A 115,343-nucleotide genomic window follows, 5' to 3' on the forward strand; every position below is an offset into this window, starting at 1 on the left:
TAACCGTCGAAGCACGCAGCCAAGCGGTCTCGCCTGGCTCTAACGCAATCGGCAATTGTACCGCGCTGCCCTCTTCTCGCTTGCTCTCGGCATGCGCCAGAAGCTCCGCTTCCTCCGCTCCCTGTAAGGTCCAGTCTACAGCCTCTATTCCTTCATACACGTACACCTGTCCGGATGGAAGACCAAGCACCCGCTCGACAAATACGGTAAGAACCACGTCTTCGCCTGCCGTCACATGCTCCGATATGTCCACAAAGGGATCGAATGGATGTATGGCGCCTACGTCCTTTCCGTCTACAAACAGACGAGCCAGCGATTGCAAGCCTTTAAAGTGCAGCGTCCATGAATCAGCGCTCTTAGCTGCACGGAACGTTTTACGGTAATATTCAAATGCGGGATGATCGGGCGACATCCAGCCGCCAAAGCTGATCATCGGCCACATGCTGTCATCCTGTCCCTCAATCAGTTCCTTGCGCAAGCTTCGATCCGCTGCGCGATATACGCGCCAGTTCCCGCTAAGGTCACGCACCTCCGTAATCGCCGCTATCCCCCTTAAGCCTTTCATTGCATGAAGCCGAAGACCCGGAAGCCGGACATCGTCAAAGTTGGAGTGCCCCCAAATTTCCACCCTTGCATGCAGTTTTCCCTCCTGCAGGGTATGGACCAGCGGCAGATAGGCGCTGCCTCCGCCAGAAACCGCCGTTCCGGCATATTGCCCATCCGCATATAGCGATATGACATCACTGCCCTGCTTGATTAGGTAACCTTGTACGAGCTCTCCCTTCGTCAATGCAACGGAAGCTTCGTAGCCTGCAAAGCCGCGGCATATGCCTGCCTCTTCCAGATAGTCGGCGCTGTCTAAAGTCAATCTGCTATCCTCTGCCTGTAAGGCAAGCAGCGAGGAAGCTTGAAATCCGCTTAACGACCACTCGCTCGCCGCCTCCTCCAGCTGATCCGAATAAACGAGCGATTGACCTTCTATTACGCTGCCTTCCTCGGTTACCCCCTCCATATAAAGCGCTTTCATTCTATTGGTAATCAATAGCTTAAAGGCGGCTCCATCCGCAGCAACGACCGAACAGCAGCTAGCATCCAGCCCGTCAAAGCGAATGGTGAGCTTCCCGTCCGACCAAGCCGACGCCGCATGGACCGCATTCACGCTTTTTGGCTCATTCATCCGAATAACGATTTCACCACTGCCGTCCGTATGGAAAGCGAGGCTTGCTCCTGACGCCGATTGTTCTGCGTAATACAGCTCAGCGGTCGAGCTTTGCAGTACGCCTTCAATGCCCCATAAGCTAAGCGGAACTTCAAAGGGAAGCGCCAGCGACCTGCCTGCCTGGAGTGTAAAGCTGCTTTGCTCATCAGCTGCTTTCGCACCGTCCGCAGCCGAAAGCCTTATTCGTTTGTCCCGCTCATCCAAGTTTGTGACGAACAGGAGGCTTCCCCCGCCGCTTAGCTGAAGCGTGAAAGGACCCGCGATGCCCTGACGGTCTCCGGATATCGCCCACGTTGATGATCCTTCTCCTTCTGGCAACGCCTGTGCAAGCGACGCGCCATAAGCCGCAATCATTCGACCCAGCAATCGCCCCTCATAAGCTTCCTCCCGAATATGCCCTTCCGGCGAGATCATCCCTCCAAAATCATAATCCGATGTCATAAACGCCAGCGGTTTGCCCCAATTGTTCGTCGCGTTCGTAAAGCCGAAGTCCGTACCCGATACCTGCAAATAAGGGCCGAGCAGCTTCGCTCCGCAGGACAGCAATCTTCTCAGCAGATAATGCGCGCGGTTCGTTTCCGTCACAAGAAGCGGATACCCGAGCTTCGCCATTGCCTGGCCATAGTGCAGCACCTTCTGCTCAAATTCCGCATCCCGGTTGTCCGGGTAGAAGTTGCAGCTTGGCACGACGTTGCTCGCTAGCCCCGATGCCTGCAGCAAGCCGCCTTGTCCGGCGCAAGCGAACAGCGGAACCGTAATGCCATGGCTGAGCGCCATATCGCGCAAAGCGCTAATGTACCCTTGGGGATCATGGCAGTCATAGAAATCAAGCTCGTTATCAAGCTGCACGCCGATTACCGTTCCGCCCTCGCCTGCTTGCTGCTGCTTAATGATCGGCAGGACTTGATCGAACCACTTGGACACATAGCCGAGGAAACCAGCGTCATTGTCACGAAGCTTCACCCCTTTGGTCAGCAGGTAAGCCGGCAATGCGCCTCCATCCCACTCGGAGCAAATGTAGGGTCCGGGTCTAGCCACTACATACAAGCCCGCATCCGCAGCCTCCGTTAGAAACGCGGCTATATCGCGCTCGCCGCTGAAATCCCATTCCCCTTCTGCCCTTTCGTGATAATTCCAAGGAAAGTATACGTCAATGCTGTTATAGCCGAAGGCTTTGAGCTGCTCCATTCGCTCCCGCCACAGCGCTCGCGGTATGCGGAAATAAAACAATGAGGCACATAGCAATACTTGCGGCGTTTCCCCGATTCTTACAGCATCCGCATCGAATCGTACAGCTGCTTTCGCTTCCGTTTTCGTAATCATGTGGCACCCTCCCAAAAATTCAGCTTAAAATGCGAAATATACGAAATATGTAACCCGTTTCATGAAACCCGTTACATTTTTAGAAAAAATAAATACACGCCATGACCGGTAAAAACAGAATCTGATTCTGTACGGTGCTCTGATGTGTATCGGGTTTGTTTACGGCTTTGTAGGAAGAAGCCAAGCTGCGATGTAACGGGTTACATTCTTACTGGCGACACCATATAATCTGTTGACAATTTGATTTTATTCACAAATGTAAGCGTTGTCAATCATTATTTTTAAGCATGATTTCAATCGTCGATTCGCTTGCCGTTTCCGTACGTGCGGGCGGCCTTGCCGTCGATTCCCTTACGATCAGCTCCGGCCTTATCTTCGTGTTTTTGCTTACTTTGCTTTTGGTAATCATTTGATGGAGCAGCTCAGCGGCATGCCGTCCCACATCATAGCATCTCAAGGAAACGGTCGTTAACTCCGGGATGCTGTTGGATGCATAAGGGATATCGTCAAAGCCGATGAGCGAAAGCTCCTCGGGAACGCGAATGCCCGCTTTATGGGCAGCCTTCATGACTCCGATCGCCACAAGGTCGTTTGCGCAAAAGATAGCCGTCGGCCTCTCTGGCAGTGCAAGCATCCGGTTCATGAACGCCTTCCCGCTCTCAACTGAGAAGCCTCCGTCCATAATCCATTCCTTGCGCGCCTGCAAGCCGCTTCGCTCCATCGTTCTGACGAAGCCCTTAATTCGCTGAACGGTGTTGGACATATGCTTGTACCCGCCGACGAATGCGATTCGTTCATGCCCCAGCTCAATGAGATGCTGCGTCGCAAGCTCCGCTCCCTCGAGCTCATCCGCATAGACGCGAGTCATGCCTTCGCCGGGCAGATTGCCGTTAATAAGGAGCAGCGGCACCCTTTTGCTGGCTTCAACGACCTCGCCGATCAGCTCCTTGCTCGGCTTTGCGAGATTGATTCTTCCTCCAATCATCACAATGCCGTCAACCTGCTTCTCCATCAGAATGCTCAAATATTGCGATTCCCGCACGTATTGTTCTGCTGAATCGCCATTTGTCGACACCGTGTCGCATAAAAAAAACGTATACCCCTTGCTTCGCGCTTCTTGGTCCAGACCGGCTAGCACCTCAGGGAAAAAGGGGTTGGTGATGTCCGGCAAAATGACGCCAATCATGCCCGTTTCCTTCTTATACAAGCTTCTCGCAAGCGCATTCGGCTGGAATTGATGCTTCGCGATCAACTCCATTATCCGCTCCCTCGTTGACTTTTTGACTGGCGCCGTGTTGTTGATCACACGTGATACAGTGGCTACTGAAACGTTGGCTTCCCTAGCGATATCATAGACAGTAACCGGCTTGATAGCAGCTCCTCCTTCGTTCATGGTCCATTCTTCAGTAGGATAACAGACTTTCAGCCAAATAGGAACGAGCATCTTCCAATTTCTGTAGAAAAAAAAGCCGAACAGGCTTAGGCATATTTGCCTAATGCCTGTCCGGCTTCCTTTGCTTATTCATCCACATCGACGTAAGGCTTGCCATCCTTGAACCGAACCAGTCCGATACAGGTTTCGCGCAGCACGCTTGCCTCCGGCTCCGCTAGCCGATGATAAACCAAGTACCATTCATTCCCGTATTCGGTGAGCGAGGCATGGCCCGTTCCAACCGCGCTGGCCGATTCCAGCGTCATGCGGTTATCCTCGGGCACCTCATACGGGCCAAGAATATGCTCGCTGAACGCATATGCGATCTGGTACCTTGGATCACGCGTATCATAATTGCTCCACGTCAGCCAGTATTTTCCGTCTCGCTTCTGCATATGCGGCCCTTCGTTGTACACGGATATATCGCCTGCTGCCCCGTCGGTGCCTTTGGCCGCATGAATCTGCAAGGACAACTCGACCGGAGCTGTTTTGAAGGTGACCATATCCTCTTCCAGCGGCACGATCCAGCATTTTCCTTGTCCCCATAGCAGATAAGGCTGGCCGTCATCATCCACGAACAAGTCTGCGTCAATCGACTGGCAGGCATATTCATCGCGCGTGATTAGCGGACGGTCCAGCATATCCTTGAAGGGACCCAGCGGCGAGTCGGATACGGCCGCGCCAATCTGTGCCTCGGCAGAGAAATACATATAATATTTGTCTTTGTACTTCGCGATGCCCGGCGCCCATGCTTGCTTGTCAGCCCAACTGACATCATCCAGATCGAGCGCCAAATACGGCCCGTCCCAGTTCACCAAATCCTTGCTGTGAAACACATGGAATTTCTCGTACATCCAGCCGGCGCTGTCCTTGGTTGGATATAAGTAATAATCGTCTCCGTCCCTCAGGATGAACGGATCTGCCCAGAAGCCCGGCAGAATCGGGTTGGCAATAGTCATGCTCATGCTCCTTTTGAATGCGTATTCCGTCGCTTGTTATTCTTTCACCGAGCCTAATGTGATGCCATGTACAAAGTAACGCTGCAGAAACGGATAAATGATTAAGATGGGCAGCATCGTGACGACGATCTTGGCTGCGTTGAATGTCCGTTGAGAAAAGTTTATTAAATCCTCCGGCCTTGTCGAGGATGAAATGGACGGAGCTACGACGAGCTGCTGAATATACGTTTGCAGCGGAATATTATGCTGCTTGTTCATCAGGATGAGGCCATCGAAGAACGCGTTCCAGTGGCCGACAATGCTGAATAGCGTCACCGTTGCAATCGCCGGCATCGCGAGCGGCACCGCAATGGCGATCAGTGTCCGCCACGGGCCAGCTCCGTCCATTTTGGCCGATTCATTAATTTCCTTGGGCATGCCGCGGAAAAAGTTCATCAACAGAATAACGTTGAAGATGGGAACGGCAGTCGGCAGCACGAGCGCCCAGATCGTATCGGTCAGATGAAGGCTCTTCACGACCATGTACCACGGAATCAATCCGCCGGTGAACATCATCGTGAATACAATGACCCACATATACACGTCCCTGCTCCGGAATTCAAGCCGTTCTCTGGCAAGCGGATAGGCCATTAGAATCGTCAGCACGAAGTTAATGGCTCCGCCGAGCAGCACCCGCTTAACCGATACGCCGAAAGCGTCGAAAAACCGGCTGTCCTTAAACATGTATTCATAGGAATACAAGGTGAAATCGACTGGAAATAAGGTAACTGCGCCGGATGCCGCAGCCGACTTACCGCTGAACGAAAGCGAAACAACGTACACGAGCGGCAGCAAGCAAAGCAGCGTAATGAGCAGCATGACGAGCGTCAATATAATATCAGTAGTCCGGATTCCGCGGAGACCTGTTAGCGGCATGGGACACTTCCCTTCTGATTGCAATCATGCAAATTCTTGTTGCGGCTGTTTAGAAAATCCGATAGCCCGCATATTTGGAGGCCAGTCGATAGGAAACGAATATGAGTATAAATCCGACAACCGATTTCAACGCGCCAACGGCTGTAGCCAGCCCATATTGGTACTGAACGAGGCCAATCCGGTATACATAGGTGTCGATGATGTCTCCCGACTCGTATACGAGCGGGTTGTACAAGTTGTAAATCTGATCGAAGCCCGCATTCAGGATGCTGCCGATATTCAGCGTAGAAACCAAGATAATCGTCGGCAGTATGCCGGGCAGCGTGACGCTCCATATTTTGCGAATGCGCCCTGCTCCGTCTATCGATGCCGCCTCGTAGAGCGAAGGATTGATGGCGGTCAGCGCCGCTAGGAAAATAATCGTATTGAAGCCAAACTCTTTCCATACGTCGCTTAGAACGACAACGACCGGAAACCAATCATTGCTTCCAAGGAAAAATATCGGCTCTCCCGCAATAGCCGTAACAACCTGATTGACGATGCCGTTCTGTGACAGCATGTCGCTCAGAATGCCGGCTAGAATGACCCAAGATAGGAAATGGGGCAAATAAATAATCGTTTGCATCCATTTCTTGATCCGGCTAAACACGATTTCATGCAAGAGCAAGGCCGTGCTTACCGGAACGATCACATTCATAACCATTTTCATAAGGGAAATAAATATCGTATTAAAAAAGATGATCTTGCTGTCGTCCAGTTGGAACATGTAGCTGAAATTTTCGAAGCCCACCCATTTGGAGCCCCAAATCCCTTTGACCGGAATAAAATCCTGGAAAGCGATCGCCATTCCGAATAGCGGGACTATTCCGAAAATAATAAGGAGGATCATGCCCGGCGCCAGCATTAGATGATAATGAATCGTATTTTTGGAATCTCGCAAAGCTCCCACTCCATCCTTAAACAAACTTTCAAGCTTGAGGGACGGGATAACCGGGATACCTCGGCAGCCCGTCCCTGTATGCTAGTTATTTACTGCTTATTTGGCTGCTGCTGCGATTTCTTCGGTAATTTGGTCGCCGCCTTGCGATTTCCATTTATCCACGAAGCCGTCAAAGGAATCAAGCGGCTCGTTGCCCATAATGATTTTCAAAAACGTTTCGTCCTCCAGCTTGCGCAGGTTTGCCCATTTCGTACGCATCGTGTCCGTTTGGTCATAATAAACACCGACTTTGCGGTTAATTTGGTCATCCTTGCCAAGCGGCAATGCACCAGTCAAGAAGGCATGCCTTTGCGACCAGGCAGCCAAATCCTTTTTCGGATTTTCTTTATCCTTAAGGTACGAGTTGTAAATTTGCTTCGCTTCGCCTTGCAGCGTATCCGCTGCCGCGTTGCCGTCAATGACGTCTTGTACAAGCTTCGCCTTCTTCTCTTTGTCGTCGTAGTTGCTCACGAGAAGCGAGAACGGCATATTCATCCAGTTGAAATCATCTTTCTCTACGATGCCTTCGCCTTGCAGCTGATCGGCGTCAAATTGCATATTCAATGTTTTCAATACAGCCTCGGGATGCTTGAACCCCTTTTTCACAACGAGATAGCGTGTGGTAGGCGAGCCCATATGCGTATTCATCTTGCCTTCCTGGCTAAGCGGTGACAGATAGGATACCCACTCCGCTTTCGAATCCTGAGCCACGGAATCGGCCAGCATGCCAAACGGCAGCCACCATGGTCCGAAGAAAATGCCCGCTTTTCCGCTAACAACAAGCTCATTCACCTGCTCGCTCTTTTTCACGGCAAACTCTTTGTCGATTAAGCCTTCCTCAACCCAGCCTCTCAGCTTGGCAAGCGCATCCTTCACTTCCGGTTGAATTGAGCCGTAAGCTGCATTGCCGCTTGCATCCTCTACCCATAGCTGCGGATATGCATTGTAAGCGCTGAAGATGGAGTCAAAGCCGAATACGCTTGTTCCGATGTTAACAATCACTTGGTTGCCGAGCAGGCCGGCTGAACCTTTTTTGTCCATGAACGCTTTCGTCACGTTAATGATGTCATCCATCGTTTTGGGAGCTTCAAGCCCCAGCTCGTCCAGCCAATCCTGGCGCACCCAAAGCAGGTTCTGCGCATCCGCACCCGGGCTTACGTTCGGGAAGGCCATCAACTTGCCGTCGAACGTTGCCGAAGCTAGGCTATAGCCGTCGGTTGAATCATAAGCCGCTTTGAGAGCCGGGGATACGAAGCTTTCGTACGTTGAAGACAGGTCCTCGATAAGATCCGCATTCACGAGCTGTACAAGCTGCTGCTTGTCAACGGTCATCACGTCTGGAATATCGCCGGTAGACAGCGTAAGCCCGACCTTCTGCATGTACGCATCGCCAGACGTCGTAGCCTGCCAAGCGTTCGTATACTTAATGTTCAGCTTTTCGCCGAAATAGCGTGTCAGCTCATTGTCTTCGATGGTGGAGCCATCCGGAAGCTTCGGATCAACCGCTGCCTCTTTGCCAATTTCAATCGTCACGGTCTCCGACATGGGCGCATACGGATCAGCCGGCTCAGATACGGTGCCCGCGCCGTTCGAATTACCGCCGCTAGTACCTCCGTTATTCGTTTTCTCATTATTTCCCGAGCAAGCAGTAAGTACCATCAGTGCGCAAACGATGAGTATGCCTAACGTTTTTTTCATTTCTGCTTTTCCCCCTGCATATCGTTTATGGTCTACTGCCCCAGTATAAGCCCGTTCTGCGAGAATGAGGGTCAGAACGATGTAGGCAGTTAGGCGTGTTTTCGTAACCGTTTTTTTCATGCGATTAATCAGCCTGCGACAATAACCTACGTACCGCCGACAAACTTCGCACCTTGCGCTTTTCGCCTATATGGCATTCCGATTGCGGAAATCGGACGGAAGCATGCCGATCTCCTGGAGGAACAGCTTGCTGAAATATTTCTCATCCTTGAAACCGACAAGCTGCGCAATCTGATAAATCGGCGTATTCGTATGCACCAGCAGCTGCTGCGCCTTCGACATCCGAATTTCAGTCGCATAATCATTGAACGATTTGCCTGTCACATTTTTGAAGCATTGGCTGAAATACGTTCGGCTCATATTGGCAATGCCCGCCAATTCATGCTGGCTGAAGTTCATCTCCTCCTGCTCATGCATGAATCGAATGGCTTTGTATATAACGCGGACGATATCATCGCCGTATTTGGATTTGCAGACGATGCTGCGCAGCTTGCCGCGTTCTTCCTCAAGCGCCGTTTTCCATTCTTCCCACATCCGCAGCGGCTCCAACCGGAATATGAGCTGCATCGACCACTCCAGCATGAGCAGCAACCGCCCGTTCTCTAGAAACGCAGGGAACAACAGCTTCTTCAGCTCGTCCATCGGCAGCCGCAGCGCGACCGTATCCTGTAGGAGCAGCTCGTATTCTTCGTTGCTGTAGATCCAATCCGGTGAATTCCAGCGCAGTCCAAGCCGTTCTTTCTCCGGCTCCACCCATTCAAGCTCTTTGTCAGCTGCCCACTCCCAGAAGGTAACCCAATGCTTGTAGTCGTATAATAAGCCCGATGACAAATAAGCATGCAGCCGGTCGACTGTTTCGCCAAGCGTGATGCCCCCAAGGCCATGCACAAGAACCGGCAGGCAGCTCGCCTGCTTAATATCCGCAATCAGCGTCTTCTCTTGCTCGGGGCCTAGGCTGTCCAAGGCGAAAAACCAGCAGTGGCGGTCCAAATAATGAATGACGTTGCCTGCCGAAAGCTTCTCGACGAGCTTGGCCGCCTGCTCATCGTCTCCAAGCTTTAAGACCACCATCGCGCGATCGAACAGCTTCTTATCCGGCGCTTGTTTTTTGATGTTTCTCTCCTCGTAGGTACGGGCTATTCGGCGTAAAACCTCGTCCATCGTGTCCGTTTCCAAATCATTTTTGACCACATAATCAAGCGCGCCCATACGGATCGCCTTCTGTGCGTACGCGAACTCCTCGTGGCAAGACAGGACAACGACCGATTTCCCCGGGTATTTCTCGCTCATTGCCTCCATCAGCTCAAAGCCGGACATCTCGGGCATCATCAGATCCGTAAACACAATATCAACGTCCTGCTGCTCCAGCAGCTCAAGCGCTTTTCTTCCGTTGCCCGCTTCCCCAACGACCTCCATCTGGTATTTGGACCAAGGCATGATCGATATCAACCCGCGCCTAACCAGTTTTTCATCGTCTACGATAATGACCTTCATCGCATGTTACCCTCCCTATCAATCGGCAAATGAATCGAAACGACCGTCCCTTTTCCAATTTCGCTATCTATCGCAAGCTCGCTGCTGCCTCCCGTAAAGCTGCTGAGCGTCCTTTTCACATAATTCAGGCCAATGCCAAGACCCGACAAATTATTTTTTCGCGTATCAGACTCCAGCAGCTCCTTGATTTTCTCCGGGCTGATTCCGTTGCCGTTATCGGTCACCTTCAACAGCAGAGCTTGACTCGTTTCCTGCACGCTAACCTCAATAACCCCTTTCTCGTCCATCATCCCGTGATAGAGAGCATTCTCGACGATCGGCTGCAAAATAAACCGCGGCAGCGGAGTCGCAAGGAACGGCTCCGGGATGTCATAACGCACATCAAACTCGAAATCATACCTGATTTTCTGCAGCTCCACGTAATCGTTCAACGAATCGATTTCATCCTTCAGCGTAACAATGGTGCCATCCTTCGCCAAATTATATTTGAGCACCTTCGTGAACAACGACAGGAAACGATCAATTTCATGCTGTCCCTTCAAACGGGCCAGCCACTGCGCGGTATTCAGCGTATTATACAAAAAATGCGGATTAATTTGCGCCATCAGCTTCTCCATCTCGATATCCTGCTTCTCGCTAGCTTCCTTGGCGACCTCTTCGATTAGATCTTGGATTTTGAATTGCATATCCTTGAAATTATCGATCAGGAAGTCAAACTCGCGCAATCCCGTTTTTTGAAAAAAATCATTCGGCTCCTGGCTGATAAAAGAGGAAATGCCCTTTCGTATCCGGTGCAGCGGAGCTATGACGACCTTCCAGGTGCGGAATGCGGACCAGATGCTAATCAACAGTCCTAACACGACAATGAAAGAGTAGCGCACGAACCAATCGCGGATTTCCTTCTGGTACTCGCCCTTTTCGATAAATACACCTAGGCGCCAGCCTTGGCTGCCGATCTCCTCATGGAAATAATAATGATCCATCGTCTTGGCGTCATAACGACTGCCGATCGGCGTCAGCTCTGGCTTGTCGCTGTATAAGACCACGCCGTCGTTGTCCATGAGCAGATGCGATACGTTCATTCCGTATTGCTCCTTGTTCAAAACGTTCTGAATGACCTTTACATTGGTTTCCGCGTATACGAGCATCGGATTCCGAGGATCGGTCGTGCCCCCTGCGCTCCTCACAATGGAGAAAACGGATGTGTCATTGTATTTGTACAAGGTAAGATGAGGCCCGTTATAGGCATGGTCCGATTTAATGGAAAGCTTCGGCAGGCTGTCGAAATCCGGGTGCGGATTTCTCGTTATATAGTTGTTGTATAACATCTCGCCCGTTGTCGTATCGTAATACAACACTAAACCAATCGTCGGATTCGAGGCGTTGAGTATGCCCATATTGCGCTGAATGGCTGTCGTCAGCTGGGATTTCTCGTACGTATCCTCGCTGGTCTGGAGCAATTTCAAATCCTGCCCGACGAACCCTTGATAGGACATTTGCTGCGACACGTCATACAGATTGCCCAGCGTCTCCTCCACGCCGCCTCTTACGCGCTGCAGATTTTGCTCGATGCCTTTTTCTATTTTGTTGTACAAAATGTTATAGATCGAATACACCGTCAGCAGCCCAACGAGCACAAGCGGAATAACCGAGCTGATGAGCAGCGTCCAATAGAGCTGGCCACGCAGCGTATCCCAGCCAAATAAACGTTTGATATATGAGCCTTCCCTCTCCTCCACGCTCTTCACCTGCTTATCATGTATTTGGACAACCACACTATATCACAAGAAGAAACAGCTTTGCCGTCCACTGCAAGAAGAGGGTATCCTTTTCTCGTAGAAATAGAAGAATACTTTATTTCGTGAAACATATAAAGTCTTATATTTTAAAAAACAATTGTATAGCTATCGGCTTGCAGAGAAGGCCTGCGCTTCTTTGCTCAATGAAAAACGGAAAAAGAGCAGGCCGCGATCGCGACCTGCTCTTTTTCCGTTGGACCTATTCAGCAAAAATCAGCTTCATGACGGCGTACTGGTTTTGCTTTCTTGCTCATCCTTGCTCTCCGTAACAAGCTCTCGCGCCGAGCTTTTAAATTCATGCAGCGTGCGGCCTACCGCCCGCCCAAGCTCTGGCAGCTTCGAAGGTCCGAAGACGATTAGAATAACGACTAAAATCATAATTAACCCGGGCAATCCAATGCTTTGCAACATGAAGCTCCACCTCATTCCTGTTATTGTGCTGCCGCTGACCATGCCTTCACAATAGCAGATCCACTCGTCCGCGTCCTGTAATATGTCAGATTATATAACAACGTTTTTTACGAGAAAAATGCTTATAGTAGTAGTCCGATTTCGGGTTGTACGAAGTGTCTAAACCAGCTATAAAAAGTTAGGTGCATCATCTAATGACAGCACTTGCCTCCATCATTATCATTAGGTACACATCGGCCTAACGTTAGTATTCCTTACATAATTTCAGAAAGGAGTGGCAAGGGCAACGCCAAACCATTGCAGAGGAGCTGTCATCATGTCGTTTATGGATAAGCAAGTGATGAATATCGGAACGGTCAGCGAGCTTACCGGCTTATCGGAGAGGCGGATTCGTTACTACGAGATTCGGAAGCTTATTTGCCCGATACGAACGCTTGGGGGGACGAGGAAATATTCATTCCGGGACATCGAGAAGCTAGTTGAAATTAGCAGGCAAATGGAAATCGGCTGGATGACGGCAGAAATTAGGCAGAACACCGGAAGAAGCAAAGCAGGAACGGCTGCAAATGGTTAGGAGGCGTTCAATATGCTGGCACAGCCAAGTTTAATCGATCATTTAACCGAGCTTCGGAGAAGAATCATTTATGTGCTCATCATGTTCGCGATTGCTTTAGTCGGCGGGATTGCGTTGGTTCGTCCCGTGCTTAGCTACTTGCAGCAATCCTATTCACCCGCACAACCGATTCTATGGAACGCTTTTTCGCCATTTGACGCGCTTCAGCTCTACATGCAAACTGGAGTAGTGATCGGAATAGGCGCATCGGTTCCCTTTATTTTGCTTCAGGTATGGCTATTCGTTAAGCCCGCCTTAACTTTAAAAGAACGAAAGTCGGTGCCGTGGCTGATTCCGTTCGCGCTCCTGCTATTTTTAATCGGCCTTGCCTTCAGCTGGTTTATCGTTTTTCCGATGGCCGTCCAGTTCGCATCCACCGTTACGCGCTCTATGGGTTTAGTCGAAACCTATGGCGCGGCGCAATATATTCAGTTTCTTATTCGCATTATTTTGCCGCTGTCGTTAGCCTTTGAGTATCCTATCGTGCTCATTTTCTTGGCTAGGCTTGGCCTCGTTACGCCTGAGCGCCTTCGTAAAAGCAGAAAATTCGCTTATGTCATCTTGGTTACCGTGTCGACCATCCTTACGCCGCCCGATTTCATATCGGCTTTTATCGTCCTTATCCCGTTAGTCCTATTGTTCGAAGCTAGCTTTCCCCTTGCCAAATGGGCACATAAAAGAAAAGATTAGAGGAGGAATAGAAATATGGATCAAGAAAACAAAGGGCTCTCGCGCAGAGACTTTATCGGCAATGTCGGCAAAATCGGAGGGGCTTCGGCCGTTCTCGGCGTGATAGGCTCGATGGGGCTTTTCTCGCCTGAATCCGCGGGTGCAGCCGCAGAGGCGAAAAAAGGGGATTCGAAAGCAAATAAGCCTGGGAAAAACAGCAGCTACATGCTGTTAAACGTTCGTCTCGAAAGCGGATATACCTACGAGAGCGGTCAGGTCGTCGCTACGGAAACCGTCCTTCGCAACCTCCAAATCGAGAAGGGGAAAATCACGAAAATTCTCGATACGAAAGCTGCTTACGGCAAAACGCTCGACTGCTACGATGCGAAGGGCATGCTCCTCCTGCCTTCCTTCCGGGACATGCATATCCATTTGGACAAAACCTTTTATGGCGGCCCTTGGCGGGCGGTTAGACCGACCAAAAACGGTATTTTCGACCGGATAATCGAGGAGCAAACGTTGCTTCCGCAGCTGCTGCCTACCGCCCAGGCGCGCGCGCAGAAGCTTATTGAGCTCATACTTGGCTACGGCACCACTTATGTAAGAAGCCACTGCAATATCGATCCGACGGTAGGACTGAAAAACTTGGAGAAGCTGAAGCTTGCTTTGGGCAATTACTCGGATAAAATCTCGCATGAAATCGTCGCCTTTCCCCAGCACGGCCTGCTCCGCTCCAATGTGGAGAGCCTTATGCGCGATGCCATGCAGCTAGGCGTCACTCATGTCGGCGGATTAGATCCTACATTGGTTGATGTAGATATGGAGAAATCGCTGCAAACTATGGTACAGATCGCCGTAGACTACAAAGCCGGCATCGACATCCATCTGCATGAAGGCGGAGAAACAGGCATAAAAGCCATTCGCCGCTTGGCCGACCTGACCGAGCAAGCGGGTCTGCAAGGCAAAGTTACGGTCAGCCATGCCTTCTCGCTCGCCTCGCTTACAGCTGGCGCCGATGTGGAAATGGCCGATCGGCTTGCCTCTCTTGGCATTTCCATCGCTTCATCCGTTCCGATCGGCAGAAGCGTGATGCCGATTCCGCTGCTGCAGAAGCAAAAGGTACAGGTGCTGCTCGGCAATGACAGCATTACAGACCATTGGTCTCCCTTCGGCATCGGGGACACGCTGCAGAAGTCGCATCTTGCGGCGCAGCTGTACGGCTGGTCCAGCGAATACAATTTGTCGCGCGCCCTTTCCCTAGCAACTGGCGGGATCACTCCGCTGGACGAGTCCGGCAAGCAAATATGGCCGAAGGTTGGCGATGCGGCAACCGCCGTGCTCGTAGCGGCGAGCTGTTCGGCAGAAACGGTAGCTCGGCTGCCTAAGCGCGAAGCCGTGCTGCATAAAGGCACGCTTTCCTCCGGCTCGCTTGAGATCGCGAAGAAGCGCTAGTCGCTTCTTGGGAGTATGAGACCGGCTGCCGCTCGAGATCGCAAAGAAGCGCTAGCCGCTGCTTGTGAGCATGAAAAGACTGCCGCTCGAGATCGCAAAGAAGCGCTAGCCGCTGCTTGTGAGCATGAAAAGACTGCCGCTTGAGATCGCAAAGAAGCGCTAGCCGCTGCTTGTGAGCATGAAAAGATTGCCGCTTGAGATCGCAAAGAAGCGCTAGCCGCTGCTTGTGAGCATGAAAAGACTGCCCTCCCCTTGTGGTAGACACGCGTACTAATAAAACGTGATGCCGTAAGCGGTCACAGTAATAGCCCATTGTTTTCAGAGCAACAAAAAGTTCAAAACGAGCCTTTAGAATCGATTCTAAGGCTCGTTTCGCGTTTAGGGAAACATATTTGCCTCCCTATATGCTTTGGTTATTTCAAAACACTACTCTTGCAGCGGTCTCCGTAAGAGGAGCTTTTTTCATAGCAAAAAGGTAACCAACAGACACGCCGAAGCTCACTAACATTCAAGTTCAAACGGGTCGCTAGGCGTACTAATAACACTTGATACCGTAAAGGGAGCTTTTTTCATAGCTAAAAAGGTAGCCTACAGCCACGCCGAAGCTCACTAACATTCAAGTTCAAACGGGTCGCTAGGCGTACTAATAACACTCGATACCGTAGAGGGAGCTTTTTTCATAGCTAAAAAGGTAGCCTGCAGCCACGCCGAAGCCCACTAACATTCAAGAGGCTGGAACGGGAAGCGCGGTTGATAATGATGACATCTGCTTTCAGCCTCACCGTTTCGTTTCCTCCGTTGGTGTGAAGGTCCCAGTTGAACATTTTGGCATAACAAACATAACTCTTGCGAAACGGCAAGTTTTTATCATTTCGAACACTTATAGTCAACCTGAATTGGCCTCATGCCTATGGAATCAATCCATAACAGAGGCTTGTTAAATTTTTTTAACTAGGTAAATAGCCAAACCTGCACGCCTCGGCCTACGCTGCACTTTCTGCAACGTAATGACTCCTTAACACGCTTGTATCTACCTCTCATTGCAGTTTCTGCAATGGAATCAGAGGATTCTAATTTATTTTACGGAAATATTCGATTTTCGTTGTACTTAGTACAACGTAGCCCATTGGATTCGGCCACTTACGAAGGTTCTGTTGTACTTTGTGCAACGTAGCCCTTTGATTCGGTCACTTATATAGGTTCTGCTGCACTTTGCAAAACGTAGCACCTTAAATACTGTCACTTATAAGTTCTCTGGTGTACCTTGCAAAACGCAACCCTTTGGTACTTTCACTTATATGGGTTCTGCTGCACTTTGCAAAACGTAGCCCCTTTGTACTGTCACTTATAAGGGTTCTGCTGTAATTTGCAAACGTAGCACCTTTGGTTCGGTCACTTATAAGGGTTCTGCTGCACCTTGCAAAACGCAACCCTTTGGTACTTTCACTTATATGGGATCTGCTGCACTTTGCAAAACGTAGCCCCTTTGTACTGTCACTTATAAAGGTTCTGCTGAAATTTGCAAACGTAGCAACTTTGGTTCGGTCACTTATAAGGGTTCTGCTGCACTTTGCAAAACGTAGCACCTTTGATACCGTCACTTATAAGGTTTCTGCTGAAATTTGCAAACGTAGCAACTTTGATACTGTCACTTATAAGGTTTCTGCTGAAATTTGCAAACGTAGCACCTTTGATACTGTCATTTATAAAGGTTTCGCTGCACTTTTTACAACGTAGCCCCTTAAATTCCGTCACTTATAAGGGCCCTACTGCACTTTTTACAACGTAATCCCTTAAATAAGGTCACTTTATTGCCATTTATAAGGGTTCTGTTGCACTTTGTGCAACGTATCCCCTTAAATACAGTCAATTATAACGGTTCTGTTGCACTTTATGCAGCGTAGCTTCCGCGACGATAGCGCAGGCCAAACAAGCCTACACGAAAAGCGCACTAGTAATATCTCAGCTACCCTGCAGCTGTTGAGATCTGTTTATAGTGTTTTAGCATGCAATTAGAAGGGGCTGTCCCCAAAAGGGTAACCCGGATTTTTACAAATTAATCAAATCGCAAAGAACCTTCAACACCACTATATAGTGGAACTGAAGGTTCTTTGCGATTTGACATCAAGCAGGAAGTGAAATTTATATAACGACTTTTAAGTCACCTTTTTTGTCCATAAGCACTCTAGGCACGCAAGAACTTCTTCGCATCTGCTCAAAGCTTGCTCAGCCTGCTGCCGCCTATCCTCTTGCTGTCTAGGACTAGTCTCTTGTCTCTTGTCTCTTGTCTCTTGTCTCTTGTCTCTTGTCTCTTGTCTCTTGTCTCTTGTCTCTTGCCTCTTAGCTCTTGTCTCTCGTCTTTTGCCTCTTAGCTCTTGTCTCTCGTCTTTTGCCTCTTAGCTCTTGTCTCTCGTCTTTTGCCTCTTAGCTCTTGTCTCTTGTCTCTTGTCTCTTGTCTCTTAGCTCTTGCCTCTTGCCTCTGACCTCTTGCCTCTTAGCTCTTGCCTCTTGCCTCTAGCCTCTTAGCTCTTGCCTCTTAGCTCTTGCCTCTGACCTCTAACCCCTAGCCGTTCTCCGCTCCTGCCCCAGCTCATGCTTGCGCCGCAGCCATACGCTGATGCCCGCGGCGAACATCATCATGCCGGTGGCAACGAATATCCAATGGATGCCGACGGCAAGACCAAGCAAACCGCCAATGAGCGGACCCAGCATCGAACCGAATTGATTCGCACTCGTCGTAAGCCCGAAGGATCGGCCGCGGAACTGCTCATCCGTGCTCTGCACGACGAGAGTATTCACAATAGGTGAAATACCTGCCATAAACAAGCCGAACACAAACTGTACAACCGCAAACAGCCATAAATCCTGGACAAAAAATTGCATGCTGACCACAATGCCCGCGCACATCAAGCAGGTGACAAGAATCCGGTGGTAACCCTTTCTCTCACCCAGCCTGCCCCAAACTGGCGAAGCCAATATGCCGGCAATGCCGATTAGGGAAAGCACGAACCCCGCTGACAGCACCGCTCCTTGCAGGCCGCCCTGCAGCTTGGCAATATGCAGCGTAAGCAGCGGCTGAATCATGTTGATGGAAAGCTGAAAGAGCGCGAGCAGCATAAGCATGCTCATCAGTGCGCGGTTTCGGAAAGCCATGCGGTACGTAACCGGCTTTTCCTTCTTTTTTTCCGTCTGCGGCTCTGTTTTCCCTTCCCTAACCCAAATGACGACCGCGACCGTCGCTGCCAATATGATGATAGCCGCCACGACAAACGATCGGCGCAGGCCGAATGCCTGTGCCAGCAAACCTCCGAACAACGGTCCGAGAATGCCTCCGGTCATCGTCCCTGCCTGCATCATGCCGAGGCTCCAGCCAAGCTTTTCCTTGGGTGCGATTGTAGCCACAATCGACATTGATGCCGGAACGAAGCCGCCGACGAAGCCGTGCAGCATTCTCACGCCGACGAGCTGCCATGGGGTTTGCACAAAAGCAATTAATGCGTAAATAAACGCTAGGCTAATTCCCGCCCGAATAACCATTTTCCGCTTGCCGTATTTATCCGCCAGCATGCCCCACAGCGGAGCCATCACTGCCCCGACGAGAAACGCAGAGGAATGCACAATGCCCGCCCACAGATTGACCGAGCTTTCCGGTACGCCCAAATCGAACAAAAACAACGGCAGAAACGGAACTGACATGGTATAGCTTGAACTGCAAAATAAAACACCAAACCACAAAATCCACATTGTACGCTGCCATGATTGCAAACCTAGTGACCTCCTTGCACGCATGATCCTTTTCCGATGCCTATATGCTATTACCCACTATACGCCTCCTTTACCATTTGTTCAAAAACCGCAAAGGGGTGCATAAACAAGGAAAACAGCCGGAAATGGCCCTTAACTCAGGCGTAACAAGGTTTTTTGAGCTTAGAGCAGGTATTGCGCTTAGAAAGCAGCCCCATTCTACAAAAATACTTGATTCTGCTTGCGATATTCGCCAGGCGTCAGCGCGGTCTGCCGTTTAAACAGCCTGGTAAAATACGTGTTGTCCGCAAGTCCGCACAGCGCTCCGATTTCCTTCAGCGGCAGCTCGGAATGGGCAAGCAGCCGCTTCGCGCGTTCAATCTGCAGATGATGCCGGTATTGCATCGGGCTCATGCCCGTATATTGCTTCAAGCAGCGTGCCAAATAGTCAAAATGGTAATGCAGCTCCCGCTCCATTTGTTCGGAGTCGAAGGGCTCCTCCAATCGGCTTTCCAAATAAACGGCCACCTTCTCGCTCAGCGAATAGGAACGGGCTTGCGGGCTGTTCCTGATCGTCCCTTTCTGCAGAACAAGAAGAAACTCCCCGAACAGCACTTGCAGCTCGAATGCGCGCTGGCGCGTCAGCACCTGATGCAATTGAATCATCCGCTCCAGCAGCGGCACAACCGAACGCAGATCCACCGCGGCGAATTTTGGAATACGTACCGTGGAGGGTGGAGCGGCGATATCCTGGTCCGTACGCTTCAGCAGCGGCTGCTGCCAGCTCGTTTTCTCGGTCAATAACGTATGCATATCGGGCTGCGAGTATTCAAAATGGATCCAATACACCTCTGTTTCTACCTCCGTCGGCCGATAACCGCGATGCGTTTTGCCAGGCTCGAGCACAAGCACCATGCCCGCCAGAATCTCGTAGCTACAGCCTTCTTCTTCCATATATAACGCACCTTTCGTGCAGATGAGCAGATCGAAGACTTCGAATCGGCGTTTCGCATGCATAACACCGGGCTGCCATAATCCGTAACCGATAGCAGCCAATAACGGGCTTGGCGGAGCTTGAAATTCAAGCACAAGCATCCTTGTCACTCCTCGATTTAAGATGCAGAAATTGTACTATATAAAGTCGCTATTGTCAGCTGTATACTCGTTTTCAATCGATTAGAGTGGTAGATATCATCTTACTCATTCTATTCTACAGGAGGGCACCAAACATGAGATTCCGCCAGGTTCATCTTGATTTCCACACTTCTGAAGCAATCAAAGCTATCGGCAGCGCTTTTAACAAAGGGCAGTTCCAGGACATGCTCCGAACCGGCTACGTCGACTCGATTACCATTTTCTCCAAATGCCATCACGGCTGGGCTTACCATCCCTCCGAAGCCAATGAAATCCATCCGCATTTGGCGTTTGATTTGCTAGGCGCGCAGATTGATGCCGCACATGAAATCGGTGTTAAGACGCCTGTCTACTTATCTGCTGGATTAGACCAGAGGCTTGCCCGCAAATACCCGGAATGGCTCATTCGCGATCAGAATGAGAAAACGAACTGGACGCCGAATTTCATGACACCGGGCTATCAACAATTTTGCATGAATTCACCCTATTTGGAAATACTCGCTCTTCAAGTCCATGAGGTTGTAACCCGTTACGACGCGGACGGCATTTTCCTCGATATCGTTGGCGTACGCGAGTGTTATTGCCAATTCTGCGTCACCGAAATTCGCAAGCGCGGCTCCGATCCGCGCAACCTTAATGATATGAAGGCGCTTTGGGAAGAGACGTATTTCAACTATGCAGCACGAATGAATAATACCGTCCATGCCGTTAAGCCAGGCCTCCCGGTTTTCCATAATAGCAGCCATGTCGACAGAGGACGCCGTGATCTTGTGCATCTCAACACCCACTTGGAGCTCGAATCCTTGCCCACGGGCGGTTGGGGCTATGATCATTTCCCATTATCCGCTCGATATGCGCAAACCTTAGGTCTCGACTTTCTTGGCATGACCGGCAAGTTCCATACCTCATGGGGAGAATTTGGCGGCTACAAGCACCCGAACGCCCTCCGTTATGAAGCAGCGCTTAGCCTTGCGAACGGTGCCCGCTGCTCGATAGGCGATCAGCTTCATCCAGGCGGGCTCATGGATCACGCAACCTATGCGCTGATTGGCGCAGCCTACAAGGAGGTCGCAGCGAAGGAAGAATGGTGCCAGGATACGACTTCCGTTGCCGATATCGCACTGCTTTCCGTCGAAGCCGCTTCCATCTCACCTGGCGGTGGTACGATAGACGACCACAGCAAGCATGCCGATATCGGAGCAGCCCGAATACTGCTCGAGGGCCATTATTTATTCGATGTTATCGATACGCAGGCTGACTTAGGCAAATATGCGGTCGTTTTATTGCCCGACGCCATCGTCCTAACCGAACCTCTAAAAGAAAAGCTAGCAGCCTTCCTAACCAAAGGCGGTAAGGTGCTTGCAACTGGACGCTCCGGCTTATCCGCTGACGGGACACGCTTCGAGCTTGATTTGGGCGCGGAGTGGCAAGGGGTCTCCTCCTTTACGCCATCCTACTTTAAGCCCGGCTTTGCGCTTCCATCACTCCAGAACGCTTCCTTCGTCCTTTATACGGAAGGACAGGACATTGCCTTGGCACAGGGGGGAGCTTCCCTCGGCAGCAAGGAGAACTCTTATTTTAACAGGGATTTGTTCACATTCTGCTCTCACCAGCATACGCCTTCCGATATGGAGGATGCAGGGCCCGGCGCAACCGAGGGGCCGGATGGCATTTATATCGCTTGGAATGTCTTCGAGGATTATGCGCTCAAGGGCAGCCTGCCGGTCAAAGAAATCGTATGTTATGCGCTTGATAGCCTTCTTGCGAATAAGCAGCTTCGCACGAATCTGCCTGCTCAGGGCATAACGACACTTCAAGCCCAGCAGTCGCACAACCGGCTTGTTCATCATTTGCTGTACGCATCCCCTGTTCGACGCGGACAACATGTCGAGGTTATCGAGGATCTGTCGCCCGTTCTCAATACGGAGGTCTTCATCGCCCTATCGGAGCCGGTGCGCGAGGTTTATTTGGCTCCGCAGAACACTCCGCTCCCTTTCAAGCAAGAGAACGGTACCGTAAGCTATACGATTCCTCTATGGTCCTGCCATCAGATGGTCGTTATTCAGCATTAGTCGATACAGCAATTTTCACTTCTAACAGCGGCGAGGGCCGTCTCAACATCGATTTAGCAATCACGCCCCTGCTTTGCATATAATGAGCCTTAAAAAAGAACCTTCAGCTCCACTTTTAGTGGGGGTGAAGGTTCTTTTGCACGCTATAGGATTGCCATACTCGGGTTTCCCCATTTGGGATGAATCCTTTTGTACGCTTACGGAATTATCCGCTCGATTTATCCTTTGGGAAGAATCCTTTTGTACGCTTACGGGATTATCCGCTGGTTACCCCATTAGAGACGGATTCTTTTGTTCTCTTACGGGATTATCCACTCGTTATCCATTTGGATTGAATCCTTTTGTACGCTTACGGGATTATCCGCTGGTTTACCCTTTTGGCCGAGCCCCGGTTCTTCTACTCAACCGTTGCTGCCAAAATACTGCCATACGCCCAATGCGAGCTAGTTACATCGCTCCATGGGGACTGTACCGAGGAGCTTGCCGCGCTTCTGCCCAGCACCTTGTTGATGATGCTTGCCGCTTCGGCGCGTGTCAGTGCCTGATTGGGCTTAAAGTTGCCGTCCACGTACCCGTTAATGATGCCGGCAGCCTGCACCTTCTCGATATCGGCTTTCGCCCAGTGCCCCGCAATATCGTTAAATCCAGTGCCAGTCTTATCCGTCTCGCCGATAAGCGATGAGACCAGCTTCGCCATTTCGGCGCGCGTGATGGACTTGCTTGCGCCAAAGCTGCCGTTCGCATAGCCCTGCATCAAGCCCATTCCCGTTACTTTTGCAATCGCATCCCTTGCCCAGTTGGACGCTAGCACGTCGCTATAGGATACCTCGGATGCTCCTGCTGCTTCCCGATTAACGATTCTGGACAAAATCGTTGCGACTTCCGCCCTTGTCAATTTATTGTCGGGCTTAAACCTATCGTTCTCATAACCATTCATGTACGCGACTCCAAGACTTGAATCCTTTAGGCCTGGAACATGAATTAATGTGAACAAGCTGAATTTGTGAACCGTGAATTGCAGCCCCTTGTCGCCCTTATCGTTATAAGGAACGATCTTTCCTTTAAGCAGCTCCTTTGTACCGTCGCTGTGTTCAATGTATACGGCAAGGTCCTGCCACTGCGCTTCGCTAAGCAAAACATCCTTCAGCGGTAAAATAATGGTGACATTCCCGCCTTGCACGTTTGTTTCGATGCTCATCGGACGGCCAACGACTGCTGCTTGTTCATTGCCTGCCACTATCCTTACGGCTGCTTCCCGATTTGCCCGGCCAGCTGTTTCAAGCTTCTTCGCTTCTTCCTTTATCGGCGTCAGATGGAAGAACAGATCCTCCGTCATAGCAGCCAACACATCGCTTCCCACTACTAATTTCGCGTTCTCCGTCATAAGCTCCAAACCGATCTGAGCGTCTGCGAATATTTGCTTCGCGTCCTTAGGCAGGTTAAACGTCGTTTGCGATACCTCATCTTTCGCATCCGGAATAACAAGGCTTGCCGTTTGGAGACCTGCTTCTTTCATGCTCTCTGCCGCTTTACGCGCTTGCTCCGCCGTCAAAGACACGACATCCTGCTTCTTGCCGTCTGCTTGCTTCGTTCTTGTGACAACTGCTTTACCGGCATTTCCTACGTCAATGGATAAGGTCTCTTTGCCAGAATCAGCATTCCCGCCCGTGCCATGCTCCGATGAAGGCGCCTGCGTCGGCGTTGCGGATGGTGATGCAGTTGGTGCTTCCGTCGTTGCGGTCGGTGCTTCTGTCGGTATTTCTGTCGTTGCGGTCGGTGATGCAGTTGGCCCTTCCGTTGGTGTTGGTGACGGTGTCGCCGTTGGCGTAGGCGAAGGCGATGGCAGCGTTGACGCATTTACTTGGAATTTCACGCCATCAACCAGCATGTAATCACCGGATTTTTTAACGGCCTTAATAGTATGCGGACCGTTAGCCAAACCGGAAACCGAATAAATTTCCTGCTGTGTTAATCTGCTTGCATGATAAGCACTCACCGTTTCCTTAAGCACATTGTCTACATATATGTCGACCTCGCCCTGTACCGATGACATCGGCGCAATCAAGGATACGCCTGTGCCTGTGAACGAATATTGCACGTAGTCGCCGTCCGTTTCCGTACCGTGCAAATCGTTTTGGAAGTCTCCTTTGTAGGAGATTGCCAAACTAACGGCGCCATCCGGCTGTGCAGCCAAATATTCCTTTTTAATCGTAATAGTACTGCCTGAGACCGTATAATCGGTGCCTGCTGCAAGAGGCGTTTCGCCATTCGCGATACCAAGCAGGTTGCTTCCATCGATCTGAAGCGTTGTCGTCACGTCGGCCTGCGCTGTTTTATCAAAGCTTCCCGAATCCGGGCTAATCATATCCGCGATTCGGAATGAAAGCAGATCAAGCAGCATGTAATAGCCTGATTTCTTCACTGCCTTAATCGTATGCGTACCCTCGGTCAAACCTTGGATACTATATACGGTCTGCCTAATTTGTCTGCTCGAATTGTACGTGCTGATGGTTTGCTTGAACACATCATCCACGTAGATATCGATATCCCCCTGCGAGGAATCCTTCTCTGTAATGAGCTCGATGCCTGTTCCTGCAAATTGGTATTCAAAATAATCGTTGTTGTTTTCCGTGTACTGCACATCGTCCTTATAATCGCCAAGGCCTCGGTTGCGTCCATGCTGCCATGCGCCCTTATAGGAAATATCGCTGTCATCGTTATTAACGAGGACATGCCTTCCTCTTGATGTATCGCTTACGGCAATTGCCAGCGTCTGCGGCACTCCGCCGCTAAAGGACAAGGTTAGATTCGCCATGCCGTTCGCGCTGCCCGCCAGATACTCTTTCTTGATTGTAAGCTGATCGCCGGATACGAGATAATCAGCGCCCGCCTGCAGCGCTTCCTCCCCATTCGCGATTCCGCTCAAGCTGTTTCCATTGAAGGAAATTGCCGTCGCTACGTCCGTTTGTGCATCCGCACGTTTATCGAAGCTTAGCGCGCTTGGGTTTAGCGTACTGTTCTGCCCTGTAGTGTCGCTAATCGCAATGGCCAGCGTCTGCGAAGCGCCCTCGCTAAAGCTGAATTTCAGGTTTGCTGAGCCATTTGGCAATCCGGCAAGATACGCCTTATGAATCGTAACCACATCATTCGAAACGGAATAATCCGTACCGGATACGAGTGCTGCCGAACCGTTTGCGATCGCGGCAAGCGCATTTCCGTTAAGTGTCATTGTGGTTACAACGTCAGCCTGCAAGGAAGCTTTTTTGTCGAAGCTTGCCGAGTCCGGGCTGATCGTGCTGTTCGATGCAGCCGAATCAATGACTGAGACGGAGAGCGTCTGAACGGCACCGCCGTCAAAAACAAACGTCAAGCTCGTTGTTCCGATCGGCTGAGCTGCCAAATATTCTTTTTTGATCGTTACGTCATTGCCCGACACCGTATAATCCGTACCGGATACAAGCGCATCTGCACCGTTCGAAATCGAGCTTAGGCTGCTGCCGGCTCCTGTCGTCGCAAGCGCAAGATCCGCTTGCTGGCCTGCCGCTTTGTCAAAGTCTCCCGTAGTCGTGCTGATCAAGTCAGGCAAGCTAACGCGAAGCATATCAAGCAATAAGAAGTAGCCCGACTTCTTCACTGCTTTGAGCGTATGCGGTCCGTTGGCCAAACCAGTAATGTTGAACACCGGCTGCTGTGCCAATCTACCGATATTATACGTACTGATCGTCTGCTGGAATTGATCATCGACATAGATATCGATGCTGCCCTGCGAAGGATCAAGCTCGGTTATGAATTCGATTCCCGTCCCTGTGAAGGTGTACGTGAAATAATCATTGTCGTTCGCTTCGGCATAATGCACATCGTCCATATAATCGCCAAGATTCCGGTTATAGCTGCGATTCCAGCCGCCCGTATAGACGATAGACGCATTGTCATCATTGATGGATATCGAGCCTCCGACTGCTGTGTCGCGCACGACCAACGAAACCTTTTGCATAGAGCCTGCGCTAAACGAGAAGGTCAAGTCAGAGGTTCCTGTTGAAAGCGTATCCATAAACGTTTTTTTGAGCGTCAATTGTGTGCCGGAAACCGTATAGTCCGTTCCCGAAGCAAGCGTGTTCCCGCCATGCTCCACGCCAGTCAGCGTATTGCCGTTCAGCGAAACCGTGAGTGCAACGTCAGACTGGGCCGCTGGCTTCTTATCGAAGCTTACCGTCGCAGGCGTAACGCGGCTATCTCTGATCGTCGTGTCGCTGATGGCTATTGCCAAGGTTTGAGAAGCACCGCCGCTAAACGTAAAGGTAAAATTCGTCGTGCCTACCGCTCTGCCTGCCAAATATTCCTTTTTAATCGTCACGTCATTGCCCGCAACGCTATAATCCGTGCCAGACACAAGCGCAGCTCCATTGTTCGAGATGCTCGCAAGCGTATTTCCGTTAAGCGTTAATGTCGTTGCCACGTCTGCCTGCTCCGACGTCTTCTTATTGAACGACGCGGTTACAGGGCTAATCGTACTGTTCAGCGCAGCCGCATCCGTCACGTCGATAACGATGTTTTGCTTGTCGCCGGGAAGCTGCTGGCCTCCGTTGCGCGTCCAATCGCCTGTGTATTTCATGCCGGTATCATCGTCATTCGCAGCCGCCGTGCCATCCAGGGCCGTTACCTTGAACAATCGCGAGGCATGCGAGGCTAGATTAACGGCGCTATATCCGTCATTGAATGTGCCAAGATCCTCATGGCTCCAAAGATCGCGAACCGTTGCCGGTCCAGTCAAGCCGATGTCGCTCCAGTCCACGTTAACCGTAGCTGCGGAGCTCCCCAAGTTGAAGAGACCCACCGTGTAGCTTCCATCACCGTTATTCGCATACCATACCTGCTGCTCGGTAGCAGTCGATACCGGATGGCCCGGCCGTCCTGCTTGATTGACCGCGATCACTTCCTCATTCGTCAACAGCTCTAGGCCGTATTCGTCCAAATTGGTCATGTCATTGCCGATGTACAGCTGTGCGGAGGATAATGCCCAGAACGTCATTGCCGTCTTGCGCTCGTCAGGCGTAATGCCGTCCATCGCGCCGTTCCCGATATTCAAGGAGTCAAAATCATTCCAGCCCCCAGGTCCCGCGTGGCGCCAGAACTGCTCCGCTTTCGGGAATAGACGAGCGATGCTTGGCCATGCCGTTAAGCCGCCGTCGCCGCAGTAGCATTCAATATCCCAATCGACACGCCAGCCATTGGCATATTCCTTCCAATAATCAATGTATTTGATATCAAGCGCCCATGAAAGCTCCAGCCAAATTTGGTGCGGAGCAAGCGCCTGTGCCCATGCTTTCACATCATCCCGCGCATCTAGGGAAAGATCAGAGATGCCCGAGCCCGGCGTCACGCTGTCAAACTTCAAGAAATCGATACCCCATTCGCCGTATAGGTCGGCAATCGAGTTTATGTAGCTTTGCGCGCAAGGCTGGTTGAAATCGATTTTGTAGCCCAGTCCCCAGTAATCCGATTCTTGAATCGGCTGTGCCGCGATATCCTGCATCGAGCAGCCGGGAGCCCCGTAAATCGGCAAATCCTGGTCATACGCCTGCGGCGATAATCCGGGAATGCCATAGAGACCGATCTTCTGCCCGTTCGCATGGACATAATCGATAACCTCCTGCAGGCCATTCGGATATAGCGTTGTACTTGGGATCGGGCGGCCATAACCGTCCATGCCTCCGTTCCAAGCCGCGTCTATATTGATATATTCATATCCGTAAGGCTGAAGCTTCTCATGCATCGCGTCGGATTGAGCCTTGATATTGGCTGCCGTAATCCATTGCCCGTTCCCCGTATACACTTGCAGGCTGTAACTGCTCCAGCCCATATATGGCTTCGCAGCCAGGCCGTTATCGGCCGCCTCCGCCACATTCCCTCTCGGTGCCACTATTCCTAGCTGGGTCGCGAACAGGACGATTACAAGCAGCCAAAGCCGGGTCTTTCTCATCATTAGATTCATTATTTATCTCCTTTTTTTAGAAAATAGGATCAGGCTTTTATTTCGCAATAAAAACCTGATCCTGTGTAGTTAGAAAGCCTTATGCCTTACTTAAACGATTGGTCATACGCTTTTTGCAAAATTTCCAAGTAACGGTCAATCTTCAGATCCTTGAGACCTTTCACGTAAGCATCCCAATCCCTCTCCAGATCTTTATTTCCTGTAATGAATTGCAGCGCGCTTTGCTCGATGTAGGATTTAATGTTCGTTTGCAGAATGCTCGCCTCGTCAACCTCGGCGTTATCGATCCAGATCGCCCAGAGCGGGAACAGCTCCTTCGGCTCGTGGCCTTGATACTGAAGCGTCGCTTGGTACAATCTGCGCTCATAGTTGGCAGAATCATAAATATCCGTACCTTGAACCCAGCTGTCGCGGTATTCCCGCGGCATATAGAAGTGAGCCGTTCCGCTCCAACCCGCATTGCGAGGCGCTTCGCCTTCAACGGCAGGAATCGTGGCAACCTTCGGCTCTACGCCTTCGCCGAGTGCAACTTCGCCTTCCTTCGGCTTTCTCCAGTCAATGCCCTCCATACCCGATGCGCCGTTCGTTTGGCCTTCCTCGGTGAACATGTAATCTACCAATTTAATTAGCGCAATTTGCTGTTCTTCGGAAGCTTTGTTCGTAATGACGAATTTCGCTCCAGGAGCAACGCCGCCGCCATCATGAGTAGCGAATGATCCGTGCGGACCTGTCAGTGGCGGAACCGGATTGTAGTCCGCCGAGTTTTTGTTGCCTACGTCAATGTTAACGAAGATAGCAGGGTGCATGCCGGCGCCGGCGCCAAGAATTTGAGCATCGCCGTTTTCGCCGATTTTTTTGAATGCTTCCGCATTTTGCGCGAATGCGCCTGGATCGATCAAACCTTCATCGTATAAGGATTTGATATACGTCAAGCCCTCTTTCCATTTCAGGTTAAGCGCTGCCGATTCCACCTTGCCGCCATTGAGGTTCAAATAGTTGCGGTCGTCGTCATAGATGAAGCCGTTCATAAGGAACGGGATGACGCGTACGCCGAAATCTTCGATCGAGCCGCTAAGCGGCACTTCGTCGGCAACGCCGTTGCCGTTAGGATCCTTTGTTTTGAACGCCGACAATACCGCTTTGAATTCTTCCGGTGTTTTTGGCATTTCCAATTGCAGTTTATCCAGCCACTTTGTATTGATCCACATTTTGTTCGGATAGGAACAGTGGAAGCACTGGCTGTAAGCGACAAGTCCGTAAATATTGCCGTCCGGCGCTGTGTTAAACGCTTTCAAATCTGAGTCTTTTTCCATAGCGGCTTTAATGTTAGGCGCATATTGATCGATGAGATCGTTCAGCGGAATAAGTACGCCTTGCTTGCCGTACTTCACGACATCCGCTTGCGTGAACTGATCGACATAGCCTGGAAGCATGTAAGCATCCGGATAGTCTCCGCTCGCAAGCGAAATTTGACGCTTCTCCTTCGCGCCATCCGGCGGAGTCGTTTCGAATTTAATCTTGATATTGAATTTCTCTTCTACGAATTTCGTGAATTTGTTCGTTGCCAGATCAATGTTAGGCTCTTGAACGGCGAATAGCGTAACTTCAACCGGTGCGGTTTCTCCCGTCTCTTCCGATTGTGCGTTCGGCGCGTTGGTCGCCGTGTTGGAAGGCTTATTATTTTGCGAGCACGCAGCAAGCGTCATGCTGGCTACAACCATGATTGCCAACAAACCCAAAAGCTTCTTTTTCATCTTTGTTCGCTCCCTTTTCGTATCGATTCATTATGGATTGCCATTAGCCTTGCGTTAACGCTACAAGTCGACCACCTCCCTTCCATATTCCTCGTTTCGTTACCCTTTTACCGAGCCGACCAGCATCCCTTGCACGAAATAACGCTGTACGAACGGGTAGATGATCAGAACCGGCAGCGTCGCCACCACGATAAGCGAATATTTCAACAACTCGGAGAGCTGCTGCCTCTCCACCTGCTTCAGGGCATCCGTAACGCTTGCGCTGTTGTTCATGATGATGATGCTCCGCAGGACAAGCTGCAGCGGGAACAGATTCGCCGATTTCAAGTAGATCAAAGCGTCAAAGTATGCATTCCATTGACCAACGCCGTACATGAGGAAGAGCACGGCGAGTATCGGCTTGGATAAGGGAACAACGACGCTCCGCATAAACCGGATATCGCTGCATCCGTCAATCTCACTCGCCTCGAACAGCTCGTCGGGAATGGAGTTTTGGAAGAAGGAGCGTGCGATAATGACCTGCCATACCCAGACCGCATTCGGAATGAGCAGCGCCCAACGGGAGTCGATCATGCCGAATTCCCGCACAACCATATACGTCGGGATCAAGCCGCCGCTGAAGAGCATGGTGAACGTGATGAGCATCATAATGACACTGCGGCCAAAAAAGGATTTGCGCGACATCGGATACGCAATCATAACCGTGAGCACTACGCTGATTATCGTTCCTGCTGCCGTGTAGAACAGCGAGTTGCCATAGCCCTGCATAATTTGCGGGGTGTCGAACAGCACCTTGAAGCCCTTGAACGAAATATCGACGGGCCATAGCCAGACGCGGCCTGAGGTTACGGCTGCCGGACTGCTGATCGAGCTGCTTAGAATATAAATAAGCGGATAAATAACCGCGATTAACACCAAAAATAATACCGTGTACACAATGAACAAAAAGACTTTATCGCCCGCTGAATCTTTAATCGTTTGTCTGATTGGTGCCTGCTGCGTTGCTATTTTTGACGATGCCATAGGCGCACTCCCCTTTTACCAAATGCTCGATTTCGTGAATTTTTTCGCCAAGCCGTTGACGACGAATAATAATACCAGATTGATAAATGAATTGAATAAGCCAACCGCCGTTGCAAAGCTGTAATTGGCATTTAGCAGCCCGACGCTATAGACATAAGTTGCGATAATTTCCGAGTTCACCTTATTGAGCGGGTTTTGAAGCAGATAAATTTTCTCGAAGCCAATCGCCATGACGCTGCCCACGTTCAGGATGAGAATAATCGTGATGGTCGGCAGAATGCCCGGAATATCTACGTGAAGGATCTTCTGGAAGCGTGACGCCCCATCTACCTTAGCCGCCTCGTACAAGGTCGGATCAATGCCGGACAGCGCCGCCAAATAAATAACCGCTGAATAGCCGGCCGTCTGCCAAATGTCCGACCAAACGTAAATCGACCGGAACATGCTGGCCTCACCCAGGAAGTTGATCGAGTCGAGTCCGAAATAGTTCAAAGCAACGTTGACGAATCCGAGCCTCGGCGCCAAAAACAGCATAATAATCGACACCATGACGACGGTTGAGATGAAATAAGGCGCGAAGGTGACCAGCTGTACGGTCCGCTTGAATCTTCCGTTGCGGACCTCGTTCAGCATCAGCGCGAGTATGATCGGAATCGGAAAGCCCGCGAGCAATAAATATCCGCTGACGTAGATCGTGTTTTTGACCAAGGGCCAGAACATCGGATTATCAAAAAACAGCTGAAAGTTTTTGAAGCCTACCCATGGGCTCCCCCATATTCCTTTAATGACGTTGTAATCCTTAAAGGCGAGCACGGCGTTCAGCATTGGATAATATTTAAAAATAAGAAAAAACAACACTGGCGGTATAATGATCAGGTACAGCTGCCAATGCTTCTTGAAGCTTCGTACCGCTTCTTCCGCAAGGCTTCGCTTGCCCTTTGCCTTCAACAACTTATTATTCAGTACGATTTCTTTTTCCAGAACAATCCCCCCTAAGTGACTACCTGCTGATGTATGATAGCGCTTTCTATACGACTGATCATAGTAGAAAAACACCTGCTCCAAATAGGTACACTTGCGTCTTTTTACGTACAAAAACTCGGATTTGAAGGGGGCAAATCCCCGTACTGGCGTACATTTATCGGCTTTATGCAGCTGTACCGTGCATACAGCGCAAAAAAAACCCGACTGCGCGGGCAGCCGGGATTTCATATACTGGGAAACTATTTATTTGGATTCGATTGGTCGTACGCTTTCTGCATTATTTCAAGATACCTTCCAACCTGCATGCTATCCAGCCCTGCCAAATAACCGTCCCAGTCCTTGTCCAAATTCAAATCGCCGGTTATGAACTGAAGCGTGCTCTGCTCAATATAATTTGAAAGATTCGTTTGGAGGATACCCGCCTCGTCCGCTTCCGCCGGATCCAGCCATATCGTCCAAATCGGGAACATTTCGGAGGGCTCATGGCCTTCATAGAGCTGCGTCGCCTCGATCAGCCTTCGTTCATAGCCGTCACTCGCATATATATCCTTGCTCGCTACCCAGCTGTCGCGATATTCCCTCGGCATATAGAAATGCGCCATACCGCTCCAGCCGGAATTGGTCGGCTTGGCGTTGTTAATCGGGATTAAGCTTGCAAACTGCGGAGCAATGCCCTCGCCAAGCGCCGCCTCGCCTTTTTGGGGCTTCCTCCAGCCGATACCCTCCAGGCCCGACTGGGCAATCGTCTGCCCTTCCGGCGTGTAGATGTAATCGACCATTTGGATTAACGCGATTTGCGCTTCCTTGCTCGCTTTATTCGTAATGGCGAACTTCGCGCCAGGCTGTATGCCTCCCCCATCGAAGGTCGCATGGGATGCGTACGGTCCTTGAAGCGGCGGAATCGGTGCATAGTCCTTCAGCCGCTCGCTCGTGAATATAGCCGGATGCATGCCCGCGACAGCACCCAATACCGGTGCACCAGCATTATCGCCGATCCTTCTGAGCGCTTCCGCATTCTGAATGAATGCTCCCGGGTCAATCAAGCCTTCATCATAAAGCGACTTAATGAAGGCGATCCCTTCCTTCCACTGCGGCTTATTCGCCACCGTCTCCACTTTCCCTTTGCTCATGGCCAAATAATTGCGGTCGTCGTCATAAATAAATCCGTTCATCAGATAAGGTATGATCCGAACGCCGAAATCCTCAATGGAGCCGCTTAGCGGGATCTCATCGGCCACACCGTTCCCGTTCGGATCCGATTTCTTGAACGCCTCAAGCATCGATTTGAACTGCGCGGTCGTTGTGGGCATTGCTAAACCGAGCTTCGAGAGCCATTCGGTATTCACCCACATTTTGTTCGGATAGGAGCAATGAAAGCACTCGCTGTATGCGACCAAACCGTAGATATTGCCGTCAGGAGCCGTATTGAACGCTTTCAAGGTCGGATCCTTCTCCATAGCTGCCTTAATGTTGGGGGCATATTGCTCAATAAGTTGGTTAAGCGGAAGGATAACACCCTCTTTCCCGTACTTCAGCAAATCAGACTGCGAGAACTGGTCCAGATACGCCGTTAAAATATACGCATCTGGATAATCTCCGCCAGCGAGCGATATTTGACGCTTCTCCTTGGCCCCGTCCGGCGTGATGCTATCCCAATTAATATGCGCGTTGAATTTGCTCTCGAGCAGCTTGGTGAAATCATTCGTACGCAGATCAATGCCCGTCTCCTGCTGAGCGAACACATTAATCTCTACTGGCGCAGGCTTGCCGCCGCTCTCCTGCTCTTCGTTTCCGCCGCCCAGCTTGCAAGCCGACAGAGTCACTATCATGATGCATAGAGCCGCTAAAATGCGAATCTGGCTTTTTTTCATCTTCTCCCACTCCTTGCCTCAAGCGCGGCAGAACGCTTATATATTTATGGATTGTCTATAGGAGCTTGGCGCAACACCCATCACCCGTTTGAATGCTCTGCGGAAGGAATGCGAGCTGTTATAGCCTACGCGTGCCGCAATTTCGTCCACCGTGCAAGCATCGGTGCGCAGCAGCAAGGAAGCTTGCTCAATCCGGATCATCTCGAGGTAATCAGATACGTTCACGTCCGTAACCTCCTTGAACAGCTGAGAAATATATTTCTCCGGACGCTCTACCTTCTCCGCTATCCGGTATAAGGTCAGCTCAGAATCGCCATACGCTTCCGCGATAAACTGCTTGATGTCCTCGACCATTTGAATATGCGCGTTGTTTTTCTTGCTATTGATAACGCCGCAGAGCGCATTCACGATCTCGATCATCTCGTCTTGTATGGCGCTAAGCGCATCGGAGGCTTGAATGCCAATCATTTGATTTTTGAGCGTGTGCAGCAGCTCCGATTCCATAAATGCCTTCTGATCAAGCAACTTGAGCAGCGTACCCTTCAGCTCGCCGACCAACTGTTGCTTCATCTCCGGCGAGAGCTGCTGGTTCTCCGTATTTTTCTCCATAACGGACAGCAGCATCCGCTTCGCCTCATCGGGATCGCCAGCTCTAATCGTACTGATCAAGCGCTGCTCTATATCAAGCGGATAATAGTAAGTAGCCGTTTCAAGCCGCGAATCGCTAAACCAGATGATACTGTTTTTGCTGGAAAACTCCGCATACTCCATCATCTGCTTCGCCTGCTCGTAAGAATGGCTTACATCCATAATGGCTGGATAGCTATCTCCGAACGCAGCCGTGACCGATATTTTATATTCCGAGTATGCAACCTGCGCCAGCTTCTCAAGCGTTTCGCTTATTTGCTGTCTCCACGCGAGCCCGCCAGCCTCCTCCTGCTGTACCGTCCATATCATGACGATTCGGTCGGAACCGAGATCCGTCATCGGCAGCTCGTTAACGGCATCCGTTAAGGCCTGCTTCAGAATCAATCTTGCCGCGGCGAGCTCATTCAGAATTTCAACGCTGTCCATGCCGGAATATCCATTGATCCGCAGAATGCCTACGTAACCCCCATCGGAAGAAAAGCGCATATCCGCTTGGGCTGCGGCAGCCGCAATCTCCTCCGTCGTGTGAAACTCGCCCGCAATCAGCCGTTTCAGGAAACCGTCGCGCACCAAGGGCAGCTGCCGCTTCAGCTCCAGCTCTAGCTGCCGGTTGCTCGTTATCATATTAGATATATTGCCCTGCAGGAAATCATACTCATTGCGCTCAGCAATGCCGTCTTTGCCGAAATGCTCCTTCATGACGCCAAGCAGCCGATTGATCGGCGCGCTGTTCCGATAGGACAAGAGCAAGCCAGCCAGCAAACCGAGCAATATGGCAATTCCGGTAACCAGCCACGTAATATATTTGATTTGATTCGCATTCTCCATCAGCACCTGGCGAGGGACTCCCGCCCGATAGGTCCAGCCGTTCTTGTCGGAATGAATCGTGATGACCAGATCGTCATTATAGAATTGGCTCGTCTTAGCCTTGTCAAGCTCCGTATCCAATGACAGCTTCTTCGCATCCGTCTCGCTTATGCCGCGCACGCCTATCGTGTTCCCCTGCGCGTCGCTTATATGCGCCCAGCCGCCGTAACGGTCCTCTAATCCTGCCAATAGGTTCGATATATTCTCCTCGTTGATAATGACAACCACGGTAGCCGGCGATGAACCGCTGAAGCTGTCCAGCGGAAGCGACTGCATATACGTAATAACCGAGGTTTGCTTCGAATTGCTCATATAGGAGCGAAGCGGCATAATTTCGCTGCGGTGAGTCTGCCCCAGCACTTCTTTCTTCCATTCCTCTACGGTAAGGTCGGGGTAGCGGAAGTTTTGATAATAATGCTCCGGTCGAAAGTATGCCGAGCCCTGCGTGAAAATAACGTCATAATTATTTAAGTATATAAAGTAATTTTGCAAAAAATCATTCGTTTGGCTAAACGGCGTGACCTGCTTCACCATGCTCCATATGCCGTAGACATTCACCTCGTCGCCTTGCTTCCTCTCGTTCATCAATTTATTTAAATCCGGATTCAAAGCGAGCTGTCGGGTAAAACCCTCCACCTCGACCATCCTTCTCTCCAATATTTCCTGGCTTCGCTGCAGCTGCGTAACGCTATTCTCGATCGAGATGGATTGCGTTACCGAAATGGAAGTGCGGTAGGAAACATAACCCGCTATGCTTGGAATAATTAATATAATTAAATAGGAAACGAGAAATTTGCGGAAGATCGTTGAGTACTTCGGCACGTCCAACCCACCCTTCTCTATATAATAGCGCTTACAAAATAGGTATTTGGAGCTCCGTACATCGTATAAAAAGCCCGCTCATTCATAATAACCTAATGATGCGAAAAGACAACTACTATTAAAGCTCGTAGTTGTCCTGTTCGCTCTTTACATAAGCTATTTCGCCGTCGCTTCGCGGTCGATGAGGTGAAGGCTAGCGTCCAGCACGTACGTTTGACCCGCCTCGCATGCGATGGTTGCGGTACGGTCGCCGTAACGGATGATCAATGGAACGGCAGAATACGCATGAATAGTTGCTCCTGTCAGGATGCCCGCTTCCCAGGAAACGCCAACCTCTGCATTCCCTTTCGCCCTTAATCCGTTGAATGAGCCGCTCGCCCACGCGGCAGGCAGCGCTGGCAGCAGGTGGATCTCGCCCGCATGGCTTTGGAGAAGGATATCGGCAACAGCCGCCGTTCCTCCGTAATTGCCGTCAATGACGAATATATTCGTCTCCGCACCGGCAACGCCAGCTTTGGAGTAGGTCAGCAGATTATCGAAGCATAGCTCGCCAACCAAGTGGTTGATATGCCTTAGCGCACGGTCTCCATCGAATAGCCGGGAGAATCCGGTTGCAAACAACACCGCCGTAAATTCAATATCCTCCAGCTCATCCGTCATTCTGCGGATCAGCGTTTGCTCGGCAGCTGCGCTGAGCTCGGGCGTACCGCGCGGCGTTACCTGATTGCCAGGGTACAGCGCGAACAGATGAGCAAGATGGCGATGCTCAGGCTGCGCCTCCTCATAATCCTCCAGCCATTCCTGCAGCTGTCCATTCTTGCCGATCTGCAGCGGCGGCAATAACGCAATCGCCGCCCGCAGCTTCTCTTGGAGCTCAAGATCCGTATCCAGCAGCCCGGCAGCCTCCAAGCAGAAAGAGAATAGGTCCCTAACCAGCACTTGATCCATCGTCGAGCCCATCGACAGCTGCTGAGGGCCCTCCGACCGGTTATTCGTATAGAAGCTGTTCTCCGGGGAATTGGAAGGCCCCGTAACCAGCCAGCCGTTGCTTGGGTGCACCGTCATATAATCAAGGAAAAAAGATGCGGCTTCCTTCATAACCGGATAGGCCTGCTTCGTCAGGAATGACTGATCCAGACCGTACTCATAATGCTCCTTCAAATGCATCGCGATCCATAGACCGCCCGTTACGTTCAGTCCCCAGCCTGTCTCCCAGCCCGGAGCCGCGAAGCCCCATGCATTGGAGAATACATGCGCCACCCAGCCCTCGCAGCCGTAGAAATCCTGTGCCGCATGCCTGCCCGATGCGGACAGCCGTTCAATATAGTTCATTAATGGAACATGGCATTCCGCCAGATTGCTTATTTCGGTCGGGTAATAGTTCATTTGCGTGTTGATATCCAAGTGATAGTCGCAACTCCAAGCCATGCGGTTCGCTTCGCCGTCGTTCCATACGCCCTGCAAATGCAGAGGCAGCGGCGAATCCGCTCGCGAACCGGCAATCGTCAAATAACGGCCATATTGAAAAAACAAAACGATCAAGCCTGGATCATCCTGTTGACCGTTCTGCAGCCGCCGCATCCGCTCGTCTGTCGGCAGCTTTGCATGGTCCGTGTCGCCAAGATCAAGGGAAACACGCGCATACAAAGCGCTGTAATCCGCGATATGATCTGCTTTCAGCCGCGTATAGCCTTTGGCGATTGCCGCAGCTATCTGCTTCGTACTTCTCGTCATCCACTCGTCGTCCGTTTGGCGATAATCGGTATGGATCGCAAAATATACGGTAGCTTCGTCGGCATCCGTGACGATAATCTCGCTGCCGCTGCTCTGGATGGTGCCTCCCTCGGCCACAATCTTTACCTGCCCCCGGCAAAATACGCCGCATGATCCGTCGCTATGCATCTCTTCCGTTGCTTGCCCATAGAATGCGATTGTATCGTCATTCGTGGCGATAGCAGAGAAATGCCCCGTACGCCCCTTCACGGAGATCGAGAAGGATATCCCGCCCTGCTGCTCCCCTTTTATTCGCGAAACAACGATGCCGTCCGCATGAGTCGCGAACGTCTCGCGGATGAAGCTGCTGCCTTCACTCTTATAGGAAACGGTTGCAATCGCACTCTCCAAGCAAAGCTCGCGCTTCAGCTCTTCGCCCTCCGGTCCGAACCGGAGCTCAACATCACAAACGGAGAGATTCGTCCCGAAGTTCTGCTTTTTCGGCTGAAGGTGCTGCTTGGCCAACCGATCGCCTTCGTTATAATCTCCGTTAAAAAAAGCAGCCCTCATCTCCTCAAGCCCGGCTTTCCCTTTGCCGCTGCCCGGAATACGTTCGGGCTTTCCCGACCAATAGGTCAGCTCCGTCATGCTCCACGTTTCCTGCGAGGCTCCCCCGTAAATGACGGCGCCTATTCTTCCGTTGCCGATCGGCAGTCCCTGCTTCCAGCCCGCTCCCGGTCCGTTATACCAAAGCTTCGCTTGATTCATGCTGTATCCATCCCTTAGCTATATAGTCGTATTGGCTTCACTAATGAGGCGGTTGGTCAGGCTGCCCAAGCCTTCGATTTCAATGGTAACGACGTCTCCGTCCTTCAAATAGACCCGGCGATCCTCCGGATAGCCAAGGACGACACCCTCCGGCGTGCCTGTCAGAATAATATCGCCTGGCGCAAGCGTCATATGCTGCGAAATGTAGCTAACGACCTCATCGCAAGGGAATATCATATCGGATGTATTGGAATGCTGACGGGTCTCTCCGTTCACGATGCATTTGATTTCAAGATTATTCGGGTCCGGAATCTCGTCCGCGGTCACCAGATACGGGCCGATCGGACTGAAATCATCGCAGCTTTTGCCGAGCAGCCACTGCTGGGTCCTCATCTGGAGATCGCGAGCCGACAAGTCATTGACGTTGCAGTAGCCGAACACATGCTGCAGCGCCTCATCCTTGCTTACATACTTAGCTGTCTTACCAATTACGATGACAAGCTCCGCCTCATAATCTACCTGCGAGGTGACACGCTCCGGCAGCGCAATATTTTCGCGATGCCCCGTAAGCGTGTTATTGAACTTGTTGAATAGAATGGGATACTCGGGGATCGGCGCATTCGTCTCTACAGCGTGCTTCCTATAATTCAAGCCGACGCAAATGATCTTATTCGGCCTCGTGACGCATGGCCCAAAGCGAACGCCCTCCTCAGGCATAAGCAATCCGTCTAAAGTCTCCGCCGACTCAAGCACATGATCCGCGTATGCGGCCAAAGCGGCAAGGCTCTCCGCTCCGCCTTCGATTACTGCCATTACATCGCTAGAGATGCCTGCATTCGGGAACCTTTCAAGTGCCGCAGAAATATTAAAAATTCCATCATTCCGTTTGATGCCCAGCCTAAACTGTCCTTCATGCTCTATCGTGACCAGCTTCATCTTGTCCCATCATCCTCTCGCTTCTCTTTCATCAAGCATCCTTGCCGAATACGACGCCTCCGTCCATATAGAGCGGGGAGCCCATCATGAAGGAGGACTCGTCGGACGCCAAAAACAGCACCCCATTCGCCACATCCTCCGGTTTTCCTAAATGACCGCTCAACTGGCGTGTTTTAATGGCCGCAATAGCCGCTTCGGGATCGTCGTACGAGCTTTGCAAATATTGCTCGACGAACGGCGTCATAATCGTTCCCGGCAATATTGCATTCACGCGTATATTGTATTTGGCATAATCGACCTGCATGGACTTGGTCAGCGCCAGCACCGCTCCTTTCGTTGCAGAGTAGGAGGCCCGCCGCGCCAGTCCAATCTCAGCAATGCAGGAAGACATATTGATGATATTGCCTGATTTGCGTTCCATCATGTAAGGGAGCACGTACTTCGACGGCAGGAATACCCCGCGCAGATTGACCTGCACGACGCGGTCCCATGCCTCCGGCTCAATCTCATGAATGGCACCGACACCGCTAATGCCGGCGTTGTTGAATAGAATATCGATTCTTCCATAGGCTTGTATCGCGTTTTCGACCATCATGCGCACCGAGCCGGGATCCGTCACGTCAGCGTGCAGGAACATTGCGCTCCCCCCGCTTGCTTGGATGCTTTGAGCCGTTTCCAGCCCCTTTGCTTCATCGATGTCATTCACAATCACCGTCGCGCCTTCTCTGGCGAACAGCTCGGCGGTCGTTCTTCCGATACCTGAGCCCGCCCCGGTCAGGAGCGCGATTTTACCCTTCAGTCTCATAGACATACTCCTCTCTTCCGCTATCTGATCCGATATTCGTCGAAATAACGAGGAATGATTTCAGTGGAAGCTCCCGGCATCTCCGGCAGCACGTACTGTCCGTTAACGACGGTAGCCGGCTCAACGAAAATCGATCTGATCCATGGAATGTACTCCAGCATGATCGCCCCTTGTGTAGCAGCTACCAGATGCTGATGAATCTGTCCCATATCACCGACATGCGGACAGATCGGAATGTCGTACGAGGCGGCAAGTCCAGCGACTTGCAGCCACTCCGTAATGCCTGCAACCCGCGTCACGTCAACCTGGCAATATTCGATCGCGCCTTGATGGATATAATCACGGAAAGCATATTTCGAATACACATGTTCGCCCAGCGCAATGGGGACGTTCAACGCGTCGGCCAGCTTCTTGTGGCCCATAATATCATCCGGGTTAAGCGGCTCCTCCAGCCAGAACAGATCAAATTCCTCCAGTTTCTTGCCCCACGTCATCGCCGTATTAATGTTCCACTGCTGGTTCACGTCGATCATAAAGATCGTTTCGTCGCCAATCGCTTTCCGCACAGCCTTCACACGGTCGTAATCCTCATGGGGATTCGACTTGCCGACCTTGATTTTGACACCGGTAAAGCCTTGCTCGACGATATCCGTTACGTCCTTAAGCAGACGCTCCTTCGACCAGTTCAGCCAGCCTCCATTCGTATTGTATGCCTTGATGCCCTTCGATTTATGACCGCCAAGATATTGCCACAGCGGTTTGTTCGACGCCTTCGCCATAATGTCCCAGAGTGCGATATCCACTGCTGCCAGCGCCATATGCGTGATGCCCGCGCGACCGATCCAGTGCATTTTGCCAAAACGAAGCGTGTCCCAAATTTCCTTTACCATAAAAGGGTCCTTGCCGATCAGCTCAGGCGCATAATAACGGTCGATCGTATCGACGATCATATCGTCGCCATGCGCGCAGGTTCCCGTGTAGCCGTAGCCGACATACCCCTCGTCTGTATATATGCGGACACCAGACAATCCCCAATGCGTCGCAACATTTATCGCATCGGTAATTGGCGGGTCAATCGGCACATGCAGCACAAACGTTTCTACTTTTGTAATTTTCATCGTTAGCTCTCCCTTGATTTCGTTTAATAGCCGAGCGAGGCGCCGCCTTCGACTGGCAGGGCAACCCCGGTAATAAAGGCGGCCTGCTCGGATGCCAGAAACAGTACGGCTTGGGCAACCTCCTCGGAAGTTGCAGGCCTTCCAAGCGGATGCATCGCATTCAGCGATTGCACCGCTTCGGCAGGGTTAGGCTGCTGCCTCGTCCACTCGTCCAGCAGCGGCGTCATCACTCCTGCCGGGCATACGCAATTGACCCTTACGCCATCCTGCGCATAATCGAGCGCAAGCGATTTGGTCAATGCGATGACAGCGCCCTTGGACGCGGCGTAGATCGGATTCTGCCGCTGTCCGACAAGCCCGTTAAGGGAGGACATATTGACAACGCTCCCTTTTGATCTGCGCAAATGCGGAATGGCATGCTTAATCATCAAATAAACGCCTTTCACATTAACGGCATACAGCTGGTCAAACATGCGTTCATCAATTTCTTCAAGCGGCCTCGAGCAGATGACAGCCGCATTATTGAACAGCACGTCGAGCTTGCCGTACAGCTGTACCGTTTGAGCCAGCAGCACTTCTACATCCGTCTCCCGCGAGACATCCGTCTCCATCGCAACTGCGCGTGGAAGCCCTTTCAATGCTGGATAGCGCTTGCATAGCTCATCGGCCGAGCGCTGCCCTTCCGCTCCATTCCGATCCGCTACAATAACATGCGCGCCTTCCGCGGCGAACAGCTGCGCGCTTACCTCGCCGATCCCTGAGCCCCCGCCGGTGACAAGTACGACTTTTTCTTTAAACCGCAAGAGCATGCCTCCTTTTTGCAGCTTGCAAAAAACTTTCGATACGATAAAATAGGTTGATAATTTATCCGCAACATACCGCAGGGATCTATTCTTAATAATGCAGTTATTGTATCATTTACATACACTATCGTATTTGATCAACGATCCATAAATTTATCAAATCATCCGCTATATTTTAGGAATAAGGAAAGCGAGGCGGCGTTGCTGTGAGAGGCTTGAACGAAATGACTCCTCATGTCGGAGACTCGATGTACTACCTCTATGATGGAAGCTCGAACGAAAAGCTGCGGGTATGCAGCGTTTTTGCTTTCCATCTTTTCACCGACGGACCCGGAGAAATGGAAATCAACGGAAAACGGTACGCGATTGAGAACCGCACGCTTATATTTCTAAGGCCTGGGGAGCAGCATGCCTTCCATATTTCGCCGGACCACCCTTTATCATCGCATAATCTTTATTTCGATCTATGGAGCGAGGCTCGGCCAGTCTCTGCCAATCGAACCTTCATCTATGCGCCGGAACCCTTCGAGCTCGGCGAGAAGGCATTGTCATTTCCTTGTGATGAGCTGGACAGCCTGCCCTCCGTCTTTTCTTTGCAGCCCTATCCGGAGCTGTATGAGTCGCTGGTCACGCTCGCTAAGCTCTACCATAACGCGGTGTATTACCGGACGGAGATGATGAACAGCCTTCTGTATGCATGGGTTCTCAGCTGGCATAACACCATCCATACGCATCAGCCGACCGATTACCGAATCGTCCGCTTGCTTGCTCATTTGAATGACCATCCTGAGCAGCGCGAGCCGGTTGAAACGTGGTGGACCTTCTGCGGTCTGAAGCGAACCTATTTCCACGCTTTATTTCTGCGCGAGACCGGGCTGACGCCCAAAGCCTATCACCATAAGCTGCTCATGAGACGTGCCTCGCATCTTCTGCTAGAGAGCGAGACTAGCGTTACCGCCATCGCCGAACGGCTTGGATACTCCTCCATCCATCCGTTTACCCGGCATTTCAGCGCCTTCTACGGCGTAAGCCCCAAGCATTACCGCTTGCAGCCGCAATCGAGGAGCTGATTCCGTTCCCAAACCGCCTGCCTCCGGGCAGGTCTCTTGACCAATACGTCATTCGAAGCCGTACTTGAAGGCATTGAAGAATAACATCTGTGCTTAAGAGCGTAGAGGAGCAGCCTCGCATGCAAAAAAGGCGGATCAGCAACGAATGCTGACCCGCCTTTTCTATTTACTCCGAATGCGCAAGCAGCGCAGCCGCTCCCTCATGCAAGGGGTCCAGCCTTAACGCGCGTTCCGCATAAAGGAGCGCCTCCGCCTCCCGTTCCAATTCATAGCAGCAAATCGCCATGCCATACAACGTTTCGGCCGTTCCCTCGTGGCTGGCAAGCGACTTTTCATAGAAGTCTCCCGCAGCCTCGTACAGCTCCAGCCGGTAAAGCAGCATCGCGCAAATAAGCGCTAAATCCTGCCGCTCATCCAGCGGATAATACCTTTGCCACATTGCAACCATGCCCTGCCTTAAATCCTCGGCCTCTTCTTCCCCGCTGTCTTCCAGCAAATCCTCGATGCGGCCTGCGCTCTGCAGAAACAGCTGCGGATCAAAGCGTCCAAGGCGCCAGAAAGCCAATATCTGCGAGAGCTCCAGCGTATCCAGATGCGCATCGAACCAGAGCTTTAAACTGAAAAAATCATCAGGACCGAAACGATCGACATAACGGCGATAGGCGAGGCGCGTCTGGATGTACCCGTCAGGTTGATTCACCATCAATATGAAGCCTACGTTCAGGTTTTTGTAATGATGCTCAGTGAAATGGGTACGCGCACCCTTCAGCTCGAACGTATGCTGGATCGCGTGGTAATTCGCCGTCAAGGAAAAGCTTCCATGGTGAATCAGCTTCGGCGGCTCTGCGAATGCCCAGTTTTCAATCCGGTGGTCGCCCTTGTCTGCCGTTAGCAGGACAAAGCCCGCTCGGGATAATTGCCCAAGCCTCTCTAAACACTCAAGTCCCGCAATAGGGAAAAGGATGTGGGAATCTTCAAGCTTCTCCCTGTACAGCGCGATTGCCTCGCGATAAGGATAGTTGTCCTGTTCATACTCCGCAGCTCTGCAATAATGGTATTCCGGCACCATTCTCCCCAGCATGCCAACAGTGTCCAGCTGCCCCTCCCCCTCTTCCATACTCAGGGAAACGCGGCACTCATAAATTAGCCCCTCATCGACATAGATCAGCTCCTGCGGGATACTGTCAAAAAAATAGTTGGCTATGAGGAGCAGCGGCTGCCCCAATTGTCCCGCATTGATCTTCTCTCCCGATTCCGTCAAATGCAGCTCGCTATCCTTAGTCGCATCAAGTTGCGCGAAATCAAGAAGACCTTGCTCTACGAACGGCATCAGGCTGCGATGCTGCTGCCAGAAGGATATATTTTTAGCCGGTAAATCAGTCATCACATAACGAAACGGCGGGAGCGCCAATTCCGCGAACGCAATAAGCGCCGAAAGCTCCTTCAGCACATGGAACGCCAGCTGCCCTGAGCCTGCCCCGAGCTCAACGATCGTAACCTTCTCCGACGCGCGGTCTTGGGCCGCCCTGTCCTGAAGGAAACCGAATATCATCTCGGCATAAGCGGTCGCAATGACCGGATTGCTCGTAATATATTGCGGCACTTCCTCGCGCTGCCACGCCTCGATTCCCTGCTCTTCGAAATAGGCACGCTGCAGCTCCCAAATCGGCGCTTCGCTGAACCTGTACACTTGCTGATCGCGATCATTCATTCCGTTTAACCTTCTTTGCTCCATTTTTGCTAAAATGCCCGGCTGCTACCAAGCGTAAACGGCTGAAGCCGTCCTCTGGCGGCTAAGCTTACGTTTCGCGTAGAAATATAGAGAAAGTTGGCGAAATGATATACTTTCCTATATTTAAAAAAAGCCTGTCTAATCCCGAGCGATTAGACAGGTTTTTGGAAAAGCGGTTTAGAATACCTTCGTCGTCCAGGATTCGCAGTTCCACGTATCCGTTACGACATCGCGGTAAAATTCCGGTTCGTGAGAAATAAGGAGGATGCTGCCTTTGTACGCCTTGAGCGCACGCTTCAGCTCGTCCTTTGCATCTACGTCCAAGTGATTCGTCGGCTCATCGAGCACGAGCAGGTTCGTCTCGCTGTTGATCAGCTTGCACAGGCGCACCTTCGCTTTCTCGCCGCCGCTTAGCACGGCGATCTTGCTTTCGATATGCTTCGTCGTAAGACCGCACTTCGCCAGCGCTGCGCGTACTTCGAATTGCGAGTATGAAGGAAATTCCTTCCATACGTCTTCGATACAGGTGCTGTAGTTGGTCTCCTTCATTTCCTGTTGGAAATAACCGACCTGCTGGTGCTCACCGCGCTGAACCGTTCCCGATATGGCCTGAATTTCGCCCAAAATGCTGCGCAGCAGCGTAGTCTTACCGATGCCATTCGCGCCAACGAGCGCAATTTTCTGTCCGCGCTCCATGCGCAGATCAAGCGGACGGGACAACGGGCTGTCATAACCGATCACTAGCTCTTTCGTTTCGAAAATTAGCTTGCCTGATGTTCTTCCGTCCTTGAAGTTGAACTGCGGCTTCGGCTTCTCCTTGGCAATCTCGATGACGTCCATCTTGTCGAGCTTCTTCTGGCGGGACATGGCCATGTTCCGTGTCGCTACGCTCGCTTTGTTGCGGGCAACGAAGTCCTTCAAGTCGGCAATTTCCTGCTGCTGCCGCTTGAACGCTGATTCCAGCTGCTGCTTTTTCATCTCATGCACTTGCTGGAAGTACTCATAGTCTCCAACATAGCGGTTCAACTCTTGATTCTCCATATGATAAATCAAGTTAATAACACTGTTAAGGAACGGGATATCATGCGAGATAAGAATGAACGCATTCTCATACTCCTGCAGGTAACGCCTCAGCCATTCGATATGCTGCTCGTCCAAATAGTTGGTAGGCTCATCCAGGAGCAGAATGTCAGGCTTCTCAAGCAGCAGCTTTGCCAGCAAAACCTTTGTGCGCTGACCGCCGCTTAGATCGTTGACATCTTTGTCCAGTCCAATATCGGTCAGCCCAAGGCCGCGCGCCGTTTCTTCGATTTTCGCATCGATCAGGTAGAAATCTTGGCTCGTCAGCGTATCCTGAATGGTACCTACGTCCTCAAGCAGCTTCTCCAGCTCCTCCGGCGTGACATCTCCCATTCTGCCGTACATATCATTCATTTCCTGCTCCATATCGAACAGGTATTGAAAAGCTCCCTTCAGCACGTCGCGAATCGTCGAGCCTTTGCTCAGAACCGCATGCTGGTCCAGATAGCCGACACGCATCCGCTTCGACCATTCCACCTTGCCGTCATCGGGCTGCAGCTTGCCTGTAATGATGTTCATAAAGGTCGATTTACCTTCGCCGTTCGCTCCGATCAGCCCAATATGCTCGCCCTTCAGCAATCGGAAGGATACATCATTGAAGATCGCGCGATCCCCGAAGCCGTGACTTAATCGTTCTACATTTAATATGCTCATGAATGACACCTTTTCTTTTTTAATATTATCGTATTATTATAAACGTTATGAGGCGTGCAACTCAACGTAGTATTCCATTCTATATCGTGTTTTTAAAATTTACGGGTTCACGCTGCTGCAGTCAAATCTGCGCAGGCATTCGGCGACGTAGTCGTATCGAAGACAAAGAAGAGATGGCAGACTGCCAATCGCAGCCTATTTCTCTAGCATAGGGCTATTTGATCGGCAAGCCTTCTCCACTGCCGTTAACTGACGGCCAGATTTTGCTTTAAAGAATCCACTTTAACATTCGAATAATTATGGAGGCATAACTTATGAAATTCCAATCCGTTATTGAGCTTGGCGGCAAGACCGCAACGGGCTTCGCCGTGCCTGAGGAGATCGTAGCAGCGCTTGGCACAAGCAAGAAGCCCGCTGTGACCATCACGATCAATGCTTACAGCTACCGTACCACAGTTGCCACAATGGGCGGCCGGTTCATGGTTCCTTTAAGCGCGGAGAATCGAAAAGGTGCTGGTGTCGCTGCCGGGGAGGAAGTTACCGTAGATATCGAGCTGGACCATGCACCGCGTGAAGTTGTTGTGCCAAGCGACCTCGCAGCCGCACTTGAGGCGGAGACAGCAGCAAACACTTTTTTCATAGGACTATCCTATAGCAACAAACGCCGGCTCGTACTGGCAATCGAAGACGCGAAAACGGAAGAAACCCGCCTGCGGCGCATCGACAAAACGGTAGCGATGCTCAAAGAGGGTCGCGCGCAATAGCCTGAGAAGCAAACGAGAGCTCCAACGGAGAGCTCTCGTCTTTGTTTATGTATGAAATATTAACCAAAATGCTTTGGATTAGGGCCGTATTCATTTACGCTTTCTTGGCCTTCCATAAATGAGAATACAAGCAGCACAATTGCACCAATAAACGGAATCAGTCCGATAAAGATCCACACTCCACTTCTTCCAATGTCATGCAGCCTGCGAACCAATACCGCTAATGAAGGCAGCAGTACTGCCAGCGAGTAAAGACCCGATAATACGCCAGTCAAACCTACAATCGATTCAACAATGACTAGCGCTATGGATATAAGAACATTCATGAGAATAAACATCCAATACTCCATGCGCCTTGCCCTGCCGGTAAACCCCACATAATTTTTCATGACTTTCGTATACCATTGCATTTCTAGTCCACCCCAAGTGATTATTTGTAAAACTTACATATTTCATAAATTTTACCTAAATATGATATCGGCGAAGCTTGGGTTTAATTTAATATTTATGGAAATTTATATGACGCATTATCAAACCAACTGCGATACCAAAGACAACCTCCAACGAGTGAGTCGTACGGTCAGGCATCTTCAGTGCAACGATTTTTTATAAGTAGAACTATATTTATGCTAGTTAAAACGATGAAACCGCCCCACCCTATAACGGCATGATATTCAATCAGGTCTTTACCTGTAAAGGCTAATAAAAGTACTGCTAAACTGATAAAAAGCAAAACAATGTTAATTGATTTATTTTTCATTATAAGTTCACCCCACGCGATTAATATCTGATCAAAAAAGGGATCTAGTAAACCAGATTCCTCTTTTGATCAATTCTTCATTGTCATTTACACTGTCCTACACATAAACCAACTACCGCCCCTGCTCCGATATCAGCAGCAAGCAAAAAACCAAAGCATCCTAAAACAGCCGTTCCAACACAGGCAACCGCACACAATATCTACTACAGTGACTCCATCTCGACCCCATTACCTTTAATAGGGTAATATGAAAAGTATGAAGTAACGGAACCTTGTTGAACTTTCATTATGTGTCGATCTGCTTGTTCTACTTTAACATTATCGGCATATAGCTGTAATTCATTATTCATTTTTTGATTAATACCACTATTTTTTCCCACTTGTCAACATACCTAGCGTCTTTCGCTGTTGAAAAGTCTGTAGCGTATTTTTAATTTTTGGACGGAGATGAATTATTTACTATAGAAGAGTTAACCATCAGTTTCATATGTCGCAGGAAAACTTTTATTTATTACACATTAAGAGATTTAGTATTATAAAATATGTAAAAGATCTTTGGGAGGTATGTTTCCATGTCTACGAATTTAAAACGCGATATAATCGCTATTATTCTAGCCGTGTTGATTATTGTTGGGATAGCCTTTAAGACCTTGTTTCCCGACGCATTCGCAAGCAGGCCCGCTGTGACTTTATCGCTCGAAGATGCGAGCAAGCGCCTAGAGCGAATTATTTCGTGGGACGGAACGTATATAACCCGCATCGATAGCCAGGCGCTTGAACCTGTCGTATATGAAGCGTTGGCACTTACAGTAAATGATTACGGAGCAGCAAATGATATTCTATTTGTAGCAGAATTAGTGGAGAAATTTAATGACGGTGGGAGCGTGGAGCATTTACGGGAAGCGTTAGCGATAGTGAACGAAATCAGACAGCGAGCATCTATATTTTGAATATTCCTTGACAAGAATATTCGAATTGGAGTATATTTTAAATATAACAAAGGCTAGCAGCACAAGAAAAGAGGTGGCCTAAATGGAGATCACAACATTTAGCGCACTGGCCGAACCGAACCGTTTACGCATTGTAGAGCTACTGCTTAACGGTCCGTTGACGGTCGGTGATATCGCCGACCGATTACAGCTTCGCCAGCCGCAAGCCTCGAAGCATCTGCGGGTCCTGCTCGAAGCCGGGCTCGTTGAGGTACACGCCGACGCCAATCGCCGGAACTACCAGCTTAGCGCTGTTCCGTTCCAAGCCCTCGACTCCTGGCTGGGAGGCTACCGGCGAATGTGGGAAGAACGCTTTGATTCGCTTGATAAGTATCTGGAGAAGCTGCAAAGCTCGCAACAAAAGGATACCAAACCTGACCAAAACTAAGGAGGAGTTACAAATGTCGAACACAATGATTTCCCGAGTAGAAGGTCCTGTCCTCGTACTAGAGCGCGTATTCAATGCTCCGCGCGAGCTTGTTTTCCAAGTATTCTCGCAGGCAGAGCATCTGAAGCAATGGTGGGGGCCACGCGGCTGGGAGGTTCCGTTCTGTTCAGTGGACTTCCGCCCGGGCGGCGTCTGGCATTATTGCATGAAATGCGTGGACGAGAATCAAGGCGACTTCTTCGGATTTGAATCATGGGGCAAAGCCGTCTATGAGGAAATCGTACCTAATGAAAAAATCATCTATGTCGACTTTTTCTCTGATGCAGAGGGCAACGTAACGGAAGGCATGCCTTCCCCTCATATTACGATGACCTTTGAAGCACTGGAAGGCAATAGGACGAAGCTTGTCAGCCAGTCGACTTACCCATCAGAAGAATCACTCCAAGCCGTTATGAATATGGGTATGGAGCAAGGCATTACGGAAACATGGGACCGCCTTGGCGAGCACCTGCAAGCCATTCAATAATCGGAGCATCGTTCACAAATAAGGGCAGTGCGGAGGATCTAACTCGATCTCCTCACTGCCCTTTTTCCATGTTACGTCTTTCTAATGCCTCATTATCTACTTGCCCCCCGGCTCGATCAGGCCATATTTCGTTTTGATTCGGTCCAGCTTCTCAAGCATAGGACGGGCCAGCACGAATAGGAATAACACCGTTGCAGATGCGTGTACGATGTCAAACCAGAAGCCCGATACATAGGAAGCAGCCAGCGTCTTCCAAGAAAACTCGGATGAGAACATTGTGACGGAGCCCGCGTTGATAATGCCGCCATAAACAAAAAAGGTGGACAGCCCACCGAAAACGCAAAGCGAAAGCTTGGTTTTCTTCAGCAATCCCTTCTGAAACAGAATGCCTGCAAGGAAGCCGATAATGCCAAAGCAAAACATTTGCCAAGGTGTCCATGGTCCTTGACCGAAGAAGAAGTTGGAAACGAACCCCGCGGTCGCCCCAACCAGAAAGCCCGCTTCCGCGCCAAAGCTTACGCCAGCAATAATGACAATTGCCACAACCGGCTTAAACTGCGGCAGCATAAAAAACGCAGACCTTCCCGCTACGGCTATCGCTGCCAATACGGCAATGACGATCAGCTCACGCGCCTGCGGCTTTCGTTTCTCGAACACGAGCGCAAACGGGATCATCGTATATAAGACGATCAGTAGACTGATGAAGTAATATTTCCGATCATCCAGCACCACGATGCCGAATACAATCGTGGCTGGAATGACCACTAGAATAAGCACTGCAGCCAGCCATGTGCGGCGGCTGAGCCGTGAGCCTGCTAACGGCTTTTCTGGCATCGCTCAATCACACCCTCTATCGTTACGCCATCGCTCCATATATGCCTAGCCATTCGGTTCGCGGCCGTTGTATAGAAGCTATTGCCTGCAAAAAACCGGATTGCTGTGTTCGTCGTTATCATACTGCCGTCAAAAAACATCGAACAGATCTCGCCATATTTGGCGCAGAACTCGACGTCATGCGAGACCATGACGATCGTTACCCCGCTTGCATTCAGCTTCTGAAGAAACCGAGCGAGCTTCTCCTTGAAGAAGCCGTCCAAGCCTTTCGTCGGCTCATCCAGCAGCAGAACCCTCGGCTCTAAGAGCAGAACCTTCGCGAGGGCAGCCCGCTGCTGCTCGCCTCCGCTCAAATCATAAGGATGTATGTCCAGCAGATGGTCCAGCTCCGCAAAAGCAACCATTTCATCGATCATGCTTGCCTTCTCTTCCTTGGTCAACGCGGTCTGGGACAGCATTTCGTACAAATCCAGGCGGACTGTTTTTTTGACAAACAGCGTTTGGGGATTTTGCGGCAGAATGCCTACATTATTCGTGAACAGCTCTTTTACATTCATTTTCAACGGATTTTTGCCGCCGATTAGAATCTTGCCCCGATAGGGCTGCAGAATGCCGCTCATTAACGATAGCGTTGTCGTCTTGCCGGTTCCGTTGCCTCCCACAAGGCAATAAAACTGCCCCGCTTCGACGGTAAAGGTCAGATCTTTGATCACATCCGGACCATTCCTATCATGCTTGAACCATACGTCCTTGAACTGAATAACAGGCGCTGATGCTTGCTTAGGGCTATCTTCAATGATGTCGATGGCGACCGGAGTTTTGCCGCTCATATACGCATTAAGCCACTGCCGCCCATCCTTTACCGTAACCGGGCTAGGCAAGCCGCTGCTTACTCCGGCATGGATTTGCATAGGCGTCGGCATAGACAGAAACATCGGATGCTTCATGCGGTTTAGCGCGGCACCTACGTGTTCGGGCAAGCCCTCCGCGATGATCGCGCCCTCGTCCATGACAATCAGCCGGTCGGTAATTGGAATGATCTCCTCCAGCCGATGCTCGGTCATAATAATCGTGGTGCCAAGCTCGCGGTTGATCTTCTTTACCGTTTCCAGAAAATCCGATGCCGCAATCGGATCGAGCTGGGAGGTGGGCTCATCCAGTATGAGCACGGACGGATGCATAGCCATGATGGACGCCAGATTGAGCAGCTGCTTTTGCCCGCCGGACAGCTCCGATACATTTTTGCGAAACCAGGTATGGATACCGAAGAAGCTTGCCATCTCGGCAACGCGAAGCCTGATTGTGGCACTATCGCAGCCTAGGCTCTCCAAGCCGAATGCCAGCTCATGCCAAACCTTGTCGGTGACGATTTGATTGTCCGGGTTTTGGAGCACGAAGCCGATCTCCGACGCCTGCGTGCGCTGATCTACCTCCTCGATCGGCTGCCCGCAGAAATAGATCTTTCCGCTTCGTTTGCCATGCGGGGTAAGGATCGATTTCAGCTGTCTCAGCAAGGTGCTTTTGCCGCAGCCCGATTTTCCGCAAATCGTAATGAACTCCCCGCTCTTAATAGTCAAGCTTATATGCGAGAGTGCCTCTTTCTCCTTCTCTGGGAAGGCAAAGACTACATCCTCGATTCGATACGTTTCCATTTGACTTCCTCCAGCACATTGATAATCACGGGCAGCAGGCCTAGTCCCAAATAAGCCATATAAACGGTAAAGCTTAGCAGCGACTTATCCGGTACTTTAATTGAAGGGAAAAACCGCATCGTATTCTCGCCTAGCACAGCGCCCGTTAATATGACCGCAATCAGTCCCAGCATAAGAAGAAACACGAGCTTATCCCGGTTATCGAACCGAAACAAGGAGAAGCTCGTGCGGCCCGGCAGCCCATAGCCTCTCGATTTCATGGAATCCGCCGTTTCTATCGCATTCTCCAGTGCCCAGGTGGTCATAATCGACAGAATCGTCATCCCGTTGCGTGCCCTCGCGAGTATGCTGCCTTGCGACACGTCCCTGCCGATGCATTTCTGAGCATTCGAAATCACCTTCAGCTGCGCGATATAACGCGGCACGAAACGCAGCACCATAGAGAAAATAAGCGACAGAGCCGGCATGATTTTGCCAAAGAGGTAAATGAATTTATCCGAGGTCATCACCGCGTTATAACAAGAAAACCAAATAATGACCGTTACGAACATGCAGGCAGCCGATACGCCGTAGGCAATCGACTCAAGCGTGATCGGATTGCCGTTTTTCAAATAAAACAGGATCGTTACGCCGGCATGGTTAAACAGCGGATTCAAGACCGCAGTCACAAGCAGCAGCGGCAGCATGTAGAGCACATTGAAGGTAACCGCCTTTTTCCCGTTCAGCATAATCGAATAAAGAAGCGCGCTCGCAAGTGACGCCGTCTGTAGAATGGGATGCATGAACACCATGCCGAACAGGAGGACTGCCGCAAAATAAACAAAGTTAACGATCGGATGAAAGCTGGAGAACCGGTCCTTCATTATGGCTTAGCCCCCGCCGCATTGTCTCCGCCAACGTCCCGACCGAGGTCACAGGTATATACCCAATCAATGACGTCGCCGTCCTTCAGCATATAGCGGCTGCTGCCATAGTTCGGAAACCAGCCGTTCACCTTGTACATCCAACCGCTCAGCTCGCCGCAATCAAATTCATAGATATTATGAATGCCTTCTATATAGTTGCTGTTATACACAGGCGTCATTTCAAACTCCATGTGGATTTTGCTCTTTTTCATTTCACGGAGCAGCACGTCAAACACGGATTCCCCTTCGTAGAAAGTCACCTTTTGCGTTTTATAGATAATACCGTCTTTAGGCAGCACCTCAAGCTTATCTTCATTAAAAAGATCCATATTGCTCAGAATCGTATCCGCTCTAACAGACAAGGTAACGGTTAGCTTCTCGCTTTTGTCGATTGTGGCATCCTGCCACTCCACGGGCTTCGGTTTCCCTTTCGGTACAGGGTCCGTCTGGTATTTATCCTTGCCCGTGCCCGGCTTTGCTTGCGCTGGCTCGCTTGTTGCCTTCACCGGCGCCTTCGTTGGCGCTACTGCCGGCGCCTTCGTTGGCACTATTATCGGTGCCTTCGTTGGCGCTTCCGTCGCAGCGGCTTCGCCTCCACCAACTGCCTTAGTTTGCTCCGGCTTCGTTTCGGTTTGTTCCTGCGTCGTCATATCGTCTGCCGGGGAAGCGGCCGGCATTACGGATTCCTCAGGCTCAGCCTTGCCCGAAGGCAATGGCGTACTAGACGATGGTGCGCTGCTTTGCTCCGCCTCGGCTGGCTGAGCAGATTGAGTTGCTGCCGCCTCCAGAGTCTCGCTCGGAGCTGGCAGCATATCTTTTTTCGGATAATTGCCGCCCCAAAAGAAAGCGATCGCGAGCACGCCGGCAATGACAAGCGCCGCCAGCCATTTATTCCTGCTCATGCTTCATGCATCTCCTTAACTAACAAGGCAAGGGTCAACTCGCTCCCCTTGCCCCGTTCCCCTTAATGGTTAAGCCACATCTCTCATATCGTATAGGCGCGTTTGTTTGGCAACAAAGCGATTATAGGCTACAAGCGCATACAGCGCTTGATCCGAAGCCATCAGATCTACTTCACCCGGCTTTGCGCCACCGTTATCCGTGCCGCCCTGCTTGACGTGATAGAAGCCGCCGCTTGCCGCACCATAGCCTAGCAAAGCTTTAACGGCAGAATGGCCATTCTTCACAAAACGAGCATCTTGGTGCGGATCGATGCTCAGTCCAGCCAAAGCGACGATAACCTGCGCGATACTCTCCGAATTGGCTGATCCGCCGCTTGCAAAGCTGCCATCTGCCATCTGCGCCTTAGACAGCCATGCAACGCCTCGGTCTACGGCAGCTTTTACCTTATCATTCGTAGCATAATAAGGAGTCAGCCCTTGAATGGCCATTGCCGTTATATCCGGGTCCGCAGCAGCGGGATTGGCTCCTAATGCCCAGCCGCCCTCCTTAATCTCTCTGCCAAGAATGAAATCAATAAGCAGCTCTCTCGTGGTTTGCTTCTTGACACCTGTGACTACCGGAATATCGTAGTCTTTGCTATCCAACGCGATTAGCGCAAATATCGGGCCGTTAATGCCTTGTTTAATGACGGTATCGTAATCGGCAAGCGGCTCAAGCAAATGATAGCCTGCTGCTTGCTCTACGCTTTTGCCAATAGCCGTCAACGCCAGAATAACTCTGTCGTACTCCGTGTACTTCACGTTATGCAGCTTGCCTGACTGTTCCTTCAGCGTCTGCTCCACGTTAGCATAATATTTTGCGTAATAGCTGTCCGGCACGCTTACCTCCGAACGAGCGAGCCCTAGAACTGTCCAATCGCCGCCTACGCTCGCAATGGTCGGATTGCTAACCGCATTCTGCATAAAAGCAGCTGTTTGGGCGATCTGTTTCCGCACAGCCTCCTGTGCGCTTTGATCCGCATTCACGTCTCCAGGCTTGTTGATGATGTCAAAATTATAGGCCCTCATGGCCGCAACGGCTGCCATCTCTCTCGTCACCGTTGCCTTCGGCAGGAATCCGCTACGATCGCCTACCATCAGCTCGGAGGCAATAGCTGTTTCTATATCGGCCTTGGCCCAAGCCGAAGCCTTATCCAAATCCTTGATCGCTTCTGTCGGCTTTGCACTCGCAATAGACAAGGCTCGAACCAGCGTTGCAGCCATCTGCTCGCGTGTTATGCTGTCGTTCGGACTGAATGTGTGATTGAATCCGGTCATGTAGCCGGCATTGCTAGCTGCCGCCACGTAGGGATAGAACCAGTCTGTCTTCGCCACATCGGCAAAGGCGCCAGCCTTTCCGGGGGCCGTATCCAAGTTCATCACGGCTGCGAGCATTTTCGCAAACTCCGCGCGTGTCACCGCTGCTTTAGGATTGAATTTCCCGTTGCTGCCCTGCACAAAACCGTTTTGCGTCGCTTGGCCGATCGCATCGATTGCCCACTTCGAGATTGTATCCGCGTCTTTGTAAAGGGTATCCAGCGCCAAGCTGCTGCTAGCCGTATACGTGACAAAGCTCGCCGTTTGATTCGTTTTAATATAAAGGTCGTTTCCTTTCACGAACGCATAAGGCTTTTTATTGCTTTCGCTCGTTGCTTGCACGCCTTTTTCTTCTGTAGCATAGATCGAAATCGGTACGTATTTATCATTCTCGACGACGCCTGCCAACTGATTTTTCCCGTCTTTGACGATGATCGTAAACGGTTTATCGAATCGCAAGGCGCTTGCTTCGCTGCCGATTGTAAATGATTGATTCCCATTGCCGAACTTATCTTTGCTGCTTACCGCTTGGTTAATGAGTTCCTCTACTTTAGCTTGCTTGGTATTCAAAGCCGAAAACAACTCTACGTTCGGCTCCCCGGAATTCAGCTTCGTACCTTTGTCGATAATGAAAGAAGCGGCTCCTTTCACGACCGTAACCATCGGCATGCTTTCTTTAACGTCGCTAACATTCAGAATAACCTTCTTCTGTACATCACCGATATTTATCGTAATGTTGTCGGTGTCTAGCTGTGATTTGGTCAGGCTTACTACGTAATTCTCCGTAAGTCCTTTAGGCACATTAATGATTGGGCTACGGTCATTTCCGCCTGCGTCTAAATCTATGCCTAAATTCGTCGTATAACGCCATTGAATCCGATCGCCTGGCTTCAGCGTATATTTGCTTGCCCCATAATCCGGATAAACACCATTGACATTGTACATCCAACCGCTGTCTTGGCCATGGTCAAATTCTCCGTCTCCGGCTATGGTTTTCACATACACGCTTCCGAACGTTTCATTCCAGTCAAAGTCAAAGCTGATTTGTGCTGCATCCAGCGTTCGCTTTAACACCGTCCATACCGTGTCTCCTGCTTTCAACTCTACGCTTGCCGACGGCAGCACGTAACCCTTGTTAATCGCAAGCTTATCCACCGACTGGGTAACATATTGCGTAGGCTGCGAAGGTGTTCCGTTGCCTCCGCCCGGTACCTCCAACACACTGGTCGCATAGGAAACAAAGTCAGTAAAATGCTTTGTTTTTACAATCAGGTCATTTCCGCTGTCATAAGCATATTCGCTCTTTCCCGCTTCAGCGCCGAGAGCATCGCTCTCGTATTTTTCAATCGCATGAACGGATCCGCCTTGAATATAGACAGCATCTTTGCCGCTTTGGCCTGCAAAGATCAGCGTTACATATTGGTTAAACTCAACCATGGATCTGCCGCCCATAGTGAAGGCTTCAGCAATCGCGCTGAGCTTCCTGCCCTCGGCAACGAGTTCTGCTATTTTATTTTTCAAAGTCGTATTCGCAGGGTCTAACGTTGTAATCAGCTCTAAAATATTGCTGTCGCTGCCAATGATTTTGGCACCCTTCGGAATAACTGCTGTGACGCTGCCCTTCTTAGCCTCGATTTGAGGAAGGCTGCTGTTCAAAGGCAAATGGACGCTTACGCTGCCATTTTTTTGTTCTGGGATTTCAATCGTTATTTCCTTGCTTTCATTTCCCGTCGGCACGGGAACCATATAAGGGTCTCCACCATTCGGAACAGTAACGCTCGGTTTCTCTCCGGCCGGCAAAGGAAGCTCCATTTCCTGCGAATCCCGCAATTGAACATCTGTCATCTCGTAAAGACGATTCTCGCCGTTCAAATATCGATCATAGGAAACGAGCGCATAAGTGCCTTGGTCAGTAGCCATACCGTCTAATTTGCCTGTAGCCACATGCTTAAAGCCCCCGCCTTCTACAGAGAAGGCTAGAAGCGCGTCGATCAGTGATTTATTATTTTTAATAAATCTCGGGTCGGCATGCGGATCAATCCCAAGGCCTGTTAGAGCAACGATCACCTGTGCGATGCTCTCGCTGCTTGTCGAGCCAAAATTCGTATAGCTGCCTTGTGCGTTTTGGGTGGCGGAGAGCCACTGCACCGCCCTGTCCGCAGCCGCTTTTACATGAGAATCCGTCTCGTAGTAAGGAGCAAGGCTTTGCAAAGCCATCGCGGTAAGGTCGACGTCTGCTCTCGTTGTGCCGAAGCCCCAGCCTCCAGCATCAATTGCGCCTTTCTGAACCTCTTGATTCAGAATAAATTGAATAAGCTTTTCCCTCGTAGTCTGTACCGCAGCGCCTTCCGCCAATGGAACCTCGTACTGATGAGTATCCAAGGCAATGAGAGCAAATATAGGACCGTTAATCCCTTGTTTAATGACATAATCAAAATCAGCGAGCGCTTGTGAAATATCGTAGCCCGCCACGCTATGTATGTCTCTTCCAATAGAGGCTAGCCCCATTATTAATCGAGCGTGTTCTGTACTTTTGCTATTATCGAGCTTGCCGCCGTATTTCAGCATGAGTGCTCTTACTTGCTCAGTCACGTTATAGTAGTAAGAATCATAGTACTTATCCGGTACGGGGTAATTGGCGCGTGCCAAAGAGATGACAGTCCATTCGCCGGCACCCGTTCCAAACTTCGGGCTCTTGACCGTTTTCACTAAATAAGCGAGACTTTTCTCAAGCTGCTCCGCGGCTGCTGCGCTCTGCACGAATGCGTAATGAACCGTATAGCTTTCCTCTGCAAGGTTACCAGCCGTATCGACTGCAGACAATGTAATGACATTGTCGCCTGGCTGCAGGGTGACGGTGTACGTCTCATCCTTGGCTGTGACCAGGTCCCCGTTGAGTTTAACTGCCAGTTGTACAGCCGGATCTGCTGTGTCTACAGCTGATGCCGTAAAGCTAAGCTTGCGATAAATCACTTGCTGCGACTCGACTAAGCCAGTAGAGCTAATAACCGGCTTTTCTATGTCCGCAGCAATGTTCAGGCTCGCTAGATCAGCATCTCCAATTTCCTGGCTGCTCTCCGTATGGTCCAGCACATCGTAGACATGCTCGTTCGCATCTTCTGCTGCATAGGAAACCTGGCTATTGGCTGAAAGCATTGTCATACACACACTTACAATTAACAACCATGCAATAAATCGATTAGTATTCATGATGAACTCCCCTTCCTATTCGTCCAAACGATTTATGAAATAAATCTATACAAAAAAACCTCTCACCGTTAATGGTTAAGAGGTTTAATAGATTATACAGCTAACTATTGCATGCACTAATAAACACCTCCCTATCCATCGTAGAGTTAACGGTGTAATGAAAACAGGCAGGTATTCTGGCTCGGGATCAACATCCTTGCAAACATGCCGGTTTCCCGGCGGCAGCCTTGCAAAGACTCCTCCATTACAGTGGCGGGACCGCGCAGGAATTAAACCTGCTTCCCTTTTAACCAATCCATGGATTTCTTGCTTCATTCCATCATTGGCACCTGTTTCTTCTATGAAATTTTCTTGCTCATCATACCGAATATTTGCTCGTTTGTCATGTTAAAGTTTGTGGACGCGCCTGTGATTGCACAAAAAATGAAGGTGCCCGCGGGCACCCTCATTATTAACGAAACGATATGCAGGTACATATTCGAATTTTACACTTAAGCCGCTTCCGAAGCCCGATCCTGCTTCTCTTTGCCGCCTGATACGAACCAGCCGATAACAGCAATCAGCAGAAGCACAACATAGAACGTTACTTTCCAGCCTGTCGATTCCGCAAAATCATGCGGGATCACGTGCAGTGATGGATGTGCCAGCGTATGTACCGCTAGCTTGACGCCGACCCAGCCGACAATGAAGAACGCTGCGACTTCCAATGCAGGTCTGCTCTCCAACAGCTTCACGAACATATTCGCTGCAAAACGCATGATGACCAGACCGATAAACCCGCCAAGGAAAATTACGATAAAGTGACCGCCATCCATGCCTCCGATTTTCGGCAATGTTGTTGCCGGCAATGCGACGGCTAGTGCTACAGCTGCCAGAATAGAGTCGATTGCAAAAGCGATATCCGCGATTTCAACCTTCAAGACCGTTACCCAGAAACCGCTTTTCTTAGGTTCCTTGCCCGAGCTCTTGGCTACGGAATCGTCGGCTTTTTTTATGATAAGCTTACGGAATATGTGGTTGAGCGATATGAACAGAAGATAGAGCGCTCCGATCGCCTGAACCTGCCAGACATCCACCAGAAACGATATAGCAAACAACGAACCAAAACGGAAAACAAACGCGCCTGCCAATCCGTAGAACAACGCCTTCTTACGTTCAACTGGCGGCAAATGCTTAACCATTATCGCCAGCACTAGCGCGTTATCGGCTGCGAGCAAACCTTCCAGCGCAACCAATACGAGCAACACCCAGCCATACTCCATTAACAAACTTAAATCCATTTAACATCCTCCTAAAATAAAATGATGGGCTTGCCATCTGACTCCCAAACGCCAAGAGACCTTTGCCTTGTTAGGCAAAGGTCTCGCTAACAATGCCTTTATCGGCAATGCCCATAAAGCCGGAGAACTTTCATTCTCGTATTGACGACTTTTATGTGACAGCTACTCCCCATTTGCGTATGGGTTAACTATTCAGTTGCGATAAGGCATCTTGCGTAAAGCGTCTAATAAAAGGTGATACGGGGTGCGGACAACATTGGTTTCATGATTTATTGGTTAATTTCAAACATTCTTCTCTTCGATAAGCAGATTCTCGTTCAAGATCCAGCTCCTCTATATCGAAATGAAGTCGTTCAGCTCATATCAAGCATGTCCAAAATACCGTTAATTAATAGGTAGACGTAAAATTTCATCTTTGTTGCGTTCAAGTTCTCTCTAAATATGCAGCAAGTTGATCGAAGGTTGCGCCGAATCCTTGCTTCATGGACTCGTACATACCTAGGTAGAAGTTCAATTCCTCCTCTGGCACGTCGATAGGCCCTCCGCGAAGCGTGATCACCGTTGTACCATCTATTTCATTAAAGGTCAGGGTATTGTGTATTTCCAGCGGAAACGATTCTGCGAATGGGGCTCGTACGATATTGCCTTCTGAATCGGAGAAACAATTACCGTATACAATCTTCTCCGGTGCTTCAATTTCGTAATAGACGAATTTGCCCCACATTTCGTGACCGTCAGGTGATTTCATATTGTAGTGAAAGGATCCTCCTGGGCGGAAATCCATCTCGGCAACTTCTATTTTGAATCCTTGCGGTCCCCACCAATTTTTCAAATGCTCCGCCTCCGACCACACCTTAAACACCAGATCACGCGGAGCTTTGAATGTTCGTGTAATGACTAACTGATTGTTTTCCATTTTAATTGACATGTTTATTATCTCCTTTGTTCTGCTATTTGAAATCCCCCATACATCCATGTCTACCAGGTTTAAATAGAACATCCTCCATCGAGTCATAGGAGACTCGAATTATAGATACTGCAGCCTTATAAGAATGTTGTTCCATTTGAATATACTTTATATAGAATTCCTGTCAAGGAATATAGTTATAACTTAAATAAGGACCTGTCAGTATGATTGGTTTCAGCGTATCTTCCATTGACCGTTGTTCAAGCAAAGCACATTATCCAACAGGGACTAGCTGAACTGGATTTTACGGCTACCTCTATCCTAGGGGCTATGTTGCAACTGAATGTTCCTTGTTGTTTATTATTCGTGCTAGGGGCCATGTTGCAAACGGATGTTCTTTATTGTTTATTATTCATGCTAGGGACCATGTTGCAAACGGATGTTCCTTGTTGTTTATTATTCATGTTAGAGGCCATGTTGCAAATGGATGTTCTTTATTGTTTATTATTCATGCTAGGAGCCATGTTGCAACCGGATGTTCCTTGTTGTTTATTATTCATACTAGGGGCCATGTTGCAAACGGATGTTCTTTATTGTTTATTATTCATGCTAGGGGCCATGTTGCAAACGGATGTTCCTTGTGGAAGTTATCAAAGTTAATAAAACAAAAGATCCCTTCTCATAGGCCGTATTTGGAAATTTTCAGTTCCACCTATTACGTTGTATAGGTTCAAAAAACCTTCGGATCCAGCATTTTTTTTAGCGGATTTGAAGGTTTATTATGTATTTTATCGGATTGGCTGACTCCGGAGCGCTCTTCTAGGACAGCCCTTTTTATTTTCCAGCTAGATGCCTACAACTGCACAACTGGTCAGAGATTTCTAGCATTTCTCGAGTTTCATCGTATGGTTTGCACGATCGTTTAAGCTACGCTGCACAAAGTGCAATAGAACCCTGTGCGGTGACAGCATTTGAAGGACTACGTTGTATAAGATACAACGTAAAGCTGAAATTACCTTGAAATAGTCGAGAATTCGCTGATTCTATTGCAGAAACTACAGCGGAAGGTTCGTGCAATCGCGCTAAATGGTCATTCTGTTGTAAAAAGTGCAACGTAGATCGCTGCTATAAAGGTTTCGCATCTACCTGCGTACAAAAATGGAAATGTATATACGTCTTCATCCTATTTTGCTTAAGACTTCATTTTGCCGACAATCAATTGTAATCCTAAAATAGGGCCTCAGCCTTTCCCAAGCTTTGCATACTCATACTCGTGCCCTACTTATCAAATGCAGCTTTCACAACGGCACGACTCGTGTCAATCCTTCGAATAATAGGAAATGACTCCGACGCTGCAAATTTTTTTATTATCCATGAAAAATGCTCCCCTCACAGTAACAGGTTTTATCATTTCGCCTTTGTGCCGAATGGGGAGCATATCATTGTTCGGACAACATCTTCATCATCATCCAAATCTCTTTTACTGATTGGTTATTGGTTTACATTTGATTAGTTTTCCAATAATTTCTGCACAAGCAAAGCAACCTCTGCTCTTGAGATATACGACTTTGACTCAAGCTTTTTGTTGCTGCTCTTCCCGTCACAAATCCTGTCGCTAAACGATCTGCTATTCTCCTCCATGCCCACTCCGACTCATGATTTCCGTCGTCTACAAGATTCAGTAGCTGTTCGGCCCATTGTGCTTGAGGCATAACTTTTCATTGCATGGGCAACGGGAAACTCGGAAGAAAAGAATTCCCCCTTGATCTGCAGCTTCACTTCTCCATATACAGCAGCTTATCCGGATTTCTCACCACATATAAGTTTTTAATCAAATCCCCTTCCACATGGAGCATAGCTACCGTATGAACGCGCTCATTGGAACGGAGAATAAGCCCAGGCTGCCCGTTGATTTGACCGATCTCAATAACTACGTTTCCGTCAATTAATGCAGCCTGACGAACAGGACCAAGCAGGAACCTTGCAACAAGCTCCCTTGTTTCAATCGGTTCAACAGCGGCAGTCACTTTGCCTCCTCCGTCAGAGACCAGTACAACATCCTGACCAAGCATAGACATGACTTCATTTAGATTCCCCTGTTTCAGCGCCGTGACAAAGCCATTAGCCCATTCGTGATTGGCTGCCTCCTGATGAATAAGCTCATCAGAGCTGATCCCCATCTTCGCTCTTGCACGGCTTAGCAGCTTGCGGCAATTCGCTTCACTTTTTTCTACTAGCTGGGCGATTTCATCATAATCAAAGCCAAGCGCCTCGCGAAGGACAAAAATCATTCGTTCCGAAGGCGAAAGCTTTTCAAGCAGAACAACCATCGCATAAGACAAAAGATCGTCACGGACGACCGATTCCATCGCATCTTCGTTCGAACTCAGAAAAGGCTCAGGCAGCCATTCGCCAAAGTATTGCTCACGCTTCTTACGTGCTGACTTGTGCAAATCCAGACAGCGATTCGTAACCATTTTGCACAAATAGGCTTTCGGTTCAGCGAGTTTTTCCGACGGCACGTCTATGATCTTCAAAAAAACGTCCTGCACCACATCCTCCGCATCCGAAACAGATCCGGTCAGCTGGTAAGCCAGCTTAAACAAAAGATTCTTGTACTGCTTATACAACTCTTGCATTTGTCCACGTCCATTCTTATCTTTTTGCTCTATTCGTTCAGCTTATTGGTCTCTCTTTAATTAAAACAAGATAAGCTGCTCATTTGTGACAAAAACAGGAGGTTCGTTATGGTGTCATTGCTCTTTCGTTACTGCTCTTTCGTTATTGCAGCTTCGTTACTGCTCTTTCGTTAATGTACATTCGTTGTTGCTCTTTCGTTACTGCTTTTTCGTTATTGCACCTTCGTTACTGCTCTTTCGTTATTGCACTTTCGTTATTGTACATTCGTTATTGCTCTTTCGTTATTGTTCTTTCGTTACTGCTTTTTCGTTATTGCACTTTCGTTATTGCTCTTTCGTTATTGCAGTTTCGTTATTGCACTTTCGTTATTGCTCTTTCGTTATTGCACATTCGTTATTGCTCTTTCGTTATTGTTCTTTCGTTACTGCTTTTTCGTTACTACTCTTTCGTTATTGCTCTTTCGTTACTGCACTTTCGTTATTGTACATTCGAAATTGCTCTTTCGTTATTGCACTTTCGTTATTGCACTTTCGTTACTGCTTTCCTGTTATTGCGTACTTTTCCGTTAGCGAACGGACCACAGGCAAAAGAGAGGTGATCAGTGAGGTGATCAGTGAAGCGATAAACAAGCGATGCTTCATTGATCATTCTCCGTAAACACGTGGAATCTTGTAAACTTCTCAGCTTGAAATTCAACTCTCATCCATGCCCGACCGCTTGTTACTTTTGCATGTATCCGTATATGAATAACTCTATCTTATGAGGAAATTGAATTTTCGTATAAAATGTCCATAATCAAACAAAATTATCCACATAAAAAAGGATCATCCTGCATTTACATCAGCAGGATGACCCTTTCAAGAAAAGCTATATTTTAAATTCGGACAGCTTCTCCAGCAGCTCTTGGACCATGTTGCTCAGCGCCTCCGCTGAAGCAGAAATTTCCTCCATAGAGGCAAGCTGCTCCTCCGATGCCGCAGCAACGCTTTGCGATTCCGAGGAAGCATCCGACGCAAGATCGGCAAGCTGCACAACACTTGCCGAAATCTGTTCCGTGCTGGCCGTCATTTGCTGCGCCGCCGCGGATACCTCTTGAATTTGACCATTCACCTGTGTCATTTCCGTTAGAATGGAAGCGAACAATTGCCCGCTATCGGCCACGCTCTTCACGCCCTGCTGAACCTTCTCATTGCCGGCCGCCATGGTAAGTGCCGCTTTATGCGTGTCCCCCCGCACATCCTCGACCAAATCCGTTACCTGCTCGGCAGCTTTTTTGGTTTGCTCTGCAAGCTTGCGGATTTCCGCGGCCACTACGGCAAAGCCTCTGCCATGCTCGCCTACTCTTGAGGCTTCAATCGCTGCATTCAAGGCAAGCAGGTTCGTTTGCGTGCTTATGCCGGCAATGATGTCAATCATGCCGCCGATCTGGTCCGACCGCTCCCCTAAACGGTCGATCGCGCTTCCCGTCTCCGCCACCGAGGTTTGCAGCTCATCCATCAGGTTGATGGCTGCTTGCAGCTGGGCGCTGCCTTCTTGGGTCTGCTTGGCAACATCTTCCGCAGAGGTAGAGACAGACGCTGAAGAATCTGCAATACGTTGAACGCCTACCGTCATTTCGCCCATCGCCTGCGATGCTTCCGACGCATAATGGTGCTGGCTTTGGGCGCCTTCGGCTACATGTCCAATCGACATCGCAATCGTCTCGGAAGCTTTCCCGGTCTGCTCCGCGCTTGCGGTTAGCTGCTCCGAAGTTGCGCCGACTGCCATGGATAAGTCAGAAACGAGCTGGAACATTCCGCGAAGCTTGCCTGTCATTTCGTTGAAATGTCCGCCCATAATGCCGAATTCATCGCCTGTCCGAATATGCAGCTGCTGCGTCAAGTCCCCCTGCGACATAAGCTGAAGCTTGCCAGATAACAACCGGAGCGGCTTGATGACCATGCTCCAGATCAGGAATGCCATAACGGCTGCCAAAATCAGCATAGCTGCAATGGACGTCCAAATCGAACTGATCTTAGCATCTTCATACTCTGTCAAAATAACTTCCTTGGAAACAGCCGATTGCGTATACCAGACCTGCTCGCTGCCCGGCATATGAACCGGATCGAATACGCGGAGCACGCTGATGCCCTTCGAATTCAATGTAAAAGCCTTGTAATTTTTCCCGCTCTTTACTTGCTCCCATAACTGCTGCTTCTCGGGATTATCCCCATAGGGCTGCAAAACCGAATCCGGATCATTCGGATTGGCCGCGTACACGCCGCCTTCCGTAACTAGCGAAACATAACCTTCCATTGGTTTGTACTTTGCAGCTTCCTCCTGAAGCTGGGTAAGCGACAGATCGATGCCAACGATACCGAGAAACGTACCTTTGTCATCCAAGATTGGATAGACGACCGACATTAATTCCGTTTGTACGCCTCCCGCCTCATACGTATATGGTTCAATATAAGAAAGCTTCTTGCTCGCTTTTGGAATTAGATAGTAATCGCCGGCTCCCGGCTTCTCATAATCCTTCAACGGCTCGGCTGCCACCTGTTCGCCATCATGAATAAGGTAGGGTACAAACCTGCCAGATGCATCGTCATAAGCCGCTTTGCTTCGATTGGCCTGATCGTTCTGATCAAATGCGTCTGGCTCCCAGAGCGTATAGAGGCCGAACACACCCGGTTGCTCCTGCAGCATTCGGCTCATAATAGCAATGATATCCTCCCGCGATAGACGACTCGTTTTCCTTGTCTCCAGCAGCAGCGACGACAGCGTCCGTAAAGTCGCTTCATGCTCTGTCATCGTGTTCTCCAGCTTTGTTGCGTAATCCATTCCAGCCTTCTCTGCCTCAAGCTCACCTTTGTTTATACTTAATGATCTTACCTGCTGCAGATTCAAGAGCAATATTGATCCCAACACCAATGCAATTACTAATCCGACCACCGTTATGAATTTAAAAGTTAAAGATAGCTTACGCAATACATTCATATGCTCAACCCCACCCTTTTTTATAAGACTTTAATCGACAAAAAACGACTAAAAAATAATAGAGTTTATAGTCTCGTTAATAATATTTTTCAGGTGTTATTCATTAGATTCTTTACCTCTTTCCCATGCAAAAAGCCGGCGCCCTCTCCTATGAGTTGCAAAAAAACAGCGCTGTTCGTTGCCACTTCCGGTTTCCCAACCTACTGGCTTGTCAAAGACCATGTCTGGTTTTTATTTGGCGAGAATAGATTCATTGAGTCAACCGAATTTATATTAATCATTTATATTAGAAACTTATATAAATTTGTGATATAGTTTCATCTATGGAAACTAAACATAATCTAAATGAGTTGAACGTTAGCGATTTCGCTTTGGTGTTCGAGGATTTAACACGGATTTTCATTCGTTTGCCGTCCATTGAAAAGCTCAGCTTCACTACGCTGTCCGTCCTGCACACCTTATGTCGCAAGAGTCCGATGCGGCTTACGGAGCTGACAGCTAATGAGCAGGTTACGCAGTCAGCTATCACACAGCTGGTCACAAGGCTTGAACGAGACGGCCTCGTCGAGCGCCGCCCGGATCCGAATGATGGCCGCGTCGTTCTCGTTCATATTACCGCACAAGGAGCAAATATTATTGATTCGCGCCGTTTGGAGCGCATGAAGCGGATATCGACATTCATGGACGGGCTCACTCTGGAGGAAAAACAAGCAATTGCAGCCGCAATGCCCTCATTGCGGCGTCTAGTGGAACTGGGAAGCGATTCATAGTATATGCCGCGACAGCTTTCCTTTGAACATCTCCGGGTAAAGGACAAAACCATCTCATTCAAGGAAGGGCATTTTATTCGTACATGGAGGAACACTGATGACAACAAATCCTTTTGCACTGAAGCCTAGTCCGATCCACGTATCGGATGAGCGGCTTGCTGATCTTCAATATCGTTTAAAATCCACTAGATGGCCTCTCGATGCCGGTAATGAAGACTGGTTTTACGGTGTGAGCCGGAACTACCTTGAGGAACTCGTCGACTATTGGATTCATGAGTACGACTGGCGTAAATCCGAGAAAGCGATCAATGCCTACGAACACTATAACGTACAGGTAGACGGGGTTCCCGTGCATTTTATGCGTAAACCGGGGGTTGGGCCAAACCCCGTACCATTAATCCTGTCGCATGGTTGGCCGTGGACATTCTGGCATTGGTCTAAGGTCATTGATCCACTTGCGGATCCTGGCGCATTTGGGAGCGATCCAGCTGATGCGTTCGACGTCATCGTGCCTTCTCTTCCTGGTTTTGGATTTTCAACGCCAGCGCCAAACAAGCCGGACATGAACTTTTGGAAAATCGCCGATCTCTGGCATACACTCATGACCGATACTCTCGGCTATGCCAAATATGCCGCAGGTGGATGTGACGTAGGTGCTCTCGTGACCGGTCAACTGGGACATAAATATAGCGATGAGCTGTACGCCATTCATATCGGCTCTGCTCAAAAACTGAATTTGTTTAACGGGGAACGCGCTTGGGATCTATCGGGAGGCCGTCCGATACCAGACGAAATCCCAGAGCAAATTCGTTCGCGGATTTTGGAGTTTGATCGCCGTTTCGCATCGCATCTTGCCGTTCACGTTCTTGATCCCAGTACACTCGCCTACGGACTTAGCGACTCGCCAGTTGGCATGCTCGCTTGGATTTTGGAGAGATGGACCAGGTGGAGTGACAATAAAGGGAATGTCGAGAATGTCTTCACTAAGGACGACATCCTTACACACGCAACCATCTTCTGGGCAAACAATACCATTGAAACCTCCATGCGCGTCTATGCGAACGCTAACCGTTATCCATGGATGCCCGCTCATGATCGCATGCCAGCCATTGAAGCACCAACCGGCATAACCTTCGTTGGCTACGAAAACCCGCCAGGTGTCACGACCGAGACCCGAGTACAGAATTTTCTCGACAGTGATCGCGCTCCTTGGTATAAACATGTCAACATTACAGCCCACGAACATGGCGGGCATTTCATCCCCTGGGAAACACCGGATAAGTGGGTTGAGGATTTACGCCGCACCTTCCAAGGGCGTCGATAAGAGTTTCAGCGGTATCATGCAGCAGTATTAAACTTGCCTCCCTATAGAAAACAGCGGCCGCAATGGACAAGAAAAGAAGTCCATAGCTACCGCTGTTTTTTGAACGATCGTAATTGTAGTTTAATCATTCTTCGTTTATAAATCTTGCGATAGACGGATCATATCCACCACTTGTATTCCATTTTCAACTATTTTCTCACTGTAATGCCTAATAAAAAAATCCCTATCCACTCCAGTTATTCTAAACCCACATTTCTGATAAAGAGCGAGTTGACCTATACCTGAATTTCCTGTCCCAATTTCAATCGTTTTAAATCCGAGCAGCTTGGCATTATGAATGGCATCCAGTACCAACTGTTTTCCGATCCCTTTGCCTTGGTTGTTTTCTTCCACCGCTATATTGACTATCTCAACGGTTTCGGGCCTTGTGCGCAGTAAAACATAGACGCCAATTATGCTATTTTCCACTTCAGCAACAAAGCATTGACCTCTTTTTATATATTCATCAACAAGCTTCAGGGAAGGGTCCGCTAATAAAAGTAATGCCATGGGTGGTTGTTCGTCTGCGTTTAGCTTTCGTATTTCCATCTGTTCTATCCCCTCGATGAAGCATGATCTTGAAGAAATTTAGTTATTACGGGTATGTCTGGTGGTGATAATTCGGTTGGGATACCATCGTATTTAAAAAAACGCAGCTCTAGCGTTTCGCTTCCATCCTCATTTAAACTCCCATCAAAATGAATACATTCGTATGCGGAAACAACATTATATACTTCATCACCATGCGGATATTTATAATACAGATCATTTCCAGAGAAGACATGAAACAATTCAAGACTGATAGCTGTAAGACCCGTTTCCTCAAAAAGTTCCCGTTTAGCAACCTCCTCGAAACTTTCACCAGGTTCCATCGAACCTCCAGGAAGCCCCCATAACCCGTTGTCGGTTCTACGCTGTAATAACAATCGCTGGTTGTGATGCAATAACACGCAAGCACCTGTCATTATAATCGGTCGTGACCCAACTAGCTTTCTTAGCTCCATTATGTATCCCAACACAACACGCCCTTTCTAAAAGGGAACTTCCCCTTTATTTGCGTTCCCCAAAGAAAAGTCGACTCACACGTTTAGAGAAGTCTTCAATTCCAAAACTTGACGCATCGATTCGGTTATACCAATTCGTTATGGTTTCCAAGATCCATAAAGGCACCTGTGCTTCGCCTATCAGAGAATAGAAATGTTTGTACCCCCATACCAAATGTTCCCATCGACTATCGTTACCTTCCTTTATATATTCCGACACATCAAGAACTTTTCCTCTTCCCTCTTGCAAAAGAATATTTTTCAAATGAATATCCCTGGGGTTCAGTCCTTGACTTCGAACAAACTCTCGAGCCTCTTCAACGTCTTGAACCACTTGCTCTGGAACATGGACACCTTGTAGAAGACAATTATACAAGGTAATTCCTTGTTCAAAGCTTAATACCAAATAGTTGGGTCCGGCTCCAAAACATTCCGGGAAATACGGTGATCCTTTTAAACGTTTGTATATGCCTTCTTCCACTTCCTTTTTTGCTAATGCCTGCATGGAATACACTTTATATGCGTAATTAGGGGTGTCAGAGTGGTAAAAGACCGCGGCATCCGTTCCGATGCCGATACAGCGCAAATCTTCTGCAAAGCCGACGACGGAAACAGGCTTATTGTTTTCATGACCAATGACTTCAATTTCTCTCAATGCTTCCTCAGCTTGTTTCCAATCTGAATTCATAAGCATCTTCCCCTTGCTGTTTTGGCATTATTTTCACCGTCAGATTTATCTTACTATTTTATTCCATAGTGAGCCAGCAATGCACTTAGTACGGCAAATTCATGGATTAGAGGAAAAAAAGTTAAAGCGACATGAAAACAGCAAGCCCGCATTCCGATGAATGCGGGCTTGCTGTTTTGTTCTCCATGTGGAGAGAGATTGCGGTTGGCTCCCCTATTTATGATGCAACAATCTGGTTAGGATGACGACAGCTTCGGCTCGCGACGCTTTTCGGTTCGGCTCGAACCGGTTATTGTCCAAACCTTTGACGAGACCTCGCTTGACCGCTTCGGCAATATAAGGCAGCGACCATGTAGGAATATTCGAATTGTCTGCAAATGAGGTGGATTGATCCAATTCAACAGACATACCTAGCGTTCTTATAATCATCTGTGTCATTTCCGCACGCGTTATCGGCTGGTTCGGACGGAAGCTTCCATCCTCGTAGCCGTTAATCATGCCCTTCTGAACGGCCATAGAAATTGCGGTCTGCGCCCATTCCCCGATGTCATCGATGTCGGTAAACTCAGGCACACTCACTGCTTCCGATTCCTTCCAGCCTTGGGACTCGGCCAACAGCAGCACGAATTCGGCTCTTGTCACTTCTCGTTTTGGTTTGAAGGATCCGTCCGGATACCCAGAAACCCATCCATCCGCCACGGCTTTGCGTATTTCCGCTTCCGCCCAATGTCCGGAAATATCATTCAAGACAACTGGCGGCGTTGCTGTCCCGCTATCTCCCGAGGGCTGTTCAGGCTGCGGGCCAGTTGTTGAACGCCGAGTAATGTCAAGACGGTAAGACCTTTGCGTGACGCCATCCTGCGCGGTTACGACAACCGTAACCGTGTTTAAACCTGTCTTAAGTACTATTGGACCAAAAGCACTTCCGTTTTCCGCAGCGACACCATTTATTGTAAGCGTCGCATGCCTCACAGCGATGGACGGCGTCACACTGATTGAAGAGATGTCGCTCTCCACATTTGCCGTGTAGGCAAGCGTTTCGGAAACGAACGGTTCATTCAACGTTCCCGGGCTGATTGTCAGCCCGCTCAGCATGGCCGCTGATGATGGAGCACGCGTGACGACGATGCTGTAAGAGCTAGTCGTCACTCCGTCCTGGGCGGTAACAACGGCTGTAATGGTATTCGGGCCGACATCAAGCGGGATCGGTCCGTACACAGAGCCGCTAACAGCAGAAACGCCGTTAACCTTTAACGTTGCCGTACTGTCCGATACGGTTGGGATCACGTTAATCTCAGCGACATGGTTCGCCACGCTAGCCGTATAGGAAGTCGTGCCGGAAGCAAACGTTTCAATGAGCGATCCCGGGCTAATCGTCAGCCCGCTCAGCATGGCCGCTGATGATGGAGCACGCGTGACGACGATGCTGTAAGAGCTAGTCGTCACGCCGTCCTGGGCGGTAACAACGGCTGTAATGGTATTCGGGCCGACATCAAGCGGGATCGGTCCGTACACAGAGCCGCTAACAGCAGAAACGCCGTTAACCTTTAACGTTGCCGTACTGTCCGATACGGTTGGGATCACGTTAATCTCAGCGACATGGTTCGCCACGCTAGCCGTATAGGAAGTCGTGCCGGAAGCAAACGTTTCAATGAGCGATCCCGGGCTAATCGTCAACCCGCTTAGCGCGGCCGCTGATGATGGAGCACGCGTCACTATGATGCTGTAAGAGCTAGTCGTCACTCCGTCCTGGGCGGTAACAACGGCTGTAATGGTATTCAGGCCGACATCAAGCGGGATCGGTCCGTACACAGAGCCGCTAACGGCAGAAGCGCCGTTAACCTTTAACGTTGCCGTACTGTCCGATACGGTTGGGATCACGTTAATCTCAGCGACATGGTTCGCCACGCTTGCCGTATAGGAAGTCGTGCCGGAAGCGAACGTTTCATTAAGTGTTCCCGGGCTAATTATCAGCCCGCTTAGCGCGGCCGCTGATGATGGAGCACGCGTGACGATAATCTTGTAATTGTTCGATGTGATGCCATCTTCAGCAAGTACGCTAACGGTAATTGTGTTCGGCCCAACGACAAGCGGAGTAACGGTCGACGCGCTGCCGCTCGTTACCGCCGTGTTGTTCACTTTCAAAGTTGCCTGACTGTTATTGGCAGTCGGCGTGACATCCATTGTTGTGACGTTATTCGCAACGTTAACCGTATACGCTAGCGTGCCAGCATCGAACATCTCATTAAGCACCCCTGAGCTAACCGTTAACCCGCTTAACGTCGCATCGGTAAAGGGCGCTCGAGTTATCTTTATGGTATAGGTACGCGCTGATCCGTTAATGGCCGTCACGACGACCGGAATCGTATTCTCGCCTTTGCTTAATGCGATGGGATCAGAAGCGATTCCGCTATCTACATTTATCCCGTTGACGGTAACTTTAGCCGCACTGTCGCTCAGCACCGGCGTAATCTTCGTTGAAGTAACGCCGCTCGCCACGCTTACCGTGTAGTCTAGCGTATTCGGCGAGAATGGCGACGGGCTTAGCGTGATTCCGCTTGCCGTAACTCCGGACAGCCTGTTATCAGGCGACCCTATCGATTGCTTCCAAACCGTATCGTATACGATATCGTACGGCGCCATTTGAGCATAAGTGCTTAAATATAGCGCCCCCGTATGATCAAAACCGATATTTGCAGGGGCAATATCTCCCGAGTTGTTCTCAAAATATCGTCCGGTTTCGTTTAAGCTCGAATCAAAACGGGTCACAAGGCTGCCACCGCTGCCGTTGACAGCCACATACAAATAACCGTCAGTATGCAGGCTGAATCCTTTAGGACGATTGATCGTTTTGATCAACGTGCCCCCACCCGTCATCAATTTTATAATTTCCCCGTTTGTATTTACACTTCCATTATTGCCGATGTAGACGCCGGAGCTGTCCACGGCTATACCGAGAGGCCTGACAATGGTTGCGTCTATAGCTTGATCCGGATCCAGATCGCCCGACCATACCGCCGGATTGCTCGTTGGACTAAAGGTAGACGCATCGAATTTGAGCACGCGGTCGGCATTCGTGTCCGCAATGTACAAATCGTTGCCGTACACGGCAATTCCTTGAGGGTAACTGAGTCTGCCTACTGAAGGGGCTGCGCTATTGCCGTCCCATTTGATCATATTGCTGAACGTGTAGGTTCCGCTCGAAAAGGAGACTTTAAACCGGTAAATGTACCACTTATCCATGACATATACATGTCCTGCTCCATCGAATTTAACAGCTAGGGGATCCATGAAGTCGCCAGAGGAGGCCGTTAACGTCATCCCTGTAGCGTTCCCGTCCAAGTCAAATATTTTGACAGCATAAGTGCTTTCATCCGTTACGAACAAATAACCGTTGACGGGATCGACGTCCATCCCGTACGGCTCAAAACCTAAAGATGCCGGATGGCCGGCTCCGGCGCCCATCCTCCAATCGGAAGCTGCAAATACAGTCTGGCTGTGAACGGATATTGCCTGCAATAAAACGGCCACAAATAATACGATTGCTAGAAAAGCCCGTACATTTTTACGCATGCCGGGCGAGCTATGGATGTTGTCCACGAATCTCTCTCCTCTAATAATATTCACTTCTAATTTGTTCGAAACAGCTCGGACGATGCGCATACTATTAGACTGACTCCCGAAAAGGATGCTTTAGCAATATTTAAATACATTCCATACAGTATATAATATGTGGGTTGTATACAACCCGTCAAGAAAATAATGGTAAAACGGGGCGGATGCATTGACGACGGCCGTTGATCAAGCCATCAGCTTGACCAGTCCATTGATATGCGCTTGCGGGCTGGTGCCTTCAAATAGAAGCGAAAAAACGGCATAGCCTTCATTAAATGCAATCACTTGAATAGCAATCATACGGGGATCCTTATCCGGTGGGATCCACCCTTTCTCTTGCAAGGTAATCACTAACGCTTCAATTCCTGCAATCCACTTGCGATATTTTTCTTTCAGCAAGACGTGTATCTCCGGATCGTGTTTGGTTTGCTGGTAGAAATCAATCAGCACTACGATCCACTTATCGACGCCTTTTACCATTTGCCCAAGGCGTATAAGCGTAATCGAGAGCACTTCCTCAAGCGTTTTATCCGCGGGACTATACTGTTTAGGAATATCAGTCCATCCATTCGTTAATTGAAGCTGATAATCAAGCACATGCATGAATAACTGTTCTTTGTTTGTGAAATGACCGTAAAATGCACCCTTCGTATGCCCCGTTCGCGCGACGATATCTCCGAGCGTTGTAGCCGCATATCCTTTTTCCGAAAAACAATTCATTCCTGCTTCAAGAAGCAGCTGATAGGTAGCTTCTCTTTTTAACTGAAATTTATTTTTTGTCAATATGGCCACCTCCATCGTATCAGGACCTAATCAGGAACCTGTCTATTATTGCATTAAGATCATTATAACAATCGACAACGACTCAGTTAAAATCCGAAAGTATGGTGAGGCAAACTTAGCTGGCATAGCATACCGTTTCTAGTTTGTGCAACTATCGTTCTTAGCTAACTTAATTATGTAGGGGAATAAAAAACATATTCACTTCTCGCTTGGTTTCTACCGTTCCTCTAGCATCAATATGACTTGTCATGTTCGGGAAACCGAATACCACATCTATGGTGACTTGTACAAAACAACCATTTTTGCCCCTTACAACAAATACTTGCACAGTATTCAACTCATTATAAACTTTTTCGCTTAATTATACTGCTTGTACGCTTCATGTAATACGCCGATCCGATCATTTTCTCCAACAAAATGGCATCTTCGAGCAGGTGGAACGAGAACCCGAATAGTCCTAATCATGCTAATGATGCTGAACTCTATAATAATAAAATAAAAACAGCCTTGGCAACTAAAGGTCAAGGCTGTTCCATTCGAGCGATTCATTGTCCGATCCGCAGTTAGTGACCCATCATCGCCGCCGGGTCCGGTTTCTCCCCTCCAACGGGTCCGTCTTCTACCTGCAGCTTCGGTTTACGTAGAAGGAGCGACAGTGCAATACCTGCGGTCGCAAGGCACGCAGACAGGAAGAATGTGTCGCCGTAACCCGCAACGACGGCGCTTAGCGGATTGGCGTCCGCTCCCGCGCTTGCGGCATGGGAAGTGATCTGCGAAGTCAGATAACCCGTCAAGCCCGCGACCGCGAACGAGACGACAACTTGCTGAGCTGCTGTCGTCAGCGGCGTAACGCGGCTCACCAGAGCGCGAGGCGCAGAGTTCAGGACATGCGTGTTCAGCGGCATCATGGAGAAGCCCATGCCAAGACCCATGATGCTTATGCACAGAATGATCACCCACAACGAGGTATCCAACGATATGCTGGACAAGATGTAAAGGGAGATGGACACGACGGTAAGACCGGAGAAGGCGAGCGGCCGCGCGCCGATCTTATCGAACAATCGGCCGCTGATTGGCATGCCGATAGCCGCGCATAGTGCATAAGGCATCAGAATCCAGCCCGTTTCAAATGCGGTGTAGTGCATGACGCCTTGCAGATACAACGGCACGATCAGCATTGCTCCGAACATCGCAAGCTGTACGATCCACGTCAAGATGATGCTGCGTGTAAAGTCGGATGACTTGAACACCTTCAGCTCCAGCAGCGGCTGCTTCTGTCCTAATTCCACAAAGATAAAAAGGATAAGCGCAATCCCGCCGACAGTCAATCCCGTAATTGTCGAAGTGCTGGACCAGCTGGTGCCGCCTTCGCTTACGCCGAACGCAAGCATGGAGAAGGCGATCGGCGCGAGAAACATGCCGACGAGGTCCAGATGAGGCGCCGCATGACGTTCGGATTTCGGCAAATACTTATACCCGAGAATAAGAGCGATAATGCCGATCGGCAGATTGATGATAAAAATCCAGTGCCAGCTGACAGAATCGACCAGCCAGCCGGATAGCACTGGACCGAATGCCGGCGCCAGCAGCATTGGAATGCCGAGTAAGCCCATGATGGACCCGCGGCGCTCTGGAGGCGCGAGCTTGAACACCATGGTCATCCCGATCGGAGCCACCATTCCGCCGCCCAAGCCTTGAATGACGCGGTAAATGATCAGCTGTTCCGGCGTTTGCGCGATGCCGCACAGCACGGAGCCGATTGTAAACAAGGCGATCGTAATCATGAAAATCTGCTTGGATCCGAATTTATCGGTCATCCAGCCTGCAAGCGGGATAACGGCCGCTAAAGCCAGCGTATAGCCGGTGATGGTCCATTGGATCGTTTTCAGATCGGTGTCAAAGTACTCTACGAGATTCGGTATGGCATTATTAACGACGGTGCTGTCCAGAATAACCATGATCATGGCAACAATAATGGCTATGAGCGGGGGGAGAATGGCTTTCAGCGAGAAGTTGTCTCCGCCGGCTGCCGCTGGTTTTGTTTGCGAAGGAGCTGACATATGTTCCTGCTTTCTGCTCATTGAGCTGTTTATGGATGGAAATCATGGTCGAGAATCAAATTTTCACTGAATCATGAGCGCAGCTTATTACAGTTTACATCACCACGCATCCGTCAATATGACGCTTTCTCGTACAAATGTGCAGGCAATGCCTGCACGAACGGCGACCAATCACCAGTGGCATAAAGATGAAGCCGGTGCATGGCCCGCGTGCACGCTGTATATAGAAGCTTGCGTTCGTTTTCCCGGCCGTATGCTTCGGGCGAAGCGTCATAGACCAATACTGCATCAAACTCGACACCCTTGGCTAGATACACAGGAATGACCATCACTCCTTTTTCAAAGTCCTGCGTCTCCTTCGTAATGAGGCGAGTGGCTTCTGCTCCATGAATCCGTAACGATTGATGGGCCTCACGGCTTTCGGCTGCAGTCTTCGTAATGACGGCGATGGAATCGAAGCCCTCGGCTATGAGCGCCTCGATGTCGGCCAGAATTTGCGCATCACGCATCTCCCCTCCAACAAGTGTTGTCAGAAGGGGCTTTGGGCCTTCCCTTTCAAAAGGGGCAATCTCTTCCCCGCCTGGAAGCATCCGTTTCGTAAATTCAACAATCTCCCTGGTTGAACGATAACTGCGGACAAGTCTGACAAGGGTTGTTTCAGCTTCCCCGAAAAGACGTACAAGCGGCGAATCGGATGCAGCCAAACTTGTAGACTGCATGAAGATCGCTTGCCCGAAATCCCCGAGTACCGTCATCCGAGCACGGGGAAACAGCTTTTTTAGATATTCATATTGAAAGGACGAATAATCCTGACCCTCGTCAACGAAAACATAACGGATTTCCGTGTTCGTCCGAACGCCTTCTATCAGTTCTTTTACATACAAATACGGAGTCGCATCCTCGTAAAACAACTCATTCCGGAGCAGCATTTCCTTTGTCTGCCTGCATATTTCAGTCCAAAGCGGGGGGATGTAGGCCCCATTCGTTTTCTCCCGATAAGCGGCCTCGCTCTCAAATAATTGGCCATAAATGCCTTTGACATCTATAAACGAGTATTTTTTCACACCTTTCCTTAACGGTATAAAGCTTTCTTTCACAATCCTGCTGCGCAGCAAATCTTCCTCCCTGCGGGAAAAGTCAAAGTCACCTTCATCTTCTCTACGCTTATGGTTCATTTTCTCGCGAACTGTGGCGAATTGCTCCGCGATGTCGAATACTTCCCTATCTTTATGCAGCATGCTGAAAACCTCTGCATACTGCTCGGTATCGAGATAATTCAACTCATCCTGTACCCATGGCGCATCCCGTTCCAGGCGTTCAAGCGAAGCAAGCTCATTCAGCAGCCAATCCTGCAAGAGATCGACACGGTTGAGCAGCGGCAAGGAACGGTCATAACGATAAAATTCCGCTCTCATTCGCTCCGCTGTAATCAAATTGCGGTCCCGAATCCGAATACTGTTGAAGCACATGCCTTCTCGTCCCAACCACATTCCATAATTCTGCAAGGCTTGCAGGAAATACTCCGAAGCTTTATATGCAATCCCCTGGAGACGCGCCTCATACCCCGGTGCTCCCTGCGCGGTCAGTACATATTCGATCTGATCGAAGGGATCCTCCGACCGTAACGAGGAACCAAGCCAATAGTCGAGATATTCCTGAAAAGTCGTCTGCTGCATATTCTCCTCACCGAGTTCCGGAAGGACGGTAGAGATATAGCTGGTAAACATCGGATTCGGAGAGTAAAGAACAATCTGATCGGCCCTGATCGACTGGCGATGTTTGTACAGCAAGTACGCCACCCGCTGCAATGCCGCTGAAGTCTTCCCGCTGCCGGCTGCCCCTTGTACGATAAGCATATGGCTTTTATCATTACGGATGATCGCGTTTTGTTCCTTCTGGATAGTTGCAACGATACTTTTCATTTGCGAGTCCGCACCTTTTCCGAGCACTTGCTGCAGCAATTCATCCCCTATTGTCTCGTTCGCGTCAAACATATTTCGAATATGACCGTTTTGAATTTGATACTGCCGTTTGAGCTCCATCTCCCCTTCAATTCGTCCAGCCGGCGTGACATAAGACGCCAATCCGGGAGAGTAGTCATAGTATAGACTCGCGATTGGCGTACGCCAGTCATAGATTAGAAAACTCAAGCCGTCCTCTTCGATGAAAGAAGATACTCCGATATAAATCTGCTCGCTGTGGTTCTGACCATCCTCCTTAAAGTCGATGCGCCCAAAATAAGGAGACGGGAGCAGACGGTTCATGTTTTTCCATTGCTGCGTCAATAGCTTGTGACCGCGCTCCCTTTCGGCTAATATCGCGGACTGCTGGTTAATGGTGTAGAAGCTCTCTTCGAAATCTTCGTACGTACTGGTGTTGATCGTAACTTCTTCCCAAAACCGTTTGCGGATGTCCGTAGCCTGATCGTGCAGCCCGGCAACCTCCGGCTCCAGTTCGGTAATTCTCGCCTGCAGCTTGTTCCTAACCCCTGCCAGCCTCTCCTGTTCCTGCCGCCAATCCTTCGTTTGCATTTCCACAAAACACACTCCTTTTTCTGGGATAAAAAAGAGCATTGACAAATCAAACTTCCAGATGTAGAATTAAATTAGGAATAGAAGTGGATTCGATTCTAATTTAAATTTGTCAATTACGCTAATGATTATATCATAGCGTTATTTATCGTTCAATTCTTTTTTTATCCTCAGACAGAATTACATACTAAGCCTGATAATGAGCAATTTAATTAAACCGCAGCTGAGTTCAGCTGACTGAAGGTGGCCCTTGCATGGATAAGGCGTCATTTTTTTTATGTCCGCTAGCTCTGGCTTGAGATAGATTATATCCTCCGCCGAATCCCATCGAAGATGCCATTCCATTTCCAATCATCAGTACCCTCCCTGCTATTACGCCAAATAAGTTTGTTTTAGGAGGCAGCACATCACTCGAGCGGCCTTGCTGCATTGCAGTTTGTACACTCTGTTCGTCGTTTTTAAAAAAACCGCTCTTGTTATGTGTAAATAAGGGAAAACCCTGATTTCTCTATCAGCGCTTTCCCTTATCAAGGTCTCGGAGCTATAAGGGATTTGTCTGTGATTTTCATCACACCTCCTCAGGAAATTTCAAAAGATCAGTAGAACTCCCGATAAACAAACACGGCTAACTCCTTTATCATGAAGGTAATAAGAAACGTCGAGGAGTTGGTCCGCATGACCATTCATTTCCCGGTAAAAGAAGAAAACACAGCATCCTTTACAACAATTCCCGTTCATCATAAAGGCATTATGGGATTGTTCTCAGAAGAGAATTTCGATAAATTAAAGAGCATTATGTATCTCAAGCAAGCAAAGAAAGGCGAGCATTTATTCTGGGAAGGCGACACTGCGGACAAATTATACTTTGTCATAAAGGGCGGAGTTCGCATCACGAAGATGTCTGAGCTGGGCAAAAGCTTTATCTTGTATCTGCATCAAGCTGGCGATTTGTTCGGTCAAATCGATCCCTTTCAAGATTCTGTACAAGGCTTTAGCGCAGAGGTCACCGCAGATTGCGAAGTAGGCATCATTTTGCGAAAGGATCTAGAAGTTCTAATATGGCAGCATGGCGATTTAGCGATTGAATTTATGAAATGGATGGGCCTCGTTCATCGGATGACCGAAAGCAAATTCCGTGATTTGATGATGTACGGCAAACATGGCGCGTTGTGTTCGTTACTGATCAGATTGAGCAATTCCTACGGCGTACCCAGTGGCGAGCATGTGTTGATCGACTATAAAATCAACAATTCGGAACTGGCTGATATGATCGGCTCGACCCGTGAGAACGTTAATCGGATGTTAAGCGACATGCGTAAAGAAGAGGTGCTCGAATTACAAAATGGTTATATCATCATTAAAAAGGCTGCCTTCCTGCGCAGTATTTGCCATTGTGAAAATTGTCCAACGGGAATATGCAGAATGTGATAGCATGCGATATTCCAACAATTTGTTCTTCCATCGTGACATGTTCATTCAATAGATCATGCATAAAGGGGAGCAGCCCGCTTCTCATTTACCTCTATTCCAAATCTCTCCAATTACTCGTTTCAATTCACCTTATTGTTTAAATATATCTGCGCAAGCCTATATGTGTGTGATTTCCCATCATCCGCCTCGTTTAATACGGCGTTGTTTCATAAGGTAAAGTAATCAGTGCAACGACCTCGCCGGCAGAGATGCCTGTGGAGCCTGATGGGATCAGGATGAGGCAGTTGGCCTCTTGAATAGAGACCAGCATGCTCGAGCTATTCTTCTCCAGCACGCTTGCCGTTACTTGCTGCTGGGAGATAGTCATCCGCCCTCGAACGTACCGATCATGCGGGCATCCCTTTTTGTAATCAGTCGTTATCGTCGCCTTGATAGGAGACTGGGCAAGGCTATCTATTCCTTGCATCGCAAGCAGCGCAGGACGCGCAAACAGCTCAAAACCTACAAAGCAAGCACCGGGATTGCCCGATAATCCGAAGACGAGCTTCTTATTTATGACCGCAGCCGAGGTCGGGCATCCCGGCCGCATCGCCACTTTATTGAAGAGCAGCTCGGCTTCGCTCCCGCTCATTGCAGCAAAAAATTGCGCCATGACATCATAGTCTCCGACAGATACACCGCCGCTGACAATGAGCATGTCGCAGTTTTGTACTGCTGCGTGAATCGTGCTCACCACTTGGTCGATATCATCAGAAACCGTACCAAGGTGCTCAACAAGACCACCATATTGCTGTACTTGTGCTGCAAGCATATAGGCGTTGCTATTGCGTATTTTCCCCGGTTGAAGCGGCTCGCCCACAGCAATCAGCTCACTACCGGTCGTTAATATTCCTACTATCGGTCGCCGGTAAACGGGAACCTGCTCATACCCTAGTGAAGCGAGCAGCGCCATTTGTCCAGGCCCCACGCGAGTGCCTGCGCCCATAAGCAGCTGCCCTGCCTCTACTTCATCACCAGGATTCGCAATATTTTGTCCGTACTCGACTTTATGTTTCAATCGGATACAATCCTGCCCATCTAGTTGAAGCTCATCGGTCTGCTCGAACATAACAACCGCATCCGCACCCTCTGGAACGGCTGATCCTGTCATCACACGAATCGCCGTTCCGGGAACCACCTGAAGAGAGGAGACAGAACCCGCAGGCACTTCATCAATCACTCTAAGACATGCCTTGTTCTGTGTAGATGCAGATCCAGCTTCTTCACTCCAAACGGCATAGCCATCTAATCCCGACCTTCGAAAATGCGGCATACATTCCTTCGATAACAATGATTCCGAAATTCTTCTATTCAAACATGAATCTATCGATGCATACTCGCTGCTTAACGGGCGGATATGCTGCAGAATCACATGCTGGGCATAGTCAACCTTTACTGCCCTCCGGACATATTTATGGCTGCCTTTTTTCATTGCATAACAACCCTTCTTTTCATCCAGCTTGGTTACGATTTGAAGACTTCCAACCGCTGCATGGCCTCGTAGTCGTCAATCGTTTTTATACTGGACACAAATTTCAAGTCAACACCGTTCTCGTACAAATACCGATCATCCCGCTCACTCCAGAAAATATGCTTTAGCAACGAAGAAAGCTGCGTTTCTCCCCGTTGAAGAAGCGGAACGATATGCGAGGCGCATGTCCGATCATAGATGCCGTGTAATGGATACCGTTCACCAGCTACCATAGGAACGACGGCTTCAAAACCATCCCGCTTCCTTTCTAGCAATAACTCTGCCGCTTTATTAGATATGAAAGGCATGTCGCACCCGACTACCCATACAGAAGCGTGCTTCGCGAGAGACAATGCTGCGTGCATGCCTCCAAGAGGACCTTGGCCTTCATAAAAGTCGGTAATAATACGTACTGACCGGTTAACGATATTTAAAAAAGGGGTAGGATCTTGGGTTACGACAATCAACTCATCGCATATTTCCCGCATTCGATCCAATTGCCTCGCAATCATTGGTTGTCCGCCAAAAGAAAGAAGGGCCTTCAGCTCCCCATTGATTAGTCGATTTGTTCCACCTGCCAAAACCACTCCCGAAAGCATCGCCATCACTTCTCCTATCCGGTTTCTTTTAAATACACGTTAAACAAAAGGATACACTCACGTGTCCGCGGCTATTGGGTTGGTGTCATATCGCTGAACATCGCAGCAAAACATTTGATTTCTCCCGCGTCATTGCGAATACAATTAATAGTCAGCCATTCCGGATAGACTTCTCCATTTTTGCGACGATTCCATATTTCCCCTTGCCAGCTTCCTGTACTTTGCAGAGAGGCCCACATACCCGCGTAAAAGGCTTTATCCTGCTTCCCTGATTTCAGCAGGCTCGCGGTTTGACCAACAGCCTCCTCCGACAAGTAGCCGGTCACTTCAGTAAAACGACCGTTAACCGATTGAATAAACCCTTTCGGATCAGTGACCATTATGCCTTGGGAGGTTTGATCCATAATGCTTAATGTTAAACTCAGCTTCTCCTGATAGTACATCCAGATCACAAGAATTAAACTTGCCAGAGCCACTTGGGACAGCGCCATAAACCCGATCGCATAGTGTCCTGTCAGATTGAAGAGCGCCGTTAGAAGCAATGGCGGGAAAAAGCCGCCAAGACCTCCCATTGCTGATATGAGCCCATTCGCAATACCCGCCTGCTTCGAGAAATACATCGGAACCAGCTTGAAAATCGTACCGTTCCCTGTACCCGCGCATAGAGCGATCGTTAAACATCCTACTGTATAAATTTCAATGGATGGCGCAAAGGATAAGATGACGGCCGATAACGTTAAGCCGCCGAACACAGCCATCAGAATGGTGAATGGATTCCATCTGTCCCCCATCCAGCCGCCGACTGGTCTCATGATCGTAGCCAGAACGATGAAGCCGGCTGTCCGAATACCTGCATCGACTTTTGTTAGCTCGAAGTGGGAGACCAGAAAGTTAGGCAGGTAAACGGTAAATGCCACGAATGATCCGAAAGTAATGAAGTAAAATAAGCATAGCAGCCATAACTTCTCATTCTTATATACCCCTTTAATCTGTTCCGTCAAAGAAGCGGTGCTTTTGGGCTCATGCTTATCTCCAAGCAAAAAGTTAATGCCGATAAAGATGGCCAGAAGCACGGCATACATCAGTACGGTTTTTTCCCAGCCCATGTGATTCGCAACCACCGGTGCCGCGAAAGCCGTTATCGCCGTCCCTAGATTACCTACTCCATAAATCCCATTAACTAGCCCATGCTTTTCTTTCGGGTAATACTTAGGCAAAGAGGTAACACCGACGGAAAAGACGGCTCCGCCAATCCCTAACACCACTCCTCCTATAATGAGGTCGATGAAGGAGTCTGCTATGCTAATCCAATAGATCGGTGCCAGCAGCAGCAGGAAGCTAATGATAAACAACACTCGCGCGCCGTACCGATTCGTCCAATAACCCGCTGGAATGCGCAACAAAGAACCAAATAGGATTGGAGTCGCTGTAACCAAGGCCAACTGGCCTGAGCTTAATGAAATGTCCTCTTTAATAAATGGCATCAACGAAGACAGAATAACCCAGATCATGAAACCTAAAGCTAGACTGAGTGTTTGAATAGACAATGGACGATTATTGCCGTTCATGTTTAACCCCTTCCTTCTGTGCTTATGCGTTTTGGTATGTATGTCTTGGCTTGTAAATGTATTAAACCATCAAGCCCATATAGGCCGCAGTGACCTTTATCACAAATACATAGCTAAATTAGAAATTCGCCTTACTCCTATGCATAGAAAAAGCCTGTACTCCCGCCTTTTACGGAGTTCAGGCTTCAGTTATTTGGGCATCTCATTACGCTGCCGGGATATCCTCGAAGTATATCCAATACGTTAGCTTGCCTTCGATATCATGAGAAACAAAATGATGTCTTGCGCAGGTATTCTCCAGCTTTGTTGCGCTGCCATCGAATATAGGGACGGATAGAAACTGTGTAGGCTTCAAATAAAACGTTATGAACTTTCCGTCTTCTGCGAGCTTCACTCTGAACAAGGGTGGATATGGCTTTGGCTTCGTCTGCTCTTCTCCTGAATGATCTTCAATCCATATTTCTACCTTGCGTCCCACGTAGGCAGATAAGCCCTTTTCCCATTCCATAATCATCCCTCTTATTCCTTGTTAATTTTTGCCGCAATGGCTGCAGCCTTCATGCGCTTCTTTGATATCAAGCTGAATCCGGTAGCCCTGCAGCCAGTCCATGAACCGCAGTGCAGCATTCTCCTCCAGGTACGCTAGAATCTCCTCTTCACACTGCCACTTCGCCATGCCTTTCACTTCAGCTACAACGATATCGACTAGCTCCTGATCCTGCTGCTTCGCTTCCATATGCCAGCTGCCTTTACCGGTGAATAAGCTTTGCAATTGCTGCTCAACAGCCTGCTCGAAATGTTGTTCCGGTTCATGTTCGCGAATGAAGCATAAATCCAAAAAGAACTCTGCTATCATTTCGATTTCCCTTCCTTCTTATAAATAGATAAGGCAATCGGGAACAGAATAATATTCAATACCGCGAATATAAGGACCAGTTCATATTTTTGATGGAAATAATGATTGACCGCGTATTGGGTACATACAACATTTAGAAAAAGAACAACGCACAGCATGATTACGCCTCTATAGCTACGTTTCATAACGTTTCACTCCCGTTGCAATTACAGCGCCATTTTCTACGACTACAGCAATTTCGGGAAGCGGCCTTCTAGGCGGGCCTGCCGTCGGCTTGCCTGTCTTGGCATCGAAATAGCCATGATGACATGGACAGACCATTTTTTCTTCCTCCCGGTTCCAGAAGACGGGACATTTCAAATGCGTACAAGCATTCTGATAAGCCTTGTACTCGTTTTCTCCCAATCGAATAAGCAACGCAGATTCATGCTCGCTCGGATACGAGAATTCAGCGGATTCGCCAATAGATAGGGATGCGATATCTACAATCTTCTTTTTCGCATAGCTTTTCGTATGGAATCCCATCAGTTCTTTGGCTGCAAGCCCGCCCCAGGGCAGGGTGGAAATCGCGAATACGCCTGCTGCGCCAACCATTGTCTTCATAAACCCGCGCCGATCCAGAAGCCGCTCATTTTCTTTATGGATATTATGTGTGTAATTGTCTTCATCGAACGGTATTTTGTTGTTTTTCCCATTATCCTTTTCCATTTGCTAACCCCCTTAAAACAGCTTTTGTTTCCCTTGCAATATACCAGGAAGACTGATCTTCACATTCGTCTCCCCTTCTAACGGATCGAAAGGCTGATGGCTTGACATCCATTTTCCCAGACGATGCTGCTCTTGTTTCATTTCCAGCTCATCCTCTGTAATCCATTGCAGCGTATTCGTCGGACATACGGATGCGCACATTGGAGGAATGCCTTCTTTGGTCCGATCATAGCAAAGGTCGCATTTGTACATGAAATTCTGCTCTTCGTCGAACTTAGGGATACCGTAAGGGCAAGCAATCGTACAATTCTGGCAGCCGATGCATTTCTCAACCATTGCCGATAATACGGCACCTTCCGGAGTAATTTGTATGGCTTGCGCCGGACAGCTTCGGGCGCATGCAGGATTAACGCAGTGCAGGCACATCAGCGGTATCGTTTGCCGGTTTACGAGTGGATTGACATCATATACGTAGTTGCGGTTCCGCTCGTCATGGCCGCCGCACTGCGTGCATGCCGCCAAGCAGCTTCGGCAGCCAATACAGTTATCCATTTCGATATATAGTAGTTTCTTCACCGCACTGCCTCCTTGCTGATTACCGTTTTTTCCAGCTCCGCCGCGCAGGCCTTGAACTCAGGCATGCGGGACATTGGGTCCAGAGCAGGTATTGTCAATAAATTAACCGCCAGCTCATGTCCGAAATGGTAAGGAACAAAAACCGTATCCTTGCGTATCGCTTCCGTTACCTTTACCTTGAAGTGGGCTTCGCCGCGACGTGTGTATAATCGCACAAGCTCATCATGCACTATGTCATACTGTTTTGCCGTATCGGGATGCACCTCAACATATGGTTCTGGGCACATATCATGCAGGAATGATATTCTACGTGTCTGATTGCCGGATAAGTAATGATAGACAACTCTCCCCGTTGTTAAGCGGAGTGGATATTGCTCGCATGGCTCCTCGGCTGGGGGACGGTAGGGAAGCGCGCAAATTTTGGCTTTGCCGTCCGCATGATAATATTGCTGATTGAGGAACATGTATGGCGTTCCCGGGTCATTCTCATCCTTGCAAGGCCAGAATACACCGTTTTGCTTCTCGATTTTGTCCCATGTCGCGCCGTAGTAATCCGCATAGCCGCCTTTGGAGGCTAGTCTGAATTCCTCCGCCACCTTGGCTGCAGTCGTCAGATGAGAGAAATATTTGCCCCGGCCCATTCTCTCTGCAAGCTCGACCGCAATTAACCAGTCCGGCTTCGATTCGCCAATCGGCTCTTGGGCTTTGTTGATTTTGATGATTCTGCCTTCCAGATTGGTTACCGTACCTTCATCCTCCGACCATGTGACTGAAGGCAGCACAACATCGGCGAATTCAGCCGATTCCGATAAATACATATCTGAACAAACCATGAAATCCAAGTTCTTCAGTGCTGCTTTCACATCATTCAAGTTAGGTGCTGACACTGCAGGATTAGAGCAAAGCAAGTAAAGCGCTCTGATCGTTTTATTGTGCATGAGCTCGAACATTTCATAAGCCGATACGCCAGGGAGCGGCATTTCTTCCGGCTCGATTCCCCATACGCTGCATACCTCTTGTACATGCTTAGGATTCGTTATCTTACGGTAGCCTGGCAGCGCATCAGCCTTCTGCCCGTGCTCGCGTCCGCCCTGGCCATTCCCTTGTCCCGTTAATGTCGCAACGCCCGATTTGGGACGACCGATTTTCCCCGTAACCAAGCACATATTCGTGTAGGCGGATACGTTGTCCGATCCTCTCGTTTGCTGCTCAATGCCGCGTGCAAACATAACGATCGCATTCGGCGCTTTTCCGTAAATTTCTGCCGCGCGAATTAATTTCTCAGGTGCTACGCCTGTTATCTCACTCGTATATTCCGGCGTGAATTGACTCACGAGCTCCTTCGTTTCCTCGAAGCCGTTCGTATGCGCCAAAGTGAACTTCTCATCCGCATAACCATTCTGAATCAGAAGATTGACCATGCAGTTGGCCAGCGCCAGATCGGTGCCCGGCTTCAGGTCCAGATGAATGTCAGCCCGCCTCGCGAGCGGCGTCTCTCTTGGGTCTACAACAATGAGGTAGCCGCCGCGGCTCTGTACCTCCCAAACCCGGAACATCGAGGTTGGATGACATTCCGCTGTGTTGCTGCCTGCTATAAACAAACAATCCGTTTCATGGATATCCGTCCAAGGCAGAGTAGAACCGCGATCCACGCCAAAGCTTCTAAGAAATCCTGCTGCTGCGCTCGACATGCAGAATCGGCCGTTATAATCAATGTAGCGCGTCTGCAAGGCAACCCTTGCAAACTTTCCGGTCAGATAGCATTTTTCATTAGTCATCGATACGCCGCTATATACGGATAATGAATCTTTGCCATACTCCGTCTGCAGCTCCTTGAATTTACGAGTGATCAGTTCGTAAGCTTCATCCCACGTAGCTTCTCGGAAGCCTTCCTTCGTCCCCTTCGTCGATGCGTCATCACGAATCAATGGACGCAGCAGCCGATCATCATGGTTCGTCTGCTGATAAGCTGTAACGCCTTTCGGACACATTTTGCCGAGCGTCACCGGCCAATCATATCTAGGCTCTACGCCAATAATCGTATTTTTAGTCGTATCCACTCTCAAATTCATGCCGCATTGCATGCCGCAATAGGAGCAATGAGTCGCAACTAATTTTTCTTTAGGATGAATGACATTGGGAATTTCTTTATAAAATTTATCCTTTAGCATTCTGGTTAGCCTCCTTGACCTTGATGGTATGGGTAGCAACGCCCGCGAACCTTGACATGCGGTATTTACGCCTGCAAGGCAAGCACAGCTCAGCCAGATGGAAACCTTCCGTCATTGCAAATTCGATTTCATTCTGCTTCAAGACTTGAATCACATCGTCCGACTGCTCCACAGAAACGAACCCGGTACCGCATACCTTGCATGCCTTCATCTCCTTCTCGCCGTAGTGCTCACGATAGTTTTTCGCGAACACACTGAGCGGGCGAATCGGAATATGTGCCAGCTTGCCGAAGGGCAAATAAATCAGCGTCAGGATAACCGACCATTGATGGATCAGCGTCATAACCGGATGCCCCCAGCCATGAAGGACAATGTTGCTGAAAGTCAGCAGGAGACCCGTAATGCTGATAAACAGCAGCAGGTATAGCGGCAGAAAGTCGTAAACGAATGTTTGTTCCGCCCGTGCCTGCATGTTCTTGATGCGGCGATACAACGCCATACATACACCGGCAATAACCATGAACGCGGTAATATTCAAAGCATTGTAGAAGAGAAATGCGATCCATCCATCAGCCTTCACCCTCATGATGTCAAGTCCGAAGCCAACGACCGTATAAGTGCCATTGTCTTCCATCGTGAAATACATCCAACCGAACACCAGCGGAAAAGTAACGCATGCCGAGAGGATGCAGCCCCAGCCCAGCAGCACATGCTGCGTCCAACGATAGACGCCGCGATTCCAGATGAAACGATAAGTTGCTAGATGCTCGACCGACGTTTGCGGAGTGCTTCTGCGGAATAAAAGCTTGATCCCCTTCTTAATGATTAATTTGGTTGGTGGACGCTCCGCCCAAGCGATAAACCGGTAGAAGAATCCGCCAATAAATACGATGGTTCCGACCATATAACCGTAAAGCGCTAGATCGATATGCGTGAAAAACCGAGTGCCGATATAAACCAATACAATTAGGGCAACTATGGTCAAAAAATACATTTTCGCGAATTTCGTTGCAAAAGCAAAATTCATAGCAAATCCTCCTTCGTCGTACATTTCTTTCCTCATTAAAACATGCCATGTATGTGAAACACTGTGACGTTTATCACATCGCATGCTTTACGCGTGCAAGATAAGAAGAAACGCTTGACGGTGTCCTTACTATAGTCGCCATCGTTTCGTCGAAGCGACTAGAGAAAGTACGAGCAAACCCTATACTTTGCTATATTTTCAAAAAAAGAACCTTCCTGAACAAGACATTCAGGAAGGCATCATCAAGGAGGCAATCAGATTAGATATCGAAAACCGTGAAGACAAACTTCCATTAACAGTAGTTCCCATGCACTTTGTTAAGCAAAACAATAGTCATACAAGAATGAGTGCATATTCTCTGAAAAGGGAGAGACCGAGTCAGAGCGATCACCCCTTTTTTACTAATTATCGAGTACTGCGCTATTAAGGGCGCTAGCTATATCTGTGTCGAAAAAAAGCGTATATTCGCTTGGCGAGATGATTTCGCGATGCTACACTTATCGAGAACATTTTCGTACGGAAATAGACGCCTAGGAGGACTCCAGATGGACGATAATCAATCCAAAATTCGATGCTTCGGGCATTTTATGCTGCTCGACCCCAGCGGAGAAGCGGTGAAATGGCGTACGTCCAAAGCCGAGGAGCTAATGGCCTATCTCGTCCATCATCGGGGAGAGGCTGTAGAACGGACTCGAATTATGGACGCTCTCTGGGGCAACGATGCCGCGAAAACTCCCGCCTATTTCAACACGACGGCGCACTATCTTCGCAATAATCTATTAAACATCGGACTAGTTGATATTTTGCAGCATAGCAAGGGAAAGTATCGCATTCGAGTCGATTCATTCGAGGTCGATTCGCTTGTCTTCGAACGCTGGCAGCCCTCCTGCAAGACCATTCATTCCGGTAATCTCACCGAATGCGAGGATACCGTTAAGCTGTATACGGGCAGCTACCTAGCGAACAAGGATTACAGCTGGACCGAGCAGCGTCGAGCCTCATATGAGAACAAGTACCTGGAACTTGTCATTGGCATAAACGACTACTATGTGAACGAGGGAACATATTCTACCTCGATTAAATTCCTCAAAAAAGCGATTAAACAAGTACCATGGAACGAAACCATACACAATCTGCTAATTCGATCGCATTTGGAGGACCACGATCGCCTCGCTGCATTGAAACAATACGATGCGCTTAAACGAATGTTACGACGTGAATACCGAGAAGATCCCAGCGATGAGATCAAACGCTTGATGCATTTAAGGAACTAGGACTTTAAAACTATTTCTCACACAAATAAAGTCCATATATCTAGTTCGTTCGACAAATTCAAAATTTTGGAATTCAAGCACTTAGGACTTCTACATCCCTTATATATCAAGCGATTTCGGGGTATTCCATCCTCATATTCCTTCAAATCTTGTTTACTATCTATTGCTAAAATAGAACTATGTTTGACAACTATTATTTAGAGATAGGAGTTTGATTATGAAGAAGACATGGATCATAATGAGTCTCGTGGCTTTGCTTAGCTCTTCTGTGCTCGTATTTTCACAAGACCCAGCACAAGCCAAAACAACCGCAGACTTCAACGATCTGAAGGACCTGGACGCAGCCACCAAAGCCAAGTTCGATGCGATGATCAGTGCTGGAATCTTCGACGGTGTGGCCGAAGGCAAATTCGGCTTGAAAGAAGAGATGAATCGCGCTCAATTCGCAAAAGTAGCTGCATTGATCTACAATTTGGATGTCAATAAAGACTTGAAAACATCCAGCTTTACAGACGTAAAATCGGACGACCCTGCGAATGGTTATGCATTGCCTTATATAGAGGCACTTAAAAAATCGGGAATCACGGATGGATCTGGCGAAGGCACATATAATCCAGCTGGCCAAGTGAGCAAGGAGCAATTAGCTACATTCCTCGTTCGTGGGCTTGGCAAGCGCGAGGAAGCCGAATCGAAGCCTGGCGTGACCGATAATACGGTATCCGACTGGGCCAAAGGTTACGTGGAGCTTGCTTTGCAGCTCAAGCTCCTGAATAATAATGTAGATGGTAAATTCGGTGGCTCTAACAACGCAACAAGAGACCTATTGGTAACTGGTGCTTACGAAGCCAAAGAACAATTCGTAGCCTCCTCCAAACCGTCACCGACTCCAACGGCTACACCAGTATCTACACCGGTTCCGACGCAAGCGCCAACTCAAGCGCCCACGTCGACACCAACGTCTTCACCTACTTCGACACCAACGTCAACACCAACGTCTTCTCCTACATCGACGCCATCGTCAGCACCTACATCGACGCCTGCCGTGGCTCCAATTGATTATTCGCTTAAGGTAGGCACCCATTTGAATACGGTCGCGATCACTTATGTTCATAATCAGGATAACAGCTTGCGTATTGCGAGAAGCGCTAATCCAATTGCTGCTCCACTCGTCGGAACGAACGTATCTACGATAGCCGCTTTACACGAGTACACTGCTGGTTCAGACATTACAGATATCACGTTTACTCATTTCCTTGGTTTGTACGAAGTGAACAGCGACGACGTTATCGTGAAATTCAGCAGCATTTATTTGGAAGAACCTAAACAACTGACAACAACTTCCCTAATCAATTTCACGAAACACGAGACTTTACCAAGTGGTGTCTTGGACCTTGTTTCACTTCCAAACCCAGAGCTTCCTGATGCGGTAAGATGGGAAGTTAAATCCGGTAACGATTTAACTTCCGGAACGCCTCCAGTCGATGCGATATTTGGCGGCGAAGCGGTCGAATCTGAAACTTATTATGCTCATCCAAACTTCATCGCACTCGCTGCAGTAGACAGCGAAGGTAGAGTAGTCGGATACACGTTTCTGTCGACTAGTACATTAAATGTGGAGGTACCAGTAGAAACCAATCCACCTATCAACCTACCTACCAATCCACCAATTCAACCATGCCCAATATTTCCGATGTGTGGCCCTAATAATCCTACTTTTCCTCTAGCACCATAATACTTAATCAGTTTTTCTATTCGAACAGGCCTTACCCTATTGTCTGGGGTAAGGCCTGTTTTTCTATAAAGTTACGCCCAACCTAATTACCCCCTCCCGCTATAACCCCACGCAAAGCTTAGCGACTCACATGTTATCATTCCTGAAGCAGCATTCATGCCAGCTAGGCTGCCAGTGCTATATATCGTGCCGCTGCTCGTAATCTCGCTGCTGCTCTCGCTATTGCAGATACTCCCTTCATTGTATCCTGTCAGGCCTCCAGCATTATTTGGATCTGTGAAACTGATAAAGTCGAGGCTATTGTGTATATTTAAATATAACTATCCAATTTGAAATGCATTCGAAAACGCTGAGTACTTCGGACTATTAAAATATGGATATATTTTTAGGAATTGCAGGATTTATCATATTTGTCCGCGAACTCATCCTTTAGTCATGTAATAGTCAAAAGCACCATAGGTACAGGAGGTTCATTCGTGCAGGAAAAGGTACCCAATAATAAACCATCAAGTACAACAATAGCCGCACCGATAAGCGGAGGTCATTCTGCACCAGCGAGTCCGATAATGAATCCTTCTCATATGACACAAGGCCAAATTCTGCAATTGCAAAGAACAGCAGGCAATCGCGCACTGCAAGGGATTGTAATCCAGCGGGCTGGAGGCGGCGCCAGCAGCGGTACGCCCACGCCGCCCGCGCAGACACCTGAACAATTACGAAGAGCAGAGCTCGCAGCTTACCGAGACGCTCAGTCACCCGGGATTGCCCAAGCTGCGCTCGATGATACGAGGCAGAAAGTCAAAGGGCAGCTAGGGCTATTTCTGAGTAAGGACAGTCAAGCCGCCAGTATTCGCACCAGTCTGGATGCCAAGGCAACAGAAGCCGTGAAAAGCAATATGGATGCCACTTCCAGTGTATCTGACCAAGCTAGAACCGATGCGAAAAAATACGCGAAAGACTATGCCAAGGCTGGCGTTGACCAGTCCCTGCTTAAATATGCAGGTGACTTGACGGATACCGAGCTTCCCGATTCCAAGAAAGCAGATTTTGAGGCAGTTACCAAGCAAGGATTCGATACAGTAGCCCCAAAAACGAGTAAAGCGCTTGACGAGCAGAAGACGAATGCGCTAGCTGCCGCTAATAAAAAAGCAAAAGAGCTCACTTCTTCCCTTCTTTCAGCCTCTGTTACGAAATCGAAGCGCACGGTTAGTAATAAGGTTAAGAGCGCAGGCTCCAACTTTCTTGATGCTACCATAGACGTTGGCGATGCTGGTAAAAGCGCAGTCACAGATCGTAGTACGATGGATACGAACGGGACTCTCTCTGCGGGGCTAAATACGGACGAAATTTATCAGAACGCGCTGGCCAATCCCCTTAAAACCGCTGTTCTCTCTAAGCTTGGCGTCGGTCGAGGTGAATTCCGAAGGTCGAAGGAACTGAATACATTCCGCCAAGAGCTGAAGGATGCTGCCCGTGAGAAGGCCAATGCGGATATTGACGTAGCGGTTACCAGTTCAACCCCACTGGCCAAAGAATATAAGTCCATGATGGCCAAAACCAAAGCCTTCAAGCTTGCCAAAGGCTCGGTGGATAACGTTATGGCCGACAAGGCCGTGGAGATTATTGAAGCGACCGTGCCTAAGGACACGACTAAAGTTAAGCTTGGGGAAGCAGGCAAATCTGCTGCATACGACATCGTCAAAGGGAACTCATCAACTACAGAGAAGATAAAAGCAGCCTCCATTGCAGGTGCTATGCGAGAGGCTAACAAGCTGCTGCTTGAGAATCAGCCTAAAGCCGTTTTAAAAGCACGCGACTTAGTCAAAAAGACACCACCTGCTCAGAATCCACAAATGAGCGGTCTTAAAGATGATGTTAAAACGAAAGTAACCAGCGATGGCATCGCGACTAAAGCGATTCAATCCGTAGAGGCAGATAACTTGAACAGCGGTTTCGCCAAACTAGGTAAAATTGTCGATCTTGCTGCACCATCTGCCGGCGATTCCGCTTCTCTTGCGGTTGAATTGAAAATACCGGTTCCTAGCGCGCCTGGGCTCTACTTTCTGTTTGCATTCGGCGGAGAAGCGGAACGGGACGAAGACGAGATTTCGTGTAATACACAGCTTACTTTCGGAGCAGGCTTCCAAACGTTCGGGCTAGATGCGAACTTCAGACTAGGCGTATATCTCGACGCATCGGGCAAAACGACAACGAGCGTTATGAATTTGATGTCCTATGGCTTGTACCGACAAATGCGCTCCTCCCCTATCGTTCCTAAATCGGCGCCAGATTTCTTCTATGGGCAAGGCGGCAGGTCGGGCAGCTCTAAGCTTGAAGAAGCCGAGAAATGGGCAATGATGATCGAAGAGCAGGATATGACTGGCGACAACTCTGTTGATATTGGCGTACTTGTACAATTAGGTATGGAAGCAAACGCAGGTGTAGCTGAGTTTTCTGCTGAATTGGCATACAAATATTTAAGCCGCTATAATAAGAAGCTGGTTGATGCCAAAAGTCAGGGACACACCTCGCTTGAGGATCGTGCCAAACGCATTGGCAAGGGCGAGATCCGTCATATCGTAGAAGGGGCAACCGAGGTTGCCGTTACGCTCGGAAGTACAAAGGTTGCCTTTGGGCTCGAAGGAGCCATGACCTTCTCCTCTGGCAGACTAAGAGAGCTTAACATCGGTCTATCGGCCAACGTACCTGCGCAATTCGGTGAAGAGACGAGTCAATTTGCCGAAATAGCAGGTAAAATCGTCACTGCGTCCGTCGGCAGCTTGAAAAATCTGGTTGCGCTTATTCAAGCCAAATATAAGAGCAGTCATGGTGGACCTCCGATGGACGGCACCCGTGCAGCGGGCTCAGTCGTAGATTCCGGCAGTGACGCCTTGTTTATGGGCAGCCATTTCGACAGCATCGGAGCAAGTCTATCCGAGAAAATTACTGGTGACGAAACCGTTAATGATACCATTCGCAGTTGGCTGCCTGGACAGGACAGCTCTGCCAGTGATATTGAGCAAGTCGGCAAGATTGGCTTGTCCAACTCGCTGCAGCTAGCCATTGAATTCGAGAAGAGCTGGGATGCGGCTGGAACTGCCGGTGATTGGGAAATTGCGTTAAGCGCAAGCCAAGTGAAGTCACTTTCGATTGACGCAGGTATAGCCGTAGTTGAAGTGGAGAAATCAAAACGACTCGGTAAAATCGGCTTTAACCAAGATGGCTTGACTGGCGGCATTGCCGGTCTTGAGAAGTAAATCTCTCAGAAGTAAAGCGGCTGCTAACGCAGAGAAGAAGGGATGGTAATGACAATGAGCAAACTAGGTAATGAAAAGCTAATCCTTGACCATCCTATTGCCTTTACCACTTTGGCTGGCCAATCGATTCCAGCGAAGCTGCAAGAAGTTAGGCTATTTGCAGACGGTGATTCAAGGCGCTGTACCCTACGCCTTGAACTCGACTCGACTGCCTTCCTGACCATCGTAGAGGGTGAATGGTTCGGGCTGCATCCTGCTGCTAACGAGGGGTTAACCGTCAGCAGCTTCGACCTGGATCTGCCTGTGGAGCTGCACATCTTGCTCCGCAAAGGAATCGCAGAACTGCTTCTGCAGGAAGCAACGAGTGGCGAGGACATCATTAGGGCTTTACTCGGTTCCTCAACTGATGAAGCGAACGTTAAGCTTAATATAAGTGAAAATTGGCTGGCTACCGATATTAAGCAGGAAATGAATCTGCCTGAGGAATTAGCTGATGAAGGCAAGCTCAAGCACGGTTTCCGAACGCAGTGGGCCGAAGCCTCAGGCTCCAGTGCTGCCGCTTCAGCTATCGTTAAAGGAGCCATGCATGAAACGGTAGATCAACTGCTTAACGGCTGGAATTGGAGTTTTCTTCGCGAGGACTCCGAATTGCTTTCCGTGAAATTTAGCGGAGACTCTGGTCAATGGACGGTCCTCATCGCAACGGATGAGGACAAAAGTCTATGCCTCATCTATTCGATTTACCCTGTTATGGTGCCGGAAGCTCGCAGATCGGACGCAATGGACTGGATGACAGAGGTAAACTACAATTTACCGATTGGCTGCTTCGAAATGGACCTCACAGACGGCGAGCTGCGCTTTCGCAGCGGAATCGACGTCGAGCAGGACCGACTAAGCACGGAGCTGCTGAGTAACCTGCTAACGACGAACATGGCGGTTATGGATATGTATTTTGCCGAACTGGCACAGCTAACGGAACAAGGCTAATAGAAAGAGGCATGAGCAAAGCTCATGCCTCTTTTCAGTTTAGTAACGGTATCACTGAGATCGAGTTATCACCTGCCGTTACGTCTATCGGGTTGTCCGTATTACATTGCAAACGCCGAAATTCGGTATGATGCAGGTTGCTATTAAGATGGATGGCAAAGCTATTGAAGCTTTCTTTTGACTACATCTTTTGACTACTTCTTTTGACTACTTTTTTCGACTACTTCTTCAAGGAAAGGTCGCTGTTCTTAAATTCTTGCGGCGTCATCCCGTAGTGGGATTTAAACAACTTAATAAAATATTGCGGTTTCTGATAACCAACTTCAAGCGCAATTTGGCTTATCTTCAAATCCTTGTGCTTCAGCAATTGGACCGCTTTCTCCATTCGCAGGCGAAGTACATAGTTGGAGAAGTTCTCTCCTGTTTCCTGCTTAAATAAGTTGGATATATAAACAGGATGCAGGTTGACATGATCGGCTACCGTTTGAAGCGTTATATCCTTTATATTCTCCTGTATGAACCGACGAATCCGTTCCATCAAGTCAAAGCGTATATTGTCTGAACGGCTGTCGCTGTAAGCTTTAATTTGAACATAGCTGCCGAAGGCCCATTCTTTTAATGGCTCCAAGCTCCAACTGGCATCAATTTTCAGCATTTTCTCGATATCTCTTCCAAACACTTCAAAGATCCGTTTGCCTTTCTTGTGCAAATAATACGAATAGGTTTGCAGCAAGGTAACGTAGATTTCAAGCCCGTATTCTCGGGCTCCGCTGCCTGCACCTTCAAGCTCGTCGAATATCCGAGTCAGCTTGCTCTCGAATGCCGTCCACTGCTCGATATCGATTAACTCCATTAACGTTTGAGGACGATAAAGCTCCGCAAGCGGCTGGATTTCGTAAATTTCTTTCTTTTGCGTCACATTAAAAAAACTCTCCGTCTGATTGCCTATATAATCGGTATAAATGGTTAGCGCAGAGTGGTACATGGACTGTACGTCCTTTGGGAATCCCCCTCCATTGCTTAGCACAAAGGAAACCTTAGATTTTAAATATAATTTAATCTGATGCTGGGAGAGCCTAGCCAGATCTTCTATTATTGCGGAGTTGTCTATGCCTGCTTGCTCAATTGCACTTGCTTGAACCAGGAAAATTAAATAATCATGCGAATCTTTGCAATGCATCACATTAAATTTATCCGAGAAAACCTCTTCTACGATGTTGAACATGGCATATTCAATCAACGAGAGACTATAAAGGTCCGTATTTGAATAATCTTCCTCTACTCTCATACATAAGAGGATAGCCTCCCTTTCAACAGAAAAGGGAAGCCCATATAGATGAATCTTCTCCTTCAAATCAGATATCGGGTAATTTTTGCCGGATATCAATTCATACAAAAACATTTCTCTTAATTTGGGCAGGCTTTCTCGGAAACGGTAAACAAATTTTTGCTGATTCAACAGCTCATTTCCTTCTTCTGTAATCCGATTAATAATGTTCCGAAGAGTTTGTTCCAATTCCTCGTTCGATACCGGCTTTAAGAGATAATCGCTTACTTGTTGTTGAATAGCTTCCTTCGCGTATTGAAATTCATCAAATCCGGTGATAATAACCGCTTTTGTGTTTTTCCATTTCTCATTGATTCGGGCGATCAATTCAAGTCCGGTCATTCCATTCATTTGGATATCCGTTACCACAATATCAACGGAACGGTAATTCAACAGCTCCAAGGCCTCCTCGCCGGAATAAGCCTTATACACATGGGTGATCCCCATCTGCTCCCACGGAAGTCCAATCGCCAGACTATCAACCAAATGTGTGTGATCGTCCACGATCAATATTTCGAACATCCTTGTCCCTCCTTAGCTCAAGACACATCTTCCCTGCTGCTCCAGCATAACTCTACGCAAAGCCCGCCTAATTCCGATTGACTGAGCAGCAAGCCCGAGTCCCCGCCGTACATCAAACGCAGACGTTGATGTACGTTTTTCAAACCGGATTCTATTTCTTCATTGCTCGATTGAATTTTCCTTCTAATAGAGTCGATCACCGCATAATCAATGCCCGTACCCGTATCCTCAACCGCGACATGGTTCATAAAGCCTTCTCTCCAACACCGGATTCGTATCATTCCATATTCCGAATGATTATTGAACGAATGAAGAATTACGTTTTCAACAAGCGGCTGTACGATTAACCGCGGAATTTCCAAGTCTGCCATCTGCGGCTCGACCTCGATTTGAAATTCAAAATCATCTCTAAGCATGCAATGAATTTCCAAATAAAAATGAACCAAATCCAGCTCTTCTCTTAGCTTCACCATCTTGTTCCCCGTCTTGGTCGTGTACCGATAGTATTTGCTCAAATTCATGGTCATCGAAATGGCCGCTTTGTCTTCGCTCAGCTCAATCATGCTTTTGATATAAGCAAGCGTGTTGTACAGAAAGTGCGGATTGATCTGCGATTGCAGCTGCTTCAGCGTCGCATCCTTCGACCGAAGCTGCTCTTTGAACACATCCTCGATCAACTTCTCTATTTTTGACGCCATGGAGTTGAATTTTTCATAAAGAAACCGGTATTCCCCTTTGGGCTTGTCTACCATCCTTACGGAATAAATCCCTTTTTCGATCAAATTCATGTTCTGAATCAGCTTCCGAAACGGGATCTGAATATTTCGATACATGACAAAAGCAAGATAAGCCCCCATAAACAGAAGCATTCCGCTTATTACATAAAACATCGTCTGATTTCGGCTGATGGGTGCCATGATATGACTGATAGGCACGTAATCAACAAGATACCAGCCTAACGATTCCAACTTTTGATAATGAACCTGAAACTGTGTCTTGCCGGATTCAAGCAGCATGTATCCGCTTTCCATCGAGCTGTCGATCTCCCTAAGCCGGGGAAGAAATTCGTCAATTTGATTGACATTTACGGAATAATTATAGATAGGGTTCGCTCCTGGATGATAGAGGAACGGATCTCCCGAACCATTCGCTTTAAATTCAGATAATGCGCTTCGTAGTGCCGCCACGCCGAACTTAAGCAATACTCTCATATGCGCCTCGCCCGATTCCGCCGAGTTTTCGGGATAAGACAATATCTCCATGAAATAATCTTCATTCGGATCGGAATAATATTGCCAAAATGTATCCTGCGCGGGAAACACCTTCGGAAGCGCATTTAAGCTGGAGCTGCTTTTGATCATGATTCCGGTACGGGGATAGAGAACGGCGATCACCGCCTTCCAATCGCCATAACCGGCAAGTCGATTAATTTCTTCTGAGACGGTTCGATTGATTCTATATTTATCCAAGACATCGTCAAGCAAATCCGGGTAGGCTAGATTACGCACATCCGTGCTTTCGTACAGCATTTTCTTATACGTATCCAGTCGGAAAAACAACTCGTCCAACTGGTTGGCGAACGTTTCAATCTGATATTGCTTCACCTTAATAATTTCGTCCGTCAAGACACGCGTGCTTGTTCGGTTCGACACCGCAAATAAGAGCAAGATTGGGATAAGCAAAATGAACAAAGTGGCTATTAGTTTTGTAAATATGCTGAATCTGCTCATGGCCGATCGTCCTCTCCTATTCGGGCTCAGCATGTTAATGTTGGAGTTGAAATTCCGAGAACTGCTTTTTCAATTCAGCAAAAACAATATCAAAGCCTGCCTTCTTAAGGGCTGCAATTGCATCTTCGTAATACTCTTCATAACTAGCCAAACCAAAATTGATAGGCTCGATTTTTTCCTTATAGACCGCCATGACCTGCGCCATCTCATTTTTGACGGACGCCTCGTTGAAATGAAATCCGAATAATTTGGAAATGCGAGAGTTCTCGTCATTCATAAGCATATCATCGATAATGTCATCCTCTACACTGGCAGGTGCGAGAAAATAATCTTTGTTCCGCCACATCCATTCGTATATTAACTGGTCATTGGTCAATTGCTTAATTTTACCGTTCTCCAGCTCATAGTCCTTTCCCTCTACTCCATAAATGATAAAATTATAATTATCTTTGTTCTTCAGAATCCAATTCATAAACATCATCGCCCGTTCAGGATTCTCCGACGCCGCGGTGATCATAAAAGCTTCATTGCTTGGGGTAGTGATAAACTTGGGCTTCTCCTTTGCAAGATAATACTCTCGGAGCCTCGCATTCGGATCAGCATTCCGTGCCGTTTGCAAGTTCTCCATTGCCCTGGAGACTGCGCCAACACGAAAGAGAAGCTTTCCCGCATTCTCCTGATCGATCTTTGCTGCCGGATTGCCCACTAGATTCTTGTCGATAATCCCCATATTCACCCATGACTCACGCAATTGAGCTACCTTTTTGTATACATCAGACTCCACATAACTGAGCATCTCCCCAGAATCCTCATCCACCATAAATAACATGCGCTCATCCAATGAAGAGTAGTTTCGATCCGTCAATTCGCGCCACAACATTTCATGGCCTCGGTCCGTTTCCAAATAGCCGTAATAACTTGGATCGATGGCTTGCATTCTCTTAAAAAAAAGCTCTAAATCAGCGATCGTCTTAATTTCGGACAGGTTGACCTTCTCTAGCAAATCCTGCCGAACCATAACGGAAGAGAATTTCCCGGCGGACGTAAATGCTTGAGACGGTATGGCCCAAAGCTTCTCGTCGATCCGGTTTTGCTTGAAGTTTTCATCGGGGATATGTTTAATAAGATCCTGCCCGTATTGATCCAGCAGTTCATCTAAAGGCTGAATATAACCTTTCGTGTAATAAACGGAGACGAATGGCGCCCCATACCAGAACAAATCGTAATCTTCACCGGTAGATAAGGCCAGCTCTAATTTTTGCTGGTAATTGGACCATGGGATATAAGTCAATTCAAGCTTCATATTCAAATCTTTCTTCAGTCGATCATTCAATTCATTCTCAACGAAATCTCCCATGCGCGCCGACAGATCGCCAGGCATGATCACTTTCAATGTGACATATGATTCTGGCACGTCTTCCACTTGCTCATCCGCTGCATCGGCATTGTGGTGTTCCGTCGAATTCGGCAAGTCAGGTCCGCTATATTTGCTGTATAGGATGAACATTAGAGATATGAAAAGTATGGCAACCATTCCAATAACAGCAGGTTTCATCGAAAAGCACAACCTCCTTTACCATAGAGCCTCAATGCTAGTCTACACTAATTATGCCAAAGTGAATACGATACCATAACGAGAGATAAAACAGGAGCACATGAACGATAATGTCATGTGCTCCTTTATTTAGTTCAACCTTTAATTCATAAATTGCGTAAACTGCAATAGCCTTTTGATCATGACCGCTGCTTCAGCTCTGCTTGCCTGGGCGATCGGATCAAGCGTAGTTTCTGATTTTCCTTGCATGATTTGAGCGGTAAGCAGCTCAGCTATCGAATGCCTTGCCCATGAACCGATAGAACCATTATCCGTATATTTCTCAAGCTGTTTTTCATCACTATCATTTGCTTGGACGGATTTGTTCACATAGCTCAAAGCTCTGGACAGCATGACAGCCATTTGCTCGCGGGTGATTCTTTCGTTTGGCTTGAACGAACCATTCTTAAAGCCTTCAATGATTCCCGCATCAACCGCTGTTGCAACCGAAGCTGCAAACCAGTCTCCTTTGGATACGTCACTAAAAGCAGCGTCCGTGCTTAGAGGACGAAGTCCGAGAGAACGAACGAGTATGGCTGTGAACTCTGCGCGAGTGATTGATTGGTTCGGTGAAAAGCTGTTCAGCGATACCCCGTTAATAATCCGCTTAGAAGCCAGCAGCTCGATTTCCGATTTTGCCCAGTGGCCCTGAATATCGGAGAACGTCTTACTGCCCGAAGCTACCGTATACATACTGTTTCCATTCCGTTTGATGACAACCTCTGTATTTCCGCCATTGCCTAGAAGGACGGATGGAACAAAATGAAAGGTTGCTGTAACCGGATCAAATAAGAGAGCAGTAGCTTCCGCAGCATCTAAGGTTTCTGGAAGCATAACGGTTCTTTCGAGATATGCGCTTCCGAAGTTGTTGATCTCGATCGACTTTCCATTAGCTTGAGCTAAAATGCTGTAATCCAAAGCAGCGGTAAGCAATGTCAAACCTTCCTTGCTTGCCTGCTCAGACATCAGATCTGCCATACTGCCAGCAACTTTGTTAATGACAATACTTATGGTCATCTTATCAGGACTCACGCCAAGCTTTTCCGCTAAAGCAGCTAATCCTAACGCTTTGACAGGGACCTTGTAGCTTCCGAAATCGGTCTGTATAAGCACTGACGCTTCCGGCAGCCCATTCGCCGCATCCGCAAATGCGGATGCCGGGATATCGACCTTCACATTCCCACCGTCGTTTTTCAGTTGGATGATAACCGAATTCGTATTTACATTAGTTGAGCCTTTTAGAAGGGCAAGGAAAGCATCCTGAAGCTTCTTCGAATCAATATTTGCCGCCACTTCCTTGACGCCATTCTCATTCGTTGTCGGAACAAGTATGATCGCGTCTTGGCCCAGCTTGATTCCTTTGTCCGTTATTTCCGGCACTGGTGTTGATGTGCCTCCGGAGCCGCCGGATGGCGGGTTCGAACCGGTTGCAATCGTCACGTTAAATGGCTTCTCCAGATTGCCGTCAACAGACTTCGCCGTAATAACGGTTTGGCCAACACCGACTGCCGTGATCAATCCCGCGGCTGATACATAGGCAACTTTAAGGTCTGCCGAAGACCATACGACCCTTTTATTGCTCGCATCTGCCGGCGCTACCGTAATATTAATCTGCTTATTTGCGCCTGGAGCCAATTGAATCTGGCCCGAAGAATCAGCCGTTAATCCCGTAACCTTTACCGGGGCCTCGGCAGCGCTATTTGATACGTCTACACTGCCTAAATTCAGCCATCCGCTTTCACTCTGCTCCGCATTTGCGAAGCGGAACTTCTTGGCGTCCACATTGATTTCCTCTAGCGGATTTACGTAGCGCATCAAGATTTGATAGCTGCCATTGCTTAATTCTGGATTGGCAGTCGATTCAAACAGCTTATTGTTATCAAAGCCATTCGTATTAGGAAGAATGTCTTTCAGATCCCAATCCGGATTCCATATTTTAATGATGTCATTACCTGATTTGGCAGCAAGCTCGACCTTCCAGTTGTAGTAGAACGGCGCTACTCCTTTGTTCTCAAGCTCTACTCCCACCTTCAGGTTACCGTCAGATGCGTCCAGGTAGGCGCTTGGCGCATAATATTCATAGCCCATTTTGCGCGAGCCTTCCGTAGCTCTCGCCAAAGGCTCTGCGTCTAGCGGCGTTTGGAATATACCTTGGGCAAGCAACCAAGATGCGTGCGTCAAGCCAAGACTTGTGTAATAATCCTCTCCCTGCGCCCCCTCGATCGGCGTCGATGGTTCATTGTATTTAGGCGGATCATTGTTCCACATCTTCACTTGAATTTCCGGTCTCATCTCTCCGCCCATGCTGTTCGTCTTCCAGAATTCAGTTACACCTGCATCATTGACCTTACCCCAGAAATGCCAGCCTTGCCCGCCTAAGCTTGGCGGCAGCGTCTGGAATGCAAATGAATCATCATGATAGCCGACATCAAAATTTTTGGTTTGAAGCGTATTATTTTCCATTGGATTTCTTAATACGAGCTGCGTTTCGTTGAATGCGTTGTCCATAGCGGTAAGAACCCGCTTCATGTTGGCGTCTGTCGGCATCAGGTTAGGCGATTTCAGATTGCCGTCATAAGGATACGTATGCCATTCGCCCCAGAAGCCGATTAATCCGATCATGATGGACCCGATCCGAGGATCGCCATCATAACGATTGCCAAGCGCGCCAATGAAATTGTCCAAAGCGCCCATTAATCGTTCATCGTTATAATCAGGCGCTAAGCTCGTAGCATCCTTGCCATTGTCGAATTCCTCATACTTGTAAGTCGACAGCCCTTCATCAATTAGAAATTGCGGGATTGCTGAAGGTTTGTTCGGGTAATCCAGATACACCCTGAATACGGACTGATTGCCTCTGGCTGCTACCTCTGCAAGCCGTTTGTCCAGTTCAGTCCAATTAAAGTCATCCAGATTGTTCATCAGCTTGCTCAGCGGCAAGTAGAAGAACTCCAAGCTGTATGGCAGTTGTGTAGGGCGATCTCTCCAATCGTCGCCAACTTTGAAATAAGCTTCCTCCGATGCATCGTAGAAAGGCAGGAACCCTTTGAGCGGATTATCTACCGGTGCAGGAACATATTCCAAGGCAAACGTTCCAGCCGTCGTTGCCCATGCAGGCGCGTTCGGGTGCTCGGCAGGAGGTGTCGTGGGGCCTCCTCCAGATCCGCTTGTTCTGCCCGCTAACGCATAGATTCCAATTTGGTCTATGCTAAGGACATTGTCTGCTTGATTTTTAGGGCCGAAGCCGAATTGAATTTGCAGAACCTTGCTCGCATCGAATTCAGCATCGCAAGCACCGCAGCCCTGCCATGCGGATTGAGCCAGTGCGCTCCAAGGAATTCTCACCATTCCTTTGTAGCCCGCAGCGACCGATAGGGAGCCTCCAGCGAGAGTAGCAGCCTTCCAGCCATCAGCTGCATGGTAGAAATCCACCACTCCTCCTTCTTTTAAAGAGAACTCGCCTTTTGGTGCATCGGTAACGAGTGAAAGGTTCAAATCCATATTCTTGTTGCTTGCCGACGTATTGTTGACCCAGAATGTGAGTCCGTCAAATGCCGACCAATCCGTGTCTGCTCCGGTAAATGCCGCACGTTTAATATTGGCCCAATCGGATATGGGTTTGCCCGGAGGAGGAGAAACCGAGAACTTCATCGCCTGGCTCCCATTTGAATAGTTCACTGTGTCAATCGCGCGCAGCGCAGACGGCTCTCCAGATTCCCAGTCTACTCTCCAGACGTTCTGCAACGCAGCATCGCTCTCGTACGATTCGAAATCTTCCAGTATTTTATCCGCCCGATAGAGCATGATGTCATCAATCGTGATGACATTGTGAATATATCCGGCTGGCGGATATCCGAACTGAAGACCGGTTACTTCGCTAGCATCGAGCGCTGCAGCGCAATCCGCTTGAACGCCGTCGCACTGCCACGCGGATTGTACGAATTGATCCCAAGCCACTCTTACAACGCCTTTGAAGCCTGCGGGAACGTTTAGCGAGCTTCCGTTGAATGCTGCAGCTTGCCAGCTTCCATCAGCAGCAATCGTCGAGGCTGATCCGCCTTCTTTGAGCCCGAACTCTCCTTTGGCTGCCGGAGTTTGAAGCGCAACATTCAAGCTGAAGTTTTTATTATCGTTTGTTGTATTGTCCACCCAGAAGCTCAAACCGTCGAACTTGGACCAATTACGTTTGTCCGAAGGGATGGAATGGATCGTATTCGACCACTCCGAATCAGCAATCGCAACCGAAAGCGTAAGGCCCTTGCTTCCGCTTGCTTGGCCGAGCGCCTTCGTAACGGAGCCCGGTTTGTCCGACCACGCTTCCGTCCATGCTTGCCCAAGCGCGGCATCATCGGCATATGACTCGAAATTTTCAATGAGCCCTGGTTTTCCTGAACCAGGATCAGTGCCTGGGTCAGTACCCGGATCAGTACCGGGATCAGAGTCTGATTCATACTTATCCGTAAAATATATTTCATCGATATAGATGGTGCCTGTCGTATCCCAAGCAGCTTGTGAAATTGCAATGCTCCAGATGGTTTGCGACAAATTAATGCCTTGAGCAGGCAGGTCGATAACCAAATCCTTATAGCTTGTCGTTATCGTATCTCCGCTGAATTGGCCAAGCGTTTTCGTTGCGCCGCCAATGCTGAGGCTGACCTGATTCTCTTCTCCCCCGGCGGCTCCTTTCACCCGAATGACCAGCTTCCCCGTATCTGCCACATTACGGCCGATATTGGTTTCGAGCCGCGACATATTCTGATACTGCAGAACTAATGCGCCGTCTTGGACAACGCCAGCGCCATTCCCATTGGCAAAGTTGCTTGAACCTGTCCATTGATTAAGATCATTTTGAGTGTTTCCAGACCATGCTGGCGTTCCGTCATAATCATCCACGAGCAGGCGCTTTGGCGGAGGCGGAGGTGAAGTCGGCGGCACCGTGCAAGGCGATGCGCAATCTCCTACGAGCACGGGACCCAAATTGAGCCAACCTTCTTTGTCTTGATCCGTATTCGCAAACCCTACCTTTTTCGCCTTGTTGCTAATGGCCTCTAGCGGATTAACGACCTTCATCACCAAATAATAATAACCGTCATTCAAGCCTGGAGCAGGAATGGACGCATCGAAATAATAGGGCTCGCCGAATGGGACATACTTCGGATCGCCAGGAACATTCCACTCCGGATACGTTCTGATTTGCACAGGCATCACCTTGGTCATATCCCATGTCGTATCCCATTGCTTAACAAGCTTCCCTGATGCATTCTTTACCCCAAGCTCTACCTTCCAAGGATATGCGAAGGGAGCAACGCCATTATTCTGAATGGTTACTCCGACCTTAAGCGGGTCGCCTTGAGCAACGTCATTATAATGAGCGCTCTTCACATTCAAATCATAGCCCATTTTTCTCACACCAGCGGCAACGACAGCATCATTGGCGTTATAGTTGCTGATTCCGCCTTGGTTGATCATCCAAGTTGCATGAGTCAGTTCGATATCATCCATTGCATCATCAACATTGGCGCCGCCGCTGAAGAAGCTGCTCTGAATTTCGGGACGCACTTCTCCGCCAACCGTTTCCGTTATCCATTTATTCTCGGAACCGGCTTCCAGCATTTTGGTCATAAACGAATAATAAGCTCCGCCCATGCTCTCTGGCTGCGTTACGCTTTGCAGCGGATCGCCTTCCTTATATCCGAAAGAGTCATCATGGTAGCCAAAATTGTACTCCGAAGCGCCAGGCAAGCCGGGATATCGGACCTCCAGCTTGGTTTGGTCAAAGGCTGAATCATATGCGGTGAAAAGTTCTCCGATTGTATCTGCGCTAGGCATATAGTTCGGCAAACCATCCGCAGCATCCTCATCATACGGGTAAGTATGCCACTCCCCCCATAGTCCAACGAGGCCCATATGAATAAATCCAATGCGCGGGTCTCCATCATACTCCGCCCCGAAGGCTTCAATGAAGTTGGTTAAATACGTGACCATTAACGGATCATCGTAATCAGGTTCGTCCTGGTTAAACGTATCGTTATGACGCATTTCAACGCCGCTTTGATGAATAAAGTCCGGAATGGCATCCTCCTTGCCCGGATATTCAAGATAGACCCTGATTGCCGCCTGATTCCCTCTTGCTGCGATGGCATTCAGTGCCGGCTCGATGCCCGTATCGAATGTATAGGAATCAGGGCCATTCATCACCGCTTTCAACGGAATATAATACCATTCCAAGCTGTGAGGGAAAGAAGTTTCCGTTTCCCACGGATAGAACGGCGCGAAGCCTTTTAACGGGTTGTCTAGCTGGCTTGGGGCAAAGCTCAAATCATGCTTGGTTAAGGCGCTATCCACAGCAGGGCTCGGATATGGATTAGCGGGTACGCGCGTTGGCGCGGGGTCCGCGCTGGCAATGCTTGCAGCATTGCCAAAGAGCGTGCTTAACAACATACTGCCGATAAGCAACACTTTGAATGATGCCTTCCTAATCTTGTGAACGGATAATGAATTCATTGAAACCCTCCTCGATTACGCTGATCATAAATGAAAACGCTATCATAATTACATTGCTTATATCCATTTTCCGCATGCAAAATAAGCAGCAGGCCCATCCGGACTTCTATAAGCCCGGATACCTGCGGAAATGGATTCGAAACCGATAAAACTAATAAGAAACATTAGAATCAATCGTTCATCCTTTATGCGCGCTAAATGCGATGCCTTCGATAAACTGCTTTTGAAAGATAAAGAAGAGAATGATCATCGGAACTACCGCCATGAAGGCGCCTGCCATTAACACGGGGTAATCCGTTCCGAACATGGATACGAGTGTTGCAATACCCGAAGACAAGGTCATCTTCTCAGGCGAGCTGTTAATAATGAGCGGCCACTGCAGTTCATTCCATGACCACTGCAACTGAATAATGACGATCGCCACCAAAGCCGACCTGACTAGCGGAAGCATGATATGCCAGTAAATTTGAAAAGGATTGCAGCCATCCAGCACCGCTGCTTCTTCCAATTCCTTCGATATGGTCATAAAGAATTGCCTTAAAAGAAAGGTTGCGAAAGGACTAATTAATGAAGTAATCCAAAGCGCCGTAACCGTATTGACCAATCCTAAGTCACTCATCATCATATATTGCGGCGTATAGAAAACAGGATTAGGCACCATCATGACCGAGATAATCAATACAAAAAGAATCGTGCTTCCCGGGAACCTTAACCGAGCAAAGGCATATGCCGCCATCGAACTAAATACAACCGGAAATATGGTCTTCATTATAGCGGTGAACACGGTGTTCATGTAATAATGCGGAAATGCGGATTGCTTGATCGCCTCAATATACCCTCTTAAGCTGGGGGCATCCGGGAAAAAATGAATGGGAATTTGAGTTGCTTCCGTTGTTGTCTTCAGCGAAGTCAGCACCATCCACACAAATGGAACGAGCATAATAACGGCGCTGATTAAAAGAATGATATGAACAATCCAGTTGATCTTCCTCGCCGATGAGATTTGCATTTCTGTCATCCTTCCTCCTCAGTCGTAGACGACCCACTTTTTCTGAAAAGCAAATTGAATCCCTGTCAGCACAAGGTTAATCAACAGTAATACATTGATAATTGCGGCTCCGTAATTGGGATTAAAGTAAACGAAGCTGTTTTGGTAATAAGCATAAACAAGTGAGCGGACCGACGGAAGCGCTACATTCGTTTTCCCAATAATCAGGAAGATCGAGTCAAAGATCTGCGTTGCTCCAATTAATAGGATAATGCTCGTGAAAAATAGTGTCGGGGTTAGCATAGGAATGGTGATATACCGAAACTTGTTGAATCTCTTGGCACCGTCAATGTCTGCCGCCTCATAAAGCGATTTGGGTATCCCTTGCAAGCCCGCGAGAATGAGCAGCATATTAAGGCCGATTGCCCCCCACACGCCAACGATAACCAACACGAACATCGCATAATTGGAATTTGACAGCCATGCCACCCGGGTTCCCAAGAGATGATTGACGAGTCCGAAGTCTTGAGCGAACAAGACGACCCAAACCATCGCTGCCGCAGCGGGCATCGTGACTTGAGGCAAGAAAAAAATGACACGGTAAATGGACAATCCCTTGATCTTGGTATTCAGCAGCACAGCAAAAATGGTAGAGAGGATTAGCGTAATAGGCACAAACAAAACAACGTAATATAAGGTGTTGCGAAGATTCTGCCAAAACTCTTCGTCACGGAATAATTTCACATAGTTATCAAATCCAACCCAATGATTAACGAGCCCGAAATTCTCCGACTGTTGGAATCCTAGCATAATCGACTGGAGAACCGGCCAACCCCAGAAAACCAATGTGCCTATGAGAGTCGGCGCGATCATGAAGTAGGCCCAAACATATCTGCTTCTGGAATTCAATCTGACCACTCCCTATTCATTGGAGACGCTCCTGCTCGCCAGGAACGTCCCCCGAATCACTTTAATTTGGATAATAGGCTTATTTTGCTTCCGTTATTGCTTGGTTCATCATCTCAGCGACCTTTTTCGCAGCTTCCTCCACTGCGATAGCTCCGCCCCAAGCCTGCGACATAATCTCAGGCTCTTTCGCGAACCATACCGGATACGATTCGGAACCGCTCGGATACGGAATCGCATCAGCTACTTGCTCCGTGAAGATTTTTAGATTCAAATGAGGTCTCGAAGTCAGCCACGCATCCTGCGTACCGTTGAATGCCGGTATTGCAGCTCCCATTTCCGCCGTAATTTCCGCAGCCTTTTGGGATCCTAGGAACTTGAGGAATAACCAAGCTTCTTCCTTGTTCTTGCCACCTGCGGACATTACGTTACCTAAGCCATTGATGATATTGCCTCTTTTCACTTTGCCTGAAGGCAATTTCGCCCAATCCCATTTCCCTTTAATAATTTCGCTGCTATCGATATCGCTAATCCGCCAAGATCCGTCAAAGATCATCGCCAATCTGCCGGATTTGAACATCTCAGTCGCTTCCGTGTCCGTCATTTGTTGATGAGTCGGAGAAGCGCCGTCAAGAATCATTTGATAACGGGCCTTCAAAGCTTCAATGGAAGCCGGATCATCGTACCCCGACTTACTCAAGTCAGAAGAAAGGATGCTTCCGCCATTTGCCAGAATATCGTTCCAATATCCCGTTTGCGTGTCGAGCTTTGCTCCAAAGCCATAGATGCCTTTATCAGGCTGGCTTAGCTGCTTCGCAGTCTCGGCAAGCTTGGCATAATCCCAAGTGTCGTCTGGATAAGGTATGTTCGCTTGGTCAAACAGCTCTTTGTTGTACGCCAATCCGATCGTGTCGAAATCCTTAGGCACGCCGTAGTTTTCGCCGTTCAGCGTATAGATGGTAGCAAGGTCTGCCGCATAATTATTCAGATCGATTTCTCCAGCCTGTACCTTGCCTGTGATCGGCTCAAGGAAATTACCTGATGCATATTTAACGAACTGCCCGCCATGCATCCAGAAAACATCTGGCAATGTACCGGATGGAGCAGCAGCAGACATTTTAGTCCAATAATCACCCCATGGGATAACCTCTACCTTGATTTTGATATTCGGATTTTCTGCCGTAAACTCCTTCGCAATGGCTTCCATGGCCGGTTGCTGAATCTTATCCCAAATGGAATAGGTAAGGGTTACGTTCTTTTTAGGCGCATCAGTCGCTTCCCCCGCCGTGTTGTTTGGACTATTGTCCGGCGCGTTGGTGGAGTTGTTGCTGCATGCGGCAGAGAACAATGCAATAACGGTGAAAACAGTTGCAAGCATGAATGAAAATTTGTTTCTTTTTGCCATTTCAAATCCCCCTATTGATTAATTTAGGCAAATTATTTGCGTAAACTATTTACGCTAAACATTCTGCCTCTTTACTTCTATATCTTAATCGAATACCATAACCACTTTAAATGCCTCATTTTTAAGATTGAATGCCCAATTATTAAGATAAAAAGAGTTTGCATTCATATAAGGATTCATCCATAATATTAGTAAATAATTGCGCAAATTATTTCTTAATTTGAATAGGGAGTGTCTGCTATGAAGATCACTGAGTTGCAAAGAGGTCCTGAAGAATTTTGGTGGGGCGGAGTTATAAACGAAGGACACTTGATGCCCTTTGGCGACCGTCCGCATACGCGTGATTTGCGTTTGACGGATGATAATCAAGCTTCCCCTTTATTACTATCTAATATGGGAAGATACATTTGGAGCGAAGAGCCGTTTACCTTTTCATTTAATGAGGCCACGATTACGATCGAGCACAAAGAGAAGCTATGGATTGAAGAAGGGCATGAAAGCCTTCAAGGCGCTTACCGGCATGCATGCCATACTTATTTCCCCCCTTCCGGCGTTACGCCTGACAAGCTAGCATTCGAAGCGCCGCAATACTGCACATGGGTAGAAATGTTCTATGAACCGACACAGGACAAACTCCTCCACTATGCGAGATCTATTATAGAAAACGGCATGCCTCCTGGCGTTTTAATCATTGACGACAATTGGATGCAAGACTATGGAACATGGGACTTTGACAAGCATAGATTCCCCGACCCTGCCGCTATGATCGAGGCCTTGCATCAATTAGGGTTTAAAATCATGCTTTGGGTATGCCCGTATGTGAGTCCTGACAGCCTTTCATTCCGGAAATTACGTGATCTTGGGTTCTTGATGAAGCATGCTGACGGTACGCCTGTCCTGAGAAGATGGTGGAACGGGTATAGTGCGATCATCGACTATACAAGCACGGACGGAGCCGCGTGGTTTAAACAACAATTAAACAGACTGATCGAAGATTACGGGGTTGACGGCTTCAAGCTGGACGCGGGAGAACCTATCTTGCCTGACCTGATGGATGACGTTACAGCAGACGTCGCATGGTCACGCCCTGTAAGGCCGATGGAGGATTGTGAATCCTACGCTCGTTTGGGAATTGGATACGCGCTTAGCGAATTGCGCATGTGCTGGAAGCTCGGGGGGCAGGCGCTCATCCAGCGGCAGCGGGATAAAACGCACTCATGGGAAGCTGCGACTGGACTGAGGGGACTCATCCCTAACGCGATTGCCCAAGGTCTGATGGGATATGCGTTCAACTGTCCTGACATGGTTGGCGGCGGGATGGACGGCGATATTAACTCGCCTGATTTCCGTTTTGATTCCGAACTATTTATCCGTTTTGTTCAATGCTCGGCATTATTCCCCGCCATGCAGTTTTCCATGGCGCCGTGGCGAGTTCTGAACGGCGATGAGCTGGCCTGGTGCATGGATGCGGTACGGATACGAACGGAATTAGGCCCCCTGCTCTCCGAGCTTGCAGACCAAGCTGCGAAAGATGGACTTCCCATCCTGCGCAGCCTGGAATTCGTTTTTCCGCAACAAGGCTTTCACGCTGTTCAGGACCAATTCATGGTTGGCGAATCCATTCTGGTAGCGCCAGTCATGAATAAGGGACAGATCGCACGAAGCATACAATTTCCGGAGGGCCAATGGCTCGGTGATGACGGAAGCGTAGTCGAAGGCCCTATCCAGCTCGAAGTCCATGCGCCTCTGTCCCGCTTGCCGTGGTATAGAAAAATTTGTATCCTTGCTTAAGGAGAGCTTCTTATGAAAACAATCAAATTAGCTGTTATAGGAGCAGGAGCAAGAGGTTTCTTATCCTATATGCCATATGTTCAAAGGTTTCCTCGCGAGGCGGAGGTGGTCGCGGTTGCCGAACCAAACAACGAGAGAAGAACGAGGTTTGCGGAAGCATTACACTTGGGCCCCGAGCAGCTCTATTCATCATGGGAAGAGCTGCTGAGCCAGCCTAAGCTTTGCGATGCGGTCCTCATCTGCACACAAGATCAAATGCACTATCAGCCTACGATTGCCGCTCTTCGAGCGGGTTATCATGTCCTTCTTGAAAAACCAATGTCCAACAATCCGATGGAGTGCGTGGACATGGAAAGAATCGCGCGCGAGGAAGGTCGCCTGCTCTCGATCTGTCACGTCTCGAGATATACGCCTTTTTGGCAAAAGATGAAACAAATCACTCATGACGGCCTTATTGGAGACGTCATCTCTATTCAACACAACGAAAACGTTGGTTACCTTCACTATGCTCACAGCTTTGTCAGAGGCAACTGGCGGAATGACGCTCTCTCAAGTCCAATGATATTAGCCAAGTCTTGCCATGACATGGATCTAATCCGTTGGATCGTCGATGCGGATTGCACGAAGGTCAGCTCCTTTGGTTCTTTGGGCCATTTTCATATCGACAACGCGCCTGCAGGCTCAACCGACCGATGTACGGATGGCTGTGAGGTGGAGCATACCTGTCCCTATTCCGCATTGCGATACTATATGCAGGACACGGAATTAAATCCGTTTGCAGCACTCATAGCAGATCCGCCTTCCGAAACCAACAGAATGAAAGCCATATTGGAGGGTCCCTACGGCAAATGTGTTTATCGGACGGATAATAACGTAGTGGATCATCAGACGGTCAATATGGAATTTGAAAATGGAGCCACCGTTATATTCAGCATGTGCGGGTTTACGCGGGATATGAATCGCATCGTCCAAATCATGGGGACCAAAGGGGAAGTTCGCGGCGATTTGCTAAGCGGCCGCATTGATCTATTCGAGTTTTCGTCAGGCACTCAATCTGTCATTCAAACCTTAACCAGCAATAGCGGCCATCAAGGAGGCGACGACGGGATCATGCGGCAGTTCCTGTCCGACCTTCGGAACGGACAATATATAGATACCCTGACTTCTGCGGAAGCCTCTCTGGAAAGTCATCTTATGGCCTTCGCCGCGGAAGAATCCAGAAGAAAAGAAGGCGCCGTTGTGGACATGAAACTCTTCCGTCAATCGCTTTCATCAACTGTGCTCAGTGAATCCCGTTGAACGGCTTTAGACTCATGAACAACTCT

The 115,343-nt window shown here is 49.0% G+C and carries 77 protein-coding genes and 1 riboswitch (1 of these 78 cut by a window edge); of the genes, 18 read left to right on the forward strand and 59 right to left on the reverse strand.

The features are described from left to right. From FHS16_RS17235 to FHS16_RS17275, 9 genes are all read right to left on the reverse strand, one after another. Positions 1–2,542, reverse strand: partial view of a beta-galactosidase gene (locus FHS16_RS17235; RefSeq protein ID WP_183565072.1) — the 5' portion only. 263 nt of this gene lie to the left of the window's left edge; 2,542 of the gene's 2,805 nt are visible here — the first part of the coding sequence; it begins with the start codon at positions 2,540–2,542; its stop codon lies beyond the left edge, outside the window. A 268-nt stretch (positions 2,543–2,810) separates the two neighbouring features. Next, positions 2,811–3,914, reverse strand: coding sequence for a LacI family DNA-binding transcriptional regulator (locus tag FHS16_RS17240; RefSeq protein ID WP_183565373.1), 1,104 nt, complete (start codon positions 3,912–3,914; stop codon positions 2,811–2,813). A gap of 146 nt (positions 3,915–4,060) precedes the next feature. Continuing rightward, on the reverse strand, positions 4,061–4,933 hold the full coding sequence (locus tag FHS16_RS17245) for a family 43 glycosylhydrolase (RefSeq protein ID WP_183565075.1): 873 nt from the start codon (positions 4,931–4,933) through the stop codon (positions 4,061–4,063). A gap of 36 nt (positions 4,934–4,969) precedes the next feature. Next, a complete protein-coding gene (locus FHS16_RS17250) occupies positions 4,970–5,848 on the reverse strand; it encodes a carbohydrate ABC transporter permease (protein ID WP_183565078.1) in 879 nt (292 codons plus the stop codon). Positions 5,849–5,897: 49 nt separating this feature from the next. Beyond that, a complete protein-coding gene (locus tag FHS16_RS17255) occupies positions 5,898–6,788 on the reverse strand; it encodes an ABC transporter permease (RefSeq protein ID WP_246431804.1) in 891 nt (296 codons plus the stop codon). A 96-nt stretch (positions 6,789–6,884) separates the two neighbouring features. Further along, positions 6,885–8,525 carry an extracellular solute-binding protein gene (locus FHS16_RS17260; RefSeq protein ID WP_183565081.1) on the reverse strand — a complete coding sequence of 547 codons (1,641 nt, stop codon included), beginning with the start codon at positions 8,523–8,525 and terminating at the stop codon, positions 6,885–6,887. A gap of 186 nt (positions 8,526–8,711) precedes the next feature. Next, positions 8,712–10,079 (reverse strand): response regulator, encoded by a 1,368-nt coding sequence (locus FHS16_RS17265; RefSeq protein WP_183565084.1) that lies wholly within the window; start codon positions 10,077–10,079, stop codon positions 8,712–8,714. Further along, complete coding sequence (locus FHS16_RS32460; protein WP_183565087.1) at positions 10,076–11,818, reverse strand: sensor histidine kinase; 1,743 nt, start codon at positions 11,816–11,818, stop codon at positions 10,076–10,078. The genes FHS16_RS17265 and FHS16_RS32460 overlap by 4 nt, the downstream gene beginning before the upstream one ends. Positions 11,819–12,097: 279 nt before the next feature. Beyond that, a complete protein-coding gene (locus FHS16_RS17275) occupies positions 12,098–12,289 on the reverse strand; it encodes a twin-arginine translocase TatA/TatE family subunit (RefSeq protein ID WP_183565090.1) in 192 nt (63 codons plus the stop codon). A 316-nt stretch (positions 12,290–12,605) separates the two neighbouring features. Here FHS16_RS17275 and FHS16_RS17280 point away from each other — a divergent pair, with 316 nt between their 5' ends. The 3 genes from FHS16_RS17280 (at position 12,606) to FHS16_RS17290 (ending at position 15,023) form a co-directional block, all read left to right on the forward strand. Beyond that, the gene (locus FHS16_RS17280; protein ID WP_183565092.1) at positions 12,606–12,863 is read left to right on the forward strand and encodes a MerR family transcriptional regulator; all 258 of its coding nucleotides are present in this window, start codon (positions 12,606–12,608) and stop codon (positions 12,861–12,863) included. Positions 12,864–12,875: 12 nt separating this feature from the next. Then, positions 12,876–13,592 carry a twin-arginine translocase subunit TatC gene (gene tatC, locus FHS16_RS17285; protein ID WP_183565095.1) on the forward strand — a complete coding sequence of 239 codons (717 nt, stop codon included), beginning with the start codon at positions 12,876–12,878 and terminating at the stop codon, positions 13,590–13,592. Between the two features lie 204 nt (positions 13,593–13,796). After that, positions 13,797–15,023 carry an amidohydrolase family protein gene (locus tag FHS16_RS17290; protein WP_246431811.1) on the forward strand — a complete coding sequence of 409 codons (1,227 nt, stop codon included), beginning with the start codon at positions 13,797–13,799 and terminating at the stop codon, positions 15,021–15,023. A 2,556-nt stretch (positions 15,024–17,579) separates the two neighbouring features. Here the strand turns inward: FHS16_RS17290 and FHS16_RS17295 are convergent. Continuing rightward, positions 17,580–18,788 carry an MFS transporter gene (locus tag FHS16_RS17295; protein ID WP_246431805.1) on the reverse strand — a complete coding sequence of 403 codons (1,209 nt, stop codon included), beginning with the start codon at positions 18,786–18,788 and terminating at the stop codon, positions 17,580–17,582. Between the two features lie 198 nt (positions 18,789–18,986). Continuing rightward, positions 18,987–19,862 carry a helix-turn-helix transcriptional regulator gene (locus tag FHS16_RS17300; protein WP_183565104.1) on the reverse strand — a complete coding sequence of 292 codons (876 nt, stop codon included), beginning with the start codon at positions 19,860–19,862 and terminating at the stop codon, positions 18,987–18,989. A gap of 134 nt (positions 19,863–19,996) precedes the next feature. Here FHS16_RS17300 and FHS16_RS17305 point away from each other — a divergent pair, with 134 nt between their 5' ends. Then, the gene (locus FHS16_RS17305; RefSeq protein WP_183565107.1) at positions 19,997–21,973 is read left to right on the forward strand and encodes an alpha-amylase family protein; all 1,977 of its coding nucleotides are present in this window, start codon (positions 19,997–19,999) and stop codon (positions 21,971–21,973) included. Positions 21,974–22,370: 397 nt separating this feature from the next. Here FHS16_RS17305 and FHS16_RS17310 read toward each other — a convergent pair whose 3' ends face one another. The 11 genes from FHS16_RS17310 to FHS16_RS17360 form a co-directional block, all read right to left on the reverse strand. After that, a complete protein-coding gene (locus tag FHS16_RS17310; protein ID WP_183565110.1) occupies positions 22,371–27,965 on the reverse strand; it encodes a X2-like carbohydrate binding domain-containing protein in 5,595 nt (1,864 codons plus the stop codon). An 86-nt stretch (positions 27,966–28,051) separates the two neighbouring features. Further along, complete coding sequence (locus FHS16_RS17315) at positions 28,052–29,719, reverse strand: extracellular solute-binding protein (protein ID WP_183565114.1); 1,668 nt, start codon at positions 29,717–29,719, stop codon at positions 28,052–28,054. A 99-nt stretch (positions 29,720–29,818) separates the two neighbouring features. Further along, complete coding sequence (locus FHS16_RS17320) at positions 29,819–30,742, reverse strand: carbohydrate ABC transporter permease (RefSeq protein ID WP_183565117.1); 924 nt, start codon at positions 30,740–30,742, stop codon at positions 29,819–29,821. Between the two features lie 15 nt (positions 30,743–30,757). Beyond that, a complete protein-coding gene (locus tag FHS16_RS17325; protein ID WP_183565379.1) occupies positions 30,758–31,612 on the reverse strand; it encodes an ABC transporter permease in 855 nt (284 codons plus the stop codon). A gap of 353 nt (positions 31,613–31,965) precedes the next feature. After that, positions 31,966–33,597 carry an extracellular solute-binding protein gene (locus tag FHS16_RS17330; RefSeq protein WP_183565120.1) on the reverse strand — a complete coding sequence of 544 codons (1,632 nt, stop codon included), beginning with the start codon at positions 33,595–33,597 and terminating at the stop codon, positions 31,966–31,968. Positions 33,598–33,633: 36 nt separating this feature from the next. After that, positions 33,634–35,934, reverse strand: coding sequence for a helix-turn-helix domain-containing protein (locus FHS16_RS17335; RefSeq protein WP_183565123.1), 2,301 nt, complete (start codon positions 35,932–35,934; stop codon positions 33,634–33,636). A gap of 156 nt (positions 35,935–36,090) precedes the next feature. After that, positions 36,091–38,415 carry a glycoside hydrolase family 95 protein gene (locus tag FHS16_RS17340; RefSeq protein ID WP_183565126.1) on the reverse strand — a complete coding sequence of 775 codons (2,325 nt, stop codon included), beginning with the start codon at positions 38,413–38,415 and terminating at the stop codon, positions 36,091–36,093. 18 nt (positions 38,416–38,433) lie between these two features. After that, positions 38,434–39,351: a fumarylacetoacetate hydrolase family protein gene (locus FHS16_RS17345; RefSeq protein ID WP_183565129.1), complete on the reverse strand. Its 918-nt coding sequence runs from the start codon at positions 39,349–39,351 to the stop codon at positions 38,434–38,436. Positions 39,352–39,382: 31 nt separating this feature from the next. Beyond that, positions 39,383–40,156 carry an SDR family NAD(P)-dependent oxidoreductase gene (locus FHS16_RS17350; RefSeq protein WP_183565132.1) on the reverse strand — a complete coding sequence of 258 codons (774 nt, stop codon included), beginning with the start codon at positions 40,154–40,156 and terminating at the stop codon, positions 39,383–39,385. Between the two features lie 20 nt (positions 40,157–40,176). Further along, entirely contained in the window at positions 40,177–41,274 is a 1,098-nt protein-coding gene (locus FHS16_RS17355; protein WP_183565135.1) for a mandelate racemase/muconate lactonizing enzyme family protein, read from the reverse strand. Positions 41,275–41,297: 23 nt separating this feature from the next. Beyond that, complete coding sequence (locus FHS16_RS17360; RefSeq protein ID WP_246431806.1) at positions 41,298–42,077, reverse strand: SDR family NAD(P)-dependent oxidoreductase; 780 nt, start codon at positions 42,075–42,077, stop codon at positions 41,298–41,300. 206 nt (positions 42,078–42,283) lie between these two features. Here FHS16_RS17360 and FHS16_RS17365 point away from each other — a divergent pair, with 206 nt between their 5' ends. Further along, a complete protein-coding gene (locus FHS16_RS17365; RefSeq protein WP_183565141.1) occupies positions 42,284–43,147 on the forward strand; it encodes an AraC family transcriptional regulator in 864 nt (287 codons plus the stop codon). Between the two features lie 166 nt (positions 43,148–43,313). Here the strand turns inward: FHS16_RS17365 and FHS16_RS17370 are convergent, their stop codons facing one another. After that, positions 43,314–44,858, reverse strand: coding sequence for an SAM-dependent methyltransferase (locus FHS16_RS17370; protein WP_183565144.1), 1,545 nt, complete (start codon positions 44,856–44,858; stop codon positions 43,314–43,316). Positions 44,859–45,056: 198 nt separating this feature from the next. Continuing rightward, positions 45,057–46,613, reverse strand: coding sequence for an ABC-F family ATP-binding cassette domain-containing protein (locus FHS16_RS17375; protein WP_183565147.1), 1,557 nt, complete (start codon positions 46,611–46,613; stop codon positions 45,057–45,059). Positions 46,614–46,927: 314 nt separating this feature from the next. On the opposite strand from FHS16_RS17375, the gene FHS16_RS17380 reads away from it, so the two are divergent. After that, entirely contained in the window at positions 46,928–47,377 is a 450-nt protein-coding gene (locus tag FHS16_RS17380; RefSeq protein WP_183565150.1) for a YdeI/OmpD-associated family protein, read from the forward strand. 59 nt (positions 47,378–47,436) lie between these two features. Here the strand turns inward: FHS16_RS17380 and FHS16_RS17385 are convergent, their stop codons facing one another. Both FHS16_RS17385 and FHS16_RS17390 read right to left on the reverse strand, forming a co-directional pair. Then, on the reverse strand, positions 47,437–47,787 hold the full coding sequence (locus FHS16_RS17385) for a DUF805 domain-containing protein (protein ID WP_183565153.1): 351 nt from the start codon (positions 47,785–47,787) through the stop codon (positions 47,437–47,439). Positions 47,788–47,957: 170 nt separating this feature from the next. Continuing rightward, positions 47,958–48,137 carry a hypothetical protein gene (locus FHS16_RS17390; RefSeq protein ID WP_183565156.1) on the reverse strand — a complete coding sequence of 60 codons (180 nt, stop codon included), beginning with the start codon at positions 48,135–48,137 and terminating at the stop codon, positions 47,958–47,960. A 572-nt stretch (positions 48,138–48,709) separates the two neighbouring features. Here FHS16_RS17390 and FHS16_RS17395 point away from each other — a divergent pair. From FHS16_RS17395 to FHS16_RS17405, 3 genes are all read left to right on the forward strand, one after another. Then, positions 48,710–49,087 carry a hypothetical protein gene (locus FHS16_RS17395; RefSeq protein WP_183565159.1) on the forward strand — a complete coding sequence of 126 codons (378 nt, stop codon included), beginning with the start codon at positions 48,710–48,712 and terminating at the stop codon, positions 49,085–49,087. Between the two features lie 82 nt (positions 49,088–49,169). Further along, entirely contained in the window at positions 49,170–49,514 is a 345-nt protein-coding gene (locus tag FHS16_RS17400) for an ArsR/SmtB family transcription factor (RefSeq protein WP_183565162.1), read from the forward strand. A gap of 13 nt (positions 49,515–49,527) precedes the next feature. Beyond that, entirely contained in the window at positions 49,528–50,040 is a 513-nt protein-coding gene (locus FHS16_RS17405) for an SRPBCC domain-containing protein (RefSeq protein WP_183565165.1), read from the forward strand. A 96-nt stretch (positions 50,041–50,136) separates the two neighbouring features. On the opposite strand, the gene FHS16_RS17410 is transcribed toward FHS16_RS17405, so the two are convergent. The 9 genes from FHS16_RS17410 to FHS16_RS17450 form a co-directional block, all read right to left on the reverse strand. After that, a complete protein-coding gene (locus tag FHS16_RS17410) occupies positions 50,137–50,874 on the reverse strand; it encodes an ECF transporter S component (RefSeq protein ID WP_183565168.1) in 738 nt (245 codons plus the stop codon). Continuing rightward, positions 50,856–52,526 carry an ABC transporter ATP-binding protein gene (locus FHS16_RS17415; RefSeq protein WP_183565171.1) on the reverse strand — a complete coding sequence of 557 codons (1,671 nt, stop codon included), beginning with the start codon at positions 52,524–52,526 and terminating at the stop codon, positions 50,856–50,858. Before FHS16_RS17415 ends, FHS16_RS17410 begins: the two co-directional genes overlap by 19 nt. Beyond that, a complete protein-coding gene (locus FHS16_RS17420; protein ID WP_183565174.1) occupies positions 52,499–53,389 on the reverse strand; it encodes an energy-coupling factor transporter transmembrane component T in 891 nt (296 codons plus the stop codon). The genes FHS16_RS17415 and FHS16_RS17420 overlap by 28 nt, the downstream gene beginning before the upstream one ends. Next, entirely contained in the window at positions 53,389–54,333 is a 945-nt protein-coding gene (locus FHS16_RS17425; RefSeq protein ID WP_183565177.1) for a DUF4430 domain-containing protein, read from the reverse strand. The genes FHS16_RS17420 and FHS16_RS17425 overlap by 1 nt, the downstream gene beginning before the upstream one ends. A 69-nt stretch (positions 54,334–54,402) precedes the next feature. After that, on the reverse strand, positions 54,403–58,899 hold the full coding sequence (locus tag FHS16_RS31810) for an S-layer homology domain-containing protein (RefSeq protein WP_246431807.1): 4,497 nt from the start codon (positions 58,897–58,899) through the stop codon (positions 54,403–54,405). A 149-nt stretch (positions 58,900–59,048) separates the two neighbouring features. Next, positions 59,049–59,247: riboswitch (cobalamin riboswitch) on the reverse strand. 143 nt (positions 59,248–59,390) lie between these two features. Continuing rightward, entirely contained in the window at positions 59,391–60,179 is a 789-nt protein-coding gene (locus FHS16_RS17435; RefSeq protein WP_183565180.1) for a MeeY/MeeF family manganese export membrane protein, read from the reverse strand. Between the two features lie 424 nt (positions 60,180–60,603). After that, complete coding sequence (locus FHS16_RS17440) at positions 60,604–61,107, reverse strand: SRPBCC family protein (RefSeq protein WP_183565182.1); 504 nt, start codon at positions 61,105–61,107, stop codon at positions 60,604–60,606. A 1,754-nt stretch (positions 61,108–62,861) separates the two neighbouring features. Next, a complete protein-coding gene (gene sigJ, locus FHS16_RS17445) occupies positions 62,862–63,725 on the reverse strand; it encodes an RNA polymerase sigma factor SigJ (protein ID WP_183565185.1) in 864 nt (287 codons plus the stop codon). Between the two features lie 868 nt (positions 63,726–64,593). After that, positions 64,594–66,702 (reverse strand): methyl-accepting chemotaxis protein, encoded by a 2,109-nt coding sequence (locus FHS16_RS17450; RefSeq protein ID WP_183565188.1) that lies wholly within the window; start codon positions 66,700–66,702, stop codon positions 64,594–64,596. A gap of 323 nt (positions 66,703–67,025) precedes the next feature. Between FHS16_RS17450 and FHS16_RS17455 the strand changes: the two genes are divergently transcribed. Both FHS16_RS17455 and FHS16_RS17460 read left to right on the forward strand, forming a co-directional pair. Next, positions 67,026–67,472: a MarR family winged helix-turn-helix transcriptional regulator gene (locus tag FHS16_RS17455; RefSeq protein ID WP_183565191.1), complete on the forward strand. Its 447-nt coding sequence runs from the start codon at positions 67,026–67,028 to the stop codon at positions 67,470–67,472. A 97-nt stretch (positions 67,473–67,569) separates the two neighbouring features. Further along, positions 67,570–68,796, forward strand: a complete 1,227-nt coding sequence (locus FHS16_RS17460; protein WP_183565194.1) for an epoxide hydrolase family protein — start codon at positions 67,570–67,572, stop codon at positions 68,794–68,796. A 135-nt stretch (positions 68,797–68,931) separates the two neighbouring features. On the opposite strand, the gene FHS16_RS17465 is transcribed toward FHS16_RS17460, so the two are convergent. The 7 genes from FHS16_RS17465 to helD all read right to left on the reverse strand — a co-directional run bounded on the left by FHS16_RS17465 (position 68,932) and on the right by helD (position 79,555). Beyond that, positions 68,932–69,384 carry a GNAT family N-acetyltransferase gene (locus FHS16_RS17465; RefSeq protein ID WP_183565198.1) on the reverse strand — a complete coding sequence of 151 codons (453 nt, stop codon included), beginning with the start codon at positions 69,382–69,384 and terminating at the stop codon, positions 68,932–68,934. Positions 69,385–69,389: 5 nt separating this feature from the next. Next, positions 69,390–69,851 carry an NUDIX hydrolase gene (locus tag FHS16_RS17470; protein WP_183565202.1) on the reverse strand — a complete coding sequence of 154 codons (462 nt, stop codon included), beginning with the start codon at positions 69,849–69,851 and terminating at the stop codon, positions 69,390–69,392. Between the two features lie 34 nt (positions 69,852–69,885). Continuing rightward, positions 69,886–70,566 (reverse strand): serine/threonine protein kinase, encoded by a 681-nt coding sequence (locus FHS16_RS17475; RefSeq protein WP_183565205.1) that lies wholly within the window; start codon positions 70,564–70,566, stop codon positions 69,886–69,888. A 213-nt stretch (positions 70,567–70,779) separates the two neighbouring features. After that, a complete protein-coding gene (locus FHS16_RS17480; protein WP_183565208.1) occupies positions 70,780–74,166 on the reverse strand; it encodes a cadherin-like beta sandwich domain-containing protein in 3,387 nt (1,128 codons plus the stop codon). A gap of 201 nt (positions 74,167–74,367) precedes the next feature. Then, positions 74,368–74,964, reverse strand: a complete 597-nt coding sequence (locus tag FHS16_RS17485) for a TetR/AcrR family transcriptional regulator (RefSeq protein WP_183565211.1) — start codon at positions 74,962–74,964, stop codon at positions 74,368–74,370. A gap of 563 nt (positions 74,965–75,527) precedes the next feature. Beyond that, positions 75,528–77,024 (reverse strand): MDR family MFS transporter, encoded by a 1,497-nt coding sequence (locus FHS16_RS17490; RefSeq protein WP_183565214.1) that lies wholly within the window; start codon positions 77,022–77,024, stop codon positions 75,528–75,530. Positions 77,025–77,137: 113 nt separating this feature from the next. Continuing rightward, a complete protein-coding gene (helD, locus tag FHS16_RS17495; protein ID WP_183565385.1) occupies positions 77,138–79,555 on the reverse strand; it encodes an RNA polymerase recycling motor HelD in 2,418 nt (805 codons plus the stop codon). A 675-nt stretch (positions 79,556–80,230) separates the two neighbouring features. Between helD and FHS16_RS17500 the strand changes: the two genes are divergently transcribed. After that, positions 80,231–80,983, forward strand: a complete 753-nt coding sequence (locus FHS16_RS17500) for a Crp/Fnr family transcriptional regulator (protein ID WP_183565217.1) — start codon at positions 80,231–80,233, stop codon at positions 80,981–80,983. Positions 80,984–81,176: 193 nt separating this feature from the next. Here FHS16_RS17500 and FHS16_RS17505 read toward each other — a convergent pair whose 3' ends face one another. The 10 genes from FHS16_RS17505 to FHS16_RS17550 form a co-directional block, all read right to left on the reverse strand. Beyond that, on the reverse strand, positions 81,177–82,457 hold the full coding sequence (locus tag FHS16_RS17505; protein ID WP_183565220.1) for a molybdopterin molybdotransferase MoeA: 1,281 nt from the start codon (positions 82,455–82,457) through the stop codon (positions 81,177–81,179). Positions 82,458–82,489: 32 nt separating this feature from the next. After that, positions 82,490–83,101 (reverse strand): molybdenum cofactor guanylyltransferase, encoded by a 612-nt coding sequence (mobA, locus tag FHS16_RS17510; RefSeq protein WP_183565223.1) that lies wholly within the window; start codon positions 83,099–83,101, stop codon positions 82,490–82,492. 65 nt (positions 83,102–83,166) lie between these two features. Continuing rightward, positions 83,167–84,663: a nitrate/nitrite transporter gene (locus FHS16_RS17515; protein WP_183565226.1), complete on the reverse strand. Its 1,497-nt coding sequence runs from the start codon at positions 84,661–84,663 to the stop codon at positions 83,167–83,169. Positions 84,664–84,868: 205 nt separating this feature from the next. Continuing rightward, positions 84,869–85,171, reverse strand: coding sequence for a hypothetical protein (locus FHS16_RS17520; protein ID WP_183565229.1), 303 nt, complete (start codon positions 85,169–85,171; stop codon positions 84,869–84,871). A 21-nt stretch (positions 85,172–85,192) separates the two neighbouring features. Beyond that, positions 85,193–85,519: a hypothetical protein gene (locus FHS16_RS17525; protein ID WP_183565232.1), complete on the reverse strand. Its 327-nt coding sequence runs from the start codon at positions 85,517–85,519 to the stop codon at positions 85,193–85,195. Then, entirely contained in the window at positions 85,516–85,704 is a 189-nt protein-coding gene (locus FHS16_RS17530; protein ID WP_183565235.1) for a hypothetical protein, read from the reverse strand. The genes FHS16_RS17525 and FHS16_RS17530 overlap by 4 nt, the downstream gene beginning before the upstream one ends. Then, the gene (locus FHS16_RS17535) at positions 85,694–86,227 is read right to left on the reverse strand and encodes a Rieske (2Fe-2S) protein (RefSeq protein ID WP_183565238.1); all 534 of its coding nucleotides are present in this window, start codon (positions 86,225–86,227) and stop codon (positions 85,694–85,696) included. Before FHS16_RS17535 ends, FHS16_RS17530 begins: the two co-directional genes overlap by 11 nt. A 12-nt stretch (positions 86,228–86,239) precedes the next feature. Next, positions 86,240–86,803 (reverse strand): 4Fe-4S dicluster domain-containing protein, encoded by a 564-nt coding sequence (locus tag FHS16_RS17540; protein ID WP_183565241.1) that lies wholly within the window; start codon positions 86,801–86,803, stop codon positions 86,240–86,242. Then, a complete protein-coding gene (locus tag FHS16_RS17545) occupies positions 86,800–88,974 on the reverse strand; it encodes a molybdopterin oxidoreductase family protein (protein WP_183565244.1) in 2,175 nt (724 codons plus the stop codon). Before FHS16_RS17545 ends, FHS16_RS17540 begins: the two co-directional genes overlap by 4 nt. Next, positions 88,961–90,001, reverse strand: coding sequence for a hypothetical protein (locus FHS16_RS17550; protein ID WP_183565247.1), 1,041 nt, complete (start codon positions 89,999–90,001; stop codon positions 88,961–88,963). Before FHS16_RS17550 ends, FHS16_RS17545 begins: the two co-directional genes overlap by 14 nt. Before the next feature lie 545 nt (positions 90,002–90,546). On the opposite strand from FHS16_RS17550, the gene FHS16_RS17555 reads away from it, so the two are divergent. The 4 genes from FHS16_RS17555 to FHS16_RS17570 all read left to right on the forward strand — a co-directional run bounded on the left by FHS16_RS17555 (position 90,547) and on the right by FHS16_RS17570 (position 97,251). Continuing rightward, the gene (locus FHS16_RS17555; protein ID WP_183565250.1) at positions 90,547–91,275 is read left to right on the forward strand and encodes an AfsR/SARP family transcriptional regulator; all 729 of its coding nucleotides are present in this window, start codon (positions 90,547–90,549) and stop codon (positions 91,273–91,275) included. Positions 91,276–91,492: 217 nt separating this feature from the next. Next, entirely contained in the window at positions 91,493–93,007 is a 1,515-nt protein-coding gene (locus FHS16_RS17560) for an S-layer homology domain-containing protein (protein WP_183565253.1), read from the forward strand. A 476-nt stretch (positions 93,008–93,483) separates the two neighbouring features. Then, the gene (locus tag FHS16_RS17565; protein ID WP_183565256.1) at positions 93,484–96,264 is read left to right on the forward strand and encodes a hypothetical protein; all 2,781 of its coding nucleotides are present in this window, start codon (positions 93,484–93,486) and stop codon (positions 96,262–96,264) included. A 54-nt stretch (positions 96,265–96,318) separates the two neighbouring features. Then, positions 96,319–97,251 carry a YbjN domain-containing protein gene (locus FHS16_RS17570; RefSeq protein WP_221226390.1) on the forward strand — a complete coding sequence of 311 codons (933 nt, stop codon included), beginning with the start codon at positions 96,319–96,321 and terminating at the stop codon, positions 97,249–97,251. A 220-nt stretch (positions 97,252–97,471) separates the two neighbouring features. Here the strand turns inward: FHS16_RS17570 and FHS16_RS17575 are convergent, their stop codons facing one another. From FHS16_RS17575 to FHS16_RS17605, 7 genes are all read right to left on the reverse strand, one after another. Next, the gene (locus tag FHS16_RS17575) at positions 97,472–99,100 is read right to left on the reverse strand and encodes a response regulator transcription factor (protein WP_183565262.1); all 1,629 of its coding nucleotides are present in this window, start codon (positions 99,098–99,100) and stop codon (positions 97,472–97,474) included. 17 nt (positions 99,101–99,117) lie between these two features. After that, positions 99,118–100,830 carry a sensor histidine kinase gene (locus FHS16_RS17580; RefSeq protein WP_183565265.1) on the reverse strand — a complete coding sequence of 571 codons (1,713 nt, stop codon included), beginning with the start codon at positions 100,828–100,830 and terminating at the stop codon, positions 99,118–99,120. A 34-nt stretch (positions 100,831–100,864) separates the two neighbouring features. Beyond that, the gene (locus FHS16_RS17585; RefSeq protein WP_183565268.1) at positions 100,865–102,385 is read right to left on the reverse strand and encodes an extracellular solute-binding protein; all 1,521 of its coding nucleotides are present in this window, start codon (positions 102,383–102,385) and stop codon (positions 100,865–100,867) included. Between the two features lie 141 nt (positions 102,386–102,526). Continuing rightward, the gene (locus FHS16_RS17590) at positions 102,527–108,928 is read right to left on the reverse strand and encodes an S-layer homology domain-containing protein (protein WP_183565271.1); all 6,402 of its coding nucleotides are present in this window, start codon (positions 108,926–108,928) and stop codon (positions 102,527–102,529) included. A gap of 178 nt (positions 108,929–109,106) precedes the next feature. Beyond that, positions 109,107–109,946: a carbohydrate ABC transporter permease gene (locus FHS16_RS17595; protein ID WP_376769680.1), complete on the reverse strand. Its 840-nt coding sequence runs from the start codon at positions 109,944–109,946 to the stop codon at positions 109,107–109,109. Between the two features lie 9 nt (positions 109,947–109,955). Then, positions 109,956–110,825 carry a carbohydrate ABC transporter permease gene (locus FHS16_RS17600; RefSeq protein ID WP_183565274.1) on the reverse strand — a complete coding sequence of 290 codons (870 nt, stop codon included), beginning with the start codon at positions 110,823–110,825 and terminating at the stop codon, positions 109,956–109,958. A 79-nt stretch (positions 110,826–110,904) separates the two neighbouring features. Next, positions 110,905–112,227, reverse strand: a complete 1,323-nt coding sequence (locus FHS16_RS17605) for an ABC transporter substrate-binding protein (RefSeq protein WP_183565277.1) — start codon at positions 112,225–112,227, stop codon at positions 110,905–110,907. A 240-nt stretch (positions 112,228–112,467) separates the two neighbouring features. On the opposite strand from FHS16_RS17605, the gene FHS16_RS17610 reads away from it, so the two are divergent. Both FHS16_RS17610 and FHS16_RS17615 read left to right on the forward strand, forming a co-directional pair. Then, the gene (locus FHS16_RS17610; protein ID WP_183565280.1) at positions 112,468–114,018 is read left to right on the forward strand and encodes a glycoside hydrolase family 31 protein; all 1,551 of its coding nucleotides are present in this window, start codon (positions 112,468–112,470) and stop codon (positions 114,016–114,018) included. A 12-nt stretch (positions 114,019–114,030) separates the two neighbouring features. Further along, positions 114,031–115,317: a Gfo/Idh/MocA family protein gene (locus FHS16_RS17615; protein ID WP_183565283.1), complete on the forward strand. Its 1,287-nt coding sequence runs from the start codon at positions 114,031–114,033 to the stop codon at positions 115,315–115,317. Positions 115,318–115,343 lie beyond the last annotated feature (26 nt).

It is taken from the genome of Paenibacillus endophyticus (assembly GCF_014192395.1).
GTDB classification, from domain to species: domain Bacteria; phylum Bacillota; class Bacilli; order Paenibacillales; family Paenibacillaceae; genus Pristimantibacillus; species Pristimantibacillus endophyticus.

Bases quoted from the DNA above. Each gene is read 5' to 3' on its own strand.
- FHS16_RS17390 (WP_183565156.1), bottom strand. From the start codon at position 48,137: ATGAAAAATAAATCAATTAACATTGTTTTGCTTTTTATCAGTTTAGCA.
- FHS16_RS17560 (WP_183565253.1), top strand. From the start codon at position 91,493: ATGAAGAAGACATGGATCATAATGAGTCTCGTGGCTTTGCTTAGCTCT.
- FHS16_RS17465 (WP_183565198.1), bottom strand. From the start codon at position 69,384: ATGGAAATACGAAAGCTAAACGCAGACGAACAACCACCCATGGCATTA.
- FHS16_RS17375 (WP_183565147.1), bottom strand. From the start codon at position 46,613: ATGAGCATATTAAATGTAGAACGATTAAGTCACGGCTTCGGGGATCGC.
- FHS16_RS17355 (WP_183565135.1), bottom strand. From the start codon at position 41,274: ATGAAAATTACAAAAGTAGAAACGTTTGTGCTGCATGTGCCGATTGAC.
- FHS16_RS17275 (WP_183565090.1), bottom strand. From the start codon at position 12,289: ATGTTGCAAAGCATTGGATTGCCCGGGTTAATTATGATTTTAGTCGTT.
- FHS16_RS17580 (WP_183565265.1), bottom strand. From the start codon at position 100,830: ATGAGCAGATTCAGCATATTTACAAAACTAATAGCCACTTTGTTCATT.
- FHS16_RS17350 (WP_183565132.1), bottom strand. From the start codon at position 40,156: ATGAGACTGAAGGGTAAAATCGCGCTCCTGACCGGGGCGGGCTCAGGT.
- FHS16_RS17265 (WP_183565084.1), bottom strand. From the start codon at position 10,079: ATGAAGGTCATTATCGTAGACGATGAAAAACTGGTTAGGCGCGGGTTG.
- FHS16_RS17330 (WP_183565120.1), bottom strand. From the start codon at position 33,597: ATGAAAAAAAGCCAGATTCGCATTTTAGCGGCTCTATGCATCATGATA.
- FHS16_RS17410 (WP_183565168.1), bottom strand. From the start codon at position 50,874: ATGCCAGAAAAGCCGTTAGCAGGCTCACGGCTCAGCCGCCGCACATGG.
- FHS16_RS17340 (WP_183565126.1), bottom strand. From the start codon at position 38,415: ATGAATCAAGCGAAGCTTTGGTATAACGGACCGGGAGCGGGCTGGAAG.
- FHS16_RS17395 (WP_183565159.1), top strand. From the start codon at position 48,710: ATGTCTACGAATTTAAAACGCGATATAATCGCTATTATTCTAGCCGTG.
- sigJ (WP_183565185.1), bottom strand. From the start codon at position 63,725: ATGCAAGAGTTGTATAAGCAGTACAAGAATCTTTTGTTTAAGCTGGCT.
- FHS16_RS17535 (WP_183565238.1), bottom strand. From the start codon at position 86,227: ATGGAAAAGGATAATGGGAAAAACAACAAAATACCGTTCGATGAAGAC.
- FHS16_RS17440 (WP_183565182.1), bottom strand. From the start codon at position 61,107: ATGTCAATTAAAATGGAAAACAATCAGTTAGTCATTACACGAACATTC.
- FHS16_RS17405 (WP_183565165.1), top strand. From the start codon at position 49,528: ATGTCGAACACAATGATTTCCCGAGTAGAAGGTCCTGTCCTCGTACTA.
- FHS16_RS17400 (WP_183565162.1), top strand. From the start codon at position 49,170: ATGGAGATCACAACATTTAGCGCACTGGCCGAACCGAACCGTTTACGC.
- FHS16_RS17455 (WP_183565191.1), top strand. From the start codon at position 67,026: ATGGAAACTAAACATAATCTAAATGAGTTGAACGTTAGCGATTTCGCT.
- FHS16_RS17615 (WP_183565283.1), top strand. From the start codon at position 114,031: ATGAAAACAATCAAATTAGCTGTTATAGGAGCAGGAGCAAGAGGTTTC.
- FHS16_RS17380 (WP_183565150.1), top strand. From the start codon at position 46,928: ATGAAATTCCAATCCGTTATTGAGCTTGGCGGCAAGACCGCAACGGGC.
- FHS16_RS17490 (WP_183565214.1), bottom strand. From the start codon at position 77,024: ATGTCAGCTCCTTCGCAAACAAAACCAGCGGCAGCCGGCGGAGACAAC.
- FHS16_RS17315 (WP_183565114.1), bottom strand. From the start codon at position 29,719: ATGAAAAAGAAGCTTTTGGGTTTGTTGGCAATCATGGTTGTAGCCAGC.
- FHS16_RS17245 (WP_183565075.1), bottom strand. From the start codon at position 4,933: ATGACTATTGCCAACCCGATTCTGCCGGGCTTCTGGGCAGATCCGTTC.
- FHS16_RS17385 (WP_183565153.1), bottom strand. From the start codon at position 47,787: ATGCAATGGTATACGAAAGTCATGAAAAATTATGTGGGGTTTACCGGC.
- FHS16_RS17590 (WP_183565271.1), bottom strand. From the start codon at position 108,928: ATGAATTCATTATCCGTTCACAAGATTAGGAAGGCATCATTCAAAGTG.
- FHS16_RS17250 (WP_183565078.1), bottom strand. From the start codon at position 5,848: ATGCCGCTAACAGGTCTCCGCGGAATCCGGACTACTGATATTATATTG.
- FHS16_RS17425 (WP_183565177.1), bottom strand. From the start codon at position 54,333: ATGAGCAGGAATAAATGGCTGGCGGCGCTTGTCATTGCCGGCGTGCTC.
- FHS16_RS17515 (WP_183565226.1), bottom strand. From the start codon at position 84,663: ATGAACGGCAATAATCGTCCATTGTCTATTCAAACACTCAGTCTAGCT.
- FHS16_RS17550 (WP_183565247.1), bottom strand. From the start codon at position 90,001: ATGAATTTTGCTTTTGCAACGAAATTCGCGAAAATGTATTTTTTGACC.
- tatC (WP_183565095.1), top strand. From the start codon at position 12,876: ATGCTGGCACAGCCAAGTTTAATCGATCATTTAACCGAGCTTCGGAGA.
- FHS16_RS17575 (WP_183565262.1), bottom strand. From the start codon at position 99,100: ATGTTCGAAATATTGATCGTGGACGATCACACACATTTGGTTGATAGT.
- FHS16_RS17570 (WP_221226390.1), top strand. From the start codon at position 96,319: ATGAGCAAACTAGGTAATGAAAAGCTAATCCTTGACCATCCTATTGCC.
- FHS16_RS17415 (WP_183565171.1), bottom strand. From the start codon at position 52,526: ATGGAAACGTATCGAATCGAGGATGTAGTCTTTGCCTTCCCAGAGAAG.
- FHS16_RS17505 (WP_183565220.1), bottom strand. From the start codon at position 82,457: ATGAAAAAAGGCAGCCATAAATATGTCCGGAGGGCAGTAAAGGTTGAC.
- FHS16_RS17260 (WP_183565081.1), bottom strand. From the start codon at position 8,525: ATGAAAAAAACGTTAGGCATACTCATCGTTTGCGCACTGATGGTACTT.
- FHS16_RS17595 (WP_376769680.1), bottom strand. From the start codon at position 109,946: ATGACAGAAATGCAAATCTCATCGGCGAGGAAGATCAACTGGATTGTT.
- mobA (WP_183565223.1), bottom strand. From the start codon at position 83,101: ATGGCGATGCTTTCGGGAGTGGTTTTGGCAGGTGGAACAAATCGACTA.
- FHS16_RS17520 (WP_183565229.1), bottom strand. From the start codon at position 85,171: ATGGAATGGGAAAAGGGCTTATCTGCCTACGTGGGACGCAAGGTAGAA.
- FHS16_RS17435 (WP_183565180.1), bottom strand. From the start codon at position 60,179: ATGGATTTAAGTTTGTTAATGGAGTATGGCTGGGTGTTGCTCGTATTG.
- FHS16_RS17460 (WP_183565194.1), top strand. From the start codon at position 67,570: ATGACAACAAATCCTTTTGCACTGAAGCCTAGTCCGATCCACGTATCG.
- FHS16_RS17290 (WP_246431811.1), top strand. From the start codon at position 13,797: ATGCTGTTAAACGTTCGTCTCGAAAGCGGATATACCTACGAGAGCGGT.
- FHS16_RS17500 (WP_183565217.1), top strand. From the start codon at position 80,231: ATGACCATTCATTTCCCGGTAAAAGAAGAAAACACAGCATCCTTTACA.
- FHS16_RS17310 (WP_183565110.1), bottom strand. From the start codon at position 27,965: ATGAATCTAATGATGAGAAAGACCCGGCTTTGGCTGCTTGTAATCGTC.
- FHS16_RS17320 (WP_183565117.1), bottom strand. From the start codon at position 30,742: ATGGCATCGTCAAAAATAGCAACGCAGCAGGCACCAATCAGACAAACG.
- FHS16_RS17545 (WP_183565244.1), bottom strand. From the start codon at position 88,974: ATGCTAAAGGATAAATTTTATAAAGAAATTCCCAATGTCATTCATCCT.
- FHS16_RS17475 (WP_183565205.1), bottom strand. From the start codon at position 70,566: ATGAATTCAGATTGGAAACAAGCTGAGGAAGCATTGAGAGAAATTGAA.
- FHS16_RS17370 (WP_183565144.1), bottom strand. From the start codon at position 44,858: ATGAATGATCGCGATCAGCAAGTGTACAGGTTCAGCGAAGCGCCGATT.
- FHS16_RS17530 (WP_183565235.1), bottom strand. From the start codon at position 85,704: ATGAAACGTAGCTATAGAGGCGTAATCATGCTGTGCGTTGTTCTTTTT.
- FHS16_RS17605 (WP_183565277.1), bottom strand. From the start codon at position 112,227: ATGGCAAAAAGAAACAAATTTTCATTCATGCTTGCAACTGTTTTCACC.
- FHS16_RS17525 (WP_183565232.1), bottom strand. From the start codon at position 85,519: ATGATAGCAGAGTTCTTTTTGGATTTATGCTTCATTCGCGAACATGAA.
- FHS16_RS31810 (WP_246431807.1), bottom strand. From the start codon at position 58,899: ATGAATACTAATCGATTTATTGCATGGTTGTTAATTGTAAGTGTGTGT.
- FHS16_RS17420 (WP_183565174.1), bottom strand. From the start codon at position 53,389: ATGAAGGACCGGTTCTCCAGCTTTCATCCGATCGTTAACTTTGTTTAT.
- FHS16_RS17610 (WP_183565280.1), top strand. From the start codon at position 112,468: ATGAAGATCACTGAGTTGCAAAGAGGTCCTGAAGAATTTTGGTGGGGC.
- FHS16_RS17300 (WP_183565104.1), bottom strand. From the start codon at position 19,862: ATGCTTGTGCTTGAATTTCAAGCTCCGCCAAGCCCGTTATTGGCTGCT.
- FHS16_RS17345 (WP_183565129.1), bottom strand. From the start codon at position 39,351: ATGAAGCTGGTCACGATAGAGCATGAAGGACAGTTTAGGCTGGGCATC.
- helD (WP_183565385.1), bottom strand. From the start codon at position 79,555: ATGCAAACGAAGGATTGGCGGCAGGAACAGGAGAGGCTGGCAGGGGTT.
- FHS16_RS17305 (WP_183565107.1), top strand. From the start codon at position 19,997: ATGAGATTCCGCCAGGTTCATCTTGATTTCCACACTTCTGAAGCAATC.
- FHS16_RS17450 (WP_183565188.1), bottom strand. From the start codon at position 66,702: ATGAATGTATTGCGTAAGCTATCTTTAACTTTTAAATTCATAACGGTG.
- FHS16_RS17555 (WP_183565250.1), top strand. From the start codon at position 90,547: ATGGACGATAATCAATCCAAAATTCGATGCTTCGGGCATTTTATGCTG.
- FHS16_RS17280 (WP_183565092.1), top strand. From the start codon at position 12,606: ATGTCGTTTATGGATAAGCAAGTGATGAATATCGGAACGGTCAGCGAG.
- FHS16_RS17585 (WP_183565268.1), bottom strand. From the start codon at position 102,385: ATGAAACCTGCTGTTATTGGAATGGTTGCCATACTTTTCATATCTCTA.